The 111,684-nt window shown below is 73.3% G+C and carries 111 protein-coding genes, 1 tRNA gene, 1 pseudogene and 2 CRISPR repeat arrays (1 of these 115 only partly in view); of the genes and pseudogenes, 49 read left to right on the top strand and 64 right to left on the bottom strand.

Annotated elements, in window-relative coordinates:
- Positions 1-85: the 3' end of an ABC transporter ATP-binding protein gene (locus tag AC069X_RS25895; RefSeq protein WP_478731905.1), read on the top strand. Its footprint begins 686 nt before the window's first position; 85 of the gene's 771 nt are visible here — the last part of the coding sequence; the start codon falls outside the window, past its left edge; it ends in the stop codon at positions 83-85.
- Positions 82-2,379: an ABC transporter permease gene (locus AC069X_RS25890; protein WP_478731903.1), complete on the top strand. Its 2,298-nt coding sequence runs from the start codon at positions 82-84 to the stop codon at positions 2,377-2,379. Before AC069X_RS25895 ends, AC069X_RS25890 begins: the two co-directional genes overlap by 4 nt.
- A gap of 257 nt (positions 2,380-2,636) precedes the next feature.
- On the opposite strand, the gene AC069X_RS25885 is transcribed toward AC069X_RS25890, so the two are convergent.
- A complete protein-coding gene (locus AC069X_RS25885) occupies positions 2,637-3,338 on the bottom strand; it encodes an NADPH-dependent F420 reductase (protein ID WP_478731901.1) in 702 nt (233 codons plus the stop codon).
- Between the two features lie 65 nt (positions 3,339-3,403).
- Here AC069X_RS25885 and AC069X_RS25880 point away from each other — a divergent pair, with 65 nt between their 5' ends.
- Positions 3,404-3,820, top strand: a complete 417-nt coding sequence (locus AC069X_RS25880; protein ID WP_478731899.1) for a winged helix-turn-helix transcriptional regulator — start codon at positions 3,404-3,406, stop codon at positions 3,818-3,820.
- A 103-nt stretch (positions 3,821-3,923) separates the two neighbouring features.
- Here AC069X_RS25880 and AC069X_RS25875 read toward each other — a convergent pair whose 3' ends face one another.
- The gene (locus tag AC069X_RS25875; RefSeq protein ID WP_478731898.1) at positions 3,924-4,331 is read right to left on the bottom strand and encodes a VOC family protein; all 408 of its coding nucleotides are present in this window, start codon (positions 4,329-4,331) and stop codon (positions 3,924-3,926) included.
- 62 nt (positions 4,332-4,393) lie between these two features.
- Here AC069X_RS25875 and AC069X_RS25870 point away from each other — a divergent pair, with 62 nt between their 5' ends.
- Positions 4,394-4,738, top strand: coding sequence for a hypothetical protein (locus tag AC069X_RS25870; RefSeq protein WP_478731896.1), 345 nt, complete (start codon positions 4,394-4,396; stop codon positions 4,736-4,738).
- Here the strand turns inward: AC069X_RS25870 and AC069X_RS25865 are convergent.
- From AC069X_RS25865 to AC069X_RS25855, 3 genes are all read right to left on the bottom strand, one after another.
- Entirely contained in the window at positions 4,630-5,100 is a 471-nt protein-coding gene (locus AC069X_RS25865; protein ID WP_478731894.1) for a nuclear transport factor 2 family protein, read from the bottom strand. The two genes, AC069X_RS25870 and AC069X_RS25865, sit on opposite strands and share 109 nt — an antisense overlap.
- 98 nt (positions 5,101-5,198) lie before the next feature.
- The gene (locus tag AC069X_RS25860; protein WP_478731892.1) at positions 5,199-6,932 is read right to left on the bottom strand and encodes a serine/threonine-protein kinase; all 1,734 of its coding nucleotides are present in this window, start codon (positions 6,930-6,932) and stop codon (positions 5,199-5,201) included.
- Positions 6,933-7,196: 264 nt separating this feature from the next.
- The gene (locus AC069X_RS25855; protein WP_478731890.1) at positions 7,197-7,571 is read right to left on the bottom strand and encodes a hypothetical protein; all 375 of its coding nucleotides are present in this window, start codon (positions 7,569-7,571) and stop codon (positions 7,197-7,199) included.
- Between the two features lie 277 nt (positions 7,572-7,848).
- Here AC069X_RS25855 and AC069X_RS25850 point away from each other — a divergent pair, with 277 nt between their 5' ends.
- Both AC069X_RS25850 and AC069X_RS25845 read left to right on the top strand, forming a co-directional pair.
- Positions 7,849-8,064, top strand: a complete 216-nt coding sequence (locus tag AC069X_RS25850) for a hypothetical protein (RefSeq protein ID WP_478731888.1) — start codon at positions 7,849-7,851, stop codon at positions 8,062-8,064.
- 112 nt (positions 8,065-8,176) lie between these two features.
- Positions 8,177-10,360, top strand: a complete 2,184-nt coding sequence (locus tag AC069X_RS25845) for a substrate-binding domain-containing protein (RefSeq protein WP_478731886.1) — start codon at positions 8,177-8,179, stop codon at positions 10,358-10,360.
- A 10-nt stretch (positions 10,361-10,370) separates the two neighbouring features.
- On the opposite strand, the gene AC069X_RS25840 is transcribed toward AC069X_RS25845, so the two are convergent.
- Positions 10,371-11,588: a hypothetical protein gene (locus AC069X_RS25840; RefSeq protein WP_478731884.1), complete on the bottom strand. Its 1,218-nt coding sequence runs from the start codon at positions 11,586-11,588 to the stop codon at positions 10,371-10,373.
- Between the two features lie 115 nt (positions 11,589-11,703).
- A complete protein-coding gene (locus tag AC069X_RS25835) occupies positions 11,704-12,624 on the bottom strand; it encodes a MerR family transcriptional regulator (RefSeq protein ID WP_478731883.1) in 921 nt (306 codons plus the stop codon).
- A gap of 185 nt (positions 12,625-12,809) precedes the next feature.
- Between AC069X_RS25835 and AC069X_RS25830 the strand changes: the two genes are divergently transcribed.
- Positions 12,810-14,543 (top strand): carboxylesterase/lipase family protein, encoded by a 1,734-nt coding sequence (locus AC069X_RS25830; RefSeq protein ID WP_478731882.1) that lies wholly within the window; start codon positions 12,810-12,812, stop codon positions 14,541-14,543.
- A 95-nt stretch (positions 14,544-14,638) separates the two neighbouring features.
- On the opposite strand, the gene AC069X_RS25825 is transcribed toward AC069X_RS25830, so the two are convergent.
- The 3 genes from AC069X_RS25825 to AC069X_RS25815 form a co-directional block, all read right to left on the bottom strand.
- On the bottom strand, positions 14,639-15,640 hold the full coding sequence (locus AC069X_RS25825; protein ID WP_478731880.1) for a hypothetical protein: 1,002 nt from the start codon (positions 15,638-15,640) through the stop codon (positions 14,639-14,641).
- Between the two features lie 259 nt (positions 15,641-15,899).
- Complete coding sequence (locus tag AC069X_RS25820; RefSeq protein ID WP_478731878.1) at positions 15,900-16,301, bottom strand: hypothetical protein; 402 nt, start codon at positions 16,299-16,301, stop codon at positions 15,900-15,902.
- 326 nt (positions 16,302-16,627) lie between these two features.
- Positions 16,628-17,146, bottom strand: a complete 519-nt coding sequence (locus tag AC069X_RS25815) for a hypothetical protein (protein ID WP_478731876.1) — start codon at positions 17,144-17,146, stop codon at positions 16,628-16,630.
- A 266-nt stretch (positions 17,147-17,412) separates the two neighbouring features.
- On the opposite strand from AC069X_RS25815, the gene AC069X_RS25810 reads away from it, so the two are divergent.
- On the top strand, positions 17,413-18,150 hold the full coding sequence (locus AC069X_RS25810) for a hypothetical protein (RefSeq protein ID WP_478731875.1): 738 nt from the start codon (positions 17,413-17,415) through the stop codon (positions 18,148-18,150).
- A 127-nt stretch (positions 18,151-18,277) separates the two neighbouring features.
- The gene (locus AC069X_RS25805; protein WP_478731873.1) at positions 18,278-18,553 is read left to right on the top strand and encodes a hypothetical protein; all 276 of its coding nucleotides are present in this window, start codon (positions 18,278-18,280) and stop codon (positions 18,551-18,553) included.
- Between the two features lie 76 nt (positions 18,554-18,629).
- Here AC069X_RS25805 and AC069X_RS25800 read toward each other — a convergent pair whose 3' ends face one another.
- The 11 genes from AC069X_RS25800 to AC069X_RS25750 all read right to left on the bottom strand — a co-directional run bounded on the left by AC069X_RS25800 (position 18,630) and on the right by AC069X_RS25750 (position 29,169).
- Entirely contained in the window at positions 18,630-19,883 is a 1,254-nt protein-coding gene (locus tag AC069X_RS25800) for a hypothetical protein (RefSeq protein WP_478731871.1), read from the bottom strand.
- A 23-nt stretch (positions 19,884-19,906) separates the two neighbouring features.
- Positions 19,907-21,511 (bottom strand): hypothetical protein, encoded by a 1,605-nt coding sequence (locus AC069X_RS25795; RefSeq protein WP_478731869.1) that lies wholly within the window; start codon positions 21,509-21,511, stop codon positions 19,907-19,909.
- A 79-nt stretch (positions 21,512-21,590) separates the two neighbouring features.
- Entirely contained in the window at positions 21,591-21,983 is a 393-nt protein-coding gene (locus AC069X_RS25790) for a hypothetical protein (protein ID WP_478731867.1), read from the bottom strand.
- 90 nt (positions 21,984-22,073) lie between these two features.
- Entirely contained in the window at positions 22,074-23,462 is a 1,389-nt protein-coding gene (locus AC069X_RS25785) for a sensor histidine kinase (RefSeq protein ID WP_478731865.1), read from the bottom strand.
- Entirely contained in the window at positions 23,459-24,190 is a 732-nt protein-coding gene (locus AC069X_RS25780) for a response regulator transcription factor (protein WP_478731864.1), read from the bottom strand. Before AC069X_RS25780 ends, AC069X_RS25785 begins: the two co-directional genes overlap by 4 nt.
- A gap of 9 nt (positions 24,191-24,199) precedes the next feature.
- A complete protein-coding gene (locus AC069X_RS25775; RefSeq protein ID WP_478731862.1) occupies positions 24,200-24,802 on the bottom strand; it encodes a hypothetical protein in 603 nt (200 codons plus the stop codon).
- Positions 24,803-24,853: 51 nt separating this feature from the next.
- Positions 24,854-25,630 (bottom strand): cytochrome c biogenesis CcdA family protein, encoded by a 777-nt coding sequence (locus AC069X_RS25770; protein ID WP_478732001.1) that lies wholly within the window; start codon positions 25,628-25,630, stop codon positions 24,854-24,856.
- Positions 25,631-25,632: 2 nt separating this feature from the next.
- Positions 25,633-26,382 (bottom strand): TlpA family protein disulfide reductase, encoded by a 750-nt coding sequence (locus tag AC069X_RS25765; RefSeq protein ID WP_478731860.1) that lies wholly within the window; start codon positions 26,380-26,382, stop codon positions 25,633-25,635.
- A complete protein-coding gene (locus tag AC069X_RS25760; protein ID WP_478731858.1) occupies positions 26,379-27,131 on the bottom strand; it encodes a thioredoxin family protein in 753 nt (250 codons plus the stop codon). Before AC069X_RS25760 ends, AC069X_RS25765 begins: the two co-directional genes overlap by 4 nt.
- A 337-nt stretch (positions 27,132-27,468) precedes the next feature.
- Positions 27,469-28,023, bottom strand: a complete 555-nt coding sequence (locus AC069X_RS25755; protein WP_478731856.1) for a hypothetical protein — start codon at positions 28,021-28,023, stop codon at positions 27,469-27,471.
- Positions 28,024-28,326: 303 nt separating this feature from the next.
- Positions 28,327-29,169 carry a CAP domain-containing protein gene (locus AC069X_RS25750; protein WP_478731854.1) on the bottom strand — a complete coding sequence of 281 codons (843 nt, stop codon included), beginning with the start codon at positions 29,167-29,169 and terminating at the stop codon, positions 28,327-28,329.
- A gap of 369 nt (positions 29,170-29,538) precedes the next feature.
- Between AC069X_RS25750 and AC069X_RS25745 the strand changes: the two genes are divergently transcribed.
- The 4 genes from AC069X_RS25745 to AC069X_RS25730 all read left to right on the top strand — a co-directional run bounded on the left by AC069X_RS25745 (position 29,539) and on the right by AC069X_RS25730 (position 32,809).
- On the top strand, positions 29,539-29,841 hold the full coding sequence (locus AC069X_RS25745; RefSeq protein ID WP_478731852.1) for a hypothetical protein: 303 nt from the start codon (positions 29,539-29,541) through the stop codon (positions 29,839-29,841).
- 71 nt (positions 29,842-29,912) lie between these two features.
- Positions 29,913-30,845, top strand: a complete 933-nt coding sequence (locus AC069X_RS25740; protein WP_478731850.1) for a helix-turn-helix domain-containing protein — start codon at positions 29,913-29,915, stop codon at positions 30,843-30,845.
- A gap of 126 nt (positions 30,846-30,971) precedes the next feature.
- The gene (locus AC069X_RS25735) at positions 30,972-31,868 is read left to right on the top strand and encodes a dioxygenase family protein (protein ID WP_478731848.1); all 897 of its coding nucleotides are present in this window, start codon (positions 30,972-30,974) and stop codon (positions 31,866-31,868) included.
- A gap of 89 nt (positions 31,869-31,957) precedes the next feature.
- Complete coding sequence (locus AC069X_RS25730) at positions 31,958-32,809, top strand: hypothetical protein (RefSeq protein WP_478731846.1); 852 nt, start codon at positions 31,958-31,960, stop codon at positions 32,807-32,809.
- 13 nt (positions 32,810-32,822) lie between these two features.
- On the opposite strand, the gene AC069X_RS25725 is transcribed toward AC069X_RS25730, so the two are convergent.
- Positions 32,823-33,614 (bottom strand): SDR family oxidoreductase, encoded by a 792-nt coding sequence (locus tag AC069X_RS25725; RefSeq protein ID WP_478732000.1) that lies wholly within the window; start codon positions 33,612-33,614, stop codon positions 32,823-32,825.
- Positions 33,615-33,662: 48 nt separating this feature from the next.
- Between AC069X_RS25725 and AC069X_RS25720 the strand changes: the two genes are divergently transcribed.
- Positions 33,663-34,286: a TetR/AcrR family transcriptional regulator gene (locus AC069X_RS25720; protein ID WP_478731844.1), complete on the top strand. Its 624-nt coding sequence runs from the start codon at positions 33,663-33,665 to the stop codon at positions 34,284-34,286.
- Positions 34,287-34,343: 57 nt separating this feature from the next.
- On the opposite strand, the gene AC069X_RS25715 is transcribed toward AC069X_RS25720, so the two are convergent.
- The gene (locus AC069X_RS25715; protein ID WP_478731842.1) at positions 34,344-34,994 is read right to left on the bottom strand and encodes a glyoxalase; all 651 of its coding nucleotides are present in this window, start codon (positions 34,992-34,994) and stop codon (positions 34,344-34,346) included.
- Positions 34,995-35,116: 122 nt separating this feature from the next.
- Here AC069X_RS25715 and AC069X_RS25710 point away from each other — a divergent pair, with 122 nt between their 5' ends.
- Positions 35,117-35,707, top strand: a complete 591-nt coding sequence (locus tag AC069X_RS25710; RefSeq protein ID WP_478731840.1) for a hypothetical protein — start codon at positions 35,117-35,119, stop codon at positions 35,705-35,707.
- A 1-nt stretch (position 35,708) separates the two neighbouring features.
- Here the strand turns inward: AC069X_RS25710 and AC069X_RS25705 are convergent, their stop codons facing one another.
- The 3 genes from AC069X_RS25705 to AC069X_RS25695 form a co-directional block, all read right to left on the bottom strand.
- Positions 35,709-35,984, bottom strand: a complete 276-nt coding sequence (locus tag AC069X_RS25705; protein WP_478731838.1) for a hypothetical protein — start codon at positions 35,982-35,984, stop codon at positions 35,709-35,711.
- A 306-nt stretch (positions 35,985-36,290) separates the two neighbouring features.
- The gene (locus tag AC069X_RS25700) at positions 36,291-36,824 is read right to left on the bottom strand and encodes a DUF7822 domain-containing protein (RefSeq protein ID WP_478731836.1); all 534 of its coding nucleotides are present in this window, start codon (positions 36,822-36,824) and stop codon (positions 36,291-36,293) included.
- Positions 36,825-36,954: 130 nt separating this feature from the next.
- Positions 36,955-37,338, bottom strand: coding sequence for a VOC family protein (locus AC069X_RS25695; protein WP_478731835.1), 384 nt, complete (start codon positions 37,336-37,338; stop codon positions 36,955-36,957).
- 160 nt (positions 37,339-37,498) lie between these two features.
- Between AC069X_RS25695 and AC069X_RS25690 the strand changes: the two genes are divergently transcribed.
- Positions 37,499-38,086: an SMI1/KNR4 family protein gene (locus AC069X_RS25690; RefSeq protein ID WP_478731833.1), complete on the top strand. Its 588-nt coding sequence runs from the start codon at positions 37,499-37,501 to the stop codon at positions 38,084-38,086.
- Between the two features lie 241 nt (positions 38,087-38,327).
- Positions 38,328-38,861 (top strand): RICIN domain-containing protein, encoded by a 534-nt coding sequence (locus tag AC069X_RS25685; protein WP_478731831.1) that lies wholly within the window; start codon positions 38,328-38,330, stop codon positions 38,859-38,861.
- 53 nt (positions 38,862-38,914) lie between these two features.
- On the opposite strand, the gene AC069X_RS25680 is transcribed toward AC069X_RS25685, so the two are convergent.
- Complete coding sequence (locus AC069X_RS25680; RefSeq protein ID WP_478731829.1) at positions 38,915-39,658, bottom strand: sporulation protein; 744 nt, start codon at positions 39,656-39,658, stop codon at positions 38,915-38,917.
- 457 nt (positions 39,659-40,115) lie between these two features.
- On the opposite strand from AC069X_RS25680, the gene AC069X_RS25675 reads away from it, so the two are divergent.
- Positions 40,116-40,658: a cupin domain-containing protein gene (locus AC069X_RS25675; RefSeq protein ID WP_478731828.1), complete on the top strand. Its 543-nt coding sequence runs from the start codon at positions 40,116-40,118 to the stop codon at positions 40,656-40,658.
- 51 nt (positions 40,659-40,709) lie between these two features.
- Here the strand turns inward: AC069X_RS25675 and AC069X_RS25670 are convergent, their stop codons facing one another.
- The 3 genes from AC069X_RS25670 to AC069X_RS25660 form a co-directional block, all read right to left on the bottom strand.
- Entirely contained in the window at positions 40,710-42,017 is a 1,308-nt protein-coding gene (locus AC069X_RS25670; protein WP_478731826.1) for a heparan-alpha-glucosaminide N-acetyltransferase domain-containing protein, read from the bottom strand.
- Positions 42,018-42,166: 149 nt separating this feature from the next.
- The gene (locus AC069X_RS25665) at positions 42,167-42,595 is read right to left on the bottom strand and encodes a hydrolase (protein ID WP_478731825.1); all 429 of its coding nucleotides are present in this window, start codon (positions 42,593-42,595) and stop codon (positions 42,167-42,169) included.
- Positions 42,596-42,728: 133 nt separating this feature from the next.
- The gene (locus AC069X_RS25660; RefSeq protein ID WP_478731823.1) at positions 42,729-43,781 is read right to left on the bottom strand and encodes a hypothetical protein; all 1,053 of its coding nucleotides are present in this window, start codon (positions 43,779-43,781) and stop codon (positions 42,729-42,731) included.
- A 256-nt stretch (positions 43,782-44,037) separates the two neighbouring features.
- On the opposite strand from AC069X_RS25660, the gene AC069X_RS25655 reads away from it, so the two are divergent.
- A complete protein-coding gene (locus AC069X_RS25655) occupies positions 44,038-45,099 on the top strand; it encodes a hypothetical protein (protein WP_478731822.1) in 1,062 nt (353 codons plus the stop codon).
- Positions 45,100-45,144: 45 nt separating this feature from the next.
- Positions 45,145-45,220 (top strand) — tRNA-Ser (locus AC069X_RS25650).
- Positions 45,221-45,251: 31 nt separating this feature from the next.
- Here AC069X_RS25650 and AC069X_RS25645 read toward each other — a convergent pair.
- Positions 45,252-45,465: pseudogene (locus tag AC069X_RS25645) on the bottom strand (helix-turn-helix domain-containing protein); the annotation flags it as partial.
- Positions 45,466-45,502: 37 nt separating this feature from the next.
- Here AC069X_RS25645 and AC069X_RS25640 point away from each other — a divergent pair.
- The 4 genes from AC069X_RS25640 to AC069X_RS25625 all read left to right on the top strand — a co-directional run bounded on the left by AC069X_RS25640 (position 45,503) and on the right by AC069X_RS25625 (position 49,601).
- On the top strand, positions 45,503-45,661 hold the full coding sequence (locus AC069X_RS25640; protein WP_478731820.1) for a hypothetical protein: 159 nt from the start codon (positions 45,503-45,505) through the stop codon (positions 45,659-45,661).
- 142 nt (positions 45,662-45,803) lie between these two features.
- Positions 45,804-47,090 carry a DUF4259 domain-containing protein gene (locus tag AC069X_RS25635; RefSeq protein ID WP_478731818.1) on the top strand — a complete coding sequence of 429 codons (1,287 nt, stop codon included), beginning with the start codon at positions 45,804-45,806 and terminating at the stop codon, positions 47,088-47,090.
- A gap of 113 nt (positions 47,091-47,203) precedes the next feature.
- On the top strand, positions 47,204-47,806 hold the full coding sequence (locus tag AC069X_RS25630; protein WP_478731816.1) for a hypothetical protein: 603 nt from the start codon (positions 47,204-47,206) through the stop codon (positions 47,804-47,806).
- 358 nt (positions 47,807-48,164) lie between these two features.
- A complete protein-coding gene (locus AC069X_RS25625) occupies positions 48,165-49,601 on the top strand; it encodes an FAD-dependent oxidoreductase (RefSeq protein WP_478731814.1) in 1,437 nt (478 codons plus the stop codon).
- Here AC069X_RS25625 and AC069X_RS25620 read toward each other — a convergent pair whose 3' ends face one another.
- The 4 genes from AC069X_RS25620 to AC069X_RS25605 form a co-directional block, all read right to left on the bottom strand.
- The gene (locus tag AC069X_RS25620; protein WP_478731812.1) at positions 49,602-50,135 is read right to left on the bottom strand and encodes a hypothetical protein; all 534 of its coding nucleotides are present in this window, start codon (positions 50,133-50,135) and stop codon (positions 49,602-49,604) included.
- A complete protein-coding gene (locus AC069X_RS25615) occupies positions 50,132-50,737 on the bottom strand; it encodes a Uma2 family endonuclease (protein ID WP_478731810.1) in 606 nt (201 codons plus the stop codon). The genes AC069X_RS25620 and AC069X_RS25615 overlap by 4 nt, the downstream gene beginning before the upstream one ends.
- A gap of 179 nt (positions 50,738-50,916) precedes the next feature.
- The gene (locus AC069X_RS25610) at positions 50,917-51,381 is read right to left on the bottom strand and encodes a hypothetical protein (RefSeq protein ID WP_478731808.1); all 465 of its coding nucleotides are present in this window, start codon (positions 51,379-51,381) and stop codon (positions 50,917-50,919) included.
- Between the two features lie 337 nt (positions 51,382-51,718).
- Entirely contained in the window at positions 51,719-52,186 is a 468-nt protein-coding gene (locus tag AC069X_RS25605; protein WP_478731807.1) for a DUF6194 family protein, read from the bottom strand.
- Between the two features lie 21 nt (positions 52,187-52,207).
- Here AC069X_RS25605 and AC069X_RS25600 point away from each other — a divergent pair, with 21 nt between their 5' ends.
- A complete protein-coding gene (locus AC069X_RS25600; protein WP_478731805.1) occupies positions 52,208-52,975 on the top strand; it encodes a MerR family transcriptional regulator in 768 nt (255 codons plus the stop codon).
- Between the two features lie 234 nt (positions 52,976-53,209).
- Positions 53,210-53,906: a CRISPR direct-repeat array (repeat unit 29 nt; unit sequence GGGTTCATCCCCGCGGGTGCGGGGAGCAG).
- Between the two features lie 719 nt (positions 53,907-54,625).
- On the opposite strand, the gene AC069X_RS25595 is transcribed toward AC069X_RS25600, so the two are convergent.
- The 4 genes from AC069X_RS25595 to AC069X_RS25580 form a co-directional block, all read right to left on the bottom strand.
- Positions 54,626-55,174 (bottom strand): GNAT family N-acetyltransferase, encoded by a 549-nt coding sequence (locus AC069X_RS25595; RefSeq protein WP_478731798.1) that lies wholly within the window; start codon positions 55,172-55,174, stop codon positions 54,626-54,628.
- 123 nt (positions 55,175-55,297) lie between these two features.
- Entirely contained in the window at positions 55,298-55,585 is a 288-nt protein-coding gene (locus tag AC069X_RS25590) for a hypothetical protein (RefSeq protein ID WP_478731794.1), read from the bottom strand.
- A 266-nt stretch (positions 55,586-55,851) separates the two neighbouring features.
- Positions 55,852-56,760: a hypothetical protein gene (locus AC069X_RS25585; protein WP_478731793.1), complete on the bottom strand. Its 909-nt coding sequence runs from the start codon at positions 56,758-56,760 to the stop codon at positions 55,852-55,854.
- Positions 56,761-57,042: 282 nt separating this feature from the next.
- A complete protein-coding gene (locus AC069X_RS25580; RefSeq protein ID WP_478731791.1) occupies positions 57,043-57,579 on the bottom strand; it encodes a hypothetical protein in 537 nt (178 codons plus the stop codon).
- A gap of 773 nt (positions 57,580-58,352) precedes the next feature.
- Here AC069X_RS25580 and AC069X_RS25575 point away from each other — a divergent pair.
- Positions 58,353-60,122, top strand: coding sequence for an ATP-binding cassette domain-containing protein (locus AC069X_RS25575; protein WP_478731998.1), 1,770 nt, complete (start codon positions 58,353-58,355; stop codon positions 60,120-60,122).
- Between the two features lie 49 nt (positions 60,123-60,171).
- On the opposite strand, the gene AC069X_RS25570 is transcribed toward AC069X_RS25575, so the two are convergent.
- Both AC069X_RS25570 and AC069X_RS25565 read right to left on the bottom strand, forming a co-directional pair.
- Entirely contained in the window at positions 60,172-60,819 is a 648-nt protein-coding gene (locus AC069X_RS25570; RefSeq protein ID WP_478731789.1) for a class I SAM-dependent methyltransferase, read from the bottom strand.
- A 397-nt stretch (positions 60,820-61,216) separates the two neighbouring features.
- Positions 61,217-61,555, bottom strand: a complete 339-nt coding sequence (locus AC069X_RS25565) for a DUF6087 family protein (RefSeq protein ID WP_478731787.1) — start codon at positions 61,553-61,555, stop codon at positions 61,217-61,219.
- Positions 61,556-62,170: 615 nt separating this feature from the next.
- On the opposite strand from AC069X_RS25565, the gene AC069X_RS25560 reads away from it, so the two are divergent.
- Positions 62,171-62,623 carry a hypothetical protein gene (locus AC069X_RS25560; protein ID WP_478731785.1) on the top strand — a complete coding sequence of 151 codons (453 nt, stop codon included), beginning with the start codon at positions 62,171-62,173 and terminating at the stop codon, positions 62,621-62,623.
- A gap of 114 nt (positions 62,624-62,737) precedes the next feature.
- Here the strand turns inward: AC069X_RS25560 and AC069X_RS25555 are convergent, their stop codons facing one another.
- Complete coding sequence (locus AC069X_RS25555; RefSeq protein WP_478731783.1) at positions 62,738-63,307, bottom strand: hypothetical protein; 570 nt, start codon at positions 63,305-63,307, stop codon at positions 62,738-62,740.
- A 1,027-nt stretch (positions 63,308-64,334) separates the two neighbouring features.
- Here AC069X_RS25555 and AC069X_RS25550 point away from each other — a divergent pair.
- A complete protein-coding gene (locus tag AC069X_RS25550) occupies positions 64,335-64,760 on the top strand; it encodes a hypothetical protein (RefSeq protein ID WP_478731781.1) in 426 nt (141 codons plus the stop codon).
- Positions 64,761-64,817: 57 nt separating this feature from the next.
- On the opposite strand, the gene AC069X_RS25545 is transcribed toward AC069X_RS25550, so the two are convergent.
- Positions 64,818-65,375 (bottom strand): DUF3995 domain-containing protein, encoded by a 558-nt coding sequence (locus tag AC069X_RS25545; protein WP_478731779.1) that lies wholly within the window; start codon positions 65,373-65,375, stop codon positions 64,818-64,820.
- Between the two features lie 250 nt (positions 65,376-65,625).
- On the opposite strand from AC069X_RS25545, the gene AC069X_RS25540 reads away from it, so the two are divergent.
- Positions 65,626-65,946, top strand: coding sequence for a hypothetical protein (locus tag AC069X_RS25540; protein WP_478731777.1), 321 nt, complete (start codon positions 65,626-65,628; stop codon positions 65,944-65,946).
- A gap of 80 nt (positions 65,947-66,026) precedes the next feature.
- Positions 66,027-66,647 (top strand): restriction endonuclease, encoded by a 621-nt coding sequence (locus AC069X_RS25535; RefSeq protein ID WP_478731997.1) that lies wholly within the window; start codon positions 66,027-66,029, stop codon positions 66,645-66,647.
- Here AC069X_RS25535 and AC069X_RS25530 read toward each other — a convergent pair.
- The gene (locus AC069X_RS25530; protein WP_478731995.1) at positions 66,554-66,973 is read right to left on the bottom strand and encodes a hypothetical protein; all 420 of its coding nucleotides are present in this window, start codon (positions 66,971-66,973) and stop codon (positions 66,554-66,556) included. The two genes, AC069X_RS25535 and AC069X_RS25530, sit on opposite strands and share 94 nt — an antisense overlap.
- A 15-nt stretch (positions 66,974-66,988) precedes the next feature.
- On the opposite strand from AC069X_RS25530, the gene AC069X_RS25525 reads away from it, so the two are divergent.
- The 4 genes from AC069X_RS25525 to AC069X_RS25510 all read left to right on the top strand — a co-directional run bounded on the left by AC069X_RS25525 (position 66,989) and on the right by AC069X_RS25510 (position 69,708).
- Complete coding sequence (locus tag AC069X_RS25525; RefSeq protein ID WP_478732010.1) at positions 66,989-67,294, top strand: hypothetical protein; 306 nt, start codon at positions 66,989-66,991, stop codon at positions 67,292-67,294.
- A 167-nt stretch (positions 67,295-67,461) separates the two neighbouring features.
- Complete coding sequence (locus tag AC069X_RS25520; RefSeq protein WP_478731775.1) at positions 67,462-67,848, top strand: hypothetical protein; 387 nt, start codon at positions 67,462-67,464, stop codon at positions 67,846-67,848.
- Positions 67,845-68,504, top strand: a complete 660-nt coding sequence (locus tag AC069X_RS25515; protein ID WP_478731773.1) for a nucleotidyl transferase AbiEii/AbiGii toxin family protein — start codon at positions 67,845-67,847, stop codon at positions 68,502-68,504. The genes AC069X_RS25520 and AC069X_RS25515 overlap by 4 nt, the downstream gene beginning before the upstream one ends.
- Before the next feature lie 91 nt (positions 68,505-68,595).
- A CRISPR array of direct repeats spans positions 68,596-68,868; the repeat unit is 29 nt; unit sequence GGGTTCATCCCCGCGGGTGCGGGGAGCAG.
- Between the two features lie 267 nt (positions 68,869-69,135).
- Entirely contained in the window at positions 69,136-69,708 is a 573-nt protein-coding gene (locus AC069X_RS25510) for a class I SAM-dependent methyltransferase (protein WP_478731771.1), read from the top strand.
- Between the two features lie 122 nt (positions 69,709-69,830).
- Here AC069X_RS25510 and AC069X_RS25505 read toward each other — a convergent pair whose 3' ends face one another.
- The 7 genes from AC069X_RS25505 to AC069X_RS25475 all read right to left on the bottom strand — a co-directional run bounded on the left by AC069X_RS25505 (position 69,831) and on the right by AC069X_RS25475 (position 77,419).
- Positions 69,831-70,217, bottom strand: a complete 387-nt coding sequence (locus tag AC069X_RS25505) for a DUF6009 family protein (protein ID WP_478731769.1) — start codon at positions 70,215-70,217, stop codon at positions 69,831-69,833.
- 226 nt (positions 70,218-70,443) lie between these two features.
- A complete protein-coding gene (locus tag AC069X_RS25500) occupies positions 70,444-72,057 on the bottom strand; it encodes a DNA primase family protein (RefSeq protein WP_478731767.1) in 1,614 nt (537 codons plus the stop codon).
- Positions 72,054-73,178, bottom strand: a complete 1,125-nt coding sequence (locus AC069X_RS25495; protein WP_478731765.1) for a bifunctional DNA primase/polymerase — start codon at positions 73,176-73,178, stop codon at positions 72,054-72,056. Before AC069X_RS25495 ends, AC069X_RS25500 begins: the two co-directional genes overlap by 4 nt.
- Positions 73,179-74,071: 893 nt before the next feature.
- On the bottom strand, positions 74,072-74,518 hold the full coding sequence (locus tag AC069X_RS25490) for a hypothetical protein (protein ID WP_478731763.1): 447 nt from the start codon (positions 74,516-74,518) through the stop codon (positions 74,072-74,074).
- Positions 74,519-74,806: 288 nt separating this feature from the next.
- Entirely contained in the window at positions 74,807-75,226 is a 420-nt protein-coding gene (locus AC069X_RS25485) for a hypothetical protein (RefSeq protein WP_478731761.1), read from the bottom strand.
- 90 nt (positions 75,227-75,316) lie between these two features.
- Positions 75,317-76,027, bottom strand: a complete 711-nt coding sequence (locus AC069X_RS25480; protein ID WP_478731759.1) for a hypothetical protein — start codon at positions 76,025-76,027, stop codon at positions 75,317-75,319.
- A gap of 957 nt (positions 76,028-76,984) precedes the next feature.
- A complete protein-coding gene (locus tag AC069X_RS25475; RefSeq protein WP_478731757.1) occupies positions 76,985-77,419 on the bottom strand; it encodes a hypothetical protein in 435 nt (144 codons plus the stop codon).
- A gap of 569 nt (positions 77,420-77,988) precedes the next feature.
- On the opposite strand from AC069X_RS25475, the gene AC069X_RS25470 reads away from it, so the two are divergent.
- A complete protein-coding gene (locus AC069X_RS25470) occupies positions 77,989-79,149 on the top strand; it encodes a ParA family protein (protein WP_478731755.1) in 1,161 nt (386 codons plus the stop codon).
- Complete coding sequence (locus AC069X_RS25465; RefSeq protein ID WP_478731753.1) at positions 79,146-80,414, top strand: ParB/RepB/Spo0J family partition protein; 1,269 nt, start codon at positions 79,146-79,148, stop codon at positions 80,412-80,414. The genes AC069X_RS25470 and AC069X_RS25465 overlap by 4 nt, the downstream gene beginning before the upstream one ends.
- Before the next feature lie 60 nt (positions 80,415-80,474).
- Here the strand turns inward: AC069X_RS25465 and AC069X_RS25460 are convergent, their stop codons facing one another.
- Entirely contained in the window at positions 80,475-80,948 is a 474-nt protein-coding gene (locus tag AC069X_RS25460) for a hypothetical protein (protein ID WP_478731751.1), read from the bottom strand.
- A 450-nt stretch (positions 80,949-81,398) separates the two neighbouring features.
- Here AC069X_RS25460 and AC069X_RS25455 point away from each other — a divergent pair, with 450 nt between their 5' ends.
- On the top strand, positions 81,399-81,800 hold the full coding sequence (locus AC069X_RS25455) for an ankyrin repeat domain-containing protein (RefSeq protein ID WP_478731750.1): 402 nt from the start codon (positions 81,399-81,401) through the stop codon (positions 81,798-81,800).
- 63 nt (positions 81,801-81,863) lie between these two features.
- Positions 81,864-82,391 (top strand): hypothetical protein, encoded by a 528-nt coding sequence (locus AC069X_RS25450; protein ID WP_478731748.1) that lies wholly within the window; start codon positions 81,864-81,866, stop codon positions 82,389-82,391.
- Positions 82,392-82,548: 157 nt separating this feature from the next.
- Here AC069X_RS25450 and AC069X_RS25445 read toward each other — a convergent pair whose 3' ends face one another.
- Entirely contained in the window at positions 82,549-83,073 is a 525-nt protein-coding gene (locus AC069X_RS25445; protein ID WP_478731746.1) for an NUDIX domain-containing protein, read from the bottom strand.
- 288 nt (positions 83,074-83,361) lie between these two features.
- Between AC069X_RS25445 and AC069X_RS25440 the strand changes: the two genes are divergently transcribed.
- Positions 83,362-83,730 carry a VOC family protein gene (locus AC069X_RS25440; RefSeq protein WP_478731744.1) on the top strand — a complete coding sequence of 123 codons (369 nt, stop codon included), beginning with the start codon at positions 83,362-83,364 and terminating at the stop codon, positions 83,728-83,730.
- A 203-nt stretch (positions 83,731-83,933) separates the two neighbouring features.
- Here the strand turns inward: AC069X_RS25440 and AC069X_RS25435 are convergent, their stop codons facing one another.
- Entirely contained in the window at positions 83,934-86,876 is a 2,943-nt protein-coding gene (locus AC069X_RS25435; RefSeq protein ID WP_478731742.1) for a CRISPR-associated endonuclease Cas3'', read from the bottom strand.
- Positions 86,877-86,956: 80 nt separating this feature from the next.
- Here AC069X_RS25435 and AC069X_RS25430 point away from each other — a divergent pair, with 80 nt between their 5' ends.
- The 7 genes from AC069X_RS25430 to AC069X_RS25400 all read left to right on the top strand — a co-directional run bounded on the left by AC069X_RS25430 (position 86,957) and on the right by AC069X_RS25400 (position 93,429).
- Positions 86,957-88,534, top strand: coding sequence for a type I-E CRISPR-associated protein Cse1/CasA (locus tag AC069X_RS25430; RefSeq protein ID WP_478731740.1), 1,578 nt, complete (start codon positions 86,957-86,959; stop codon positions 88,532-88,534).
- The gene (gene casB / locus AC069X_RS25425) at positions 88,531-89,229 is read left to right on the top strand and encodes a type I-E CRISPR-associated protein Cse2/CasB (RefSeq protein ID WP_478731738.1); all 699 of its coding nucleotides are present in this window, start codon (positions 88,531-88,533) and stop codon (positions 89,227-89,229) included. Before AC069X_RS25430 ends, casB begins: the two co-directional genes overlap by 4 nt.
- A 13-nt stretch (positions 89,230-89,242) precedes the next feature.
- Positions 89,243-90,589, top strand: a complete 1,347-nt coding sequence (locus AC069X_RS25420; RefSeq protein ID WP_478731736.1) for a type I-E CRISPR-associated protein Cas7/Cse4/CasC — start codon at positions 89,243-89,245, stop codon at positions 90,587-90,589.
- Positions 90,586-91,431, top strand: coding sequence for a type I-E CRISPR-associated protein Cas5/CasD (gene cas5e / locus AC069X_RS25415; RefSeq protein WP_478731735.1), 846 nt, complete (start codon positions 90,586-90,588; stop codon positions 91,429-91,431). The genes AC069X_RS25420 and cas5e overlap by 4 nt, the downstream gene beginning before the upstream one ends.
- Entirely contained in the window at positions 91,428-92,144 is a 717-nt protein-coding gene (cas6e, locus tag AC069X_RS25410; protein ID WP_478731733.1) for a type I-E CRISPR-associated protein Cas6/Cse3/CasE, read from the top strand. Before cas5e ends, cas6e begins: the two co-directional genes overlap by 4 nt.
- Before the next feature lie 247 nt (positions 92,145-92,391).
- Positions 92,392-92,526 (top strand): hypothetical protein, encoded by a 135-nt coding sequence (locus tag AC069X_RS25405; protein WP_478731731.1) that lies wholly within the window; start codon positions 92,392-92,394, stop codon positions 92,524-92,526.
- Between the two features lie 300 nt (positions 92,527-92,826).
- Positions 92,827-93,429: a hypothetical protein gene (locus tag AC069X_RS25400; protein ID WP_478731729.1), complete on the top strand. Its 603-nt coding sequence runs from the start codon at positions 92,827-92,829 to the stop codon at positions 93,427-93,429.
- Positions 93,430-93,561: 132 nt separating this feature from the next.
- Here the strand turns inward: AC069X_RS25400 and AC069X_RS25395 are convergent, their stop codons facing one another.
- A complete protein-coding gene (locus AC069X_RS25395) occupies positions 93,562-94,341 on the bottom strand; it encodes a hypothetical protein (RefSeq protein WP_478731727.1) in 780 nt (259 codons plus the stop codon).
- A 180-nt stretch (positions 94,342-94,521) separates the two neighbouring features.
- On the opposite strand from AC069X_RS25395, the gene AC069X_RS25390 reads away from it, so the two are divergent.
- Positions 94,522-95,178 carry a hypothetical protein gene (locus AC069X_RS25390; RefSeq protein WP_478731726.1) on the top strand — a complete coding sequence of 219 codons (657 nt, stop codon included), beginning with the start codon at positions 94,522-94,524 and terminating at the stop codon, positions 95,176-95,178.
- Positions 95,179-95,467: 289 nt separating this feature from the next.
- Here the strand turns inward: AC069X_RS25390 and AC069X_RS25385 are convergent, their stop codons facing one another.
- The 8 genes from AC069X_RS25385 to AC069X_RS25350 all read right to left on the bottom strand — a co-directional run bounded on the left by AC069X_RS25385 (position 95,468) and on the right by AC069X_RS25350 (position 108,510).
- Positions 95,468-96,010 (bottom strand): DapH/DapD/GlmU-related protein, encoded by a 543-nt coding sequence (locus tag AC069X_RS25385; RefSeq protein WP_478731724.1) that lies wholly within the window; start codon positions 96,008-96,010, stop codon positions 95,468-95,470.
- A 168-nt stretch (positions 96,011-96,178) separates the two neighbouring features.
- Complete coding sequence (locus AC069X_RS25380) at positions 96,179-97,366, bottom strand: zeta toxin family protein (RefSeq protein WP_478731722.1); 1,188 nt, start codon at positions 97,364-97,366, stop codon at positions 96,179-96,181.
- A 210-nt stretch (positions 97,367-97,576) separates the two neighbouring features.
- Positions 97,577-99,607 (bottom strand): ABC transporter ATP-binding protein, encoded by a 2,031-nt coding sequence (locus tag AC069X_RS25375; protein WP_478731720.1) that lies wholly within the window; start codon positions 99,605-99,607, stop codon positions 97,577-97,579.
- Positions 99,608-99,958: 351 nt separating this feature from the next.
- Positions 99,959-100,615, bottom strand: coding sequence for a leucine efflux protein LeuE (gene leuE / locus AC069X_RS25370; RefSeq protein ID WP_478731993.1), 657 nt, complete (start codon positions 100,613-100,615; stop codon positions 99,959-99,961).
- A 151-nt stretch (positions 100,616-100,766) separates the two neighbouring features.
- Positions 100,767-101,429 carry an HAD-IA family hydrolase gene (locus AC069X_RS25365; protein ID WP_478731718.1) on the bottom strand — a complete coding sequence of 221 codons (663 nt, stop codon included), beginning with the start codon at positions 101,427-101,429 and terminating at the stop codon, positions 100,767-100,769.
- Positions 101,430-101,596: 167 nt separating this feature from the next.
- Positions 101,597-102,010: an XRE family transcriptional regulator gene (locus tag AC069X_RS25360; RefSeq protein WP_478731716.1), complete on the bottom strand. Its 414-nt coding sequence runs from the start codon at positions 102,008-102,010 to the stop codon at positions 101,597-101,599.
- 733 nt (positions 102,011-102,743) lie between these two features.
- A complete protein-coding gene (locus AC069X_RS25355; RefSeq protein ID WP_478731714.1) occupies positions 102,744-103,439 on the bottom strand; it encodes an RES domain-containing protein in 696 nt (231 codons plus the stop codon).
- A gap of 391 nt (positions 103,440-103,830) precedes the next feature.
- Entirely contained in the window at positions 103,831-108,510 is a 4,680-nt protein-coding gene (locus tag AC069X_RS25350; RefSeq protein ID WP_478731712.1) for a hypothetical protein, read from the bottom strand.
- Positions 108,511-108,530: 20 nt separating this feature from the next.
- Between AC069X_RS25350 and AC069X_RS25345 the strand changes: the two genes are divergently transcribed.
- Entirely contained in the window at positions 108,531-110,048 is a 1,518-nt protein-coding gene (locus AC069X_RS25345) for a lipase/acyltransferase domain-containing protein (protein ID WP_478731710.1), read from the top strand.
- Between the two features lie 48 nt (positions 110,049-110,096).
- Here AC069X_RS25345 and AC069X_RS25340 read toward each other — a convergent pair whose 3' ends face one another.
- Positions 110,097-110,876 (bottom strand): hypothetical protein, encoded by a 780-nt coding sequence (locus AC069X_RS25340; RefSeq protein ID WP_478731708.1) that lies wholly within the window; start codon positions 110,874-110,876, stop codon positions 110,097-110,099.
- A gap of 136 nt (positions 110,877-111,012) precedes the next feature.
- Here AC069X_RS25340 and AC069X_RS25335 point away from each other — a divergent pair, with 136 nt between their 5' ends.
- Positions 111,013-111,594: a GNAT family N-acetyltransferase gene (locus AC069X_RS25335; protein ID WP_478731706.1), complete on the top strand. Its 582-nt coding sequence runs from the start codon at positions 111,013-111,015 to the stop codon at positions 111,592-111,594.
- The last annotated feature ends 90 nt before the right edge of the window (positions 111,595-111,684 follow it).

Raw genomic sequence — 111,684 nt, 5'->3', positions numbered from 1 at the left:
GCGCGCCCTCGACGAGGCGGGCCACGAGGCCCTCCGGGCCCACCACGGCCGCGAGACCGGCGGAGACCCGGAGCGTTCCGCGTGACGGCCGTGTGGCGGGCCTCGCGCGCCGCCGTCAAGCGCCGCCGGGTGCAGACCTTCGTGATCGGCCTGGTCGTCCTGTGCTCCACCACCACCGTCCTCCTCGCCCTGGCCCTGCTCTCCGTCGCCTCCGGCCCCTTCGAGAAGGCCTTCGAGCACCAGCGCGGCGCCCACGCCGTGGCCTCCTTCGACCGCGCCGGGGTCGCGGACGCGCAGCTCGCGCGCACCGCCGGGCGGCCGGGGGTGGCGGCCGCCGCCGGCCCCTTCGGCCTGGCCGTGGTCCCCGTCCCGAAGGACTGGCTCTGGATGTCCGGCGGCACCCTCACCGTGGTGGGCCGCGCCGATCCCGGCGGGCCGGTGGACCGCATCGAGCTGCTGGAGGGCCGCTGGGCCACCGCGCCCGGCGAGATCGTCGTCAACTGGCCCGGCCGGGGCAGCCCCGCACCGGAGCTCCTGGGCAGCCGGCTCGACGTCACGGGGGCGGGCAGTCTGACGGTCGTCGGCTTCGCCAACGGCGTCAGCCGGTCGGCGAGCGCCTGGGTGACGCCCGGGCAGGTGGCGGCGCTGCACCCGTCCGCCGCCCAGATGCTGTACCGGTTCACGGACGTCTCCACCGAGGAACGGCTCGGCGAGCGGCTCGCGGCGGCCACGGCGGAGCTGCCGCAGGACGCCGTGACCGGAGTACAGACGTACTTCGCCCTGAAGCAGGCGTTCTCGGCGCTGGCCGACTCCTACCTGCCCTTCATGACCCTCTTCGGCGTCCTCGGCCTGCTCGTGTCCTCGCTGATCGTCGGCAACGTGGTCAGCGGGGCGGTGGTGTCCGGCATCCGCCACATCGGGGTCCTCAAGGCCCTGGGCTTCACCCCGAACCAGGTCGTCGCCGTGTACCTGACGATGCTCTCCGTCCCGGCCGTGGCGGGCTCCGTACTGGGCACCGTGGCGGGCAACCTGCTGTCGCGGCCCGTGCTGAGGGTGGCCTTCACCGGGATCGAGACCGGCCGGGCCATGACGGGCGAGATCGACGCGTGGGTGTCCGTGGTGTGCCTGCTGGGCGTGCCCGCCCTCGTCCTGCTGGCCGCCCTGGTCCCCGCGCTGCGGGCGCACCGGCTGCCCGCCGCCCGGGCGATCAGCGCCACCGGAGCGCCCCGCACCGGGCACGGCCGACGGGTACAGCGGCTGCTGGCCGGCTCCCGGCTGCCGCGCCCGGTCAGCATGGGCCTGGGCCAGCCCTTCGCCCGGCCCGGCCGCTCCCTGCTGACCCTGGCGTCCATCGTGCTGGGCGTCACCACCGTGACCCTCGCCACCGGGCTGACCAGCACCATGCTGGCCCTCGGCAGCGCCGGCCGGCCGGCCGCGGGCGCCACCGTTCAGGTGACGGCCGACCGCGCGGGTCCGTCCACGCTCGGCGACGGGCAGCTGGAGCAGCGGCTGCGCTCGCTGCCCGGTGCCGTCGCGGTGCGGGCCCGGGCCTTCACCCAGGCGAGCCTGGTCGGCCAGAGCCAGCCCGTGTTCGCCGACTTCTACCGGGGCGACGACTCCGCGTACGAGGACAGGATCGCCCGGGGGCACGCTCCCCGTGCGGCGGGGGAGATCGTCGCCGGACCCGCGTTCCTGCAGCAGCGCGGGCTGCGGCTCGGCTCCCGGGTCACGCTGGAGCTGAACGGCCGGCGGCTCTCCGCGACCGTCGTCGGGGTGGTCGTCGAGGGGAACGCCCGTGCCCTGGAGGCCGGCTGGCAGACCCTCGAACGGCTCGCCCCGGACCTGCGCGCCGGCGAGTTCACCGTCCGGGTCGCCGAGGGCGCCGACCCGCGCGCCTACGCCGCGGCGGTCGAGGCCCTGGAACCGGGACTCGGCGCCCGGGTCCTGGATTCCGCGAACGCCGGAACCACCACGGTCGTCGCCTTCTCCACGGTGTTCACGGTGCTGCTGACGGCCGTGGCCTCGCTGGGGGTGTTCAACACCGTGCTGCTGAACACGCGGGAGCGGCGCCGGGACCTCGGGACGATGAAGTCGATCGGCATGACCCCGCGGCAGGTGGTGGTGATGACGGTGACGTCGGTGGCGGGCCTGGGCGCGGCGGGCGGGCTGCTCGGCATCCCGCTCGGGATGGCGGCGCACCGGCTGGTCGTGGACCACGTCGGGGTGGTCGCCTTCACGGAGCGGATGAAGGACGTGTGGCACGCGCCGCAGCTGGCCGGGCTGCTGCTGGCGGGCGTGGCGATCGCCGTGCTGGGTGCGCTGCTGCCGGCCCGTGCGGCCGCCCGGACGACGATCGCGGCCGCCCTGCACACCGAGTGACCGGCGGGGTGCCGGTCCGGAGGTCCCGGGGGCCGCGGCCATGGGCCGTGTCTTTCGGATCGGGCCGGACCGGCCCGCGGGTCTCCCGGTTTCCCCGGATGCCCCTGGCTCCCCCGGCTACCACCGGCCACCGGCCACCGGCCACCGGCCACCGGCCATCCTGGCCGCTGACCGGGGCGGCAGTCATCTACAGCGCCGCCGGCCTGCACCGCGACGGGCGCGGGCAACCGTCGCACCCGCGGCCGGACAGGGCCTGGCTAATCGTCAACGGCCCCCGGGGCCAGGGCTGGGGCCGGGAACGCGAAGCGGGCCTCGGCGCCCGACCACCAGACGCCGACGGCGAAAACGGCAGTGGCCTCCAGCAGGGCAGCACGGTCGAGCCCGCCGCAGGGCAGAGGCGTGCAGTGCATGGAGGTGATGATCTCCGCCACCCGCGTGGCGGCGCCCGGCTGGTCGGTACAGAACGGGACCGCCAGAGGAGCCCCTTCGAAAGCCGGGCGGTCCAGCGTCCAGATGCTCTCGTGGCACACCCCGAACGCCTTCACCACATGGGCGCCGGGGGCGGCGTCCGCGATGAGCCGGGCGACGGAGGTGGCGCCGCCCGTGGTCAGGGCCGGGCCGTCCTCGCCGGGCGCCATGGGAACGGTGCAGTCGATCACCGTCCGCCCGGCGAGCAGCGGGGCCAGTTCCTCGGCCAACCGCGGCGCGGCGGCAGCCGGCACGGCGATGAGCACCACGTCCCCGTGGGCCGCGGCCTCGGCGAGGCCGCCGTGCTCGGAGGCCCCGGTGAGCAGGGCGGTACGGGAGGCCGCTTCGGTGTCCCGACCGCCCACCCGGACGTCATGGCCGGCGCGTACCCAGGCCGCGCCGAGGGCCGTGGCCATCGCCCCTGTACCGAGAATGCCGATACGCATGTGCTTGCTCCTGTCGTCCGTACCGTGAGTCTTGCGAGGTGTCACGGAAAGGACGCTAGGTGCCCCGATGCGCACCACATGGTGTGCATCGGGCCGGGCAGGATGGGCGCATGAGTGCAACGGGGGCGGAGGCGGACGGACAGGGCCTGGGCGGGGACCTGGGCGGCGGCGAGTACGCCGCGGACTGCCAGGCGAGGGTGGCCTTCGAAGTCCTGTCGAACCGCTGGGACAGCGTGATCGTGTACATCCTCGGCGAGGGCGGTCCCATGAGGCCGCGCGCGCTGATCACCCGCATCGGCGGGATCAGCCCCAAGGTCCTCAACGAAGCCCTGCGCCGCCTCGAGTACAACGGCCTGGTCGCACGCAAGGCATACGCCGAGGCCCCGCCTCGCGTCGACTACGCACTGACCGAGGCGGGCCTCGCGCTGCTGGGCCCGATCCGTGCGATGGGCGCGTGGGCGGGACGCTACACCGAAGCCGTCCTGGCGGCCCAGGAGCGCTTCGCATCCCGCGCACCCCGGGAATGAGCGACTTCGTCGTCCGGGCCGTCGCCGGCTGCCTGCCCTCCCATCAGCGGGCCGGCGGCCTGACCACCCGCCTCGCGAGGGCCCGGCACCCGCGTCCTGTCGGCTACGACGGCCGGTACTCGTCGTGGAACTGTTCGAGCACCACCTCGTAGCCGTCCAAGTCCCGGCCCACGAAGATCCGGGCCCAAGCCGTGTCCTCTGGTTCACTCAGCACGGGAAGCCCCTCGCGTCGCCACAGGTCGTACGCGGCGTCCAGATCCGGAGTCGGGAGGGCCAGCGCGAAACCGAGCCCGAGCGGGCCGGCCTTGACCGCTCGTTCCTCCTCCGGTCCGTTGTACTCGTGGGCGTACATGTCCGACAGGATCAGCCAGGTGTGACCGAAGGTCAGGTAGCGCAGGTTCGGCTGCTCGTCATTGGGGATCTCCCGGAATCCCAGCCGCAGGTAGAGATCACCAGAGGCTTTGAGATCCCGTACCCGTAACCCCACCTTGACCTGCTTGGCGCCCATCATCTTCCGGCTCCCCTCTCAGTGGCTCGGAACGGCGATGGTAAGCCACGTACCGGGGACGGTCGGTGGTGTCGGCGGCGGACCGAGTGGTCTCCGACCGGTCTGAACTCGCCGAGCTGTGGGCCGAAGCCGCGGACTGGTCGAAGTGGCGCCAGGACATCACCCGCCTCCGCGATGTCCTCGCCCCTCCGATCCGCCACAAGAGGAAGCCTCTTGGAGATCTGAGCGGTGACCTCCCGTGCGACCCGCGATGCACCGGGTGCCGGGTACCGGGGAATCGGAGCCGATCACCTCGGGATCATCACTGGCCAGGCCCGTCGAGGCGTTCCGTGGGGCCGGCGAAGGAGAGGAACAGGGTCCGTGTGGTGAGCAGCCAGGTGCCGTCCACCTTGCGGAACGTGTCTTCGTAGTGCCCCACCTGGACCGGGGGCCGGGGTGGCACGAGGCCTTCCGTGTAGCCGTCGACGCGGTACGTGGTGAAGTAGGTGGTGGCGGCGGCCGTGTCCGCGGAGGTGACGGTCACCAGAACGTTGGTGCAGACACGGCGTGACAGCCGGTCCGCGGGCCGGCTCCCGAAGTAGCCGCGCAGGGCCTCGTGGCCTGCGATGCGGCGATCCCCGGCGGGCCATTCCCAGATCCCGTCCCGCGTGAACAGGTCTGCCACCGAGCTCGGGTCCCCGAGGTCGAGCCGGTGGACGAACTCAATGATCAGCCGCTCGCAGGACCGCTCTGCGAGCAGGTGTTCCATCGGGTCGAGAGTGTGAGCGTTCATCACCCACTCATACCAGGGGACGCGTAGCGGAAGGCAGCCCGTTTTCGCTACGGTGGCCGGTGCCGGCGCTGCTGGGCTCCGGCCCCCGTCCGCCGGATCTATTTGGCGATCTTCCAGAGGGACAGTGTGGTGACGTAGCCGGGCATGTCCGAGGACGGTGCTCCCTTGGTGGGGGGAAGGACGTCGGTGATGCGCAGCATCGCCAGGTTGTTCTCGCTGGTGACGGTGCACAGCACGGTGCCCTTGGCCAGTGTTTTGCCCAGGTTCAGTTCCTTCTCCGGGATGGAGGACGGCAGTGTGTCGGTGTCCACTGCGGTCTTGCAGGCCGCCGCTGTGTCGGCGCTGCCCGTCCCCATGGGGGTGAGGAAGCGCAGGTCCGCGTCACCCCAGTCCTGGTAGGTCATCTCCATGCCGTCGTCCTGGCCGATCTTGCCGTCGGGGAAGAGCTTGGGTGCGTCCAGGTCGACGTGCGTGCCGGAGCCGGAGGCCGGTGCGCGCAGGGTGAAGGGCCTGTCCGCGAAGAGGGGCGTGTACGCGGTCTTCGGCGGCACGGGAGACGGCGAGACGGCGGGTGCGGAGGTGCTGGTGCCCTTGTGATCCGGCCCTGAGCTGTCAGCACTGCCCGCGCCGCCCGCGCCGCCCTCCGGGCGCGTGAGCACCCATGTCGCGACGATCGCGGCGATGGCGAAGGTCACGGCGACCGCACCGACGCCGGCGAGCATCGCCGGGCGGCCGCCCGGGGCGGGCCGGGGAGCCGGGGCCGTCGGCCACGACGTGGGGGCCGGGCCGGGGCCGGGGGGCGGGGTGCTGGGTGGCGGCGGGGCCGAGACGGTGGGCTGTTCGGACGTGTGACCTCCGGCGCCCGGTCGGGTGGGGGTGGCCGTCGGGGCCGGGTCGGGCGCGGGCTGCGGAGGGTGCCGGACGGCTTCCTCCCTGCGCTTGATGCGGTCCATGACCGGTGCGGGCAGCCAGCTCTCGAACGCGCGCAGCGGTCGTCCCGCCGCCTCCTCGCAGAGCAGGGCGAGTTCGTCCGTCGTGATGCGCTCGGACGGATGGGCGAGGAGGCAGCGTTCCAGCAGGGTCCGCAGCGGTGCCGGGTAGCCGGTCAGGTCCGGGGGCGTGCGTTCGGTGTTGGCGATCCGTACGGCGAGGGCGGTCGCGCCGCCCTCCCCGTACGGATGGTGTCCGGTCGCCGTGACCGCGGCGATCAGGCCGAGTGAGAACACGTCGGCGGCGGCGGTGACGGGCTCGCCCAGCGTCTGTTCGGGCGACATGTACTGGGGGGTGCCGATGACTCCGCCGCTGCGGGTCAGCTGGGTGGTGTCGGCCGCGCGCGCGATGCCGAAGTCGATGACGTACGGGCCGGCCGAGCCGAGCAGGATGTTGGCGGGCTTCAGGTCACGGTGGACGACCTCGGCGGCGTGAATCGAACCCAGCGCCCGCGCGGTGCAGCCGACCAGCTGGAAGACCGCGGGCAGGGGGAGGGGACCGTACGAGGTGAGTACGTCGGCGAGGGAGACGCCGGGGACGAAGGCCGAGGCGATCCACGGAAGGGTCCCGGTGGTGTCGTGGTCGACGACCGGTACCAGGTGGTAGCCCTGCACCCGGCGGGCGGCCCGCACCTCCTGCTCGAAACGGCGCCGGAACTCGGGGTCCTGGCCGTACTCGCGGCGGATCATCTTGAACGCCACGGGCTGCCCGCCTCGCGTGTGCGAGAGGTACACGGTGCCCATGCCGCCCTCACCGAGGCGAGCCAGCAGCCGGTATCCGGCCGTCTCGCGCGGGTCGAGAGGGCCGAGCGGGGTCGGTATGTCGTCGTTGCCGTTGGTCACAGCAGCCGACCCTACGCGATGTGACTGTACGTCAAAGTGACCTGGTGGGTGCCGTTGTCGAACCCGTCGACGGTTGTTGGCCGACGTATCACGGCTCCGACCCAGACCCTCTGCGGCGGCGGCGAAGCCGTCGGCAACTGGTCGAGGCCGGCGGCCGGCCCGGCCCGGCCCGACCCGACCCGGGTCAACTCCGCCGCGCGCGCCGGGTGCCGGGGTGGGGTGGCATGGCCGGCACGGCACGACCGGGGCCGGGGCCGGGACGTCCTACGTGGGCGTTCTCGGTGTCAGCACGGAGAGCCAGTCGCTGTCGTCCGGGGAAGGGCCCGCGCCGCCCGCACCGGGACCGGGGGCGGGGGCAGGGGCAGGGGCGGAACCGGGGACGGGCGAGGGCGAGGGCGCCATGGCTTTGCGGAGGTGGGCGACGGTGGCCTCGGCCGCGGCGCGCAGCTGGTCGTCTTCGGACTGGCAGGCGGTGGCGTCGAGGAGGACGACGGCCGCCTGGAGCACGCCGACCTGCACGGGCACGGTCGAGAGCGCCGCGAGGGCTGCCGCCGCCTGTTCGGCGGGCGCGGCCGGGGACTGCGGAATGAGCTGGGCAACGCCTCGGCCGAGGCCTCGGTCGCGGGAAGGTGCTGTCACGAGGGGAAGTCTGCGGCGCAGGCGGCCTCCCGCCCAAATCCCCTGGGCCAAACCTCATATGGGTTGCGGATCACGGCTCCTGAGGGACGAACGACGGGACGAGGACGACCTCGCGGCGGCGGCCCTCGTCGCAGGACTCGCTGTCCGCACCGATCCGCCGCTCTCCCCGCTTCCGTAACCGCAGGGGCTCCAGCGCGAGGAAGCGAGAGGCTCAGCGGGCTTCGCGCCCGAACTGGCCAGGTTCGCCGCCACCCACGCCGGCTGGGACGGCCCCGACGTGACGATCGAGGACCTCCTCGTCAGCACGGCCGACAAGATCTGGAAGGACAAACGCGTGCCCGGCCTGGAGGAGCGGCTCGTGCAGGCGCTGACCGTGGCAACGGGGCGCGAACCCTGGGAGGAGTACCTGGCGCTCGACGATCTCCTCGCCCGTCTCGGCGCGGACGCCGGCCGCCGGTTGGCCTATCAGGCTGCCTTCCCCGTGGGCCGGTGACGGTGTTGCCGTCTCACACGGGCCGTCCAGCCACACCGCACCCGAGGAGAGGGCCGGGGCTACGCTGATCGCGGTTCGTACGTCAGGCGGTGGGGATGGCGGGGGTTGGGACGTGACGCTGAGGGACGGTGATCCGCGCACCATCGGCGGCTACCGGCTGGAGGGCAGGCTCGGCGCGGGCGGGATGGGTGTGGTCTACGGGGCGCGGTCGCTGTCCGGGCGGCAGGTCGCCGTGAAGGTCATCCGGCCGGAGCTGGCCGGGGACCCCGCCTTCCGGCAGCGGTTCCGCCGCGAGGTCACGGCCGCCCGGCAGGTCAGCGGGGCGTTCACCGCGCCGGTGGTGGACGCGGACGCCGACGCGGAGGCGCCGTGGCTGGCCACCCTGTTCGTGACCGGGCCCTCGCTGGCCGAGCGGGTGCACGGGCAGGGACCGTTGCCGGCGGCCGAGGTGTGGCTGCTGGCGGCCGGGCTGGCGGAGGCGCTGCGGGACATCCACCGGGTGGGGCTGGTGCACCGGGACCTCAAGCCCGGCAACGTGCTGCTCGCGCAGGACGGCCCCCGGGTCATCGACTTCGGCATCGCGCGGGCCGTGGACGGGTCCGACTCGACGGCGCTGACCGGGACCGGGGTGGTGGTGGGCACGCCGCCGTTCATGGCGCCGGAGCAGTTCCGGCGCGGCGAGGTGGGCCCGGCCGCGGACGTGTTCGCCCTGGGCTCGGTCCTGGTCCACGCGGCCACCGGGCACGGCCCGTTCGACGGCGACCACTCCCATGCCGTGGGTTTCCGGGTGGTCTACGAGGACCCGGACCTGACGGGCCTGGCCCCGGAGCTGCTCCCGCTGGTCGGGGCCTGCCTCGCCAAGGACCCGGCGGACCGCCCCACCGTCCCGGGCCTCCTCGCCCTCCTGGCCGCCGGCCCGAACCCGGCGGCCCCGCCGGGCGGGGCCCCGGGGACCACGGCCGGAGCCGCGCAGGGCGCGCCGGGTCCGGGCCGGGCGCCGGACGCGCCCGTTCAGGTCGAGGGGGCCGGTGCGTCGGGGGCGCCGGGAGGGGTCTTCGGGCCCCCGCCACCCCCGCCACCCTCGTCTCCCCCGCCGTCCGTCGAGCCGGAGCCGGTGGCCGGGGACACGGCCCCTTCCCCGCGGGCCCGCGAGACGGGGCGGGAGCGGCGCAACCGGCGCCTGGGGGTCGCGGTGGCCGTGGCGGTCGTACTGGCGCTCGGGGTCGCGGCGGTCCCGTTCGTGAAGGGGCTGCTGGGTGACGGCAAGGAGGGCCGTTCCGCCGGCTCGAACGGGTCGACCCCCCGGGCGGACGCCCCGGTCTGCGGGCCCGGCGGGGCCGTCACGGCCGCCGGGGCCAGTTCCCTCAAGGTGGCCATGGACCGCTGGGTGGCCGACTACCAGGCGGCCTGCCCCGGCACCCGGGTCGACTACACGCCCAGCGGGACCGGCGCCGGGTTCCAGCAGTTCAAGGACGGCACGGCCGACTTCGCCGTGGTCGACCGGCCCCTGACGCCGGCCCAGGCCGAGTCCGCCGCCGCCCGCTGTCCCGGCGGGAAGCCGGTCCACCTGCCGCTCGGCGTGCTGCCCGTGGCCGTCGTCGTCAACCTGCCGGGCGTGGACGCGCTCACCCTGGACCCGCCCACCCTCGCCCGGGTCTTCCGGGGTCAGATCACCCGCTGGAACCACGCCGAGATCGCCGCGACCAACCCGGGCCGGCTTCTGCCCGACACGGCGATCGAGGTGGTCACCCCGACCGACGAGTCCACCACGACCCTGACCTTCACCCAGTACCTCTCGGCCGTCGTGCCCACCGGCTGGGGGAGCGCCCCCCAGTCCTCCCTGACGGCCGTCGGCAACGGACCGGGCGTGCCGGGCAACGCGGTGGCCCGTACGGTCAAGCAGACCGCCGGGGCCGTCTCGTTCACCCGTCCCGGCGGCGAGGCCACGGGCCTGACCACCGTCCGGATCGCGACCGGGGCGCCCGAAGCGGTCGCCGTCGGCGCGGACTCGGCCGCCAAGGCCGTGGAGAGCGGCCGGGTCACCGGCACCGGGGCGGACCTCACCGTGCAGCCGGACTACGCGACCAGGGCCGCGGGCGCCTATCCGGTGGTCCAGCTCGCCTACGCCGTGGTGTGCGACCGGGGCGGCAACGGCGAGGCCCTGGCCCGGTACCGCCCGTTCCTCGTCTCCGCCGTGTCCGAGCGGGAGCAGCGCGCCGCCGCCGAGAACGGCTACGGGGCGCTGCCGCCCGCGCTCGCGCAGAAGGTCCGCGGGAACCTCGCCGCCCTCGGCTGAGCCCCCTCGTTCACGCGGTGGCCGCCAGCCGGGTCCCGGCGCCTGCCCGTACCTCAGGGGTCTCCATCGGGTCGTCGCGCAGCACCGCGATCCGTTCCAGGGTTTCGGGGTGGGCCGGGGCATGGAGGACGCCCAGCAGCCGTGCCCGTTCCTCGCAGTCCCACAGCGACTCGGTGTGGGCGTGGTCCAGGCCGCCCGGGTCGATGGCGGCCAGGGCCTCCAGGTAGGCGGCCCGTTCACAGGAGTGCGGGGTGCGCAGCCAGAACCGGCGCAGGTCGGCCACCGCCCCGGCGGCGGCCGGTCCGAAGCGGGCCAGCCGCTTCGCCGTGGCGGCGGGCCCGCACCACGCCCGGGTGCGCCACTGGCCGGCGAGTTCGGCCAGGAGGACGGGGATCACCTCGGGGCCGAGGTGATCGGCGAGGACGTCCGAGCCGAGCCGGGCCAGCCACTCCCGCTCGTCACCCGCCCAGAGGCGCGCGGCCGGTACGGCCAAGGCTCCGAGGCGTTCGACGGCCCGCCTGAGCAAGGGCAGGGGACGGCGACCGTCCGGAGTGACGAGCGAGGGCACGAGCGGGATCAGCCCCTCGGCCGGATCCCGGCGCGACAGTTCGCGCAGGGCGTCAGCCTTGCCGCCGGCCCCGGACGGGGCCCCGGCCCCCGCCAGCAGGTCGAGCAGCTCGCTGTCCGCCAGACCGGCCAGATCGTGAGCGGTGGGGCCCGGGTCGGGCCGCTGGACCTCGATCCCGAACCGGGTCCACGGCTCGGTGAACCACGGCGGCTCGGGCTCCCCACCGATCCGGGCCCGCGCGACCCCACCCAGATCCTCCCACCAGTCAAGGGGCCAGCTGCCGGCGACCGACTCCAGCACCGAGACCCAGTGCGCGCCCTCCCGCACATGGGAGCGCAGGGCCTCGCGGGCCTCGTCGCAGCCGTCGAGTGCGAGCAGTTCCAGCACCTCGGTCGCCCGTCGGCACCGTCCCTCGTCCCCGGCCAGCAGTTCCACGACCGGCGCGGGCGACAGACCCAGGTCCCGGACCAGTCCGGCGAGGTAGCGGGCGCGGTCGTCGAAGCCGTCCCACCGCCAGTCCCGCCGGATGCCGTCGTACACGAACGGCGCCGCCTCCAGGGGATCCCGCAGCGCGCGTACAGCACCCAGGCCGCGCCCTCGTTGCAGCAGGCCCTCGACCGAGTCGAAGCGGGCGTAGGGCATCACGTCGTCGTCGCTCATCACCCGGCACCCTGCCCGACCGGGGACGCGGGCGCCACGCGATATACCGGCCCGGGTTCGGGAGGTCCGAGGTCACCTCGCCCGTGTCCGGCACGCCCGTGTCCGGCACGTGTCCTCACCCACGGGTGGTGCCGGTGAGCGAGAGCGACAGGCCGTCCGTCAGCCATCGGTGGGCCACCGTCATGTTCAGCACGCGGCCGTCCGTGACGGTGCCGATCAGGGACCAGTAGCGTTCCAGGCGGGGGTCGAAGCCCGACGACCGCGCCACCAGCCCGTGCAGGTGGGCCCGGAAGGCGGGGGTGTCCAATTCCCGGCGGGCTCGGGCGTGGGCCGACACGAACGCCTCCACCGCGGGCCCCGGCCCGGGCGGCAGCCCCTGGGCGAGGGCGGCGACGGTCAGTTCCGCGGCTTCGTCGATCTCCGCGTAGAAGGCCGGACCGTCCCTCATCTCCTCGTCGTGGTCCTGGGTCCAGCGGGTGAAGCCGGGCGTGGCGATGAGCAGGTGCAGCTCGGCGTAGGCCAGGGCCGTGGCGGGGACGGGGTCCGGTGGCGGGGCGGGGGCCAGCATGGCGATCATGATGTCGAGCCGGCGTGGGGGCATGGCCGCGGACAGCTCCCGGTACCAGTGGTCGGTGAGGGTGCGCCGTGCCTCCGGAAGCCGCTGGACGCGCGCGAGTATCTCCAGCCGCCGGAGCCGTTCCTCCCCCGCGCAGTCGTCCAGGGCCTTGAGCGTGGCCTCGCGCCACCGCAGTTCGGCCAGGCGTTCCTGTACCGCTCCGAGCTCGGAGGACACCAGTTCGTCGATCGTGCGCTCACCCGTGACCACGTGGGTGATGGCCGCGATCGGGGTGTCCAGCGCCCGCAGGCGTCTGATGAGTGCGATCCGCTCCCACGCCTCGGGGCCGTAGCGCCGGTGGCCACCGCTGCTGCGGGCGGCCACGGGCAGCAGGCCGCTGTCGGAGTAGTAGCGGACGGTCTTGACGGGCAGGCCGGTTCCGGCCGCGAGCTCACCGATGCTCCACGTGTCTTGCGTCACAGGTCTTGAACCTCCAGTGCGGGGGAGGTCCTAGCGTATTGATCACCGACGGCGTCGGTCCTCCGGACCGATGCCGCAGCTCAGACCATGTGCGCGGGCGGCCTGCCGGTGTGTCCGCGTACGACCGCGTACGGCCCGTACGGCCTCGTTCCGTGCCGGCCCCGACCCGAGAAGGGTTGGTGTGCATGTCCCCCACCACGACCCCGACTACGGCCACGGCCACGACCGCACCGAGTCCCGGCCGCAGGGCCGCGCTCCGCGTCGTGCTCCTCCCCTTGCTGTGCACGGCGGCACTGTTCACGGCCACGGCCACGGCCACGGCCACGGCCACGGCCGCGCCCGCCGACTCCGCGGGGCAGGGCGGTGTCGTCGTCCGAACCGAGCAGGGGCTGGTGCGCGGTGTGCAGCACGGCACGTACGCCACCTTCGGCGGCCTTCCCTACGCCGCGCCGCCGACCGGACCGCTGCGCTGGCAGGCCCCCGTGCCCGCCGCCGCATGGCAGGGCGTCCGCGACGCGACGAAGCCGGGCCAGCGCTGCGTGCAGATGCCGATGCCGGGCGCGGGCACGGGCACGGACGCGGGCGCCGTCGTCGGATCGGAGGACTGCCTCTACCTCGACGTGACGGTGCCGACGGCGAAGCGGACCGGGAAGAAGCGGCCCGTACTGGTGTGGATGCACGGCGGTGCCTTCCTGGGGGGTTCCGGCAGCGATTACGGCGCGGAACGCCTGGCGGTGCAGGGTGACGCCGTCGTCGTCACGGTCAACTACCGGCTCGGGATCTTCGGCTTCTTCGGGCACTCCGGGCTGGGCTCCGCCCCGCCGTTCGGCCTCGCCGACCAGCAGGCCGCCCTGCGCTGGGTACAGGCCAACGCCGAGGGCTTCGGCGGCGACCCGGGCAGGGTCACGCTGTTCGGGGAGTCCGCGGGCGCCCTCAGTGCCTGCGCCCACCTCACCTCACCGACGGCCGCCGGGCTCTTCCAGCGCGCCATCCTCCAGAGCGGTTCCTGCCACACGTCCTTCCCGCGCGGCACCCTCGCCCCCGGATCACCGCCGTACGAGCCGTTCGCCTCGCAGACCGACGTCCAGACGGCCGGGGCGGAAGCCGCCCGGCAACTGGGCTGCACGGCGGGTGGCGGGGACGAGGTGCTCGCGTGCCTGCGCGGGCAGAGCACCGCACGTCTCGCCACCGCTCAGCTGATGCAGTCCTTCAACCGGCCCGCCTACGGCAACGGGCTGCTGCCGGCCGCACCGGACGAGGCTCTGGCGTCGGGACGCTTCCACCGCATGCCGGTCTTGCTGGGCACCAACCGCGACGAGATGCGGATGTTCGTGGGCCTCTCGCTCGCGGCGTTCCCCATCCGTGACGAGAGCGACTACCGCGCCCGTCTGGCGGACGCCTTCGGGCCCGCCGCCGCGGCCGTCGAGGCCCGGTACCCGGCAGCGCGGCATGCCTCTCCCGCGCTGGCGTGGGCCGCGGCGCTGACCGACCGGTCCTTCACGTGCACCACGCTGGCGGCCGGCCGGACCATCGCCGCACGCGCCCCGGGCCTGCCGCTGTACGCCTACGAGTTCAGCGACCCGAACGCCCCCGTCCTCGCCGGCCTGCCCTCGAACCCGGGCTTCCCCTACGGCGCGGCGCACGGCTTCGAGATGCCGTTCCTGTTCCCCTCCTTCCCCACCGAACGGCCCCTGACCGACGACCAGTCCGCCCTGTCGGCCCGGATGGTCGGCTACTGGACGGCCTTTGCGCGCACCGGCAACCCGAACACCGCCGACGCACCGCGCTGGCCCAGGCTCCGCCCGACGTCACCTCCCGGACCGTCGGTACTGTCGCTGGCTCCGGGACGGGCCGGGATCCACCCCGTCGACGCGTACTCCGCGCACGGGTGCGATCTGTGGGACCGCCTGGCCAAGTGAGTCGTCCTGTCACGCGGTGTGCCGTCCTCCGTGCCCGGCGGGACGATCACCCGCTCGGCGCGTCCGGTCAGCGGTGGCCGTCGGGGCGGCCGGGCTCAGGCCCAGGGGTCGTCGCACCCGGTGCCGGGCGGCGCGTCGTCCAGCATCTGGCCGAGGGTGCGGGCGAGTCCGCCGTCGCCGACGTGCGCGATCCACGGGACGTCGTCGAGGACGGCCCTCAGGCCGTCCTCCGTGGCCAGGAGGTGGTCGATCGTGGTCCGCAGCGCGTCCGGGACGGGATCGTCCACGAGGCAGAGCCAGGCCAGGGCGGCGGGCACCCGGACGTCCGCGGGGTGCGCGGGATCGGTCCACAGGGTACGGGCCCAGGCGGCGGTGCCCGCGACGGCCTGCTCGCGGCCCAGCTCCGCGACGGCCAGTACGAGGCTCGCGCGTACCTGGGGAGTCCTCTCGGTGGTCAGGCGGGCGCGGAGGGCGTCCGTGATGCGGTCCGCCTCGCCCGAGGCGGTGGCCAGGGTGTGGCAGGTGGCGGTGCGCACGTCGGGGTCCGGGTCGTCGAGAAGCGGAAGGAGCAGGTCGGCGTCGGCGGTCACGGCGTCGCGTGACGCTTCGACAGACCAGTTCATGAGGTATCCGCCGCAGTCGCACCGCAGTTCCTGCCCGGCCACCCTGAGGAAGGCGCCGCGGGTGCCGTCTCCCCAGTGCTCCAGGCGCGCCGCCGCGGCGGCCACGCCGAGTACGCCTGCCCGTCCGTGTGCCGCGGGGTCGGCGGCGATCCGCAGCAGGAAGGGCACCGTCAGCGGGGCCACCGAGCCGACGGTGCCCTGGTGGACGACGCTGCCCCACAGCAGGCTCAGGGCCCGGCCGGCGGTCTCGGCGTCGCGGGAGCGCAGGCGGGTCAGCTGCTCGGGCACGTCGTGACCCGAGCCGTGGGCGTGCCCGAAGCGGCTCCAGGCCACCTCCTTGAGCAGGAAGCCGTCCTTGACCTCCTCGGGCATGCCCGAGATCACCACGCGCACGTCGAGCTGCGTTCCCTCGTACGGCTCGAACCCGTCGACCGCCGCCTTCTCGACGTCGAACACCAGATCCTCGGACGTCATGCTTCCCCCTGGTGTGTGCCGCCGCCGGTCGGATACCGCTGCTGTCGTATCACGCGGCACTGACACCGCCGGCGCCGGGCACGCCTGCCCCCACCTCCTGCTCAGGGCCCCGCTTTCGGCGGGGCCCGAGCCACCCGAGCCACCGGGTTTCCGGTTCGGGGAGATCGAAATCCCTTGTTCAGGGGCTTTCCTGCGTGATGGCGCCGGGCAAACGCCGGGGATTCGGCATCGAATTCCAGGAACGGTCGGCCGGATCACGTCACCAGTCGTTGCAGGGGGTTTTGATCGTTTCCTCGCCCGAGATGTTCCCGCCGTAGATCCAGCCGTAGGGCGCCGCGCCGCCGGTGCTGACGTAATACCACCAGTTTCCGGCCGGGTTCTGGTAGCGGCACCATCCGCCGAGCCGCTGGCCGACGTTGAGCTTGGGGAAGATGTCGCCGCAGGCACTGCTCGGGCCGGTCCTGAGGTAGATGGAGGTCGTCACGGTGGCGCCCCCCAGCCCGTTCGACGTGGGCGCGGCGCCGCAGGCCAGGGCGCCGGCGGGGGCGTTCGACGGCGTGAAGTTCGGAGCTTCGTCCGCTGCGTGGACGGGGGTGACCCAGCCGCCGAGAGCAAGCATGCTGCCCAGGGCGGCCATCACGGCGGTGTGACGTAATCGCATGGTGGACTCCTTGCCTGAATGCTCGTTTTCCGGTGCGACCCGGTACCGTGCGGTCCCGGGGCTCGTGTCAGAGGATTCCGCGATCGGGACGGCATGGGCGACCGCGAGGCGTTCTCTCGTCCCTCTGCGCGAACCGCTCCGGGATTTCCCCCGCCTTCGCGGCGGACTCCGTCGGCGGCATTCCGCCGCGCCCCGTAGCCGGATTCCCATGGGGATCGAATCTGGCACGGGAAGGCGTACGCAGTCCAGCAATTCTTCGGCCATATGAGCCGTCACGCACTCGCTGTGAACGACCGGTTCGGCGGATGGCCTACCTCACGACGGGTTCAGCCCCGGGACCGCCGAGGGCGGTGGGGGCGGCGGCGTCCCGGGGTGGGATCGGGCGCGGCCTCCGGTGAGGAGAAGCCGCCCGGCACCGCGACGCGCTGCGCCGGCTGGGCGGTGGCGGGGGCTGTGGGGGTGGGGAGGCTGGGCTTGCCCGTGGCCAGGACCGTGAGGTGCGGGATGTGGCGGGCGCAGGCCTGGCAGACCTCGGCCAGGGTCCAGACCTGGCCGACGGCCGGGTTGTGGACGAGGACCAGCAGGCCGGTGCCGCCGCACTGGACGCGCGTCTCGTGGAGGGCGCACTGCGCGCTGCCGCAGGCGCAGGCGGCGTTGGGGCGCATGCCGGCGAGGCGTCCGTGGGCTCTGGCGTGCTCCGCGGCGAAGCGGCGCATGCTCGCGGTGTCCTTCGAGCGCGGCGGCATCCGGCAGGCGGGGGTACTGCAGGTGACGGACACGGTGTGGTCGGAGTGGCCGGTGAGGCGGACCGTCCAGGTCCGTCCCGGCACACGTGCTCCGGGCATCAGGGTCAAGTGGGGTCCTGTCGTCGTGCTGGTACTCGCCGGCGCTCCTGGCCGGCCCCTGGAGGGACCGGGTGCGTACGCCTTGTCGTGAGGCGGCCGCCGGCGGCGCGGGCCGTTCCGGCCCTGAACGCGCGTGCAGGGGACAGTAACCCGCATCCCGCCCGGCGCGGAACTCCGATTCGGTAACGGGGCGCGCCGCTCGCCCCCCGGCGGCCGCCCTCTGCCGCCGTCACCGGCGCCTTGGGCAGCTCCGGGCAGGCCTGTCGGTGCAGGATGCGACGCTGTCGTGGACGGGCGGCACTGAACGCCGGCAGCCGGTGCCGGAAGTCGAGACGCTCTCGAACATCTCTGGAGGAGTGGTCATGGCGTGGGAGACCGAAGGCGATGCCGGAGTCTTCGAACGGGGCGAGTGGTCCTATGCCGCGGCCGTCGGGGTGGGACCGCTGCGGTTCGGCATGACCACCGCCGAAGTGGTCGAGGCGGCTGCGGTACTCGGCCCGGCGACGGTCGGCGACTGCCGCCGCCAGTACCCGGTCTTCTCGCCGACGTGGCGGGTCGACGTCCACCGCCGCGGGGGTGTTCCTTCCAGGCCGGCCATCACGGCCTACGTGAGCGAGGCCGCGGGTCTGTTCGGTGTCGCGTGCGACGCCGAACAGGGTCCCCAGGTCGCCTGCCACGGCCTTCCCCTGGTCGGGAGGGACATGGCGGAGCTGGAGAGCGGGATGATCGCGTACGCCGAGGCCCATGACGTGTCGTTCCGCTACACGTGCGAGGGACACGCAGGACCGGATGATCCCGGGATCGTCATGCGCGCCCAGCCGGTCGGGGAGGTTCTCCGATCGCGTCCCCTGTTCATGGTGCCGCGCGACGGGGCGTGGACGGAATGGGATTCGCTGCCCTTCGAGGAGGGCGAGGAGGGCGAGGAGGACGGAGAGGGCCACGTCAGCGGACTCCCTGCGGGAAGTGCCGCGCCACCAGACGGCCCGTGGTCCGACGCCGGGTGACGCGCCCGGAGAGGAGAGCCGCCCGCGGGCCGGCCACGGTCGCCCGGGAAAATGCCGGGCCCGTTGTCGGAGCCGGGTGGCAGGATCCCCGGTGGTCGGGAACCCGGCCACGACGAGGGGGACGGGCATGGACATCGAGAGCAGGCACGTGTGGCCGCGCGGGGCGACGCCGTCGGACATGACCGAGCTGGAGGCCTGGCTGGCCGGCCACGGCTGGGAGGTCGACCCCATGGTCTACATGGGCGGCCCCGCGGGCGCGGCCGTGCAGGTGCGGCCGGCCGGCGCGGGCCGGCCGGACGGGGAGGCGGGGCTGCTGGTCCTGCCCGGGGAGACGGTGGAGTTCACGGGAGGACGGATGCGCGCCCTGCCGCGCCCGGTCGCCGCGGCGGCCAGCACGCCGTAGGCCGACGGGGCTCTTCCGGCCCCGTCCCCGCCGTCAGCGGCTTCGCGTACGTGTGGTTTCGCGGCCGGGGAGGGAATCAGTCGCCCGGGCGCACCGCCGCCTTCGGCTCGTCCAGGCGGTCGCGGAGATGGGCGACCGCCTCGTGCGGCCTGCCGTGCCTCACCAGGTACTCGGCGCGTGCGACGGCACCGGCCAGCGTGTCGGAGTCGGCGGACGCGGGCGGCTCCGGTTCGGTCTGCGCGGTGCGGCCGCTCCGTCTCATGACCTCGCCCCGCATGAGCACCCGCTCGTGGTCGTAGCCGCCGTGGCGGGTGAACCAGTCGTCGATGTAGGCGAGGGCGTCGTCGGGCCGTCCGGCGTCGACCAGGATGCGGCAGAGCAGGTGGACGATCCAGTCGGAGTCGCCGCGCGCCGTCTCCGCGACCGTGCTCAGCACCTCGACCGCTTCGTCGTGGCGGCCGTGGCGGGCGAGGAGTTCGGCGAGGACGAAGGCCGCGTGGGGATCCCCTGCTCCGGAGGGCTGTGCGAGCAGGGCGACGGCTTCCGGGATGCGGTTCTGGTCTTCCAGCAGCCGGGCCAGGGCGGCCAGGGCGTAGTCCTCGCCGCCGTCGGCCGGGAACGCGCGCAGCTCGGCCTCGCGTCCGTGGCGGCCCAGCAGGGCGGCGAGCTGTTCGGCGTAGTGGGCGTACACGACTCCCTCGACGCAGACGTGCCGGGCCAGCAGGTGGATCGCCTCGTCGGTGCGGCCTTGGAGTTCCAGGAACCTGGCGTGCAGCGGGACGGTGTCCGCGGGCGCCGAGCCCCAGGACTCGTACGGGTCCGCCGCCACCGTTTCGAGGGCCGGGAGCAGTGCGGCGATGTCGGCGTCGCGGCCGTGGCCGGCGGCGAGTTCCACCAGTTCCCCGGCGAGCAGGAGGTCCGCGGCTCGCGGCCCGAGCAGGGCGAGGACCTGGTCGATGTGGTCCTGCCGGGCCAGCAGCCGTGCCAGGTCGCGCAGCGCGTGCCGGTGTCCCGTGCCGGCGAGCGGCCGCAGCAGCGCGACGGCCTCGTCGAGCCGGTCCCACTCGGCGAGCAGCCCGGCGGCCGTTTCGACGGCGGGCCACCAGCCGGTGGCCGCGAACGGCTCCAGCAGCGCCAGTGCCGTCGCCCGTCCGTCGGGCCCGGTCTCCGCCGCGGCCTCGGCGAGCCGGCGGGCGCAGAACCAGTCACCGCGGGCGGCCGCCCGGTGCAGCACGTCGTGGTGGCCGTAGTCGTGGAGGAGTGCGGCGACCGTGGGGGGTATCCAGCCGTCGTAGGTGCGGTGGCGGTGGTCGAGGTCGGTTCTGTCCATGGTCGCGAATCCTGGGCCCGTCGTCAGAGGAGCGTTTCTGTGCGCAGCTTCTCGAGCAGTTTCGGCAGTGTGCCCTCGAAGGTGGGGAGCTGTTCGGTGAGGGCCGTGTGCTGCTCGGGGGTGAGGTCGCCCAGCAGGGCGTCCAGCGCGGCCGCGGCGGCTTCTTCCACGTACGGGGGAAACGGCCGCATCCACGGTCTGGTGCGCCAGTCCAGCAGGGCGCGGGCGGGGCGGGCGTGGTGCAGTACGTCCGTGATCGTGATGTCCGGGAGCCAGTCCTCAGCGTCGGGTGTGGCCGCCCACATCGCGAGGGGGCCCGTCTCCGGGGTGAGGCGCAGGGAGCGGAGCGCGTCGATTCCTTCGGCCCGGCTCCGGAACAGGTGCAGGAAGGCGTACTCGTCGACGGTCTCCCCGTGTGCCACCTCGCGCACGAGGTCCGTCGGGCAGTCGGCGGACCTCGCGAACCGGCGGAGGTCGTGGTGCGGGACGCCCCGCCCGTTCCGGTTCGCCGGGTCGGCCGCCCGGCTGCGGGCGATGTCCCAGTCGAGGGGGTACCAGGGGTCTTCGGCCACGGCGCGGCTGTGGCCGAGGAGGCGGGTCGGGCGGGCGAACCGGGCCGTGTCCCCGTTGAGGTGGCGGAAGAAGAGTGCTCGGAGGGCCTCGTCGAAGAAGCCGTCCACGTGCTGGACGAGGGCGACGGCCCGGCCCAGGGTCTCCTCCGGGGTTTCGGGCCCGGCCGTGGCCAGGGTGTACCACTCCCTCTCGTTGGGCCACAGCGGTGCGGTGGCGAGGGCCTCGGTGAGCAGGTCGGTCCGGCCGGCGCGGGCCAGCAGCAGCCCTGACACGAGCTGCTGGTAGGGGTGGAGCAGTGCTGTGCCGTCGGCGGCGGTGGCGCGCAGCGCGAGCATGATGTGATCGGGCTCGGACGCGTCGAAGTGGCGTGCGAGCTCATGGGGGTCGACGAGCTCCGCGATGCGCTCGGTCAGCTCCAGCGTCTCGGGCAGGCGCGGGACCGCTTCCGTGCGGCCGGGCGCGAAGGGGCGGCCCAGGAGGACGTCGAACTTCTGGCGGGCGCCGAGCCGGTCGTCGCGCAGGAGCCACAGATTGGTTTCGGGGTCGTCCAGTTCCAGCAGCGCCGCGACGATGCCCCCGTCCGGACCGGGAGGGTAGGGGCCGCCCTGGTCCATCCGCTCACGGTCCTTCGCGAGCTCCCTGCGTATCGCCAGGTCACCGTGGCGCATCAGCGCGCGTGCCACTGCGGAGCAGTACGTGGTCCGCTCCGCGAGCAGTCGCCGGCCGTCCGGGCCCAACCAGCGGACGATCAGGTCCACGGCCGGTTCGGGGGCGAAGTAGAGCATCCGTTCCACGGCCGGGCCGATGGCCGGCCACTTCGGGGGTGCGGGGTGCTGTCCGCTGCGGGCGGTCTCCTCGGCGGTGTCCGCCAGTTCCGCCATGCTGCCGGGGAAGCCCGCGGCCATCAGGGCCACGGCGGCCAGCCACCGGTCGCCGCTCTCGCCGAGCCGCTCCCGCAGGAGGTCCCGGCAGACCACGGAGGGGTCGATGTCGAAGGCGGCGTGTGCGGGGGTGGCCTTCCACCAGCGGTCTTCGAGCTCGGGGAGCATGGGCATCCGTGGTTCTCCGTACTGCGCGGCCGGTCGTCGGCGGCCGGTCGTCGGCGGGCGATCTGGTGTCACACGATGCGGTGGGCTACGCGTGGGTGGCGATGAAGCGGCGCAGTTCCTCGCGGGGGTCGGGGCCGGGGCCGCCGCGCCGGGTCCGGTTCAGGCTCTCCCCCGCGGAGATGCCGCGGAGCAGCATGTCCCGCATGGCCGACTCGGCCGTGGCCCTGGCCCGCGCGATCCGTTCACGGCTCTCGCCGGTGCCGTCATCGCTGGCCAGGACGGTGACGAGTTCGCGCTCCCAGGCCAGGACGTCGTCCCACACCCACATCTCCACGTGCCCGGACCCGGGGTGCTGGAGGGCCACCAGCTTCCATCCCCGCGTCTCCGTGAGCGGAGCTTCCGCCGACACCCAGCCGGTCGCCAATGCGGCCGCGCGTGCGGCGAGTTCGGTGTCGGCTTGATGGCTTGAATCGCTCATGCTGTCGACCCTAACCTATTTTCGTCGTGATGACGATAACTCCGCCCGGCCCGGTGGTCGGGCCTGATCCAAAAGACACGGCCTACCGGCCTAGCGGTGGCGCGGGCGGAGCGGGCGGCGGCGTGAGATGCGCGACCGGCGGCCGGAGGAGGGCGGCGCGGCCAGCGCGAACGTCACGGTCAGGCGCGCCCCGCCCAGCGGTCCGGTGTCGATGTGCATCGCACCGCCCGTGGCGCTCGCCGCCCGCTGCGCGATGTCGAGCCCCAGCCCCGTGGAACCGGTGCTGCTGCCGCGCGACAGCGCCCGGTCCGGATCGGGAATGCCGGGTCCGCCGTCCTCCACCACCAGTTCCACGGCCTGGGCCGTGCGCACGACCTGGACGCCGAGCGGGGTCCCGGGCTCCGTGTGCCGGAAGATGTTGCCGATGAGCGCGTCCACCACGGCGGCGATGTCGTCGTCGGAGAGCGCGACACCCGTGGGTTCCTGGGTGAGGTCCAGGGCGCAGGTGCGGTCCTGCTGCTCCGCCAGCACCGACCAGAAGGCCGTACGGCGGCGCACGACCTCGGCGACCTCGCAGCGCGGGGCGGTGGCCGGGGGGCGCGGGGCGGCTTCCGTCGCCAGCATGCCCTGGCCCATCGGGCCCACGGCGAGCGGGGTGCGCGCCGCCGCGATGATGGCCCGCAGCTCCGCCTCCAGTTCGGCGACGGCCGCCTCGACCCTGGCCGACTCCGGCGTACCGGCCATGCGTTCGGAGGCCAGGTGCAGGGCGGTCAGCGGAGTGCGCAGCCGGTGGGACAGGTCCGCGACCAGTTCGCGCTCGACGGCGAGCAGCTCCGTCATCCGGTGGGCCATCGCGTTGAAGGCGACGCCCGCGTCCCGCAGTTCCCTGGGGCCCATGGGGTCGACGCGGGTCTCCAGGTCACCTTGGCCCAGGGCGTGCGACGCCTGGGCGAGCTGCCTGGAGGAGCGTACGACCTTCGCGCCGAGGCGGTCGGCCACCAGCACCGAACCGGCGATCAGTCCCACGGCGAGGAAGGCCATGACCGCCCAGGACTCCGCGACCCCGCGGCTCAGTTCCGCCTCGGGGACGAAGTTCTCGATCACCGCGACCTGGTCGTCGGCGAGCACGACCGGCTGGAGGCAGATCCAGCCGTCCGGGATCTCCTGCGAGATGGACTCCCGCCCGCGCTTGGCCCGTTCGAGCAGGGCCGCCGGCGCCCGGGACGGGCCGAGGGCCCCCTCGTCCGGGAGATGGACGACCAGGCGCTCCGCCGCGTCCAGGCCGGCCGCGGACTCCCGCAGGGCGGCCGGGTCCGTGGTGAGCGTGAGCACCGGCGCCAGGGCGGCCGCCTGCTGCTCGGCCGCGGTCACCCCCTGCTCCTTGACCAGCGACATCACCAGCGCGGCGAGGGGTATGAGGAAGGAGAGGGCGACCATGGAGGTCACGGCGAGCGCCACTCCGGCCAGCGAGCGTCTCACCGCGGGGCCACCAGCTTGATGCCGACGCCGCGCACCGTCAGCAGGTAGCGCGGCGCCGCCGCGCGCTCGCCGAGTTTGCGGCGCAGGGACGACAGGTGCACGTCGACGGTCTGGTCGTCCACGTACGGCTCCCGCCACACCTCGGTCAGCAGCCGGCGCTTGGAGACGACCTGGCCGGTGTGGTGCGCCAGGAACGCCAGCAGGTCGAACTCCCGGCGCGTCAGCCGCAGCTCCCTGCCCGCCAGGTACGCGGTGCGCGCCCCCGGGTCCACGGTCAGCTCGCCCACGGTCGTGGGACGCAGCGGATCGGAGGCGGCCGGTGCCGCCGGGGCGCCGGCCGCGGCGCCGACGGCCGGCGGCGGCACGTGGCTGGTGCGGCGCAGGACGGCGGAGAGGCGAGCGATGAGCTGTCCGCCGGAGAACGGCTTGACCAGGTAGTCGTCGGCGCCCGCGTTGAGCAGCTTGATGATCTCCGCCTCATCGTCGCGGGCGGTGGACACCAGTACGGGCACGGAGGATATGCCCCGGATCATGCGCAGGGCGTCCCCTCCGTCCAGATCGGGCAGTCCCAGGTCGAGGACGACCGCGTCGACGGGTGTCTGGGTGACTTCCCGCAGCGCGCCGAACCCGTCGCCCACGCTGCGCACGGCATACCCGTGCTCCGACAGGACCTCGATCAGGGACTGTCGGATGCTGGGGTCGTCTTCCACGACCAGGACGCTCGGCATGGGGACACTCTAGGGGGAGTCGAACACCGGTCCGTCGCCGGTGACGCGCAGGCGTACGGGACGGTCGGAGACGGGGATGGTGCAGCCCTCCCGGGTGCTGCAACTGGCGTAGCCGAGCAGGACCGTCGCCTCCCCGGTGCCCTCGGCGCGGACGGGGAGCGTGGTGGTGACCGGGCCGTCCGGGTAGACGGGGACGGGGGCGTCGACCCCGGGCAGGCTGATCGGGCGGGCCTCCGCGGCGGCGGCCAGCCTGCCCTCCGCCTTCAGGGACCCGGCCACGGCCACGGCGGTCGGCCGGCCCACGCCCTCGACGCCGGTGGCGGGCAGTTCGGCGCTGTAGAGGTGGAAGCCCGGCTTCTCGGGCGTGAAGACGGCGGTCAGGGTGCCCTTGGACGACTGCCAGTCGGACACCGAGAGGGTGACGGTGACCCCGTTCTCGGTGAACCGTGCCGTGGGGACGGCGGCGGCCTTCTGCGCGGGTTGCGGCCCGCAGGCGGTGAGTACGGCCGCGGCGGCCAGGGCGGCCGTCATGGCGGCTGCCCTCCGGAGCGTCCGGAGCGTCCGGAGCGTCCGGGGGCGCTGGATCTGGCGCGGGTACGGGGAACCGTTCATGCGTGTTTGTCTTCCTCTCGTCCGGGTGTGCGTGTCTGTTGGGTGCGGGGATCAGAGGGCCGTGGTGAAGTCGGCGCTCCACAGCTGCAGTCGGTACACCAGGTCGTTCCACAGCCCCGTCGCCAGGGCGACGCCGACGAGGACGAGCAATCCGCCACCGGCCCGCAGCACCCACGCGTAGTGCCGTTTGACCAGGCCGAACGCGCCCAGCGCCCGGCGGAAGGCGAGCGCCGCCAGGACGAACGGCAGCCCCAGACCGAGGCAGTAGGCGGCCATCAGCAGGGCTCCGCGCACCGCGCTCGCCTCGGTCCAGGCCAGCGCCTGGACGGCCGCCAGCGTCGGGCCGATGCACGGGGTCCAGCCGACGGCGAAGACCGCCCCCAGCAGCGGCGCCCCGGCGAGCCCCAGCACCGGGCGGCGGTGGCTGCGGAACTCCCGCTGGGTGAACCCCGGCAGCAGCCCCATGAACGACAGCCCCATGAGCACGGTGAACACCCCGAGCACCTGGGTGACCGCCTCCTGGTGGGCCAGGAGGGTGCGTCCGAAGTAGCCGAAGAGGGCGCCGCCGGAGACGAGGACCGCCGTGAATCCGAGGACGAACAGCAGCGCCCCGGCCGCCATCCGGCTGCGCCTCCCGCCGCGCGCCTCCGCCAGGTCGGCGACCGAGAGGCTGGTCACGTAGCTGAGGTAGCCGGGTACGAGCGGCAGCACGCACGGCGACAGGAACGAGACCAGGCCCGCGACGAAGGCCACGGGGGCCGCGATGGCGAGGGTGCCGTTCAGGAGCGACGCGGTGTCCGTGGCGGCGAGCACCCAGGGGCCTGCCACCGTCACGGCGCCGGCTCCGCCGCCGGGTCCGCTGGCGGGTCCGGCTGCCGCTGCGGCTCCGGCCCCGACTCCCCTGCCGGCCCCGGCTGCCGCTCCGGTTCCGCCACCACGCGCGCGAGCAGGGGCCGCAGTTCCTCCTCGGTGACCGCGCCCCCGATCCCGGCGGCGATGCGGCCCCTCCGGTCGATCACGAGGGTCGAGGGAATCGCCTGCGGGTTGAGCAGCGCGGGCGGGAAGCGGAGCAGCAGGTCGCCTTCCGGGTCGTGGAGGCTGGGGAAGCCGAGGCCGTGCGCGCGGACGAACGACTGCGCGGCCGCCCGGTCCCGGTCCCGGGTGTTGATCCCGAGGAACGTCACCCCCTGGCCCCTGGTCTGGCGGCTCACGCGCTCCAGGTCGTCGGCCTCCGCCCGGCAGGGCGCGCACCAGGAGCCCCAGACGTTGACCACGACGACCTGGCCCCGGAGCCCGGCGAGGCTGACCGGCTTCCCGTCGAGGTCGGCACCGGCCAGGGCCGGCGCGTCCTGTCGGGCGCCGGGGGCGACGACGCTCGCCCCGGCCGCCGTCCGCACCCCGCCGGGGGCCGCCGGGCCCGCCGTGGCGGAGGCGTCCGCGCCGCCGTTGCCGTAGCCGCCGCCGTCGCCGTCCGTGGCGAGCCCCACGAGGGCGAGCGCGGCCGCCACGGCGAGTCCGGCCCCGGCCGGTACGGCGGCCGAGCGCGGGCGGGGGCGCGGGTGCGGGCGCGGTCGTCTCATGACGCCCACTGACGGAGGAAGGAGTTGATGCCGTCCGAGGTCAGCGACGGGTTGCCGGTCACGTGCGTGTCGGTGAGCACCTTGCCGGAGGGGGACACCGCGACCAGGACGGGCATCGTGTACGTCCCGCCGGAGGGGCTGTACTTGCGCAGCAGCGCCGAGTTGGCGGAGTTGCTGCCACCGATGTCGATCTTGACGAGGCGGTAGTCGGCCCCCAGGATCGCCGCCGTGGCCGGCTGGGCGAACACCTTGTCGGCGGCCTTGCAGTTGCCGCACCAGTTGGCGCCGAAGTCCAGCAGCACGGTCCGCCCGTCGGCCTTGGCCGCGCTCAGAGCCGCCTCGATCTGCTTCTTGGCGTCGGCCGAACCGTCGTAGCCGGGCCCGGGTACGCGCGCCGGCGCGGGGGCGACGGAGGCCGCGGGCTTACCGCTCCCGGCGGAGCCGCCCGTGGCGCGCGAGGGGGCGGGCGAGGACGCCGGCCGGGTTCCGGCGCTCGCGGAGGCGGAGGCGGAGGCCGGTGTGGACGGTGAGGCCGACGCGGTCGGGGACGCCTCGGCGGAGGCGGACGCGGACGCCGTCCCCGAGGGGAGGGCCTGAGCGGTCTGTCCGGCCGACGCGGGCGCGGCGGAACCCGCGGGCTGGGACGACGGCCCGCAGGCGGTGGTCAGCCCCGCCGCGACCACGGCCGCGGCGACGAGCGGAAGGCGCGTCCGCCGGAGCGCGGCGGAGCGGCGGACGGGTCGAGGCATGCGAGAACTCATGGCGAAGACACCCCAGGGCACGGTCGGATCGCGGGAGGGACGAGCGCGCCTCCCGGCACGGTGAAACCGTCGGCCCGACGCCGCGCCGGACGCCCCGTTCGGCACGTCCCGGCGCCGAGGGCCGCTCGGCTGACGCGAGCATAGGTCCGCTCGGCGCCGCCGGAACCGTCTCGGGCCGATCTTGAGGTTGCCCTAAGGAAGGGCTCACGTTCCGCTTCGCCGGAACCCGGACGGAACGGACGTATCCGCCGGCCGTGGTGAGTGGTTGAAGGTGAGGTTGAGGGTGAGGGTGAGGGGGCGGCGGGGTGCTCCGGGGCCGCCGGTCTCAGAAGGAGGTCTCGCGGACGCTGGCCTTCGCCGACGGGGTGATCGTGGCCGTGATGACCGACTTGTGGTCCGAGCCGGCGAACGTGACGGTGAGGACGTCGTCAGCCGTCTGCGAGGTGGTGGCCTTGAAACCGCGGCCCGGGATCGCGGAGATCAGGCACACGCCCCGGCTGCCGTACCGCACGGTGACCTTGCCCCCCTGCGAGGGAATGGTGTGCAGACCCGCGCCGCCCTGCCCGCAGTCGACGGCGTTCTTCGTGGGCTCGTTCCGCGGCGCCGCCGACGTGGCCTTGACGGGGCTCGGGGCCGCTGAGGACGGCTTCGGCGAGGTGCTCGGGGAGGCTTCGGGAGACGGGCTCGGGGACGGCGTCGCCGACGGGGAGCTCGACGCCGTCCAGGCCGGCGGCGTGTCGACGACCACCGGGGCGGACCGGGCCACCGGGGGCGTGTGCCGGGTCGTGCCGACCACGAACTGGACGGTGGCGAGCACGGCCGTCACGCTGGCGGCGGTGCACGACAGCCATATGAACAGGTAACGCGGAATCCGGGGCACCGCCCCATAGTGGCCGACGCCCGCGCGGCTCCGTCACCGCCTCCCCCTGTTCGTTCCGGTCCGGTCCCGTCGGCCTCCGACGTCCCGTCCCCGTGCCCGGTTCCGCGCCTGGTTCCGGGCCTGGTTCCGGGCCCGGTTGCGGCTCCGGTCGCAACTCCGGTTCCGGGAACGCCGACGTCCTCCGTGCCCGTGAACGGGCAGGAGGACGCCGTGGCCGCCGGGCGGCCGGTGGGGGACGTGGGGATGTGGGGGCGTGGGGGGTGTGGGGGGCGTACGGGATGGGTGGGGCGGAGGAGGCCCGGCTTACCTCGGGCTGCCGAAGTTCTGCGTCCACCACGGGCCGCCGTCGCCCTTGTGGACGCCTATGCCGATCTCCTTGAAGGAGCAGTTCAGGATGTTCGCCCGGTGGCCGGAGCTGTTCATCCACGCCTTCATGACCGCGGTGGCGTCGGCCTGGCCGCGGGCGATGTTCTCGCCGAGGCCGGACCACGCGTACCCGGCCGCCTCCACGCGGCTGGTCATGGTGGAACCGTCGGGACCCGTGTGGGACATGACGCCGCTGCGGGCCATCGTGTCGCTGTACGCGCGGGCGGCGTTGCTCAGCTTGGCGTTCATGGTCAGCGGGCCGCACCCGGCGGCCGCCCGCTCCTTGTTGACGAGGGAGAGGACCGCGGACTCGGCGTCGCTGTTGACCGTCCCGCCGCCGGAGCCCGAACCGCCGCCCGAGCCGCCGGAGCCACCCGAGCCGGAGGCCGAGCCGCCGCCCGTGGCCGGGGCGGGCTTGCGCGTGGGCTTGTCGGCGGGAGCCGGCGCCGAGCCGGAGTCGCCGCTGTCGCCTCCCGCAGCGGGCTTCGGGGGCGTGGGGGATCCCGAGGTGGCGGCGTCGGGCGAGCCGGACGGGTTCGCGCTCGCCGAAGCCGAAGCCGACGCCGAGGCCGACGCGTCGGCGCTGGGCGCGGGGGCATCCGTGGTGGCGGAGGCGGTGCCGACACCGTCGGCCGCGCCCGAGGCCCCGGACCCGGCCTTCGTACCGGCCGTGTCGACCCGCCGGTCCTTGCGGGTGTCACCGCCGGAATCGGCCACCGCCACCCCGACCGCGACCGCCGCCGCCGCCGCGGTGACCCCGAGCACGATACGGGTGCGCACCGCCTTCCTCCGGCGTGCCTCGGTACGGGGCGACGTTTCGGGAGTTCGGTTGCGGCTCATGCCGGTACACCTCACAGGAGAAGGGGAAGTGGGGACTCCGCCGAGCTTAGGTCGGTGATCATCCGAAATCGCCGCCAGGAGGGCCACTTCACGTTCCCTTAAGGAAGCCCGCAGGAAGGCCACAGGGAACCCATGGGGGCGAGCCGGACAATCCCCCCAACTCGCCCGGACGCCCGGGGAGTCCGCCCGCTTCCCCCGGCCCGCCGGCCGGCCCGCCCGGGCGCGGGGCTCCGCGCCCGGGCGCCGGAGCAGGGCGGTTGGCGCCCCGCCCGCAGGGTAGGAGCGTCCACGGGAGAACGGAGCAGGGGCATGGCCGATGAAACGGAGACCGCCGTCGAGGCGGCACTCGAACCGCACGAGCCGACGGCGGGCGAGGTCCGGGCTCGCGACCGGGTGCGGACCGAGGCGAAGGGCATGACCCACCATCAGGCAGCGGACATGCTCGCGCGGCTCCAGGACAGCGCGGGCCGCGCGGCCGGCGGCGACGCGGCCACCCGGGCGGCCCTGGCGGAATGGCACCGGATCACCGAACTCCTCGCCGGCCACGGCGGGCCGTACACCCTCGAAGCCGACCCCTACGCCCAGGGCCAGCTGACCGCCCGCGAGCGCTGACCTCCGGCTCGCCCGCCGTTCGTCCGTGATTGGTCTGTACCTGTTGAAGGGGTGGGCCGGAGACTTCGGGGATGGACCGGCTCCGGAACACCCGCCTCCCCGACCTGCCCCTGCACCGCCTTGAGGTGCCCCTCCCCCACCTGCTTCCCTTCGCGATCGGGACCTTCGACACCATCGGCCCGCTCTCCCGCGCCGCCTTCCCGCACCGGCACACCTTCTACGAGATCGTCTACGTGACCGGCGGGAGCGGCGCGCACGTGCTGGACCTGGTCCGCCGGCCGGTGGAGCCCCCGCAGTTGTGCGTGATCACCCCCGGCCAGGTCCACCACTGGGCCGAGGCCGACGACCTCACCGGGCACGTGGTGCTCTTCAACGAGGACTTCCTCCTGCCCCACGCGGACGACGCCTCCGCCCTGCGGGCACTGGCCGGCCGGCCGGGCCACCCGGCCGGTGACCAGGCCGCGCCGATCGCCGCGCTCCTGGCCGAGATGGGCGGCGAGTACCGGGACCTGCGGCCCGGCTACCAGAACGTGCTGCGCGCCTGCCTGCACATCCTGATCGCCCGGGCCTCACGGACCCCCGGCGCTGCCGGCACCCCACCGGACGCGCCGCTTCCGCCGGGCGACCGGGCGGCGGAACTGGCCTCCGCCTTCGGCCGGCTGCTCTGCGAGCCCGGAGCGGCGCAGCGGCCGGTCGGCTGGTACGCCCGGGAGCTCGGCGTGTCCGCCGGGCACTTCCAGACGCTCGTACGGCGGGCCACGGGACGTTCGCCGGGCAGCCTGATCCGGCAGCAGCAGACGCTGGAGGCGAAGAGGCTGCTGTCCGGCACGGACATGACCATCCGCCGGATATCGCACCTGGCCGGCTTCTCGGATCCGGCGTACTTCTGCCGGTTCTTCAGGAGGGAGACGGGGATGTCGCCGGGCGAGTTCCGTGCCCGGGCCGGTCGAAATCACCACGATCCCCGGATCGAGTCCATCGCCGCGCATCCGGACGGCCCGTAGGTTGGCTGCTGGCCGCGATCGGACCGGCCCGCCCGGGACGGGTCCCCGCCAGGGTCCGTCCCGTCCGGCCCGGCCGTCCTCCCCCTTCGCGCGCCCACCCCCACCCGTCCATGCGAGGAGGCCTCGATGCCCGCACCCCAGGAGCCCACCGCAGCACCCGCACCAGCACCCGCACCCGAATCCGGATCCGAATCCGAATCCGAACCCACGGGGAACGAACGCGGGGTCAGCCGCAAGACCGTGCTGCGCGCCGCCGCCGCACTCGGCGCCGCCCCGCTGCTGATCGGGGCGCCGGTCGCGCTCGCCCGCGAGCATCCGGTCACGGGCGGCGCCGCCCTCGCCCCGACCCCGGACTGCCACGACGGCGACGAGCCGACGGTGGAGCAGATGGAGGGCCCGTACTTCAAGCCCAACTCCCCGCTGCGGAACTCCCTGGTCACGAGCGGTACTCCGGGCGCCCGGCTCACCGTCACCGGGTACGTCTTCGGGCGGGGCTGCCTGCCGATCCCCGGCGTACTCCTCGACTTCTGGCAGGCGGACCACAGCGGCGCGTACGACAACAGCGGCTACCGCTTCCGCGGCCACCAGTTCACCACGGCGCAGGGCTCGTTCAGCCTCACCACCGTCGTTCCGGGCCTCTACCCCGGCCGCACCCGCCACCTCCACGTCAAACTCCAGGCGCCCGGACGCCGGGTGGTGACCACGCAGCTGTACTTCCCGGACGAGCCGCGCAACAACACGGACTCCCTCTTCGACAGCCGCCTGCTGATGAACGTGCGCCAGGCCGGGCCCGGCCGGGAAGGCACCTTCGACTTCGTCCTGGACGTCCCACAGGACCCGACCACCCCGCCGACCACTCCCCCGCCGACGACCCCGCCCACCGGCACCTGGACACCGGGCCGGGCCTACCGGGCCGGCGACGGGACCACGTACGCGGGACTCGCGTACCGCTGCCTGCAGGCGCACACCGCGGTCGCCGGCTGGGAGCCGCCGAACGTCCCGGCGCTCTGGCAGCGCCTCTGAGGAGCGCCCGGGCCCCGCCCCCGCCCGGCGGTGCCGTACCGGGCGGGGGCGGGGCCCGGGCCGGATCCGGGACGGCTTAGGGTCGGCCCGTGAACACGGCAGACGACGACCGCGACGACCGCACCGCCCTCGACCTCCTCGACGCCCACCTGGAAGACCTGTGGCGGGCCGCCTGCGAGCTCCGGCGGGGGAACCGGGCCGTCGTCCCCGAGGCGCCGCGCGATCCGGCCGAGGTCGCCGCGGACGGCACGGCCACGGAGCTCCTGCGGTGGGGGTACGCGGAGCTGGCCCGCATCCCGCGCTCCCCGGCCGACGCGTTCGCCCGCGGCGCCGGCACCACGGTCACGGAGCTGCGGCGCCGCCGCAGCCCCTGGAACGCGGCGGCGCTGCGCCTGCTGACGGACTCGTACGTCTTCCTCGCCACCGGTCCGCGCCGGCACGAGGACTGGGCCGAGGACGTGCTCGCCCTGATGCACCGGGAGGTCGCGGACCCGCGCGGCTGGCTGCGGCTCGACTCCGACCACACGAACGACGCCCGCCACGCCGTGCCGGCCTACCCCTTCGCCCCGCCGCCCGCCGCCGCCTTCCGGGACCGCCTGTACGAGCTGGAGCCGGCGGGGGCCGTCACCGCGCTCGCCGTCATGGCGGAGGACTGGGGTGACGAGCGGCCCGTACGGGACCGCCCGGAGCGCGACGCGCTGCTGGCCGACGCGCGGTTCCTGCTGGACCGCTACGGCCCCGGCGCCCGGTTCTGGACGAACGCCCTCGACGCGGCGGCGGACCCCGCCCGGGACTTCGTCCGGGCCGGCCTCAAGGGCACGAGGGTCCACGAGTTCATCACCGACGCGTACATCAACGGCCTCGACCTGTTGGAGGAGCTGGGCCTCATCGCCGTGTCCGACGACGAGGTCGGGGTCTTCTGGTCCATCGGCGCCTACTGAGCCGGCCGCCCGGTCACGCCCCTCCTGGGCCGTGACCACCGACGCGCGGGCCGAGGAACAGTCCGCCACTCGCGTCGATGACCTGGCCGGTGATCCAGCGGGCGCCGTCGGAGGCGAGGAAGGCGACCACGTCGGCGACGTCGCCGGGCCCGCCGAGCCGGTCGAGCGCGGTCATGCCGGCGATCCGTCCGGCGAGGTCCGGCACGTCGTCGAAGACCGCGGAGTTGTCCGGGGTCCTGGTCGCGCCGGGGGCGACCGCGTTCACCGTGATCCCCCGGGGGCCGGTCTGGTTGGCCAGCGTCCTGCTCATCGCCTCGACCGCGGCCTTCGTCATCGCGAAGGACGTCTGGGCCGGGTTGGCCATCCGGGTCGCGACCGAGGAGATCGTGATGATCCGGCCTCCGTCACGCAGCAGCGGCAGCGCGCGCTCGATGATGAAGTACGGCGCCCGCACGTTCACCGCGAAGAGGTGGTCGAACTCCGCCCGGGTCGTCACGCCGAGCGGGCCGGCCGGCGCGGCCGCGGCGTTGTTGACGAGGACGTCGAGCGGCCGGCCGGCCAAGGCGGCCTCGACTCCGGCGAAGAGCGTCTCGACATCGCCGTCCACGCCCAGCTCGGCCCGGACGGCCATCGCGGTCCCGCCGGCGCGTTCCACCTCCTCGACCGTGGCCGCCGCCCCGCCGCCGTCCGCGCCGAAGTGCACGATGACCATGGCTCCTTCGGCCCCGAGGCGGGTCGCGATCGCCCGCCCGATGCCGCGCGACGCTCCCGTCACCAGAGCCGTCCTGTCCGCCCGGTCCGCCATGCCGCCCCCGTTGATGTGAGTGACTAACACAATGTTAGTGTCTACCATATGCGTGGAGAGCAGCCAACCCTGCGGGAACGCCGGCGGTCCGAGACCCGGCGCACGATCCAGAGGAACGCCGTGCGCCTGTTCACCCGTCACGGCTACGACACGGTGACGGTGGCCGACGTCGCCGAGGCCGCCGGCGTCTCGGCCATGACCGTGTACAGGCATTTCGCCACCAAGGAGGACCTCGTCCTCGTGGAGCAGCCGGCCCGGGTCATCGCCGAGCGCGTCGCCGCGTCCTCGGCGGCGGAGCCCCTGGTGCGCCGCGTCGGGGGTGCCCTCGTCGAGGCGGCGGCGGCACTGACCGGCGGCCGGGGGGCGGAACCGGCGGCGGACGAACGGTTCCTGCTGGACTGCCTCCGGCTCATGACCACCACTCCGGCACTGCGGGCCCGGCACCTGGACAGTCAGTACGCGCTGCAACAGGCCATCGTCGGCGCCCTCGCCGTCGACACCGCCGACCCCGACGCCCACTTCGCCGCGCAGGCCGCGACCGCCGCCTGCCTGGCGGCGATGCACACGGCCCTGACGCGCTGGGCCGAGGACGCCGGGCGGCCGGACCTCCCGGACCTCATCGCGCGAGCCCTCGCGGCCGCCTTCGGTGACGCCGCCTCCACCACCGGCTGACCCTCGGCGGCGGGGTTCCCGGAGCTCACCCGCGTGGCCGCGCGGCGTGGGGACGGGCTATGCGGCGGGTTCCGCGGCGGCCTCCCACGTGAAGCCGTCCGGGTCGGTGAAGGCTTCGGCGGCGCCGCCGAGGACGACGCGGTGCGAGCCCGTGCCCTCGACGGGGACGCCGAGGTCCTTGGCCAGGGCGCGGCGCTTGTACAGCGCCAGCTTGACGGGGCCGGCCTGGCCCGGGGCGAACTCGACGTACTTGCCGCCGAAGCTCTTGGCCACGGTCAGGCCCCGGCCGACGTAGAGCTTCTTGGTCTCCTTGACGGCTTCGACGCCGAGCAGCAGGACGAGCTCGTCGATCCGGCGCGTGTCGGGGCCGGTGTCCTTCTTCGCGGAGGTCGCGATCTTCCAGATCGTGCCGTCCGGGGCCTGGACGACGCCGCCGTAGCCCCACAGCGACTTCGCGGCGGGCTTCAGCACCGTGGCGCCGGCGTCCACGGCCGCGCCGAGGAAGCCGTCGACGGTGGCCGGACCGGACACCGTCAGCCCCAGCGTGAAGCCGCGGAAGCCGGTCGAGTGCGCCTCGGACGCCCGCAGCCGGATGTACGGGGCCACGCCGAAGGCGGTGTAGAAGCGGAGAGCGGCCTCGGGGTCGGCCACCTCAAGGGTGACGGACGCGAGGGACGTGTGGGGCGCGGTGGAAGTCGTGGTTGCCATGACCCCCACGCTAGGGGCCGTACGGCTGCCGGGGCTTCTCGAATCCTGACCACCGTAGCGGCCTCCGCCGGGGGGGGGGGGCGGGCGGTCCGGGCCGGGGGCGGGGCGGATAGCGTGCGGGCATGTCTGGGACAGGGAAGAGGCGGGTGCTGTACCGGCAGGGCAGCGGGTTCTGGCGGATGACGGCGAAGTGGGTCCTGGTCTTCGGGGCCCTGTACCTGCTGGACGGCGGACTGCTGCGGTCGTGGGGGGACGCCGTGGTCGTGCCGATGATCGGGGTCCTGCTGTGGGTGCCGTTCGGGATCGGCGTCGTCTGGTACGCGAGGAAGGACCAGTGGGTCGTGCTGACGACGCGTGAACTGCGGGTGCGGCGCAAACGGCTGCCGATGGAGGAGGTGAACCTGCTGCACGTGGCGCGGCTGTGGCTGGAGGGATGGTCGACCGCCGACGACCGGCCGGTGCGGGACTGGACACGGTCCACCCGGGTGGTGTGGGTGCCGCTGCGGGACGGCCGGGCGTTCGGCGTGGAGTTCCGCGACCCTGCCGCGTTCGCGGAGGTCTTCGGCGACTTCGCGGTCGGGGCGTGCGGGGGGCCGGACGTCGTCCGCGCGAGGGCCGCGACGGAGACCTACCCGGAGCCGCGCCCGACGTGGGCCCGCTCCGGGGCGGCTTCCGAAGGGTCCGGGCTGGACTTCCTGGACCTCTTCGGCTGAGTCACGTGTGCCGCATCACCTGGTAGATCGTCTCCGAAGCCGGCCCGGGGTGGGGGGTATTGTGCCAGCCGATCTCCTGGGCGCGCGTCGTGATGGCTTGGCGGGCGGCTTCCAGAACCGTTTCGTCCTCGTAGAACGCGATCGACAGCCCGTTGCCCGTGGCCGGGTCGACCAGATGGTAGGCCCCGTGGACGCCGGGTACCCGGGCCACCGCGTCCAGCACCCACTGCCGGTCGTCATCCGGCATCGGCTGCCATACCGCCACTCGCGCCAGCACGACGTTCCTCCGTCCTCCGTCTTCGTGGTGCCTCGCGCGCCCGTGGCCCGTAGGGCTGGATCGGATGTGGAGGCGGGAGGCGGCTGTTGAGCCCGTCAGCCATGGTGCCCCGTGCAGACGCCGCCGCCGGCCGACGCGGCGGGCCGCCGGGCCGTGCTTCACCCGCCCGGCACCGCCGCCGGGACCGCCGACCGCCGCGAGCCCGTCCGCACGCCGGGAACCCGTCCGCACGCCACGGCCTCGGGCTCCGCCCCCCCCCCCCCCCCCCCCGGGGCGGGAGGGCACGGCACCGCGCCGCGGGGACCGTCAGCCGGGGAAGGAGAAGTAGAGCGCCTCGCTGTAGAAGGACCCGAAGTGGCTCTGCCAGTCGGCTCGTACCGAGGCCAGCCAGTCGTCGTTCCGGCCCGCGATCGCCGCCTCCGCCCTGGCGACGGCGGAGGGGATGTCCTCGGACGCCAGACGCCGGACGCTCTCCGCCGGATCGTCGCTCGACATCGAGACGACCTCCCCGGTTTCGAGGATGAAGTACTTCGCCTGCTGCTTCTCCAGGTGGGCCGCGGTCCTGGCGGCGCATTCGGCGAACTCGGCGTCGTCCTCCAGGCCCTTGCCCACCTCGCGCAGGAGGTCACGGAGCAGGGCCGCCCCGCCGGCGTAGTCGGCGGCGATGCCGATCGGAGGGTTCCAGATCATGGACGGGACGACCGTCGTCCCGCGACCCACCATGAGCTGGTGCGCGAGGGGGATGTCCCAGTTGTGCTGGGATATGCACAGGACCCGCTGGGGAATCTCCGCCTCGTTCGGCATCGAGTCGGCGGAGTAGAGATAGGAACGGTTTGCCATGGCGGCGACACTAACACCGGGGACCGACAGCGCCGGGGCGGTGCGGACGCCGCCCGTCACCCGCCCGCTCCGTCCTCGGAGCGGGGGCATCAGGGGCCGGCTGTGGCCGCGTGCCGTGCGGCCCCCGGCGTCAGTCGTTCTCGGCGGCCCGGTCCGACTCGCTGCGCAGGACGCAGAATTCGTTGCCTTCGGGATCGGCGAGGACGGCCCAGCCCGACCCGTCGGGGTTGCGGTGATCGGCGACGAAGGTGGCGCCGAGGGCCAGCAGCCGGTCGACCTCCTGGTCGCGTGAGGTCTCGGGGCGCAGGCACAGATGGACGCGGTTCTTGATCGTCTTGGCCTCGGGCACCTGGTTGAAGTACAGGACCGGACCCTCCGCCAGCAGCACTTGTGTCTCCCGGTCACCCGGTCCGGCGTCCGGATCCACCGGACGGCCCGTCACACCGCTCCAGAACCGGGCCAGCCCGTAGGCATCCGCACAGTCGATCGCCACGTTCTGCACTACCGAAAACATGGCCCAAGCCTTCCCGACGTTCACGCCAGATGCCAAGTGACCTGTGACGCGGGTCTCTTCGTTTCGCAGCCTTGCTCTCTTCGCGTGATCGTTCGCCTTGCGAAGTGACCTCTCGCCGCGGGGCAACCGCGTCACCTGCCCCAAACTACAGTTCCGGATCGTGACCGATGCCACCCACCGCACTGCTGCGGACGACGACGCGCTCCTGGAGAGGCTGCATGCACTCGCATGGGGCCCGGGAGGCATGATCCCTCCTCGCGGCATGAGCCTCCCCGACAAGCCCTTCCCGCCTGTCACATTCGCCCAAGTCGAGCACGCGGAAAAGAAGCTCGGATATTCGCTGCCCGAGTTGCTTCGACGCATCTACACCGAAATCGGTGACGGAGGATTCGGGCCGGATGGCGGCCTCGCATCACTGATACCGCGCAGCGTTCCGCATTGGCACGTCCAGGACTGGCCCTGCGCAACCGCCATCCACGACCAGCGGCCAGGATGGGGGCCACCGGCGTCGTGGTTCTTCCTGACGGGTGGCGGCTGCACCATGGAGTGGTACGTCTCCCTGATGGCGATCGACAACCCGGTGCTTCTCTGGGACGCCGACGGCTGGGAGCCGGACTGGGGCCAGAACCCTCACGATGGCCTGCGCTACGCAGCACCGTCTCTGCGCCAATGGCTGTGGACCTGGGCGGATGGAGGGGACGTGTGGGACGAGGCGCTGGTGCAGATCAAGAAGGACCTCGGCAACTGAACGTGTCCCACACGGCGATCCCCATGGGCCCGGCAAACACGGAGCAAGTCTGCAGAGACACATCTCATGGGGCACCGAACGCCGGACGCAACGGAGCCCGTGTACTGGGGCGTGGCCGCGGCGTCATTCGGTCATCCCTCTCATGAACCCCACATCGGGCGGTTGCCGGACCTTACTCTTCCGCCGAGTGCTGCTTCTGCGGCTTGTGTGACGAGATGGGGAGAGCTCTGCCATGGGATCCGTGCGTTCGTCAGTCCTTCGTACCGGTGTCGCCGCCGCCGCGATGCTGTCGGTGGCCACCTTGCCGGTCGTGCCCGCCCAGGCCGACTCCGGGAACTCGGACACCGGGGCGTCGGTCGCCACGCGGAACAGGTGGGCGAACATCGGCACCGGCAAGTGTCTGGACGTACGGGCCGGATCGCTCAGCGACTCCGCGGTCATCCAGCAGTTCAGCTGCAAGGACGAGCTGCACCAGAAGTTCTGGACCGATCCCCTCCTGGGCGAGCCGTACACCTTCATCAACCCGGGTCACGCGACGTTGATGTGCGTCCAGCCGACCACCCTCGACTCGACCGGACTCATCGTCCAGCGGAGCTGCACCCACACCGACGGCCAGAAGTGGGAGTTCGTCTGGCAGAGCGGCGGAGCCATGATCAAGAGCAAGGTCAGCGGACTCTGCCTCGCGGACGCCGGCATGCCGAACGGCAGCCGGCGCGAGGTCCGGCAGCTGCCCTGCACCGGCGAGGCCGGCCAGCTCTGGCTCAACCGCGCCTAGGACCCGTAGGCCCCGCCGGTCGTGAGGGCGGCGGGGCCGGGGCGGGGGGTGGGCTACAGGGCGAAGTGCTTGGCCAGGAGCCCCTTCAGCCAGGCCGTGGTGCCGGCCTGGTCGGTCGCCTGGGCGTACGAGAACGCGTGCGGGCCCGTCGAGCCGATGACGAGGTCCAGGGAGTCCCCGCGCGCGATGAACACGGTCTCCAGCTGTTCGTCCCGGCCGGAGCCGGCCGGGTACCAGAACTCGAACTCCTGCCAGTGCTTGGCCTGCGAGTTGTGCCCGCCGTTCACCACCCCGTGCTTGACCTCCGCCTCGTCGAGCCGGAAGCCGAGGTCCAGGTAGGCCTGGAGAATCGTTTCCTGGGCCGGCAGGGCGTGGACCTCGAACTCGTCGAAGTCGCCCTTGTCCACCGCGTTGTCGACCGCGAGTTCGGTCCGCACGGCCACCCTGCCGCCCTTGACGGCGCGGCCCAGCGCGTGGGTCAGCGGCGTCTCCCAGGGCAGGTCGAAGGCCACGTCCCAGGTGAGCGTCTCACCCGCGTGCAGCGTGAACGCGCCGTCCCCCGGCTGCCAGGTGAGCAGCACGCCCGGGTTGTTCCACGCGGTCTCGGAGGTCTCGTCGTCCTCGAAGCGCGTGACGACCTCCAGCGCGAACCGGTCGATGCGGACGTCCGCACCGCCGCCCCGTACCGTCACCTTGGCCGTCAGCTGGTCGCCCGGGCGTACGGCCGTGCTGCCCAGCACGGTCTCCACACTGGGCGCGTTGATGCCGAGCGAGCTGAGGAGTTTGCGGAATGCCACGTCTGTGTCCCCTCCCTGACGTTCCGGGTCGAACGTCCTTGCGGGCACTCTAGGGGATCAGCCCGTCAGGAAGCGGCGGGAGCGTAGACGAGGACCACGACGCCGGTGTCCAGGGTCATCGGGGGCCTCCGCTCGCGGCCCCGGCGCGGACACGAGCCGGGCGAGCTCCCCCCGGCGGCCGATGCCGAGCTTGGGGTACGCCCGGTAGAGGTGGTGGCCGACCGTGCGCGGGGTCCCGGTGTGCGGCGCGGCGGCTCCGCCGACTTGGCGAGACACTTCCTCTGGCCAGGGTCGTCGTCCACCACGCCCGGAGGGGCTCCGCGCGACGTCCGGGGCGTCCGGGGCGTCCGGGGCGTCCGGGGCGTGTCCGAATCCGCCGGGAGCTCGTCATGGCGGGCCCGGCGGGCCGTGGATCACGATGAGGTCCGTACCCGAGCCGAGCTGTAAGGAGACACCCATGCGTGCCGTGGCGAGGAAGATCATCACGATCGCCGCCTCCATGACCTCGATCGCCGTCCTGGCGGCCTGTTCCTCCGGTTCCGGGGCCGGGGACGGCCCGGACGGCAAGGCCACCGCCGCCGCGTCCGCCGCTTCCCCGACGGGCCCCGCGAGCCCGGCCGCCGGGAAGGGCGGCTCCGAGTTCCTCTCCTTCCCCGCGCCCGGCCGCACATGGCGGGAACTCCCCGGAACGGGAGGGGTGAAGTACGCCAACGTGCGGGGCGACCTCGCGGGGAGCGGCGCTTACGAGGCGTTCGTCTCGTTCCCCGCCGGGAAGGACAACCCGCTGCACGTCCACAGCCAGGACCTCCCCACCGTCGTCCTGAAGGGCACCTTCTACGCGGACATCGACGGCAGGCGCGTCCAGTACCCGGCGGGCTCCTACTACCGCCTCCCCGCCGGCGAGCCGCACCTGAGCGGATGCGAGAAGGGGGAGGACTGCCTGCTCTTCCAGTACCAGGAGGACCACTTCGACCTGGTGCCGACGAAGGCCGGACAGTAGGCGGGGCAGTAGGCGGGCGTCCCGCGGGGGCGTCCCGCGGGGATGTCCCGCCTACGCCTCGCGTGCGTCCCGGGGCCGTGGGGTGGTGAGGCGGGTGAGTTCGCGCAGGGCCCATTCGACGGGCCCCCGGCGCAGCGGGCGGTCTCGCCAGTACGCCTGCCAGGCCAGGCAGCCCACCACGGCCGCGGCACTGAAGGCGGCGAGTACCAGCCACCCCGACCGTCCGTGCGCGAACCCGGCCAGGGCCAGCGCGTGGAGCACGTACACCGACAGCGCCATCGCGCCGACGGCGGCCGCCGCGCGCAGCGCGAGCCCGGCCAGGCGCCTGCCGAGGCCCTGCCCCGCACCCGTGGCCCGGGCGCACCACAGGGAGGCGGCGATCAGGAGGGCGCCGGTGCCGGCGTTGCCGATGGTCTCCAGCGGGGTCTGGCTGTAGGGACCGGCGACCAGGAGCCAGTGCCAGGACGTGGAGGGTATCGCCCCGGCCTGGCTGCCGAGCACGGCCGCGACCGGGTCCTGGGAAGCGACGGCCCAGGGGTGCCAGTGGGCGATCGCCCGCAGCAGCGCCTCGCGGCCCCCGCCGGGTCCGAGGGCCAGCCAGGACAGGCCGTACCCGAACACGGCGGCGACCGTGCCGCCGATGGCCAGTACGGCCGCCGGCCGGGCCGGGCCGCCCTGCCGGGCCGGGCCGGTGAGCCGGGCGAGGGCCAGCCCGACCAGCACGTACGGGAAGTAGGTGAGCAGCGGGTACGCGCCGGAGAGCAGCAGCTGGTCCAGGGCCTGGGCGAGGCCCGGCAGGCTGAGCAGATCGCCCGGCTCGGGCGTGCCCCCGCGCCCGCCCGCCCGGTGGCCGAAGACGGGCCCGAGGACGTACGAGAGGAGGGGACCCAGCACGACGGAGGCGGCGGCCGTCACGGCCAGCACCCCGGTACGCATTCGGACGAAGGGCTCCGCGACCAGGAAGTAGACCGCGTAGAAGGTCAGTATCACCAGGATCCCGGGGTCGAGCGCGGCCAGCACCAGCCCCAGTACGCCGAGCACCGCGCACCGGACGAACGTGGCGCGCAGCGCTCCGGGGGTGCGGGGGCGGGAGCCCCGGGCGGCGAGCGCCAGCGAGAACCCGGCGATGAGGGTGAACACGGCGGGTGCCCGGCCGTCGGCGGCGACCAGCAGCCAGCGGGCGCCGCTCGGTTCCGGCGAGGGGCCGACGTGTACGGCGAGCATGGCCAGCACGGCCACGCCGCGGGCCGCGTCGATCCCGACGAGGCGGGGTGCGGAGGGCGGGGCGCCGGCATCCGGGGGTATCTCAGGGGCGGTCGGGCGGACGGGATGGGGCCTGGGCCCCCGGTTCTGTTGCACGGCCTGCACTCCTCAGGACAGCACGGACATGGTCCCGCTCATCCTGATGCAGGATTCCGTCCGGAGGTTCCGGTCCTTGAGCGCCGGCGTCCCGCCGGCTCCCCGCCGACGCCTCCGCCGGCGCCCCCGCCGGCGCCCCCGCTCTCGGCTCAGGCGGGTCTCCGCAGGACCCTCTTGGCGCCGATCCGGACGGCGTAGCGCTCGTGGGCCGCGAAGTCCGCCTCCGACCACACCACCGGGTGCCCGACCTCCGCGCACAGGTGGAGGACGGCGTCGTCTCCGGCGTGGACGCCGACGTGGGCCCCGTACGCGTTGTCCGTGGGGCCGTACAGGACCAGGTCGAGGCGCTGGGCGACCGGGACGCGGACCGTGGCCTCGGTGTCGCTCCAGAGCTCGGAGGAGCGCAGGTCCGGGGGCGTCAGGCCGAAGTGGCGCAGCACCTCGTACGCGTACAGCTGGCAGTTGGCGCCGGCCGCGAGGCCCGGCCGGGCGGCGACGGACGCGGCGCCCGGGTAGCGCGAGCCCTCGTAGCGGACGGTCCGGAACTCTGCCGGGAGGGCGGCGATCAGCGACTCCATCCCGGCATCCTCCCAGTCGGCACGGGTCGCCGCCAGACCGGGGTCCGTCGTGCCGCTCAGCGGGCGGCCGGCCGCTCAGCGGGCGGCTGCTCGCTCAGCGGGCGGCCGGACGGTGGCTCAGCGGGCCGGTGGCTCAGCGGGCGGCCGCCTTCTTGCGCAGGACCCACACGTAGTGCCACTTGCCGTGCGCGCGCCTGGGTTTGACGTCGGCGAAGGACTGGACGGCGGGCCACAGGCCGGTGGCTCCGGCCGCGAGCGTCGCGCTGAGGGCCAGCGCGCCTTCGAGCGCCTCGGGGCGGACCGCGGCGAGGACGGCGCTCGTCGTCCCCAGTACGGCGCCGGAGCGGGTCAGGGCCCTGGTCCTGGCCGCGCTGCGCATCGTGGCGGTGGCGGCGTTCAGTTCGTCGCGTATGGAGAGCGCGACGCGTTCCAGGGCGACCTGGGAGTCGACCGCTTCGAGTGCGCCGTCGAGTTCGAGGAGCCGGGAGCGCATGAAGTCGCGGTACTGGGCGTAGGAGTCGAACTCCTCGCTGGTGACCTGCGCGAAGTCGTGGAGGCCGAGCCCGTCGATGAAGGGGAGGTCGACCTCCAGGATCGGCCGGACCACGCGGCTGGCGAGGGGCTTGGCCGTCGCCAGGTCCACGGCGCGGCCGTGCTCCACCACGAAGTCGACGGACCGGTCGCTGAACGAGGGGAGCCGGCCGGGGTCCGGGGCGCGCGGGGAGAAGTCCGTGGTGTTGTCGCTCCTGCCTTCCGCGTAGACCGGGCCGTACCAGACCAGTCCGCTGCGCAGCAGGGGCTCGGCGTCCAGGAGCCACTGGCCCAGCTCGGTGAGGTCGTTGGTCACCATCCCGTAGCGCCAGGTGCGCCTCATGAGGGACAGGTCGCTGGCCGTCGTCCCCATCGGGAACCCGTCGGACTCCGTGTACCGCCCGAGTTCGTGCACCGCCCCGACGCCGTGGTCGGACAGCAGGATCGTGTCCGCGACCAGGACCACCCGCTTGGTGACGTGCGTGAAGCTCGCCGTCTCCGAGGACAGGCCGACGTAGTACGGGGAGGTGGCGGCGCGCTTCCGGCTGAGGAGGCGCTCGTAGCCGCCGCCGTAGAGGGTGCGCCCGTAGGCGAGGGCCACGTCGCGGGCGGATGCCCGCTCCGCCGGCGGGAGCGAGTCGTAGAAGTCGTTCATGCGGACCGCAACGTCCGCGTCCTGCCGCGCTCGCCGGTCCTGCCAGGGTCGTCGTAGGCGTCCAAACATCCGTACAGCATGGGCGGAACGGAGCACACCGTCCAGCGGCCCGTCCAGCGGCCCGTCTCCCTCCGTGGCGAGCGGTGGGGGCAGTTCCGGTCGGCGCCGGCGTGTGGGGTGCCGTCGCGGCGAAACCCGTTGGCCAGCCGGCCCCGGAGCTGCGACGATGCCACCCGTTTCGTTGCGCGGAGGATGTTTGTTCGTTTTCGTGTGTGCGGGATGCGGCGCCGGGCTGACCGTCCCGCTGGCCCCGGTCGCGCTGCCGGTGCACGCCCGCCAGAAGTGGGGGAACGGGCTTCAGCTCCCGGTGCTCATGGAGCCGGGGACCTTCGCCGTGGAACGGGAGCCTCCGCTCCACGGCTCGTCCGACGGCCTGCCCGGCGCCGTCGTCATCGCCCCGGGTGACGCCCGCGGCACCGTGCTCCTCCCGGACCGGGCCGGCGGCTACTGCTGCGGCCTCGACTGGGGTGACGGCCCCAACACGGCCTGCGAGGCGTGTGGTCTGCCCGTGGCGAGCCGGATCGACGACTGCTCGCTCTGGCAGGCGGTCTGGCTCGCGCCGGACGCCGTGCGGTGCCTCCCGGCCGACGACAGCTCCGGCTCCGCGGTGCTCTCCTGGGCGGAGCTGCTGGAGGAGGGTGAGGCCACGCCGCCGGTCGCGCCGGTCACCAGATGGGGCTCGCTCTCCGGGAAGGACGACTGGTGGTCATGGAGCCCGCAGTGGGAAGCGGCGGCCGGACGGTGCCTGGCCCACCTGCTGGCGGCCTCCGGCGGCCGACCGGTGACCGTCCGCCCGCACGCCCTGATGACGGAGGTGTTCCAACGGGCCCTCGACGTGCTGCTGCCCTCGGCGGGTCCGGCCCTGCGCGCCGTCCTGGCCGGACCGGGGCTGCCCGCACCCGGCCCGGACGCCGACATCGTCGTCGTGCCGACCCACCCGCAGACGGGCGAACTCTGGAGCCCGGACCGGCCCGACGCCCCCGTACGGCCGGTGGCGACGCCGGTGCCGCTGCCGTTCGGGATCTGGCTGTGGATGGCCTTCCCCGGACCGCACCTCCGCCTCCGCCCGCCCGCCTCGGGAACCATGCCCGACGGCGTGCTCCGCGACGACCCTCCCCTGCCACGCCCCCATTACCTCTTCCGGGTCGACCCGGGGGCCTTCCGGCACGCCCTCGTCCGCTTGCCGGCCACCCGGAGCCCGTGGCTGCGCGAGATCCTGGACGACCGCACGCGGCACCTGCGCGCCCGGGTCTTCTAGCACCGCCGGACGGTGTCGGTTGCCGTAGCCTGTTCGCGCCGCGGTGGGGGCAGGTAGCGCAGAGGTCGTCGCACCCTCTTGCTCAGAGGGATGACGCCGGTTCGAATCCGGCCCACCCCCACCGCGTGCGTGGGAGACCCGTACGTTCCGGGTCAGCCGCGGGGCGGCCGGGTCAGGCCCGCCTCGTGGGCGGCCGCGGCCGCCCCGACCCGGTTGCGGGCGCCCAGCCTCGCCAGGACGGCGCTGACATGGGCCTCACCGGCCCTCCACCAGGTGCGGCCGGCTCCCGATCTCCGCGATGGACAGCCCCGCCGCGAGCCCTGCCAGTACGTCGCGCTCCCGGTCCGTGAGCCGGTCGCGTGAGCGTGGAGACGTCAGCGTCGGGGGACTCGCCGTGGGCGGCATGAGCGCGGCCGAGGGCGGTCACCTCGCCCACCACTGCGGCGTACGGCTGCATGCGCTGAGCGACGGACGGGTCTCGCGGGAGCAGGCGTACGTGGACCTGACCGCGCGGAGCGTCGAGTACGCGTCCGGCGGCACCGGGGAGAGGGGACAGCGGTGAGCACCGCGACGTCGTCGGGGAACGGGAAGCGTTCCGTCGTCCTGCCGGGGGGAAGGGCACGGTCAAGGACACGGTCGAGGACCTGCTCGGCCGGGCGGCCGCCACCCGCCCGGCCACGCCCGTTCCGCAGCCCGGCCGCCGGGTGCCGGGTGCCGACTGCGAGTTCTACCGTTCCGGCCGCGACCTGCTGGAGGAGGTCGACCTCTACCGGCTCTGCTGGTCCGACGGCGTCCTCGTGGCGAAGGACACCGTCGCGGCGAGCCGGAACCGACCGGCCCGCCCCGCCCCGCGCCGCTGTCGGTGCCGCCTGGCAGTATCCCGGGGCACCCCCACCTCGAGGAGATCCATGGGCACCTGGGACGTCGGCCCCTTCGACAACGACACCGCGGCGGACTTCTGCGGCGACCTCGACGAGGCCGCCGAGGCCGACCGCCCCGGCCTCATACGGGACGTCCTCACCCGTGTCCTCGACGCGGACGACCCCCTCGACCAGCGCCTGGCGGCCGAAGCGGTGGCGGCGGTCGCGCTCGTAGCCGCCCAGTGCCCCGGCGGCCGGCCCGTCACGAGCCCCTACGGGCCGGACCTGCCGGTCCCCGCACTCCCCGCCGACCTGCGGGAGAGCGCCGTCCGCGCCCTGGACCGCGTCGAAGCCGGGCCTTCCGAGCTGCGCGCGCTCTGGGCCGACACCGACAAGTACCTCCACTGGCGGCGCGGCCTGCACCTCCTGCGCAGGCCGCTCACCCTCCCCGCCCCGCAGCCGGTGGCCCGCTCCTGGGCCCGGATCGACAACTGGACGCGGCGCCACGCCCCCGCGTCGTACGCACAGCTCGCGCCGCCCGCGGATCCCGCCGAAGTCGAGGCCGCGCAGGCGGCGATGGGGCTCCGCTTCCCCGCGGACCTCCTGGAATCGCTGGCCTGCCACGACGGACTGACCGAGTGGGCCAACCTGGTGCCGGACCAGCCGCCCCTGTCCGTCGCGCGGATCCTCGACCACTGGCGGATGTGCGTCGAGATCGCCGGTGACGACCCCGACCTGACCGAGGCGGCCGAGGACGGCGAACCCTGGTGGCACCCGCAGTGGATCCCGTGGGCGGAGAGCGACGGCGACGCCCAGGTCATCGACATGCGCGAGGGCCCCTCACAGGGCCGCCTGGGCCACGCGTCGCATGACGACAGCGGTCACTTCGACGACGGCTGGCCCTCGCTGGCCGTGTACCTGACCGCCGTGGCCGACGCCCTCGACCACGGCGGGGACGTGGACGGCGACGTGCCCTACCTCACGGAGGACGGCGAGCTGTGGTGGGACGTGGCCGGCGAGACCGACCTGAACGGCACCCCTCTCACCCCGGCCCCGCGAACGTCACCCCAGAGCACCGGCTTCGGCGGGCCGATGGTCAACGATCGCTCTCCGTCGGCGAACGGCCGTTGAGGGTGAAAGGCCGTTAGGGTAAGGGCCGCCGTGAGCTCCCAATCGTTGGCCATGGCACGTATGGTGACTACATCTGGCTCGGCAGTCGAGCGTCCATTCCCGGGAGCACGCAGGTGGAGTTACCCCTCCCCCAGACTCTTCGGCGCCTCGACGCGCTGATCGAAGAGCGGGGCCTTTCCAGATCGGAACTGTTGGACGTGCGGGAACTGGCGCGCAGGACGGCGCTGGAGGAGCGTACGGTCCGTCAGCTCCTCGGCGGCGGTGACGCGCCCCGGGAAACCGTCGACGAGCGGGTGTGCGCCCGGCTCAAGCGGCTGGCGGACGCCCACCTGGCCCGTACGGGCCGACCCCTGTCGGAGCTGGCCGCAGCCGTGGCCGAGGCGTTGCGGATCTCCTCCGACGGGGCGCGGCGGCTCTGCGGCGGGGCCGAGGTGCCCGCCGGGGAGGTGCTGAGCGGCCTCGTGGGGTTCTTCGGGGTCGGGGGCGGTGAGGGCTTCTTCACCGCTCCGGCCGACGAGGCGCTCAACCGGGTGCTCCTGCCGGTCCTGCGCTCCCTCGAAGCCCCGGAGCAGCAGCCGGTCCGGCTGCTGCTGGAGAAGTACGGGGTGCGGGGGGTGGACCTGCGGCACGCTTCGCTGACGACGGAGCAGCTCGAGCGGCTCCTCGCCGGGGTGCTCCGGTCCGGGCTGCCGCCGGGGAGGGACGCGGCGCGGTGAGCGGGCGGTGAGCCGGCGGTGAGCCGGCGGTCAGTTCCGCGAGCGGTCCGCCGTACCGGGGGGGAGGGCATGGGGGGCGGCCGGGCGGTGACCACTGCGCAGAGCACCGGGTGTCACTCGCGGCAGCGCGGGCCGGCGCCCCACCCGCCACCGGGCTCTTCGCCGCGTCCGTCCCGTCCTCGCCCGGTTCGCCGGCGTCACGCTCCTCGAGCGCGACGCGGTCGTCCGGAGGCCGGGGCCGGGGCCGGGGGGCGTGTGATGTGCGGGCCCGGCCGGTTCCGGTTGCCGCCGCTGTGGCAGCATCGGCGGTGCATCAGCCGCCGCCCGCCTACGGCACGGCCCGTGAGAGAGCAGGCACATGACCCGCCCCAGCAGCAGCACCGCCACGGGATCCGCACGGCGCCGGGCCGTCGTGATCGGCGGCGGCCTCGCCGGAACGCTGGCCGCCGCCGCGCTGCGCGAGGCGGTGGACGAGGTGCTCATCGTCGAGGGCGACGAGCTGCCGGCCGGCCCGCAGCCCCGTAAGGGACTGCCCCAGGCGAGCCACGCGCACATGTTCTGGGGCAGCGGGGTGCGCGCCGCCGAAGCCCTCCTGCCCGGGGTCACCGCCGGGTGGACGGCCGCCGGCGCGAACCGCATCCCGATCCCCACCGGCATGGTGGGCTTCACTCCCGAGGGGTGGCTCCGCCGCTGGAGCACGGAGACCGCCTTCCTGATCGCCTGCAGCCGGGACCTGCTGGATTCCGTCGTGCGCGGGCTCCTCCTCGCCGACACCCGGGTGACCGTCCTCCACCGCACCCGCGTCGAGGGCCTCACCGGCACCGCCCGGCGCGTCACGGGCGTCCGTACGCGCGGGGCGGACGGGCGGGAGGCGGTCCTGGAGGCCGACTTCGTCGTCGACGCGAGCGGGCGGGGCTCGCGCGCCCCGCGGCACCTGGCGGCGCTGGGGGTGGGGCCCGCGCCCGAACGCTCCCTGGACCTGGGGCTCACGTACGCGAGCCGCGTCTTCCGCGCCCCCGCGGGAACCGCCGGCTTCCCCCTCGTCGTGGTGCAGTCCGACCCCCGCACGGCACGCCCGGGGCAGAGCGGCAGCATCCTCCCCATCGAGGGCGGGCGGTGGATCGTCACCACGGCCGGGACCAGAGGGGGCGAACCCACCGGCAGGAGCGAGGACTTCGAGGCGTTCGCCCGCGGACTGCGTCACCCCCTCATAGCCGAGATGATCTCCGGCCTGGAGCCGCTGACCGACGTCACGGTCAGCCGCAGCACGCGCAACTCCCGCCGCTACTTCGAGGACGTCCGGGACTGGCCGGAGCGGTTCGTCGTACTCGGCGACGCCCTCGCGGCGTTCAACCCCATCTACGGGCACGCCATGTCGGTGGCCGCCCAGGCCGCGCGCGTGCTCCGGGACCTCGTGTCGGACCGCGGAGTGGACGCACCGCGGCTGGCGCAGCGCGCCCAGAAGGCCATGGCCGGGCCGGTCACGGCCGCCTGGGACCTGGCCCTGGGGCACGACGTGTTCTACCCGGGGGTACAGGGGAGCGCGCAGGACGGCCCGTCACCCAAGGACAGGATCCTGTCCCGCTACACCTACCGCCTGCTGAACACCTGCTGCGGGAGCTTCACGATGACGAAGGACTTCTTCGACGTCACCTCCCTCCAGGCCCCGCTGACCACCCTGGTCAAGCCGCGCGTCCTGCTCGGCGCCGTACGCGGCCCCCTGCGCCCGCCCCTGACCGGACCGCCCCTGACGGCCGGGGAACTGGCCCTCGTACGGAACCGACCGCCGCGCTGATCAGATGTGGGAGGTGACTCCGGTGGTCGGGTCGTGGGAGATCAGCGTCGGCAGGCCCGGGTCGTACCGGACGACTTCGGCGGTCAGCAGGGCCCGTCGCCGGCCGGCCGTCGCGATCTCGACCAGGAACCGCAGCACGGCGGCGACCCCCGCCCCGTCGACGACGTCGTCGGGCCAGACCGAGAACTCGATCTCCTCCTCGTCGAAGGGCAGGGCGAAGAACCACACCGCGCCGAACCGAGCCCGGAAGGCGAAACTCGTGCCCTCGCCCTCCGGCTCGTCCGCCCAGACGCGGAAGAGGTCGGCGACGGCCGGACGGACGGGATCGAGTCCGGGGTAGGGGTGCTCCACCTCGGTCTCGTCGGCGACCTCACGCAGGCGGTCGAGGACCGCGATCCACTCGGCGCGCGTCACGTCGAGCATCCGGATGTCCCGCAGGCTGCCGTCGACCTCGAACACATCGCACATCCACGGCTCGGGCAGACACCGCGCGCGGGCACCGTACTCCCCGGCGTGGACGTCCTCGTGCGTCAACGCGTCCCGCCCCCTCGTGTTCGACTTCGGCGAACGTGGTTCCCGAGCATGCCAGTGTCGTCGAGGGTGATGTTCACCGGGTCGGGGATCCGTACCGTGTCGCCGAAGGAGAACGTCCGGGTGCGGTACCTGCCGTCGGCGGGGTCGGTGTGCAGGACCAGGACGCCGTCGTCCCGGTCGATGAGCAGGTAGACCGGGATGTCCCTCTCGGCGTAGGCCCGCGGCTTGTCCTGACGGTCCCGCTGGTCGGTCTCCGCGTCGTACGAGGTGACTTCGAGCACCATGAGGACGCCCTCGGTGCCGGCCCACTCCTTCCGGCCGGTGAAGTATCCCCGGGGGGCGAGCGTGCCGTCCGGGCGTGCGTTGCCGTTGCCGTGCGTTCCGACGCGCAGGCCCTGCTCGGGGTAGAGCCGCAGGTCGGGGCGTTGCCGCAGGCAGTGTTCGAGCAGCCACATGACGATCTCGCCGTGGTCGCCGTCGGGCACGGGCTTGACGGCCGGTTCTCCGTTGACGCATTCGAGCCTGACGTCGTGCTGCGCGGCGGCTTCCGCGATGGCCTCGAAGGCCTCACGGCTCATCTGCGGCCAGTCTCGTGCGGTCACGGTGTCCTCCCGGTCGGGCCGTGGCCAGGGTACCCAGCCACCGCCGACGGCGGCACGTTCCGCGGTCCTGCCGGGGGCGGGGGCGGGGAGGCGCCGGGCCGCGCCGTGAGGGGGTGCGGGGGTGAGGGGGTGAGGGGGTGAGGGGGTGAGGAGGTGAGGAGGTGAGGAGGTGAGACGGGTCAGCGGCGGGGGCGGTTCTTTTGTCCGTACTTGCGGTGGTAGCTGTCGTCGTTGTCGTAGTTGCCGTCGTAGTACTCGTCGGGGTTGCCGTACCTGCGGTGCCAGAAGTCGTCGTTGTCGTAGTTCCCGTCGTAGTAGCCGCCGTTGTCGCGGTTGCCTCGGGACGTGCCGGCGCCGCCGCCGCCCGTGGTGCCGGATCCCCGGGTGGGCTCGGGCGTGGCGCGGGCGCGGGGGCTGTAGGCCGGGGACGGGGTGGCGAGCGGGGTGAGGGTGGGGGTGGGTGTGGGGACGTTGGGGCTGGTGTAGCGGGCGAGGGGGGAGTAGGTACTGAGGGGCGCACGGGTGGCCGTGGGGCCGGGGTCGGCGCCGGCAGCAGTGCCGGGGGTGTTGGCGGCGAGGACCATGACGCCGATGACGGCGGCGAAGGCGGCGGTGCCGACGAACAGACCCGTGCGGTCGGACATGGCTCTCCTGAGGTCGGGGCGACGAACGGGACTGTTGGATACCAGCGGCGGTGAACGATCTGAAGCCCTGGACACTCCCGATCTCCCGGCGGCTCCGGGGGGAGGGCGAAGGCGAGGGCTCCGCTGTGGTCAGGGGCTTGTCGCTGTAATCGACGGGAACGCCTCTGATCCTGGTCGTCCGTCAGCCAGCCAGATAGCCAGCCGGAAGCCTAACCGGAGCGGCACACTTTGCCACGACGTGTACACATCATGAGACGGGGAACAGCACTGGGCTACGGGTGGGAAGAGAGAAGCGAGGAAGGGCCGGTCCCTCGCACGCCCCTCTCCGCCGCGTCACCTATCCGGCGCGCCGGTCGTATCGGGCGCGGGCGAGCTGGTGAGCCCTGCTCAGCAGCTCGCGCAGCGGGGTTCCGGTGCGCTCGCCCGGGTTCACCACGGCCAGCCAGCCGACGGTGCCGTACACGGGGTGCGCGATCATCGTGTCCGTGGCGCTGGGATCGGCCGCCTCGGCGGGGGCCGGTTCACGCGGCGTGTGGCCGGTCCACTGAACGAAGGCCTCCGTACCAGCGGCGACGTTCACGCGGAAGGTGTCCGGGCGGTCCAGGCGGGAGGTTTCGTCGCCGGGGTGGTTCTTCGTCACGATCGTCGCGAACGGCTGGGTCGTGGTCGGGGCGGTGCCGTCAGGGGCGTAGTAGAAGTACGTGTCACCCCAGCTGATCTCCGGCGAGCCGTCGCCGGGCGCGGGCTTGAGGGTCAGGACGCCGGTGAGGCCGTCGACGAAGCCGATGATGTCATCCATGGTCATGTGCTCTAGCGTTCCATTGAAGTGCTTGTGGAGACTTCGAGAGCGGGATGGTGGGCCAACGGGGTGGAAAGTCTCAAATCGGGCGGTTTGCGGACCGCTGATGTCGCACGGCGTTCCGGGTACTCCGTTCAGCAGATCCGCAACCTCGAACGTGACGGCGTCCTTCCGGCGGCCGCGCGGACGGCGTCGGCATACCGGGTCTACGGGGAAGTGCATCTGCAGTCCGTACTGGCCTACCGGGCCCTCGCGGCGGGGGTGGGGCCGGTGGAGGCCAAGAAGATCGTCAGGGCCTTCCACCAGTCCCCCGTCGCGCAGGCGCTCGCCCTCCTCGACGCGGCGCACGCCCGGCTCGACGCGGAACGCGCACGGCTACGGCAGGCCGAGGAGGCCGCCCGGGCGATCGCAGGCGAGCCGATCGAGGACGTGCGCGCATCGGACTCGCTGGGCGTCTCCGAACTCGCCGCCGCCCTCGGTGTACGCCCTTCGACCCTGCGGCACTGGCATGCGGAAGGCCTTGTCGTCCCGGAGCGCGACCCCGAGCGCGGCACGCGCCGCTACGCACCGGCCCAGGTCCGGGACGCGCGGATCGTCCACCAGCTACGCCAGGCCGGGTACCGCATCGCCCCCCTCCAGGCCCTCATGCCGGACCTGCGGAGCGCCCGCCGGTCGGAGGACGTCACCTCGGCACTGGCGGCCAGGAGCGCCGGCATCAGCGCCAGATCGAGGGCGCTGCTGGACGGTGCGGCAGCGCTGAGTGCCGTGCTGTCCTTCGAGGGGCGAACGTCCTGACCCCCGGCCAGTGGTGGGCACGGGGCATGCCACAGGGCGAGGTCAGGGGTCTGCACCCCGGGCGGTGGCAGCACACCCGCCGGGGGGGGGACGTGTCGGTCATCGGCAAGAGCAGTGCCGTCGCTCCTGCGCGTGCGAGAAACAGGCGGCCCGTTGACGCAGGGGCCATCCGCTGATTCATCCCCGCACCTGCGGGGAGCCGCTCTGGGGTGACCCGGACGACGCGGGAGCCGAGGGTTCATCCCCGCGGGTGCGGGGAGCAGTTCGCGGCCCAGCCGCCGCCGGTCGCGGCGGGTTCATCCCCGCGGGTGCGGGGAGCAGTCGAACTGGCGGATGAGGTTGTAGATCGCCCGGGGTTCATCCCCGCGGGTGCGGGGAGCAGGCCGTTCTCGGCGTGACGCTGGGCGGCTGCGGAGGTTCATCCCCGCGGGTGCGGGGAGCAGCCGACGAGGACCCAGCCGAGGTGGTACTCGACGGGTTCATCCCGGCGGGTGCGGGGAGCAGTCCGAGGCGGGCCTGCTGGCGGTCAAGGACGCGGGTTCATCCCCGCGGGTGCGGGGAGCAGTTCTGCTTGATGATCTCGGCGTAGTAGGCGGCGGGTTCATCCCCGCGGGTGCGGGGAGCAGACGAGCTCGTCGTCGAGGTGCCACTCGGTCTGGGGTTCATCCCCGCGGGTGCGGGGAGCAGCAAGAGCTGAACCTGCGCACCCACGTGACCACGGGTTCATCCCCGCGGGTGCGGGGAGCAGCACTCCTACGGCCTGCGCTGCTCGTTCAGGCCGGGTTCATCCCCGCGGGTGCGGGGAGCAGCCGTATGAGATCAGCAGACAGGTGATGAGACCGGGTTCATCCCCGCGGGTGCGGGGAGCAGCAGCCACTTCTTGGCACCGTCCGGCCCTTCCAGGGTTCATCCCCGCGGGTGCGGGGAGCAGGGTTCTTGACCTGGGACTCTATGCGGGCTGGCTCCTGTTTTCGAGCACTTTCAGAGAATCCGGCATTCCGGGTATAGCGGCTCCTCGGAGGGCTGCGACACTCAGCAGTTGCCCACGCACTCGGCGGAAATGCCGCCCCCAGGCCCGCCAAGTGCAGCCGTGCCCCCGCGCCCGTGAGCGCCTCACCCGGCGTCACCTGCCCCTCAAGGTGCGCAGTAGTGATCATCTACGGTGGGAGCAGGGTGTGGCAGAGGGCCGGGGCGCTCTCGGCGGGCCAGCAGGTGGCGGTGGACGCCGTGCGCTCGCTGTCAGGGGCCCGCCCCGCACCGGCAAGACCACCCTGCTGTGCGGCCGTCGTCGAGCGGCCCCCGCCCGTCTCCGCACAGGGCCGCCGCGCCGGCAGGTGTAAGGCGAAGCAGCGGCTGCGTGACGAGCGGCGGTGCATGCCTGGTCGGCCGTCGGTGCTCGGCTTCAGCGCAGGTGGAGGGAGGGAGTCCCGGACGTCGTCGTAGCCGTCGAGGCTCGACCGGCTGTCGTCCGAGGTGTCCAATGCGGCGAGCGGTACGGCCCCAGCAAGGGCTGCCTGGCCCGGCCCGGTGCTCGGCGAACTCCCCGTCTCCGTCGCCGGCGTCGGCCGCCTCACCCTCCCGCGAGCGATCGCGCGGAGCCCGCTCCCGGACCCCCGCCCCTGGTCGACGCGGCGCGGCGGGCCGCGTCCCTCACGAGGGGCGGTTCAGGCCCCACGTCTGCAGGACGAACGGCCGGCCCTTCTCCTCCCCCTTGATCAGCGGTACGTCGAGCAGGCTGAAGCCCGCCTTCCCCGCGACGGCGACGCTCGCGGCGTTCTCGGCCTCCAGCTCCAGGATGACCTGCTCCGCGTCCAGTTGCTCGAACGCGTACGCCGCCATCACCCGTACCGCCCGTGCCGCCAGCCCCCGGCCCCGGTGCGCCGGGCCGACCGCGTAGCCGATCTCCATGCCCTCCGGGGCGCGCCGCAGCATGACCTCGCCGAGCGGGGCACCGCCGTCGACGGTGATGGCGAGGAGGATGGTCGTGCCCTCCTGCCGCAGCTGCCGGTCCCGGGCCAGCCGTGTGCGCGCGGCCGCCTCGTCGAAGGGGGAGACGATCGGCGTCCAGTACGCGATGTCGGGGTGGTCGAACAGCTCCGGCATCGCGGGCAGGTCCGCCTCCGTCCAGTCGCGCAGGACGAGCCCTTCCCCCGTCAGCTCGATCCTCTCGGGCAACGACGACGACGTGGCACCGCTCATGGTGTGAGACCTCCCTGGCCTGGCCTGTTCGAGACGAGGCAAGATAACCGGGACGGGGCCGGGAGCACGCATGGTTTTCCACGGGAGGCGCAGCCGGAGCAGCCGCCTCAGCCGCAGCCGGGGTCAACAGCGGTAGCCGTGCGGGACCTGGAGCAGGGCCACGAAGGCCCAGACCATGACCGCGCTGCCGGCCGTGCCGGCGAGAAGGGCGACCGCGGGACTCCGGCGTCCCGCGTACCCGACGAGCACGCCCCACCAAGCCGCCGCCAGGAGCGTGAGCAGAACGCCGTAGAAGGTCAGCGCGGGGCTGTTGGCCGCACCGTTCACGCCGACGTCGCAGGCCCGCCAGGCTGCTGACAGGAGCTTCGTTCCGAGCACGCCCGTGGCCAGGGCTGCCAGGGGGACGGCCACGCATCCCCACCGTCCGCGCGTCACGCGCGCGGGTTCCTGCACCCGCGGAACGTCCCCGACGCCGTCGGGCCGCACTCGCTCCATCCGATCCACCCCACCCCGTCGTTGATTCCTCGCCCGGCCGACGCATCCGCAGCGGCCGTCGGGATGGATGCCGGGGACGGCCTCGCGGTTCCGCCCGGGCCGTGGACGACGGACTCGCCTGCCCCTGCCGCGAGGCGGGCCTCCGCTCGCCCACCGGCGCGGCGAGCGGCGGCCGTTCCGCCTCACTGCGTGACGGTCACCGGCGGATGCCGGGCGTCGGCGGGGCACGCGTAGAACTGGAGGGTGTAGCCGCGGCCCACGGTCACGTCCGTGGGGGGGCGCGAAACGGGACGCCAGCCGACGGTCTCGCCCTGCCACTCGGTGTGGCCGAGCGTGAGCAGCGGCTCGCCGACGGCCGCGCACTCCCGGCAGCGCAGCTCGTCCGGACCGCCCGAGTCGCCGAACGTGAACGGAGCCGCCCAGCCGCCGGCCTTCCACCCCGGCGCGACGGACAGGTCCTCCCGGTAGCCGGGCGATCCGTCCTCCGCCTCCTCCCACCGGGCGATGTCCAGGTCGTGTGCGGCCGGGTACTCGCGGACCTGTTCCGGGTGGAGCACGCACGGGACGGGCACCAGCTCGTACGTGCCCACGTACGCGGGTTCCGGCGCGACGGCCAGGGCCTCCGTCACGTCGGCGGCCCGCCGCCGGCGCAGCTGGACGGCGTCCGTGCCCGGCAGCACCTGGAGCGGGTCGGTGCCCTCGGGGAACGGCAGGTCGGGGACGTCCCGGGCGTACAGCTGCGCGACCGGCACCAGCGGGTGCGGGCCTTCGGGCAGCAGCTCCGGGTCGTGGCCGGCGTGGATCCGGGCGACCTCGGCGCGGTCCTCGTCCGTCCAGACGTCGAGGGCGCGTATCCGCCGCAGCGTGCGCACCTCGTCCGGCGTGGTGAGCTCGAAGGGGGCGTCGTGCGCGTGCGAGCACGACGCCCAGGGCTCACCGGCGGGCCACAGCAGCGGGCCGCCCACCGAACTCTCGTGCACGGTGGGCGTGCCGGGCCGGGGGTGCAGCCAGGTGGCGGTCCTGGCCGTGGCCGCGAGCTCCGGGAACACGGAGACGATGCCGAGCGGCCGGGGCGGGGTGGTACGGGGCACGCTTCCTGCTCTCTGAACGGCAACCCGTATCCAAGCAGGAGGGGTACCGGCACCCACGAGCAAGGGTCCGGGCCGTACGGGGCGGCCGGGCCGGAGCGGCCCGGCCGCCCCGTACGGATTCCGGTGGTCGGCCCGGCCGGCCGCACGCTCGGAACCGTCGAGTTGCTGCGCACACAGGAGCTCCTGCGCCGTCACCTTCCGCCCGCCCCCGCGTCCCTCCTGGACGTCGGCGGCGGGCCGGGGGTACGCGCCCGCCGGCTCACCGAGGACGGCCGTCGGCTCCTACCCGAGTCGGACCGCCCTGCGACGCCGGTGGTAGGCATAGGTGAGGGCGAGCACGATCGGGCCCCACAGCATCGTCGGGCCGATGCACACACGCGCCAGGAGCATCCACCAGCCGTTGCTGAAGGCGACCTCGTGAAAGCCCAGCAGGCCGAACCAGGCGAGGGGCATGGTGTTCCACAGCGCGACCAGGCCCAGTCCGCCCAAGGCCGCCGGGATCACCGCGGCGAGCGGCGGGACCCGTCGGCCACCGATCAGGGGCACCCGGTCCGGGACCCTCTCGCCCCATCCGCTGACCAGGCCGGTACAGAGGAGGGCCAGTGCCTCGGTCAGCACGCTCAGCCCGACCACGTAGACCGGGGCCCACCACGACGTGGGCGGTGCCGACGGTTCCACCGTCCCCATCTCGAAGTCGAAGGCGAACGGAAGCCGCCACAGGCAGTGCGGCAGGACGACGAACGGAAGGGCCTTCGCGAGCCGAAGTGCCCAACGCGGAACCGGGCGCTCGGTGTCGCCCAGAGGAAGCTTGATCGGCATGACTCCACCGTCGCCGAACCCCCGGGACGGGGCGTCGGCTTCGCGGACGATCACGGTCCCCCGCACGGGGGAGTCACCTGCCGACCGCATCGGCGAACGCGGTCGGCGGTACATGACGGCCCGACGGCCCGACGGCACGCCGGCACGACGGCACGCCGGCACAGCGGCCTGACAGCACGACGCGACGACGGCCGAACGCGACGCTCCCGGCGGCGCGCCGGCAACCGAAGCCGGTCCGCTCAGCCGTCGTGGTGCCCGTAGGCGGCGAGGATCTGCTCCGCGCTCTCGCCCCGGTGGACCACGTGCCAGTGCAGGTGCCTCGACTCCTGGTAGCGCCCCAGGTCGGTCAGCGACGGCACGTGGAGCCTGGGATCACCACGATGTGCACCGGGTACGCGGGGTCGGTGTGGTGGAAGGCAAGGCCGAGATGTCGGCGTTTCGGCCAACCCCCTTGCCCCGCACTCCCGTTGCGAGAGACGGGTCGATGCATCCTCCACCCTCCGCCACGCGCTCCGTCCCGGGGTTCCGGGACCGACCGAAACACATGCGTTCGATATCCCGGCGGTGTCGTTGACCCTCACGACCACGCCGGACCACCGTCAAGGGGGACCACGTTGACCTCGGCCGACAGCTCGGAACAGACGGAACAGCAGACCACCACCTCCACGACACCGCCGGCCCCACCGGCCCCGCCGCCCCCTCCCCCACCCGCGGAGATCACCTACGGCGGGCAGTACTCCGTCAACCCGCTCGCCGAGGTCTCCTTCCGCCGCATGTGCGCGCAGATCCCCACCGTGCTGGGCCGCATCGCCCGGCTGTCGTGGCGGACCGACCCGCGCGCCGTGCGGCTCCTCCTCGGCTGCCAGGTGGTCACGGGCGCCTCGGCCGCCGTCCTGCTGGCCGCCACCGCTCGCGCCATGGCACCCGTACTCGGGGACGGCTCCGCCGCCGACCGGCTGTACGGGGCGCTGCCGGCGCTGCTCGTGCTGGGGCTCGCGGCCGCGTCGGGCCGTGCGTCCGGCGCGGTAGCCACGTACGCCGAACGCCGGATCACCCCGCGGCTGACGACGGAGACGGACACCGCCCTGGTCGAGGCGGTGTGCCGGGTGGAGGCTTCGGCGTACGCGGAGGACGGCTTCTCGGACCGTCACGAGGCAGCCGAGATGGGGGTGATCCGCACGCACGTGATGGTCACCGACGCGCAGCGGTTCCTGTCCGCGCTGATCCGCATGGTCACGGCCGGCGGCGTGCTGTCGGTCCTGAACCCGCTGATGCTGCCGCTGCTGCTGCTCGCCGTACTGCCGGCCGGCGTCGGCGCCGTCCTGACGGCCCGGGTCGACTACGAGATCCACTACGCCAATGTCGCGGACCGCAACGTCAGGGGGATGATGCGCTGGTGGGCGACCGAGTCGAGGTACGGCGACGAGGTCCGCGCCAACTCGATGACCGACTACCTCGTCTACTGGTACCGGGCCCTGTCCGACCGGTGTGACCGGCGCACCCTGGCCGCCGCCCCGCGCACCCTGCGGATCGGCCTGCTCTCGGCGCTGGCCGGGGGCGTGTTCCTCGTCGCGACCTGGGGCGCCCTGGCGTGGCTGGCGGTGTCCGGCCGGATCGACCTCGCGGTCGCGGCGACGGCCGTCATCGCCGTCCAGACGACGCTCGCCGCACTGTCGCAGGTCGTCGTCAACGGGGCCGCGGTCTTCCACACCAGCCTGTACCTGAGCGACATGCAGTCCTTCCTCGACGAGGCCGCCGCCCGCACCCCCGACCGCGGACCGGGCAGGCACTGCACGCCGACCGAGGAGATCCGGCTGGAGGAGGTCGTCTACCAGTACCCCGGCAAGGACAAGCCCGCGGTGGACGGTGTCTCGCTGACGCTGCGGCGCGGCCAGGTCCTCGCGATCGTCGGGGCGAACGGCTCGGGGAAGTCCACGCTCACCCGCCTGCTGACCGGGATCTACCTGCCGGACAAGGGCAGGGTCACCTGGAACGGCGCCGACCTCGCCGAGGTGGACCCCGCCACGGTGTGGGCGGACACGGGCCTGGTGCCGCAGATCTTCGCCCAGTGGCCGCTGCGGGTCCGCGAGAACGTCACCCTCGGCCAGCCCCGGACGCACGACGACGCGGCGGTGTGGAAGGCCGTCGACGCGGTCGGCCTGCGCGAAGCCGTCGAGGACCTCCCCGCGGGCCTGGACACCCTCCTGTCCCGCGACATCTGGGGCGGCTCGGAACTCTCCGGCGGCCAGTGGCAGCGCATCGCGTGCTCCCGGGCCCTGTACCGGCGGCCGGGGCTGCTGATCCTGGACGAGCCGACCTCGCAGATGGACCCGCGCGGGGAGCACCAGATCTTCGAGCAGATCAAGGCGATCGCCGCCGACCGCATCACCATCGTGGTCACCCACCGTCTGGAGAACACGAGGATCGCCGACCACATCGTGGTGATGGAGCACGGCCGGATCACCGAACAGGGCCGGTACGAGGACCTCGTCCACGCGGGCGGCACCTTCGCGGAGCTCCTGCGGCTCTCCCAGGACCGCTGACCGCCCTCGTCACCACCACCCTCGTCACCACCACGCCGGACGGTCGGGCTCACGCGGCGGTGGCCTCCACGATCAGGGTTCCGATGGTCTCCCTGTCCGGCGGGCAGGGCAGGCGCTGTCCGGTCGCGGCGGTGAATCCGGCGTCCAGCAGCTTCCGCTCCCACATGTACGGCCGGTAGCACCAGCGGGTGATGGGCAGCAGTTCGCCGTCGGGTCCGTACATGTCGTACGTGTGCGGGCCGGGGCATTCGCCGGACGGCGGCAGGTGGGAGAAGACGAACCTGCCGCCCGGGCGAAGGGCCCGGCGTACGAGCGGAAGCAGCACGTCCGGGTCGGTGAACCACACCGCCCCGAAGACGGAGTACACGGAGTCGAACCGCTCCCCGTCCTGCGCCAGGTACTCCTCGGCCCGGGCGTGCCGGACCTCGATCAGATCCCCGAAGCGGGCCCGCGCCGCCTCGACCTGGGCGGCGGAGACGTCCACCCCGACGGCCCGGGCACCGGTACGGGCCACCAGCGCGAGGTTGTCACCCTTGCCCGGGCCCAGTTCCAGTACCCGGTTGCCGGGACCGGTGTGCAGGAGCTCCAGCCCCGGGCCGTGGTCGCCGTACTGGGTCCAGCAGAACCGCTCCCACGGCTCCTGCGGGGCGGCGCGCAGCCCGAACTTGTCCCAGGATCCGGAAGCCTCCGGCGTCATACGGCACCCCCACCCTCCGCCGGCCGGACGGCCAAGCGGGCCCGGCCTGATCGGCAGGCGTCCGGATGGCCGGGGCGGAGCCGATGGCTGCTCCGGTACGTGGCTGCGGTCGGCATACGCGTCTCCCGGTCGGGTGGAGGGGCTGCCCGGCCCGTGCGGGCGGCGCCACGCTACCGGGGTACCTCTGGTTCCGGGCCCGGAGGACGGATACTCATACCGATACGCCCATGGGACTTCGGGGGCCCTGCGGGGGCCATCCGGTTCAAGGCGTGGCGAAGTTCGCTGTGGCCATGCACGTAGTGGTCCTGCTCGGACTCGCCTCGCGTCCCCCGCCTCCCGCCAGGCCATCAGAAGCGTTCTTGCCCGCGCATTCCTCTGCCGGAACCCGGGCGGAGCGTCACGGCTTGCGGTGTCTTCCGGTGCCCTTCCCGAGCCTGGGCGCGTATCCGGGGATGGGCACGGCATCTGCCTGTGCCTGTGCCTGTGCCTGTGTCTGTGACTGTGCCTGAGCGGACGGATTGAGGAGGCGGCCGGCCGCTGCGTAGTCGTCGGCCACGGTGACGGTGACCCACTGGAAACCGTCCCACTCCAGGATCAGGCGCGGGGCGTCGGGGTCCAGGTGGGACCCTCGCTGGGGGCCGGGGCCGAGGGTGACGGCCTTGCGTTCGCCGGGTTTGCGCAACCGGCCCTCGCGGCGCGCTGCCCACTGGTCGAGCGGTTCGTCTTCGGGGTTCATCGTCGTACCTCCGTCGAGCAGGTGCAGTACCTTACCCGCCCCGACGGGCGGCGCGCGAAGGCCCGCGTCCTCCCCGGAGCGCGCCTGCGGGAGGTGGTGGCGAGGGGGGTGCGGCGTACGGTTCGGCGCGCGAGCCCCAGCCGTCGGCTGCCAGGCCGTGGAGGCGGCGCAGGCCGGGCGCTGGGCCGGACAGGGACCTGCGTACAGCCGGACCGGCCCGCCCCTCGCGTCCCCTTGGCCGAACCGGTGCGCGACGCCGCCCGTAGGCTCCGCCCATGAGCGCACCGGAATCCCTGCTCCGCCGCATCGAGCAGGACCCGGCCCTGGCGGCCACCCTCGCCTGGCCCGGGGACTTCGACGTCGAACGCCGCGACCCCGTCGAGGACCTCGTGCTCCCTACCGGGATACGGCGGACCGGACGGATCCCGTCGGCCGAACGGGTCACTGGACCGGAGAGCCAGGACCGGGGCGGAGGTGGAGGAGCCGGGATTCCACGCGCTGCTGACGGACATCGGGGGCGGCGGCGCGGTCGGTCGAGGTTCCGCCTGCCGTCGTGGGAGAGACGGCTGTGAAACCCGGGCGACGGACGGCCCCTCCCCCGGCCAGAATTCCGTCATGTCCACCGAGGTGAGCGGAATGATCGAGTGCAATCCGGGCGTCCGGCTCTGGGGGCCGGACGACGAGGACTCCGTCTGGCAGGCCGGCATCGACCTCTTCCTCCTCAACGACGGGAACGCCTACGACGCCCTCGCCTGCCTCTTCGGCGTACGGAACACCTTCGGGTTCCGGCCGCTGGCGGAGGCGCGCGGCATGCCGGGGGACGCGTCCGAGGGAGTCCGCGAGGAGTACGCCGCGTGCGGCGGCCCCCGCTACGTCCATGGCACCACCTGGGTGACCTGGTCCGAACTCGCCCGCGCGGACTGGGAGGAGACCGACCGTTCCGGCAGGCGCAGCCGGCGTTCTGCCGCAGGCGACGACACCGGCTGGGGTCCGGTCTGGGCGGTGATGCGTACGCTCAGCGCGCTCCACGGGGCGGAGAACGTCCGCCTCGTCGTCTGGTTCCACTGACGGCTCCCGGGTGACCGGACGGTGACGGCCGAGTTCCCGCCGGACGGACGCGGCCCTTCGGCGCTACCCGGCCGTGTGCTCTGCTCGTCCCCGAGCAGGCCTGCGCTGGACGAGCTAGAGGATCGCGAGGGGCGAGGTGAGGAGTCCGTCGGCGCCGGAGATCAGCACGAAGCAGAGGACCGCCAGCTCACCCCGTTCCAGGCGGTCCGCCTCCCAACGGGGACCGTCGGAGCGCAGGGTGAGCCGCTCTTCGCCGCCGACGGCCGTGACGCTGCGGACGAAGTGGCGGTGGCAGCGATGGGCTGCGAGGGACAGGGTCCGGCCATCGGCCGTGTCGAAGCGTATGCCTCGGCGGCTCGGTACGAGCGACCTGGCCGCGGCCCGCGCCGTGAACGGCACGCCGTCCAGGGTGCCGTGGACCCCGACGCGCATCCTGTTCCGCAGGATGTGCCAGGGTGCCGCGGCGTCGTCGACGTCCAGGACTACGTCGTCGCCGAGGATGAGCTGCCACCGCTCCCAGGCCTCGGCCTTGGCGGTCGCATTCGGCTGCTTGCCGGGGCCCCGGAAGAGGACGTACTCGCCGTACGGGGTGGGGATGACGGCGTAGGGTGCGCGTTCGCGGGCAGGCTGGATCCATTTGAGCAGCGGTGCACGCCATAACGGTTCGAGACGCCACTCGGACACAGCCCGGCCCCCTTCGACAGCATCGATCATAGGCACCGCGCCCCGTCCCGGCGACGCGGCCAATGGCCGTACCTCTGGGTATCGGCGGTGGATGCGACGGTCCCGCCGTCCGCCCGCGCAGTCCGCGCAGTCCGCGTAGTCCCGAGCACCTGGCGGCCGACGGCCGGGGGCGTGAGGGGCCGGGTGTCCGCACCGCTCGGCCGGAACGTGTCGCTCCAGGCGGACACGCAGCGACGGAGACCGCCGGGGTCCATCCCCGCAGGGCGCGGGGAGCAGTCCTTGTTGTGGTTCCACGTGGCGATCACGTCGGGGTCATCCCCGCAACGCGGGGAGCAGTACATCGTGCAGCTGCTGGTGCGCTTGGCCCGGGAGTCATCCCCGCAGGCGCGGGGAGCAGTGGCTGGTGTTGTCGGTGTAGTCGGCGCGGATGGGGTCATCCCCGCAGGCGCGGGGAGCAGCACTGGTACGGGGCGATGAACCTGTACCGGGCGGGGTCATCCCCGCAGGCGCGGGGAGCAGCTTCCCTCTCAACATACCGCGAACGGGGGCCCGGGGTCATCCCCGCAGGCGCGGGGAGCAGGCTTGCTGGCCTGCGACTCTATGCGACTGACGCGCTGTTCTCGAGTACTTCTGGCGAGTTGGACATCACGCGTGATGCGCCTTGATCGACGCCGCTGGAGCCCTGCCGCTGTCACTTGCTCTCTGCCATGCCCGCACGAGCCGGAGGCAGCCTTCGCGGCCCCTCGTCGGGAACGCGGTCCCGGTGCCTCGGACTCCTCACTGCCCGCGATGAACGCGCTGCTCCCGCAACCCGAACACTGCCGTTCCGCTTCGGACGCGTTGACCGTCAACGGCCGTCAACCACAGCCCGCACAAACTCCGCGAGCTCCGCAGGACACCCTCGGTAGGGTGATCATCAGCATGCACGGACACATCGGTCCGGACCGCCGAACCCCCACCCCCAACCCCCCATCTGGGCACGGGGTGGCATCCGGGCCCGGCGATGTGGGAATGGGCGGAGGTGGGGATGGATCCCGTGGTGTTGGAGTCCATCGGGTACTCGGTCGCGTGCCAGGACTGTGGTGCGGAAGCGGAGTGGTGGGGTGTGCAGGCACTGGCGGGCCTGGCCCTGCGCTGGGACACGGAAACCAGTTGTCCGGCCTGCGGGTTCGCGCTGGCGGTCTGTGGTGGTGAACTGCCCGCCGGGCTGCGGAACCGCATGCTCTCCGAGCACGGACCCGCCCGGCTACGGGTGGATCCGGCGGCGCGGAACGCGTCGGTGATGCGCGTGCTGCGGGCAGAGCTCGGAATGGGTCTGGCCGAGGTCAAGGCGGTCATGAGCGAGGTCGCGGCCGGGAAGCACTCGGGGACGCTGCCCGAGATGGAGCTCCTGGCCCGCAGGCTGCGGGCGTCGGGCATCGACGCCGTTGCCCACCGGCCGCAGGCGCCCTGACCCGTCGGCGGGCCGGAAAAAACGCGGCCGACTCAAGGCAGGGCCTGCCATGCGCGGTCATGCGGCGACGGCATCCCGGTCCTCGCCCCCGCGCAGTCGCTTCCAGGCGGCCAGGCCGAGCATGAGGCCCCACAGGACGAAGAGGGCGTACCAGAAGAGGCCCCATGCGGCCTGCGGGTGGGCGTCCTTGGCGGCGAAGGCGGGGGCGGAGACGACTCGGCCGGCCGCGAGCAGGTACTGCAGCGCGAAGTAGGTGAAGCCCCACAGGGTCATGCCGACCGACGCCGTGAGGGACAGGACGCAGAGCGTACGGCGCGGGAGCCGGCGGCCCCAGGGCCGAACCAGGGCGAGCGCGACGACGGCGCCGGCCACGGCCACGGCGCCCATCACCCAGTACCCGATGGCGGCCTCCCAGGTGCCGTGCGGGGCGGAGGCGAAGTCGCCGGGGAAGGTCGCGCCGATTCCGGCACCCCACCAGAAGTGCGGTGCCGCGTAGGCGATCGCCGCTCCCGCTGCCGCATAGCCCGGCCAGGCCTCCCGCCGGCCACGTCGGCCGCGCCGTACCGCCTCCCCCTCCGTGGCCGTCGTCGTGGCCGTGGTCGTCGCCTTCGTCATCTCGTCCCCCGAGTTCTGGTTGTCGTCCGGTACGCCGCACCCACCGCGGGTACCGCCCGGGAGGAACTCTGCCCGCGCCGTCCGCCGGGCGCGTCGGCCGCCGGGACCGCCCTGCCTCCCCCGCACGGGGGAGACGTATCGACGGATGACCGTGCGGGGTGACCAAAAGGTGACGTGCTGTCAGCGGCGGCTGCTTTCATGGGTCAGTCGCGCGGGGAGGCGTGACGCGACCACCGAGGGGGATGCGGCTGTGCCCTGGATCAACGCGTACGTGAGGTCGGACGGCACCAAGGTCAGCGGCCACCTCCGGCTTCCGCCGGGGGCCCGGAGGGAGACCGCCCTGCTGGGCCTGATCGTGGCCGGGGTCTTCGTGTTCGGCAACGGTCCCACGACCGCCGCGTCCCCTGCACCCCCCGCAGGGGGCGCGGAGGCGGGGCAGGGCTTACCCCGGCCGCAGTCGACGACGGTCTATCCGATCAAGTGGCCCGCGTGGGAGAACCGGCCGGCCCCCCGGCCGGAGCCGACGGTCTCCTATCCGATCGTCTTCCCCAGCCCGGCGAGCGGCCGGTGACCCGGCGCCCGCCCGCGGGGCGGCGCAGGCGCGGGAGCAGCGTACGGCGCTGCAAGGGCGCGGGCTCGGAGGTGCTGTGGATGCTCGGCCTGGCGGCCGCCGTGGCCTTCAGCCTGGTCGCGGCGCTGCTGTCGTGGCTGGCCGCCCACCCCTGGGCCCTGGCCCTGATCCTGGCGACTGCCGCGGGCGCCGGCTGGCTGTGGCTGCGGAGGCGACGGGAGGCCGCCCGATGGGACCGGGTCCGGGCCCAGGGGCTGCGTTACGCCGTCGAACAGCTCGACGGCCTCCACTACGACGCCTTCGAGTTCGCCGTACGGGACCTCATGCGCCGCGACGGCTGCTCCGACGCGGAGAAGGTCGGCGGCCGGGGCGACAACGGCGCGGACGTGAAGGCCACTGATCCGTACGGCCGCCGCTGGGTGATCCAGTGCAAGCACCGCAAGGCCGGCTGGTCCGGATCCGCGGTCGGCAGCCCCGACCTCCAGGTCCTCAACGGCACGGGCCGGCAGGTCCACGGCGGAGACGTCCTGGTCATGCTCACCAACGGCCGGTTCTCCGGCCCCGCCCGCGACTTCGCCGAGTCCCAGAAGCTCCACCTCGTCGACCGTCACCTGCTCGCGCAATGGGCCGGCGGGTCGCGCCCGCTGTGGGAACTCCTGCGTGCGGTACCACCGCCCCGGAAGCCGACGCCTCTCTCGTAGGCGGTCGGCTCGTGCCCGGCCGGCGGGCCAGGTCGGTCAGCCGCCGTACGACTGGTGCGGGGATCGCCGGGCTGACGGCCGCGGCCTCGGCGGTGTCCGCGTCGCGGAGCAGGCGGACGAGGACGATGGCTGCCCTCCGGACCGGGAGGGTGTCGTCGAGCAGGCGCGGGACCGTGGCGGGCGAGAGCCGGGGGTCGGCGGCGGCGCGTCCGGCGGTCGGGGTCGCGGGAGAGGCGTTCCAGGACGTCGGACGGCAGGTGACGGGCGCGCGCGACGGTACGCCGGACGCCGACGCTCGCGGAAGCGGCCAGAGAGGGGCGGCGCATCGCCTCGGGGGCGTCGTGGAGCTCCTCGACCCAGGCCACACGCCAGTGGGCGGCATAGCCGGGCAGTCCGGCGCTGATCTCGGCGCGCGGCTCTTCGGTGACGTCGGGCCGGACGGCCACGGCGACGCGTACCCGGGTGTCGCCGTCGTGGGCCGGCACGGTGATCAGGTCCGCGTCCAGGCGCTCGTTCCCGACGACCGTCACGCGCAGTCCGTGGTCCGGGTGGCGGACCAGGTGCTCGGCGAGGTCGCGGCCGAGCAGCTGGGAACCCGCCGTACGCCACTGGTCCGACTCGGCCAGGGCGTCGAAGTCCGTCCGTGACATCGGCTGGTCGAAGTCGGGCCGACCAGCGCGGCGCCGCCGAACGCCGCCCCCAGGAACGACACCCGGCCGCCGTCGGCCACCCCGCGGAAGGAGATGCCCGCGCCCCGGGCGGCATGACGCGTCTGCGGTACCGGGGGCGGGCGGGACGCGGGATAATCGGGGGCATGGTCACGCCGTACTCCCCCACCCCCGGCCCGTCGGCGGCCGAGGTGCTGCACGCCCGGTACGCGGGCAGGCTGCCCTCCGCCCTGGAGGAGCTCGCGGGGCCCGCGCACGGCGTGGTCGACCTGCCCCTGCACGTCGCCTGGTCCGGGCTGCGTTCCTACGACCTGGACCGGCCGCGCCTGCGGATGGGCCTGTACCGCACGGTCCTGGCCGAGGGACAGCACGAGGACCTGGTGAAGCTCCTCAACCGCGACCTGCTCGTCGCGCAGTGGCCGGTCCTGCGCACCCTGGTGAGCCGGCACGTCCGGCAGGTGTGGGAGGACGCGTTCCCCGAGCTGGCGTCCGGGTCCGCGGCCGGATCCGCGTCCGGGCTCACGGCGGCGTGAGGCTCAGCGGTCTGCACCGCCGGCTCCTGGCCGCCGTGATCGACATCGGTTCCCCGTACCCCCTCGTCCTCGCAGGCGGGTACGCCGTCCAGGCGCACGGCCTGGTCGACCGCGTCAGCCAGGACCTCGACGTCGCCACCGAGAACCCGGCACCCATGGCCGACATCGCCGCCGGTCTGGAACACGGTCTGACCGCGCGCGGCTGGCACGTGGAGGTCATCGGCGTGGACCCGCTCTCCGCCCGCCTCGTGGTCACCGACCCCGAGGGCGGCGAGCGCTGCACGGTCGACGTCCTCAAGGAGCACTTCTGGACCCCGCCGACCAGGACCGAGTACGGGCCCGTCCTGGCCCTCGACTCCGTCATCGGCACCAAGGTCCGGGCCCTGGCCGACCGGGGCACCCCGCGCGACTTCGTGGACGTCCACGCCGCCGCCCGGCACCACACCCTCAGCGAGCTCGAACGGCTCGGCGAACGCCACGGCCGCGACGAGTTCCGCCTCACCGACCTGCGCGACCGGCTCGCGGGCGCGGAGTGGACGGACGACGAGGAGTTCGCCGCCTACGGCCTCACGGCCACCGAATCGGCCGCCCTCCGCGCATGGGCCCTCAACTGGGCCACCGACCTCGACCGCCGCCTCCACACCGACGACCCCTGAGCCCCTCCCCCACCAGGGCACGGCGGCGCCTTGAACATGCCCTGCCAGCGCAGGAGCGGCACCGCCGGGTGCACGACCCCCGGACGGGTGCAGGTCCATCCCCGCGGGTGCGGGGAGCAGGCCCGTTTCGGCGGTGGAGCCGCAGCCGAGAAGGGTTCATCCCCGCGGGTGCGGGGAGCAGGTCGGTCTGGCGAGAGGCTAGACCCCCGTCCGGGGTTCATCCCCGCGGGTGCGGGGAGCAGGAAACCCGATAGGCGAGGTGGTGAGCCGTGCCGGGTTCATCCCCGCGGGTGCGGGGAGCAGATCTGTAGACGATTCGTCTGAAGTCCGGGATGGGGTTCATCCCCGCGGGTGCGGGGAGCAGGCTTTGGGGCCTGCAACGTTAGACCACCGGCGGGCTGTTCTGGAGCGCTTCTGCCGATACCGGCGTTCCCGGCAAGACACCGCCGGGGTTTCCAACAGGGCTGCTCTGGCCAGGGGCCCCTGGTCTCCCGGAGGCGGGGCGTGTTCCGCCCGGGTGGCCCTGCCCCCGGGCCCCGGGGCGGCGTTCGGGGGGCCGTCGGGCTTGCGCGTCCTGGGTGGGGGCGGAACGATCGGCGGGTACCCGTGCAGCCCCGTGCCGAGGAGTCCGGTGACCAGTACCGCATCCGCCGCCTACTGGGAGCCGTTGTGGGCCGATGGGCGGCGTTACCGGCCGGTGGGCGGGCGCGAGGCCGAGTTGCTGCGGCAGGAGCTCGGCTCCGGGCGGGGGCGGGGCGCCCTCGACGTGGGGTGCGGGGACGGTGGGCTCGCCCGGTACCTGCACCACCGGCTCGGTTACCGCGTCACCGGTGTCGACTGCGCTCCCAGCGCCCTCGCCGCCGCGCAGGGTTCGGATACGGGTCCCGGGCCGGAGTGGCGGCTGCTGGACTTCGCCGCCGGTGACCTCGGGGAGCTGCCCGAGCCCGCGTACGCGGCGGTGACCTGCCGGCTGGTCTACCGGTGGGTGGACGACAAGCGGGCCTTCCTCGACCGCGTACGACGCGTCCTCGCGCCCGGCGGTGTCTTCTGGGTGGTCGCCGAGGTCGCCGGCCGCCGTGAGGAGGGGGATCCTCTCGGCGAGCTCGCGATCAGCGCCGCCGAGGCGGAGGCGCTCACCGCGGGGTGGTCCTCCGTACGGGTCGCCGACGTCGACGTGCTCCGGTGCTACGCCTTGCGGCCCTGACGGGGTCTGTTCGGTCCCTGGGGTGGTTCTTTCGGTCCTCGCAGGTCAGAGGGGTCACAGGGGTCCTGACGGGGTTCCCGCAGGGACCGAAGGGACCGAGTTTTCGAATGGGTGCACGCGCCTCAGGCGACCGTGCGCGTGGCCGCGCCCGCGACCCCGCGCTGGGAGCGTTCCGTCTTCAGCCCGACGTGCCCCGGCTCCACCGTGCGCGGGTCCACCGCCTCGCCCGGGGCGCCGGCGCGGTACAGGCCGTCCGGTTCCGCGTCGCGGTCGTGCGGGAGGAGGTAGAACACCCGGCGCTTCTGGAGCCCGCTGTCGGGGTCGGCCTCCGCGCTGTCGCAGAGCTCCGCGAAGCCGACCATGCGGCCGTCCCGGTAGTAGCGGGGCTTGCCGCGCCGGCGCGGGGTCTTGTCGAGGGCCTGGCGTACGTAGTCGAGCTGTGCGGGGTCTTCCAGCCACACCACCTTGTCCTCGTGGGTGAGATCGCTTGCTTGAAGTAGCGAGCTCATGGCCTTGGTCCCCTCTCGGTCTGTCGTACCTGTTGCGCGGTCCGGACGGACCACGCTACCGGGCGCCGGGCACAGGCTATGGCGGTGTGCGGGGCGGCGTCCTGTGACTGGCTCATTCGTTGCGTGTCCATGGTAGGTGGCTGGGTGCGGTGGCGGACAGTAGGCCCGGGCGGTTCACCCCGGGGCTGCTCCGTTCGCCGGGCGTTCGCGTCCGCCCCGTACCGGCTCATCCGGCCTCGTCGGCGAGCAGGGCGAGGCCGGGGTAGAACTTCTGGCCGTTGGAGCGGAGCATCTCGCCGGGAGAGGAGATGCCGACCTCGGCGCGGATGCGGGTGGCGAAGGCGCGGGTGGTGGCGGGGCGCAGGCCTTCGCCTTCCTGGCACCAGGTGCTGTACGCGCGGTACAGGGCACCCTGCTCCACCTTGAAGTCGCGCGGCTCGTCGGCCCCGTCCCCGGTGGTGCAGCACTCGGCGAGGAAGCGGCCGATGTGGTCCTCGGTGGTGGCGTAGGCCTGGGTCGCGGTGCGCACGACGGTGGGCCCGGTGAGGGACGGCTTGGTCCTGAGGTAGGCCATGGCGCCCTGGATCATCCAGTGGAGGATGCCGGGGCCCTCGTGGTTGACGAGTTCCTCGGCGAGGTTGTCGATCTTGCGGTGGTCGGGGACGACCTTGTCGAACGGGATCAGGCGGATGCGCCGCCAGAACGCGTGTCCGCCGGTGCCGACTTCGGGACGGTGGTTGCCGAGCAGCCACAGCTTGTGGGTGGGTTCGAAGCTGAAGTAGTCCTGGCGCATGCGGCGGGCCTTCAGGCGGTCGCCGCCGGTGAGGAGCTTGACGCGGGCCTCGTCGAACTTGTCGTGGGGCTTGAGCTCGCTGCACACGAACAGGCGACGGCCGTGGAGTTCGGTGAGTTCGGTCGAGTGCTCGTTGAACTTGCCGCGTTCCATCAGGAAGCCGGGCGGCGCCACGTCCGCGTAGTCGCCGAGGATCTTGATGACGATGTCCATCAGCGCGGACTTGCCGTTGGCGCCGATGCCGTAGAGGAAGGGCAGGACCTGGCCTCCGACGTCGCCGGTGATGGAGTAGCCGAGCAGGAGATGGACGAAGGTGATCATCTCCCTGCCCTTGTCGTCGTCCCCGAAGGTCTCCGTCAGGAAGCGGGCGAAGCGGGGCGTGGGGCTGGCCTCGGGCGCGAGGTAGGTGGCGCGGGAGTGCAGGTCGCGCAGCGGGTCGGGCTTGCGGAGTTCGCCGGTGCGCAGGTCGACGACGCCGGCGGGGGTGCACAGGGCGTACTTGTCGCCGTCGAGGGTGTCCGGGTCCAGGGCGAGCTCCGGGGAGGCCTTGGCCTGCGACAGCATCGCCTTGACCCCGGAGGTCGACATGGCGCGCTTGCGGTGCTGGACGAGCTCGCGGTCGGTGAAGTGGCCGCGGGGGTCGTGCAGCGGCATCTCCTCGGCCATGTCGCCGGCGGCCCAGATGGCCGCCTTCTCGCCGCCGGTGCGCTTCCACCGGTACTCGTCCCACACGTACCAGCCGAGGCCCTCGACGTGGCGGAAGCGGTGGTTGTGGAGGTGTGCGAAGAGCTTGGCGTTGCCGCGGTCGGTGAGGTTGACGAGCAGCCCGGACTGTACGAAGTCATCGGCGCGGGACGGCGTGGTCGCGGGAGTGGAAACCTGCTGGGCGGGCAGCTGGGCGGCCCCGGCCTGGGTCCCCGCGGAAGTCGCCGAATGGGTCCCCGCCTTGGTCCCCGCCTGGGTCCCTGCCTCGGTCTCGGCCGCGAAGACCGCGAGCTGCTCCGCGGCGGCGTGCGCGTCGAAGCCGGTGCTTCCTGCGCTGCTCATGAACGTCCCTTGGGGTGGATGGGGCGGTGGCCGCCGGCGCGGAGCGCGGAGTCGATGACGAGCTGGTTGCGGCGCTGCCGGTCCGGGCGGGCCGCGTCGGCGGCTTCGGTGAGGAGCCGGGCGCATTCGGGCAGCGCGAGGTGGCCCGCGGCGGCGAGGCCGCCGGCGGTGAAGGCGGCCCGGTTGAGCTTCTCGCCGAACGCGGTGCCGGAGGGTGCGTGGGCGCAGTCGCGGACTTCGGCCAGGAGGGGGCCGAGGATGCGGTGGGCGTCGGTGGTGCTTGTGGTGCTTGTGGTGCTGTGCGCGCCCGTCGCCGGTGTGGTGCGCGGGGTCCGTGTGCCGTGCGGCGCGGGGGGCGCTGTCGGCTCCGGGAGGGCGGGGTGGTGGCCGGTGCGGGCGAGTTCGGCGCCCAGCCACAGCGGCAGGGGGGCGGGGGTGCGGGCGCCGGGCAGGGCTGCGTAGGTGCCGTGGGCCGTGCGCGTGCCGGGCGCGACGATGTAGCCGCCGGTGGCTCGTACGTCGACCTGCCAGGCGAGGGCCGCACGGGTGCTCGTACCGCAGGAGGAGCGGATGGCCGGGCCTCCCAGGGGGGCGCGGTACCAGATGTGCAGGCCTCCGCTGGGGGTGCGTACGCGCAGGGTGCCGCCGTCCTGGGCGGGGTCGGGGCGGCGGCGGAGCGCGGCCAGGAGGGCGAGGGTGTCGTAGCCGGAGCTGAGCCCGGTCAGGTCGACGCGGTCGTCGATGTCGATGCCGGGCAGCAGGCGGCCGCGGTGCGGCGGCTCGGCCGCGTGGGTGTCGACGTCGATGACGACGAGGCCGGCCGGGCCGCAGGAGACCCCTACGCCGAACCGCGGCTCCTGGCGCCACCAGTCCCTGATGACGGCGGTGTCGGTGGTGGCGGCGTGGAAGCCGTGGCACCACCGTCCTTGCTCCGTGCAGGGGCAGGCGGAGGGCGTGTGGTGCTGTGCGCGGCAGCGGGCGCAGTTCCCGGCGGGTGTTTTGGTCCCTGGGGCGAGGGGATGGACGGGCATGCCCCGGGAGGCCAGCCAGAGCGCTACGGGGAGGCCGTGCTCCGTGCCGACGGCTGCCGCGGGTGGCGGCGTTGCGCTGTGGGCTGGCACGTGAGTCTTCCTTGGCGGTGCGGCTGGGCTCGGTTCGACTGTGTGGGCTGGTCGGGACGTTGGCCCCGTCCCCGGCAGGGACTGAAGGGACCAAACTTTCACAATGCCGGAGCCTAGCGCAGCGACACGCCGAAGCAGTGCAGGCTGCTGCGACTGTTTTGATTCTTCAGTCCCTTGAGTCCCTGCGGGCTGGGGTGCGGGCGGGGAGACCCGCGCGGCGCGTTGGGATGGTTTGCCGGTTATAGCCGATTCTGGAGCCAGGGACTGAAGCGCCGAAGCCACCCGGAGGCCCCCTCCCCCCTCTTCCCCACTCCCCGGGAACAGGGGCGGAACGGCCGTCAGTCCCTGTTCCGTCCCTGTCGCTTCAGTCACTGACAAACCTGCAGGTCGGCGGGTTGCGGCCGGACTCACAGGGACTGAACAGGGACCAAAGGGACTCAATTTTCTAGTTATGACGAGAATATGGAACCAGTACTCCTTACGCCCGCGCATACACGCACGCACGTAAAGGCTGGAAGAGGGAATTCTCAGTCCCTTCAGTCCCTGTCCTTGTTGGCTAAACGGCTCTGACCTGCGAAAACGTCCAGGGACTGAGGGACCGAGGGACTCAGGGACTGAAAGGGGGACGGTGTGAGGGTCCCTGGACCCGGACGACGGAGGAGGGGGGAGGGCTCCTCGGATTCGGTCCCTGGGAGGTGAAGGAAGGGCTAGGGACTGAGAGGGCGAGGGACCGAAGGCTGTCGGGCAGTGGCTGGGAGGAAGGGAGGGACTGACGGGTGACGGGTGACGGGCTGAGAGAAAACCGGCGCGGGACCGTAGAGCCGGGCCTGGTCGGCCGAGCAAGGGGGAGAAGGGACCCAGCCGTCAGAACAGGGGCGCGGGGCAGCAGTCGCTCACAGGGCCCACCAGCAGTACAGCCGTCGGCCCGAAGCCCGGGCGCGCCGGGCCAGTCCGGCGAGCGCCGTCAGAACCTCGGTCGCGGCAGCGGTCCCCAGCCCGAGCTGCCGGAGTTCATCGGTCTTCGACCACGGCTCGGCGGACCGGACGAGGTCTTCTGCTGTTGCCAGGGCCAGGGCCTCGGACAGGGTGTCCGTCAAGCAGACGACGAACGGCGGACCCTCCTCAGGCTCGGACACCAACTCCCCTGACCGAGGGCGCTCGGTGGCCTCGGTGTAGCCGCAGCCGGTCATGACGGCTTCGAGCCGGGCGATCACGACGACCGGATCGATGTTCTTGAGGAAGACCACGTCGAGTCCCGCCTCGCCCGGCCCTCCAGGCGCCTCAAGGACGGCGACGGCGGCCTGGTCGTCGACGGCGGAGAAGTAGTCGCAGAGAGGCATGCGGAGGATTCTGGCACCCGGGAATCACCCGCCAGGCGGACGGCCCGGCTCTGAACAGGCCGAAGGCGGCCGACCGGCGAGCGGCTCACAGCCTGCCCGGGCGGCCGCTCCGGGGTGCGGTGGCAGGTTCGGCTGTTGTGGGCGGGGCCGATGGATATAGTGGGAGCACAAGTTACTCAGGCGCGAAGGGCCCTCCACCCTGTGGAGGGCCCTTCGTCTTGTCCCGGTCCACCGGCCCGCCTGCCCGCCTGCCCGCCTGCCTGCCCGCCTGCCGCGCCGCGTTCCCGCTCAGGCCACCTGGAGCTTCGGGCGGCCCGTCGTCGGGGTGGGCGGGGCCTGGTGGTACGTGGGCAGCTTCAGGTTGGGCAGGTCGCCCTCCTGGATGCGGACCAGGGCCGCCCGGAACGCCGCCTCCATGCTCTCCGGGGTCTCGTACTTCGCCGCCAGCGGATGCAGCCGGTACGAGTTGCCGTTGCGCTCCTCGCTGCGCGGCCTGAGCACGATGTTCAGCTCGCACAGCGGCGCCATGAGCCCGCTCACGGCCTGGGGCGTGACCCCGTACTCGGCCGCCATGTCCTTCTGCCGGACCGCCAGCGCTCCCCCGAAGTCGCTACGGGCGACCAGGTACTGGAGGAACTTGACGGCGGACCCTGACAGCGGCAGGGCCCAGATGCGCTCCGCGACGATCGGAGACATGACGTTGGCCATGGGACAGCCTTCCTCGTGAGCGGTGGCGGCATTGGCGGCAGTGGTGGTGGTCGTCCGTGGTGGAGGGCGGGCCCGGTGGCACCGGCACCGTCACCCCGTACGTTTCCTTCCGCGGTAGTCGGCCGCCGGCCCGAAGTCGAGGTCGAGTTCCTCCTGATGGGGACCTCGCGGACCCACAGCGTAGGGGAACGCCGCGACGTCGTGCTCGTGCCGGCCGGCGATCTCGGCGAGTACGTCGTGCTGCGCCGTGCTGTTGCCGTGGAACCAGAGGCGCACGTTGAGCTGGATCCGGCCCCTGCCCGCCTTCTCCACCCAGTTGTAGCCGCAGAGCGCCTGCACGGCGCGGTTGACGGTGGAACGCGTGATCATCTTGCCGCCTTTCTGAGCGGCGACCTTGTTCAGCCCGTCGGTGATCTCCTGCTGCGTGTACGGGGTGACGCCGGTGCCCGGAACCTGCCCTCCGGCGACGAAGAGGAAGACGCAGAGCTGGGACTTGGTGATGCTGTTCGCGACGGCCAGCTGGGCGAGCAGCTGCGTGAACCAGTTGCTGGCCAGGCTGTACCCGGAGCCTCCGGCCATGTCGTGGACGGCCTTGGGATCGGCCGCGTACTCGAAGTGCACGCCCTTGAGCCGGCGGCGGCCGCCGGGGTCGGCGGTCGCGGCGACTTCGGCGACCTTCTCGCCGAGCTGCTGGCCCAGGACCGCCAGGATGTCTCCGTACTCGGCCTCGTTCCCCGCGGAGGCGGGGACGGGAACTGCCCGGGGCCCGCGCCGACGACGGGCGGGCGGATCAGATGTCACAGAACCTCCTCGTTACTCAGGCGGTCCGAGCGTATCCAGAAAGTCAACGTGTGCTTGTCTTTTGACGCGGCGACGCGCCGGATGCGACCGGTGGGCCCAGCCCTGTTCGAACGCGGCGCCGAAAGTAAACGGAGGCTGAAGTTTCCGAGCCGGGGCGCGCCGGAAGTACACGCCTGCTTGATTTGGGTTGTCGAGATGGCGGCACACGCGTGCAGGTGCCACGCATGCCGTGAGGGGGTTCGGGCGGCTCGGCTCAACGCGGTGACCTGCGGTTCTGCACGGCCGATGAGCGTGCGTCAGAAATCAACCGCTGCTTGAGTTTTCCGCCGAACGTGTCCGCCAGGTACACATTCAGCAGCCCCGAATGTGCCCTGGAGGACACGTTGGCTCGGACAAAAGCCCAGGTCAGCGCCCCGTGAACGGCGCCGCTTCTTATTGAAGAGCGGCCGGTCGACCCGACCACGCGACCATGACGGCGGGTGTTACGGGCTTCCTTCTGGACCCGGGCATCGCGTATGTGCCCTGTCGTCAGCGCCCTTCGGCTGGGGCGAGTTGCCCGTTCCTCGCGTGCAACTGACCCGAACCCCTCCGAGCGCCAGCCGACGCACCCTCAGCGCCTCGTGCCCGCAGCCGCCGTACCGGGCGGGGCCGATCCCTCCCCGGCCATGGCCGGCATCGGCCCCGGTTCGTCCAGGCCCTCGTGCCCAGTGAGGGCGCCCAGCGCCCGAGGGGTGCACCGGCGACCGTCAGGGAGCCGGGGCAGGGCGCGAGGGGGAGCGGGTCCAGGGCGCCCGAGCGCCTGGCGAGGGGGTCTGGGGGGCGAGGAGCCCCCCATGCTGCGGCCGGTCCAGCGCGGCCAGGCGCTGGCGGGGTCCAGGGGCAGGCCCCTGGGATCGACGACCGGCAGCCGATGATGGACAAGAACCCGTGCCCGCCGGTGCTCGACCCCTGCCGGCGTTACGGGCCCTCGGTGCCGGCGTCCCTGGTCTCCCCCGCGTCCCTGGCTCGGACGGCGGCCGCCGCCTCCTCCAGCAGGGACCAGCCGTCGACCTCCACCGCCCGCCGCTCCCCAGGCTGCCAGCCACGGGCCAGCGCTACGTCGAGCAGCGCGCGGACGGAGCCCGGCTCGTGGAGGTTCAGGTCCGCACCCCGGGTGAAGCCCACGTCCCCGGAGCCGAAGGGGGCCCCGCCCGGGACGTACCGGCCGGGGCCGTCGGCGAAGACGATGCGCAGCGGACCGCCGGCGCCGGCCGGCTGCGGGAACAGGCTGAGGGTGTGGCGGCAGTCCACTGCCCGGCCGCTGCCGTCGCGTCGGTGGCTGTGGCGCATCGTCCACAGGTACACGTGTCCGTCGGCGACCAGTCGGCGGGGCTTCTTCGGATGGCGGGGCACGCAGCCGAGGGTACGCGGCCGGATCGGTGCGACCCCGAGTCAGGGGCCGGTGGGGGAGGCGGCCGGACACCAATGCCGCGACACGGCCCGTTTTCCGGCGCAACGGACAAAAATCGACCGACAGAACGACCCCTCTGACGGCCGATCCCCACTCCCCCGGTGTCTCGCGACCTTCCCGGCGGTGGCAGGCCGTCAGCGGGGCGTACAGGGCTTTTCGGTGGAGGTTGGCGCCCTCTCAGGGGCTTGAGCGTCACCTCGACGGAGCAGTCGAGGCCGAGCGGCGCATCTGGCGGACGAGCACGTGGCGCGGTGCCGTGCCCGTGCACGTGCCGGGTCGTGGCGCGCGGGCGCGGGCGCGGGCGGGGGCGCGGGGGGTCAGGGGCTGTCGGCAGCGGAAGCCCCTCCTCCCGGGCCTCCCCCGCCCGAGTCCTCGGCCCTCAATGGGCGCCGGGCGGCGGGCTCCGGGCCAAGGTAACCGATGATCTTTCCCAGCAATCCGCCTTATACCAGGGCAACATACTTCGGTGTGCCTCTTCGCCTTACCGCCCGAAGGTTAGTAAGGTACCCGCATGACCGCCCCATACGATCCGGAAGTCAGGGAAAAGGTAGTTGCGAAGCTGCCGGCGTCCCTGAGGCAGGAACTCAAGGTCCGCGCAGCCCAGTTGGGCGTGGACATCCAGGACGCCGTCACCGAGGGCATCCACGCCTGGCGCGCCGATGCTTCGGCCGCCACCCCCGTGGACACCTCCGGCGCCTCCTCCTTCTCCACCTACCTCCCCACCGGCCTGTACGGGGAGTTCAAGGACGACTGCCGCACGCGGGAGATCCCGTACAACCAGGGCGTCGCCCAGTCGATCCGGCTCTGGCTCGACACCCACCCCTCCCCCATGGGCCGCCGGCGTCCGGCCAACGAGGGCGCCCGCCGGATCGTCGTCTGCAACCAGAAGGGCGGAGTCGGCAAGAGCGCCATCAGCAACGGCCTCTCCCAGGCCCTCGCCGAGACCGGCGCACGCGTCTGCGTCATCGACTTCGACCCCCAGGGTCACCTGACCCGCCACCTCGGCGCCGAGATGCTCGGCATCAAGGAGCCCAGCCTCGCCAAGCACATGCTCGGCGAGATCGAGGGGCGCGTCCGCGACCTCCTCGTCCCCATCGAGCACGGCGTCTTCGCGGGCCGCCTCTTCCTCCTCCCCTCCTGCAAGGACGCCTTCCTCCTCGACGCCCGGCTGGCCACCACCCGTCACGTCCGGACGAAGGAGACCGCGCTGGAGAAGGCCCTGGAGGAGCTGGAGAAGGAGTTCGACTACATCGTCGTCGACTGCCCGCCCAGCCTCGGCTACACCATGGACACCGCGCTCTACTACGCCCGCACGCGCGAGGGCGAGGCCACGAAGACCTCCGGCATCATCGTCCCGGTCCAGGCCGAGGACACCTCCGCCGACGCGTACGACATGCTCAGCGAGCAGCTCGAAGACCTCATTGACGACCTCGACATCGACATCGCGCAGCTCGGTTTCGTCGTCAACCTCTACGACAGCCGCAAGGGCTACGTGGTCACCTCCTCCCTCAACAGCTGGAAGGAGTTCGGGGACCCGCCGGTCATCACGGTCATCTCCGACCTGAAGGAGCAGCGCGAGGCCGTACGCGTCAAGCTGCCCCTGCTGCACTACGCGCCCGAGTGCGAGCAGTCCGAGGCCATGCGCGAGATCGCCCGGAGGATCGCGGCATGAGCAAGAGCGACCTCCTCGGCACCGGAGCCGCCTTCAGCAACGCCCGCCGCACCGGCGGCCGGAGCGAGCGCGGGCGGGCCAAGGCCATCGCGCAGGGCGACGTACCGGCGTACGAACTGATCCGCGTGCCCCTCGATCAGGTCTCCCCCACCCCCCTCAACCCGCGCCGCAACTTCGGTACGGACGAGGAGATGACCCGCTTCGGCGAGGAGCTGCGGCAGGCCCAGCTCTCGGCCTGTGTCGCCGTCACGCGGGGCGCGTACCTGGCGCTGTGGCCCGACCACGAGGCCCGGATCGGTTCGGCCGCGTACATCCTCATCAACGGTGAGCGACGCTTCCGCAGTGCCGTGCACGTGGGTCTGGAGTCGCTGGACTTCGTCGTACGTGACGACCTGGCGGCCTCCCGCACCGACTTCATCGACCACCTCCTCGCGGAGAACCTCGAACGTGAGGACTTCGACGTCATCGAGCGCGCCCGAGGCGTGCAGCAGCTCGTCGACACCTGCGCGGAGCAGGGCCGGGAGCACGGGGCGAAGTCGCGGGCGGCGGAGCGGCTGGGCAAGTCGCCGTCCTGGATCACCAATCAGCTGGTGCTCCTGGAACTGCCGGACGAGATCCAGCGCATGCTGAGCTCCGGCGACATGCCCGAGCGGGACGGACGCCTCCTGGCGCGCGCGGCGAAGGACCGTCCGGGCGCGAGCGCGGCGGACCTGCTGGACCTCCTCCAGGAGAACAAGACCCAGGAGGCGCAGGCGAAGGCGGCGCAGCGGGCGATCCTGCGCGAGGCCCGGGAGGCGGCCCCGGTGCAGGCCCCACCGGCCCCGGCCCCGGTGCCGGCTCCGGCCCCGGCTCCGGCTCCGGTGTTCGCGGAGCCGAGCCCGGTGGTCGTCGCGGCCCCCTCGGAGGAGGCCGGCCCGGAGCCCCGACTTTTGTCCGCGGACAAAAGTCCGGCCCCCGAGCCCCTGCCGGCGCAGGCGGCGGAAGCCCCCGCCGCCGTTGCCGTACCCGCCGAACCGCTCACGGTGAGCGCCGCTCCCCCGACGCCCGCGCCCGCGCCCGAGCCCGAGTCCGAGTCCGAAGCAGCCCCTGCGCACGAGCCGGCGATGGCGATCCCGGTGCAGGCGCAGAGCACGGATTCGGCCCCGGTCGCATGGGGTGACCCCCAGTCGGTGTTCGAGGCGATCCGCCAGCACATGCCGCCGAAGCAGCGCGCGGAGCTGACCATGCTCCTGATCGACAGCAACGGCAGGACCGGCGGCCGCTGAGCGCCGGTTCCCTCATGACGATGGCCCGACTTTTGTCCGCGGACAAAAGTCGGGCCATCGTCATGCAGTGGCCGTGGCGAGGAGCCGGGCCGCGCCGGCTTCGAGGTCGGCACGAGGCACCTGCTCGCACTCCAGCGGAGCGCACACCTCGAAGGCCCAGCCACCGACCTCGCCGAGCAGAAGCACCATGAGGTACTCGGGCTCCCCCGCTTCGGTACGGCCCAACAGGACTTCGACGGTGAGCCGAGTGCCGTCCGCGAGCCGTGGCGATCCGCTCTGCGGCTCCCCGTCGATCAGTACGAACTCGCGCTCGTACCGGCCCTCCGGCGGGGAGGTCAGCAGCCACTGGGCGAACGCGGCGGCCTGGGGTGCGCCACCGTGCAGCGTCGTGCGTCCGAGGAAGAAGGCGTCGAGGTACCAGGCACCGTCCGGCTCCCGGCCGACCGCCCACCACAGATCCTCGACGGGCCTGCCCGCGTAGTGGCTGCCGCGCCAGCCGAACCGAAACCCCGCCTCGTCATGCTCGCCGGACACAGTCAAGTCCTCCTCCCCCTCCTCCCCTTCCTCCGGGAGTGCGGCCGGCAGTCTACGCGGGCGAGGCACGTCACCCGCAGTGCGCGGCCTTGCATCGATGGCCGCGAGCCGATGATGCTGGGGCCATGCCAGGACAGCGGAAGAGAAGAGACCGGCAGAGGCGCCAAGGGGAGCGCTCCGCGTCCCGCTTCGCACCCGAAGCGGGACGCTGGGAGGTGCTCTTCTCCACCCAGGACGACTCGGAGTTCCGGGCGTACGTTCGTCGCCTCAGAGAATCCGACCCGCAGATCGACTGGACCGCTGTCCGTGTGGACAACTTCTGCGGACGCCTGGTGTCCCCGAACACCTACCGGCTGAGCGTCTTCGTACCGCACCCCGTGCCCGCCCCCGGCTCTCGACTTTTGTCCGCGGACAAAAGTCGAGAGCCGGGCAGTGGGATTGAATGACCTCATGAAGAGTTTCTGGACCCCCGCCCACCAGGCCGTCGAGCTCGAAGACGTGGAGACGCTGGCCCGACTGCTGGACGGCGGCTCGGACCCCGACGAGTTCTTCGAGGACACCACCCTGCTCGCCCACGCCATCGACGTGGAGGGCGACGGCGCACGGCAGAGCGGACGCCCCCTGACCGTCCGGACCACCGCGGTCCTCCTGGCGTACGGAGCGGACCCGCAACTCGCCGGCTCCGACGGCCGGACCCCGATGGACATCGCCCTCGGCTATGACCACGACGTGGCCGTGCGGTTGCTGCAGAGGCACATCAACCGCGCGACCGGCCCGCGACCCACGGGGCACGAGGGCCAGGGCAGCCTGCCGCCCCGCCGCCGCTGGCCGAGCCGCCTGAAGCCGTGGTGAGCGGTTACCCGTAGGCCGGCCGGCCTTGGAGGGTCCGCTGCGTCGGGTGCGATCATGCGCAGCATGCTGACCCTGAGGATGAACGACGCCGCCGTGCGGCTGCTGGGCACGCCGGCCCCGTCGCCGGCCCTGCTTCCCGCCGGAGAGCTCGCGCCCGGCCTGCACGACCGGCTCGCATGCGGGATCGTCCGCCGGGGAGAAGTGCTCACCTGGGCGGACTCGGCGGGCGACTTCAGCGGGGCTCCCTCCCCCTTCGATGACCTCACCGCGTGGGAATGCTCGGACAGCTCCTTTCACCTGGAGGACCGAGTCCCGGTCGCCGTCGCTGTGGTCGACCACGCTCCCCAGATCGCCGAGGAAGCCCAGCGGACCCTGCTCCTCCACGGAGTCACCTTCGCCCTGGAGCTCGGCCGGCTGATCTACGCGCTGGACGAGCCGTGCCCGGTGCGCTGCATCATCGCCGCGAACGAGACCAACGCGACGTTCAGGTTCCATGAGATCCGCCCGGGGGAGTCCTGGAACCAGGCGGACCTCGACGGGTACCGGCTGGAGAAGATGGTCACCCTCGATGTCGAACCGGCGCACGGCTGAATCACCGGCGCTCCCGCCCGAGCTCGCCGCTGCCGAGGCCAGCGGCGGCGGCCCACTCCTGGACTTGGCCGTCTGCGCGTACTGCCGGCTCCCGACTTTTGTCCGCGGACAAAAGTCGGGGTTCTTCAGCCTCCACCCGCCGGGCGCCTTCCCCTGATCAGATCCATCGGTAACCGGAGTCGTCCACGGCGGGAAGCATGGCTGATCCGGAGCCAACGGAAGCGTCGGGCCCGAGATCGGCGATGGGCACGGGCGGGAAGAGGGCAAGGTTCCGCGTCTGATCGCGCGGAAGCCAGACCACCTCTCCACGGCCGACCACGTCGTCGTCCTCGAAGGCCCTCAGCTTCCGCCGGACCCCAGGACCGAGCCGGACCTGGTAGACGAGATGCAGCTTGCGAGGAGGAGGCGTGGCGCCGGGCCGGCTCACCATGGCGTCCAGCAACCACAGGAAGCGCGGCGCTTCGGCGATGTCCTCCGGCTCCAGCCCGAGCTCCTCCTGAAGCTCTCGCTGCAAAGCAGCGGGCAGCGGCTCGGCGGGTTCCACGTTGCCGCCCGGTAGTGCGTGGTGGACCACGCCCTGGCTGTTCGTCCGCCGGATCAACGCCACGTCGTGACCGTCCATGACCAGCCCCGCCACACGGATCTTGATCTGGTGCAACGCGGCTGCTTCGTCGTCTGTCATCTGCCACCCCTCGCTGTGGGCCCCGCTGGCACAGCCGGTCCCTGTTTCCCGGTACCCGATGCCCGTGCCGCGGTGGCCGACCGTGACCCGTCGGATGATCTTCGCAGCAGTCCGTCCATGGACGTGCCCCTGCGCATGCCCGGTGCCCCGACTTTTGTCCGCGGACAAAAGTCGAGCCCTGGGTTGCCCCGGTTGGCTGGAGGAGCGGGGGAGTGGGGCGCTCTCCGGGGGAGGCCCGTGGGAAATCCCCTAGGGCGGCCGAGGAGTCGCCGACTAGGCTCCCCGGCCATGCTGATGCGACTGACGGCGGTCACCCTCGACTGCGCGGACCCCATGGCCCTGGCCGCGTTCTACCAGCGGGCCACGGGACTCCCGCTCCACGACCGATCCGACGACGAGTTCGCGGGCCTCACCCGGGGCCCGGGCTCGTCCGGCCTCTTCCTCGGCTTCCAACGGGTCGACCACTACCGGCCCCCTACCTGGCCGGGCCAGGACGGCCCGCAGCAGCTTCACTGCGACTTCGACGTCGACGACCTGGAGGAGGCGACGGCCCGCCTTGTGGAGTGGGGCGCGGCCACCCCCGCGTACCAGCCGCAGCCGGACCGGTGGCGGGTCGTCCTGGACCCGGCGGGCCACCCCTTCTGCCTGACCTTGTGACGTCCGACCCTGTCCGCCGTTGACCCTTGGCTCGGCGTCGGTCAGACAGGTGCAGAAGCCACCACGACGGAGAGCGCTCGGGGGGACGGGGGCGCATCCCGCCGACTGAGCAGACCCCCTACAAGTACGACGGGCCGCGGCGCCTCCGACTTTTGTCCGCGGACAAAAGTCGGAGGCACGGCGGGGAAGGGGAGGGGCCGGGGTCACAGTCTGCGGAGGCCGGTGCTCGGGTCGTAGTGGACGTGGCCGGCCAGCCCGGAGATGCATGCTCCCGTGGCGTCGAAGAGCAGGACGTCCCAGCAGTCGAGCGGTTTGTACTTCACGGAAGGCCAGGCCCTCGGGAGGGGCAACCCGTCGTGCCCCTCGAACCAGTTCCCCGGCATGGACACCGTGTGGAGCAGGAACTTCCGCTCTACCCGCCGTTCAACGGCCGGAGGCACCCCGTCCTTGAGCTGGGCAGTACGGTACAACTCGGCCTTCTGCTCGCCCTCGGCGTCGTAGAACAGGTCTCTGCCGTGCCGGTACAGGCATACGGCGTTCACCCGTGGCGTGCTGAGCCGGGGAAGTGCGCGGAGTCCTTCCACCCCGCCCTTCTCCCCGGAGCCGTTGAGCTCGCCCGAGACGAGCCAGTCCACCGTCGCCGGGTAGCCCTCGACGTAGGGGCGTACCGCGTTGTCCTCGGCGGCGAGGCGCTCTCGGGCGAGCGCCGGCTGCCAGGCGTTCCACGTCCGGTCCAGGAGCGCGGCCCATGCGCCTTCGTCCGTCTGCCGGGTCTCGTACACGCCCGCGATGAGTCCGGCGGCGTCCCGGGGGAGACGCAGGCTGATGCGCCCCCGCTGATCGCGGCGGCGCTGGAGGCCGCGGAAGGTCGCGGCCAAGGCGTAGGGAGCGTACGGGGCGTACTGGGTGGGCGTGGGTTCGATCAGGGGGAGGCCGGGTTCCTCGGGGTCGGGGCGGAAGAGGACGTCCAGGTGGGGGTGTCGGCACCAGGCGGGGCGCTGTCCGGCGTTCTCGGCATGGCGGTGGAGGCTGCCCGTGCGCGCGATGAGGAGGTCAACCGGGGCCAGGTCGGACAGCAGGTGGTCGAAGTCCACGGACGGTGCCGCGTTCTGAGTGGTGATCACCAGCAGCCGGCCGGGTCGGCAGGCGGTGGTCTCCTCTCCGAGGAGGGATCGGATCCGGTCCTCCACGGATCTCTGCCGGTGGGTGGGGAACTGTTCGTGCAGCAGGAGGATCTCCGACGCGTCCCAGCCGTGGGCCGCCGCGCCGGCTATGGCCGCCCGGTACAGGGCCACGGCCTGGCCGACCTCGTTGCGCACCACGCCGACACAGCCGCCGCTCCGTGCCCGGCGCAGCAGTTCCGAGGCGAGGGCGTCCGGATCCTCCTCACACCGCAGGCGGACCGTCGTCACGTTCTGCGCGGCGCCGGCCCGTGGGCCGCCCCGCCGGATGTGTCCGGCTGCGTCGACGGCCGTGACCGGACCGTCCCCACCCCCGTCGGTGGCCTCGACCCGCAGGCCCGCACACCAGGACGCGGTGAGCGCCGCTCGCAGTGCCGCCGGCAGGGCGTTGGACAGGACGACGACGGACGATCCGGCATCGGCGAGCCACTGCACCGTGGTGGCCAGCAGGTCCTGCTGGTACAGCTCGTAGGCGTGTGCCTCGTCGATGATCACGGTCTTGCACGAGAGCCCGAACAGTCTCAGCATCCAGTGCTTGGACGGCTGGGCGGCCAGCATGACCTCATCGACCGTGCCCACCCCGAAGGTGGCCATGAGCCCGACGCACCGCTTCAGGTACCAGGGGTCCATGACGGCCCTGTCACGCCCGGGGCCCTCCGCCACCGCCGGACCGTTCGCGGGATCCCGTTCCTCCTCGTCGGAGTCCAGGGCGGTGCGGCCTCCCGCCGCCAGGGAGTCGAGGGGCGCGCCCTGCTCGCGGGCACTCCGTTCCGCGTCGGTGAGCTCGTGGACGACCGGCTGTTCCAGGGCGCCGGCATGGACCACGGCGAGGGTGGCGTCCCCGTCGGCCACGGCCGTCCGCATGAACCGCCTCAGCTCATCGGCGATCCGCGCCGTGTCCGCCTTCGTGGGCGTGGCGACGTACAGCCCCTGGTACCCGTTGCGGGATGCCAGATGGTGGGCGCACCACAAGGCCAGACGGGTCTTGCCCGAGGACGGCGGTGCCTCGACGACCACCAGTGCCGGCCCGGCGGCCGGCACGAGGTCCATCACCGCGGCCTGTACGGGCCGTGGCTCTGTTCCGGGCCACAGCTCCTGCCAGGTCGCCCCGGCCGGCCTCCACCTGTCGAGGTGGAGTGCGGTCACCGCCGCCCTGGCTCGGTCCTGGGACGTCTGCCACCAGACCTCGTCCGGGTCGGCGAGGTCCGCGTAGGGGTAGTTGTCGTCGTTCGAGGCGATCCAGTCGCTCAGGATGACGAGCCCGGTGAGGTGGATCAGTGCTGCCGGCCTGACCGGGGCCACCACGGCCGGGAGGCGCCGCAGGTCGACGCCCAGCAGGGCGGCCGTCACCTCGACGAGGTCCGCCCGTATGCCGTCCCAGTCCGCGCCTCCGCGGGCGATGGTGGCCGTACCGACGGTTTCCGGGCCGGGGATGTGGCCGTGGTGGCCGCCCAGCGCGTACGCGACGGCGTGCAGCCCCTGGTGCCCGGGTGCCCGGCAGCGCCCGCCGTTCGCCACATCGCAGTCGCAGCCGAGCAGGCGGGGGAGTGTGGCAGCGGTGATGTGCTGGTGGTGTGCCCAGTACAGCCCCTCCCACGCGACCGGCAAGGGCAGGCCGTGGGAGCGTGCCTCCTCCTCCCACACCGCTCGTGCCGGTCGCAGGTGGGACCGTCCCTGGTCGAACCGGTTGAGGAACGCGGGCGCCGCCTTGCCGAGGTCGTGGAGCGCAGCCAGGAACGGTACGACCGCGCGCGCCGTGGCGGCGTCACCTCCGCCGAGCGCCTCCGTCAGCACCACCCGGACGTTGTCCGGCAGATGGCGGTCCCAGAGCTCGCGCGCCGTCGCGCCCGTGTCGAGCAGGTGGGCGAGCAGCGGGTTCCAGCCCCGCTGGCCGTCGTGGTACCTGCGCCGGTCCGGCGTCTTGCCCCACACCCACCTGTACGCCCCACCGCCCGACTTCGCCATTCCGGTCCCCCTCCCTCGCCTGTGGTGTTAGCTTCGCCTCGATCACGGCAGCACGTCACGGAATCGGGGGAACGAGCACGTTGGCCGAACCATCCGCCTTACCGCCGGCCGAGGCCGCCCCCCGGTGGGATCCGCGCCACCGGCCCTGCGTACCCGTGGTGACCACCGGCGGCAGGCCGGAGTCACGGACACTGCTCCAGGTGTTCCGGACCGCCGACGAGGACATCAGGACGCTGGCCGGCAGCACCCCCGGCGAGACGGTCGCCCTCTTCGAGTTCCTGATGGCCATCTGCTACGCGTCGAAGTCGAACCCGCCGGTTCCGGAGGGCTGGCTGGACGCGGTCGAGAACCGCCGGCCCTTCGACCGGGCGGTGGCATGGCTGGAGAAGGAACCCGACGACAGGTGGGACCTCTTCCATCCCACGGAGCCACTCGGGCAGAACTCCCTCCTCGCCCCGTTCATGGCCGAGCACGGTGTCGGGCCCGCCCAGCTCGTCATCGAACACGTCGGTGACTACAACCAGTTCTTCGACCACCACCACCTCGAACACCCACAACCCCTCACGGCCGAACGCGCCTTCCGGGCCATGCTCACCCAGCACGCCTACGGCCTCAGCGGCCGCGCCCGCATCTCCGGCAAGGCCACCCTGGGCGGCACCATCACCAACCTGGCCGCGGGGCGGCTCGGGGCCCGCATCCGCGTCATCGCGCTCGGCGAGACCCTCGGAGACACCCTCCGCCTCAACCTCGCCCCCGCCGCGCGCCGGGGTACGTTCAACCACACGTGGACGGTGTCGAGCCTCCCGCGCCGGGGTTTCGCCTCCAAACCCGACGGGCGGCCCGTGGACGGACCGGCCGACCTCCACAGCGTCCTGGGCCGCTCGATCCTCCTGAAGCCGTGCACCCTCGCCGACGGGGCACCGGGCGTGGACCGTGTCCTCGTGGGAGCCGGCGAACTGCTCGCCCCGCTCCCCGACTCCCTCGTCCAGGACGTCGTCCACACCGGCAGCGGCGCCACGGCCAAGCCGCTGGCCCCCTCACCGGCCCGGGCCCTGTGGCGCGAGGCGCACGCCCTGTACGCGGCCGTCGCCGACCGCGGCAAACGCCTCGACCTCTACCACCGGCTGGCCACCCTCGCCGAGGGACGGGTCTCCCTCTGGGCGGTGGGACTGATCGCCGACAAGACGGCGCCCTTGAGCTGGCTCTCGGACACCTTTCCCTACCGGCCCGGCCGGGAGGAGGAGCTCCGGCACGCCGCGCAGACCGGCTCCCAGCTCGCGGAGTACGTGGCGGCGTCCCTGGGGAAGGCCGCCTTCGCCGCCTGGAGGATCGCCTATCCGAACCCGAAACCCGCCGACAAGAAGCCGCAGACCGCCCGTTTCGACGCCCGTCCCGAGCACTGGGCGGCGGCCGAGCAGCCCTTCCACGTCCTGCTGGAGGGCGTCGTGGCCGGCGCCTCCGTCACGGAGAGCCTCCAGTCCTACGGAGCGACCCTCGTCGACTCCGCGACCGCTTTCCTCGAACACCGCCTCGGCTCCCTGCCCGCCAACGCTCGCGGTTTCCAGGCGCGCGCGGAAGCGCTGCGCACGCTGGCGGCGGAGCTGGACAAACCCAGGGCGCCGGACCAGCTCAAGTCGAAGGAGGACAAACGGCCGTGAGCACCAGCGACACGACCGACGCCGGCACCGGCACTCGCACCGGCACCGGGAGCGGACCGGAGGCGGCGCAGGACGTTCCGCCGGAACACCAGCCGGAGGCCCCGCCGGAGCGCCCGCCGGCCGAGCAGTTGGCCCGATGGCTCGGCAGCCTCGTCCACAACAGGGACAACGGCACGCTCGCCGAACTGCGCAGGCCCCGTGCGGAGGAAGACGCGCACATCCGGGCGGGCTGGTACGCCCCACGGGAGGAACAGCGCGAGATCTACGAGCGCGTCGCCTTCCTCTTCGCCGTCTACCACCAGGGAGCGGACCGGCCGCAGCGCGGCTACGACAGCCTGGGCGGCGCGATGCGCAGGATCGGGAGCCGCGTCGGCCGCGGTCCCGAGGACGCCGGCGCCTCCCGCCTCAACGCCCGCATCGTGTCGAGCCGGAGCATCCCCTGGCGGCACCTCCGGCACGCCGTCGCCCGGCTGCGGTCGTGCGAACAGGCCCCGCCGGACTGGTCGTTGCTCGTCGAGGACCTGGTCCGCTGGACCGACCGCGAGGCAAGGACCCGCTACCGCTGGGCCGTCGACTTCCACAAGCCGTGGAAGGCCGCCCGGCTCCCCTCGCGTACGACAGCCGGGCAGAAGGCCTCTGAGCCCCACCCTTCCGCGCCCCAGCCTTCCGCGCCCACCGACCACCAGAATGCCTAGAAGGACGCGACACGTGAGCACAGAGCCCGGCGGCCCCGGCGGCCGCCTTCAGTTCCTCTCCCTCCACCTCCTGGAGACCGTCGCCGCCGTGCTGCCCGTACGCGACGAGAACGGCGCCCCCAAGACCATCGTGTACGGCGGCGTCGAACGCCACATGATCACCAGCCAGGCCCGGCGCCGCGCCGAACGCGTCCACGCCCGCAAGCGGGCGAACGAGGGGACCGGCCCGCTCAAGGGCCACACCATGGGCGTCCGCACCCGGGAATGGGCCCTGATCACCGCCCGCAGCCTGGAGGACGACCACGGATGGGAGTACGCGACGGCGCTGCGCACGGCACGCGCGGTGCTGGAGGCCCTCGGCCTGAAGTTCGGGGACCCGGCCAAGAAGACGGTCGCCAACCTCACCAAGGTGCTGGTGTTCGCCCCGGCGGACGCGGGCACCCGCATCGCCGCCCACCTCGCCGCGGAGGCACGGTCCGTCACCACCTGGACGGAGGAGTTCACCGCCGCGCAGCAGGCCGAGGCCGACGGGCGGAAGAAGAAGGGGAGGAGGAAGGCCGAGGAGGAGGAGCCTCTTGCCGACGCCGGCGAGAACGCCGCAGCCGGGAAGGCACCCCTGCCGAAGGGCATCCGCACCGCCGTGCTGACGGCCCTCGCGCCCCGGGACGCCATCGACATCGCGCTGTACGGCCGCTTCCTGGCGGGCGTCGCGGACTCCCCGGACGTCGACGGCGCCGTCCAGAGCGGCCATGCCTTCACGGTCCACGAGGCCGAACAGGTCGACGACTTCTTCGCCGCCGCCGACGACGCCAAGCTCGACCGCAAGGCGAACGCCCTCGACTTCCTCGACGCCGCCGACGACGCGGGCGCGGGCATGACCGGCTACCAGTCCCTGATCTCCGGCACGTTCTACCGTCACGCCGTGCTCGACCGCGTCAGGCTGCGGCACAACCTGCGAGCGGCGGGCATGGGGGAGAGCGAAGCCGAGGCGGCCGCCGTCGCCGCCGAGGAGGAGTTCGTGAACTCCTTCGTCGACGCCTTCCCGGAGGCCAAGCGGAACTCCACCGCCTCCACCGGAACCCTCCCCGGGCTGGTCCTGGCGTTCGACGGCGACCGTCCCTTCAACTACGCCGGCGCCTTCCAGCGGCCCGTCGACGAGCTGACCGACGGCCCGGCCGGCCCGGCCGCCGTACGCCGCCTGCTGGAGCACCACCGCTTCGTCACCCGGCGGCGCACCGACATCAGGCCCGGCAACGTCCTCACCTACGACCTCGACGCCGATGCCGTGCTCCGCGAACTCAAGGCCGAGAACAAGCTGGACGTGAAGGAAGTCGTGACCATCGAGGGGCTGACGGCGTGACGCACGTCCTGCTCGTCCGCCTGGCGGGCCCCCTCCAGTCATGGGGGCTGGTCTCCCGCTTCACCCGCCGCGACACGCACAGCCGCCCCACGAAGTCCGCGGTGACCGGCCTGTGCGCGGCCGCGCTCGGGCTGGACCGGACGGCAGACCTCGGCGCCGCGGATCTGCCGCTCACGGAGCTGCGCTTCGGGGTGCGCGCCGACCGGCCGGGGGTACCCGTACGGGACTACCACACCGTCGGCGGGGGCAGGTTCCCCGTACGGCCCCGGGACGTCATCACCGATCACCGCAGGGCGGCCGCCGTCGCCCGCTCCATGGAGGCCCAGACCGGAGCCGCGTTCGGGCACCACGACCTCGCCGACTGGTACGGCGCCCCGAAGAAGATCGCCAAGGACCCGGGTTCCGGAGCACTCGTCTCGGAGCAGCTCGCACGTGACGCCCTGATCACCGAGCGCTGGTACCTGGCCGATGCGGCGTTCCTGGCCGCCCTCGAACACGAGGACCGCACCCTGCTCGACAGGATCGCCCATGCCCTGGAACACCCGCGGCGGCTGCTGTGGCTGGGCCGCAAGTCCTGCCCGCCGTCCGGCAGCCTCTCCTGCGGGGTGCACGAGGGGACCATCGAGGAAGTCTTCGCGAGGACGCCCCTGTTGCCCGACGCAGCGGACGAACCCGCCCCCTGGGCCTGGATCCAGGCCTCCCCGGACGACGCGGAGGCGGCACCGGTCAATGATCAGCCCGTCACCTTCGAGGCGGACGAACGCGCCCACACCGTCCGCTGGGAGACCCGCACCCGCATCACCATCGCCGACACCGCCACCGGATGGGACGTCCTCCTGTGACCCGGAGCACCACCTCAGCCCGCTTCGTCGCCACCCACAGCGTGCTCACCCTCGACGCGCGCCACCCGCTCGCCGCGAAGTCCCTCGTCGACGCACAGGACATGCACCGCACCGTCATGAGCGGCTTCCGCGGCTGGGTGGCTGACGGCAACCGTGACGCACGTTCGCAGATGGGCGTCCTGTCGACCTGGTCGGTGGACCTGAAGGCCGCCGCGCTCGTCATCGTGGTGCAGTCGCGCGTCCCCGGGGACTGGTCCCGCATCCCGCCGGCCGCGATGACCGGCCGGCCGCGGATCATCACCGTCGACCGCACCTTCAGGGCCGGCGACGTGGTCGAGTTTCGCACCGTGGTCAACCCGGTCCGCAGCGTCCCCACGGGAGCCCCGGCGTCGGAGAACGTCCGGGGCCGGCGCGTCGCCCACACGCGGCCGGACCACGTCAAGGAGTGGTTCACGCGTCGGCTCCAGCCCGAAGGCGGGCCCCGCACCGGCCCGAAGGGCGGCACCCGCATCGGCGCCACCGCCGACCCGGCCGCACTCGCCGTACGCATGCTGCCCACCGTCTCCAGCGACTCCCACAAGGGCCTGCGCATCGTCCGGGCGGAACTGCGGGGGAAACTGACGGTCACGGACCCCCAGGCCCTCGCCGACGCACTGGCGGACGGAATCGGCCACGGCCGCGCCTACGGCTGCGGACTGATCCTCACACGCTGACCGGCGCGGCCGGCGCGGCGGCGCGGCGAAGCGCCGTCCGGCCCCTGGCACGCCCTGTCCTCCGCCGGGCCCACGTCACCGACCACGGCGGACCGGTTTGCCGGATTCCGGGGACACGGGCGTCCGTGCCGCCGTAGGCTCGCCCCGTCACTTCCTGAGCTGAGGGCACTTGCCCTGCGCGATGGCGACCAGAACCTCGCGACGTCAGAGGTCGGTCCGTTCGCACAGCGAAGGGGGGTGAAGGGGCGTGGAGAAGCGAGAGCAGACCACACCCGGGACGGCGTCGAAGGCAGGATCCGGACTCGGTCGTGCCGTCCTGGCCAACATCATCGGCAAGGCCATCTGGTCGCTGCTGGTGGCGATGTTCGGGGACGACGTCTAACAGACGGGGGTCCGGCAGCACGTGAGCTGCCGGACCCCTGCCATGTGCCGCTGGCGCGGCCACCGGGCGGGCCCGGCGTCAGTGGGTGGAACATCGCCGAGCGGTGCTGGAGGAGTCCGGCGGTCAGGGCTCCGGCGAGGGTACCGAGTACGGCGACGATCGAAGGCCACAGGGACGTCATGTGCGGGGTCCTCACGGGTGGTCGGGTTGGCATGTTCACCTCTGAGAAGATGATCCCTCGGAACGTTGAGGTACGGGCCGGGCGGCGGCGTACCGTGGCCCGGCCCGGAGAAGGGCGAGATGAGAATGCGTACGTGGACGCGCGCCGCGGTGGCGTCGGTGGGGGCTGTGACCGTGGCGGCCCTGCTCACCGGGTGCGAGGGCCTGCCGTCGGCGAAGGGCGGCGCCCCGGCCTCGCCCCAGGCCGGCGCGGCGGCCAGGAAGACGTTCCGCCTGGGCGAGGCGAGCCCCGTCAAGGAGAGCCAGAAGCTGGACTCGCAGGACGCCAAGTTCACGGTGACCCCGCTGGAGGCGAACACCGGCACCGAGGCGGACATGGAGAACTCCGGGCTGCGGAAGGACGAGAAGGACGGCCCGCAGATCCCCGTGTTCGTCTGGTCGACGCTCACGCACAAGAGCGGCACGCCCATGAAGCTCGGCGACATGGACGGCGACCTGATGATCCGGACGGAGTCGGGCCTGCGCACGCGCGCGCTGATCGTCATGATGGGCAGTGCGAAGTGGCCCAACTGCCCGGCGACGGACAGCGAGAAGAAGATCGGCCCGGGCCAGTCGGAGAAGATCTGCACCGCGTTCCTGATCCCGGCCGGGCAGAAGCCCGCCGCCGTCGAGGTCTTCCGGGGCTTCAACGCGGAACCGGCGCAGTGGCCGCTCGGCGCCTGAGCTGAGCGGGAGTCCGGCGCCGCCCGCGGCGCCGACGAGCAGTACGGCCCGACCCGCGTCAGGGGGCCCGTCAGGGGCAGGCGGTGAACTTCGACGGCACGCCCGCCGGCGCGCCCACACCGCCACGCGCGGTCAGAACGGCGGGTCTTCGGCGCAGCCGCCCGTTCCGTTGTGCGCCCACCAGTGGCCGGGGTCGGCCGTGCGGGCGTGCTGTTCGCGGGCCGCGAGGTCGGCCGCGTTCTCGAAGGCGCCCGTGTCATGACCCCATGCCTGGAGGGCGTCCAGGGCGCGGCTGCGGTGGTAGCCGTTGGTGCTGGTGGTCAGCAGGTGACGGGCGTGGCCGGCCAGCTCCTCCGCGTGGCCGGCGAGGGCGGGGTGTTCCGCGAGGGGGATCGCGGCGACGACGGCCGCGTGGCGTACCGTCCCGTGATCGTGGCCGAGGAACGGCCGGACACCCGTGAAGATCGCCGGGCGCAGCTCGCGGAGCGCGCGCATCGGCCGGTACCGGGTGAGGAAGTCGTTGCCGCACAGGCGTTCGTGCATGGCGACGGTGCTGTCGTCGGCGTCGTAGGCCGTGGCCCCCAGCCAGTCGAGCAGTCTCGTGCGGGTGGGGTGGTGGGGCTCCTCGCCCGCCGCCGTGGACGGATGGCCGAGGACGGCCGCGACGTACAGCGCCACCGGCACGGTGGCTTCGTAGACGGTGTTCTGGTGGGTCACCTCGTCGAGGGCGTCCTTGGCGGCAGCTGCCCTGACGGCCGGGTCGCGGTCGAGGAGGCGTGCCAGGGCCCCCGGCAGCGCGGCGGCGGTCCCGTAGGGCGCGGCGAGCGATGCCCAGTCCGTGCCGTCCAGGACGTCTTGGTGGTGGGGGAGTCCGTCGGGCCGGGGGCACGGTCCGTTGCCGGGATGGGTCACAGGCCGAGGTTAGCGCCTCGTCCTCCCGTCCGAGCCACCGGCCGGCGGCCCCGGCGCCCCCCGGAAGCCCCCGCGGCTACCGCGACTTCAAACATTGCGAAGATCCATGATCGCATCCGCCTCCCACCGGGATACCGTGCCGTCCACCACGTACCAACACCGGTCGACGAAAGGCAACTTGTGAGCACGCACGACGATGCGCGACCCGCGCCGGCCACCCCGTCCGAGGACCTTGAGCGGCTGCTGGTCGCGGCAGCGGATCTGGCCGGCGCGGGCCTCGGCGATTTCACCGAGCTGGCATCGCCCTCGTCCGACGAGGACCCGCCGCCGATGACCGCCGCGACTCCGGAGCTGACCGAGGTGCTGAACAGGGCGTTCGGCGACAAGGCCGCGCGGGAGGTCAGGACCTCGTTCATGAACGCCGACTCCTCGATCGTCGTCGACGAGGGGGTCTCGGAGCGGCCCGCCGGGGCGGCCGTGGCCTGGATGGCCGACATGCGGCAGGTCTACGCCGAGTGCGCCGCGTGGACGATGAACATCGGCGACCAGGAGATCACCGTCCAGGTGGTGGACCCGGCCGGCGATCCCAGTGAGCCCCTCAAGGTGGAGCAGAGGTTCGGCGACGAGGCCCTGATGCGCACCATGCTCGCGGGTGCGCCCGGGCAGCAGGCCCAGATCACCACCCTCCTGGTGCGCCACGGCGACCGGGCCCTGGAGCTGACCTTCCGCAGCCTGGCGGCCGAGCCCGGCGGGCCCGAGGCGACCCGCGTCGCCGCCGCGATGTCGAAGTTCCTGGAGCTGGCTCCGGCGAAGTTCCTGGGTCTGCCGCCCGCCTAGGGCCTGTCGTCGAACTGCCGTCGTCGCCCGGAGGGCGGCCCCGCGGCGTCTGGTGCGTGCTCTCGGCGTGCCGGGCGGCAGCCCTCGTACTGGACGTACTCGGGCTTCCGCCCGGTGCGGCGAGAGCGCGTGCAAGGCGTCGCGGGGCAGACGGAAGTTTGACGACAGGCCCTAGAGCCCCACGGCCGCACCACGCGGTACGACGCGATGACCTCCCGGTGTGGCGTGGAGCCCGGCCACCCCGCCACACCGGGAGGCCGAGGCCGGCTCCGTCCAGGGGAGGGGCGCGTCACCACGTACGGCTGACGGTCGCCTTGCCGCCGGTCACCAGGCTCGCCGGCGGAACGTCATCGGCCACGACCGCCCCGGCGGCGACCACGGCGTCACGGCCGATGCTGACGCCGGGCAGGATCGTGGCACCGGCACCGATCCACACGTTCTCCGCCACGTCGATGGGCGCGCCCGTGAGGTACAGCCGCCGCTCCTCGGGGTCGACCGGGTGGCCGCTGGTGATGAACGTGACCTTCGGGCCGATCATCACGCGCTCGCCGAGCCGGATGCCCGCGTAGTCCAGGAACGTGCAGTTCTGGTTGATGAAGACGCGCTCGGCGAGGTCGAGGTTCAGGCCGTGGTCCGTGTAGAAGGGCGGATGGATCGTGACTTTCGGCGGCAGAGGTTTGCCGAGGATCTGCTCGAACAGCGCCGCCTTGCCCGCTTCGTCCTCGAAGGGCAGGACGTTCAGGCGGGAGGTCAGCTCGGTGACCCGCAGGACCCTTTCGGCCATGGCCCGGAACTCGGGGCCGTGGATGCGCATGAGACGGCCGCTCGGCATGCCGTGATCCCTTCTGCTGCCGGTGACGGGGGGAACACCCCGCATTCCCTCGCCACGGCACCCTATGTGCAGCCACCCCCAGTCCGGAGCGGCCATCTCCCCGATCCGCGCGCGGATGGCGTACCCGTCCCGGTCGCCCATCCGGTGACGGCAACAGCGCCGTCACCGTCACGGGGCGGGCGGTGGCAGTGGAGGGGAGGCCTGACGTGCGATGCCGTTGAGGCGCTCGGGCCATTCGGGTCCCAGGCCGCCGGTCGCCCGGCGGAGCCGCCGTTGCGCGGCCGTGAAGGCCTCGTGCTCCGCGTGCGTCCACGGACGGTCGCGTTCCGCTTCGAGGGCCTGCCGGAGGGACGGAGGGCCGGCGCCGTCGGCTCCGGCCCGGGTGTACCGCGGCCGGCTCTCCCCGCGCCGGTAGATGCCGGCCAGGTCGACCGGTACGGAGCCCCCGTCGATGCCGTCCGCCAGGTCGAGGACGCCGCGGTAGGACTCGTCGGCGTTGGCCTGCACGGTGAGCCGCCCCTCGCCCCGGTCGGCCAGCTGCTCGACGTACCGGTCGAGGATGCTCTGGTTGCTCATGGCCCCCGGGACACCCAGGAAGAGGGCTTCGACGCGGGCGCCCGCCGTGCGGCAGGCGAGGATCTTGGCCGCCACGGCCGCCGCGTCCTGGGAGGTCTCCTGGATGACCGCGTGGAGGCTGCGGGCGCGTACGTACTCCTCGGCCCGCGCCATCCACGCGCGGCCGTCGGCCCGGGTGTGGGTTGCCATGAGGGTGTCGCCCTGGGCCATCAGGGCGTCGTAGGCGGGGTGGTAGGGCTTGTAGAGGTCGCTGTCGACGTCGACGAATCCGCCGTGGGCGTTCAGCGCGGCCGCGAGCAGCTCGGTGAGGCGGCTCTTGCCGGCGCCGGGCTGGCCGATGAGGAAGACCACCGTCGGCGTCGTCCGGGCCGCACGGCCCTCCAGCAGCTCGGGGACGATCTCCTCCTCGAAGATCCGCCGGTTCTCCGTCCCGGACAAGCGGTACCGCTCCACCGCGTTCGGATCGATCACGTGATGCCTCGCGCGGACCTCACGCGCGAGCCGGGAGTACCGCCGCCGGGCAGCGGCGATCCGCTCACGGTCGGTGGAGCGCAGGCCCTGCCGCTCCTGCGCCAGTCGAGCCCGTGCGGCGCGGGACTGCAGGATGACCCGCTCGTCGGGCTCCGGTTTGCTCCGCTCCGCTGTGATGAGGGCGCTGTAGGCGCCGACGGCCCCGTTGACCGCCTCGACGGCAGCCTCGTACGCGGCCGTTCCTTCGTTCGACCAGGTGTACGGCTCCAGCTGGTGGGTGATGGAGATGCCCTTCTCGGGGCCGGTCATCGGTTCTCCTTTTCAACGGTTCCGGGCGCGGGTGAGGGTGGGGCAGCCGGTCACCCGGGCTCGGTTCGCGGTCGTCGTCAGGTGTCCGCGTCCTTCCCGCACGGATCGGCGGGCGGAGCCCCGGGCATGCGCCGCAGGGCGCGTAACGGGGATTCCGCGCTCATCGCGATGCCCCGGCGGCGAGTCGGCGGCCGGGCGGCGGGGCCGTGCTCACGGCGTGTTCCGTGCGGGCAGTGCGTCGTGGTCGCCGGCGGGCTGGGGCGGGAGGGGCGGGGCGTCGAAGGCGGCGGCCTGGACCCGGTAGGCGTCGCGGAAGTCCCCGGTGCCGGTCTTCTCGTCCATCAGCTCGGCGAAGGTGCCCGACTCGGCGACCCGGCCGTCCTTGAGGACGTGGATCAGGTCGGCGTGGCGTACGGAGTGCAGGCGGTGCGTGATGAGCACGATCGTCTGCCCGCTGGTCGCGGCCAGGTCCCTGATCTGGTCGAAGACCCGCTGTTCCGCGACCGCGTCGAGGGCGCTCGTCGGCTCGTCCACGATCAGGATCTCGGCCCCGCGGTACTTGGCCCGGGCGATGCCGACGCGCTGCCACTGGCCCCCCGAGATCTGGTGACCGCCGCGGTAGCCGCGGGCGAGGAGCGTGCCCAGACCGCGCGGCAGGTCGCCCAGGACCTGGTCGGCGCCGGAGAATCCGGCGGCCTCCTCGACCGCTCGGTCGTCGATGGCCTCGCCGGGCCGGCCGATGCCGACATTCACCCGGAACGTGAAGGGCCACTGGTAGAAGTCCTGGGACATCAGCGCGACACGGCCGAAGACCTGGGCGCGGTCGGCGGTGCGGGCGTCGACGTCGTCCCACCAGATCGTGCCCCCGCCCTCGTCCGGCAGGTACAGCCCGGCCAGCAGCCTGACCAGGGTGGACTTGCCGGAGCCGTTCTCGCCCACCAGCGCGATGACCTTCCCGACGGGGAACGCCAGGCTCACCTCGCGCAGCGTGGGCTCGGGCAGGGCACCGCCGCTGCCGGGGTACGTGAAGGTGACCTTCTCGAACCGGACCTCCCGCAGCCGCTCGGGCAGCGCCCGCCCGCCGGCGGGGATCGCCCGGGCCTCCGCCTCCCGGCACAGCCGCTCGAAGTCGGCCACGAACAGGGACTCCTGGTGCAGCTCGGTGATCTGCAGCACCAGCGTGTCCAGACTCGCGGCGCCGGTACGGATGGCCAGGACGGCCGTACCCGCGACCGCGAGGTCCATGAGCCCGCCCCACAGCAGCGCCCCCAGGGCGCCGTAGGTGAGGAGGGTGGCGATGCCGCCGGCGCCGTCGGCGACGAGCCCGATCCGTGCCGCCCGGCGGGCCAGGCGGGTCTGTTCGCGTTCGCTGGTCTCGGCCATCGTCCGGAAGTGGCCCAGCAGGAACGGCCCGACCCCGTGGACGCGGACCTCCGCCGCCGCCTCCTTCTGGGTCAGCAGCTGGCCGAGCAGGTGCCCGGCCCGGGCGTGCTGCACGAAGGCGTGGAAGGAGACGTACCGCTGGCGGGAGATCATCAGCGAACTCCACGCGCTCGGCAGGGTCATCAGGACCAGCATCGGCAGCAGTACCGGGTGCAGAACGGTCAGCACGCCCGCCGCCGCGGTCAACGACACTGCCGCGTTCAGGGTGTTGGTGCAGTAACGGATCATGAGCCGGGCGGAGTCGGCTCCGTACCGGGCCGCGTCCAGGAGCCGGTGGAACTCGTCGTCCTCGATCGCCGCGAGCTCCGTACGGTGCACCAGCCCCAGGTACTGCTCGGTGGCCACCCGCTGCACCTTGGGCTCCAGCGCGCCGGTGGCCGCCGTCGACGCCGACCGCAGCAGGGAACCGAGCAACGCCGTGACGGCCACCACCGTGAGGGCGGGGACCGCCCGGGCGAGGCGTTCGTTCGTGCTGCCGCCCGCGAGGACGTGGCCGAGCACGTTGTTGACCGCGACCAGGGCGACCGCCTGGGCGACGCCCCGGCCGGCCTCGGCGGCCAGGACCACGCGCAGGGCGCGCGCATCGGCCAGGCGGGCGAGCCGCAGTCCGGTGCCCACCAGCCGCGGCAGCTCCCGCGCCATGGTCCAGAGGCCGAGCCTCAGCCAGGCTCCCTCGTGACGCTCCCAGCCGATGTCGTAGGCGAGTTCACCGCCGAAGAGGAGCCGCTCGGACTCCGACACTCCCGCGGAGCCGGAGCCGGAGCCGGAGCCTGCCGGGGTCGCCGGTTCCTTGCTCATGCGGCCCTCCCGGCACCCGTTCGTGAGGCACGCCCGTGGAAGGGCGGGGCGTCAACGTGGTGCGCGCGGGCCGGGCGCGGGCGCGGGGCGGGCTCGGGATGTTCGAATAAGGCGAGGGCTTCGAGGTGGTTCGGCTGTGGACTCACGGGGTCCTCCGGATGGGCGTACGACTGGTACTGGTGCTCCGAGAACGGCCACCGATCGAGTGCGTCACGGCCGGATCCCGGGCGAACGGTGAACGCGTGTTCCGGTCCGGTCCGGTGGGCTTGGCGTGCCTGACGCGGTGGGGTTGAAACTCGCTCGAACAGGTCCCTGTCACCCCACCGGGGGATTGCGGGGGCCGGCGGGGGCTCAGTTGCCCGTCGTGGCCAGCTTCGCCGCGAAGCCGAGGAACACCGCTCCCGCCCCGGTCGTGAGGCCCGCCGAGAGCTTCCTGCGGCGGCGGAACCGCGCGGCGAGGTACGTACCGCCGAAGACCAGCACGGTGGCGTACGCGATGCTGATGAGCTGGTAGACGGCCGCCAGCAGGGCGAAGGACAGCCCCGGGTAGGCGTATGCGGGATCGACGAACTGGACGAAGAACGACAGGAAGAACAGGATCGCCTTCGGGTTCAGCACGGTGATCACCAGCGACCGCCGGAAAAGCCTTCCGCCGGCCGACGGGTCAGGGGCGGACGCGGCATCCTCCCCGGCCCCCTCGTCACGACCTCGCCACATGGCCAGGGCCGCCCGGATCATGCCCACCGCGATCCAGGTCAGGTACCCGGCACCCGCGTACTTCACCACGGCGAACACCAGCGCGTCGGCCTCCAGCAGCGAGGCCAGCCCGGCGGCCGTCGCGGCCATCAGCAGGGTCTCGCCCAGGAACATCCCGGCCGCGGCACGACAGCCGGACCTGATCCCCAGCCGCGCGGCGGTCGACAGGGTGAACAGGGAACTCGGTCCCGGCAGCAGAATGATCAGCAGCGCCCCCACGGCGTAGGTCGGCAGGCTCTGCACTCCCAGCATCCCGGCACCCTTCTCCCCGCCCGCCGACTCGTGCACCTCGCTGATGAGGGCGAGCCGGCCGCCGCTTCGTGGTCGACCAGCAGATCCCATGCGGAGCTGTCCGGCAACGGATTAAAGCGGCGGGACTCCACCGATCGCCTCTCCCGGCAGGTCAGGCGGGCGGCGACTGGACGGGCAGCCCGAGCAGCGCACCGAGTTCGGTCACCGCCCGGTCCTCGTCGGAGACGAGGACCGTGGTGATACCGAGGGCTGCGGCCGGGGGCAGGTTGCCCGGATGGTCGTCGGCGAACACGCACTCCTCACCGGGCAGGCCGATCCGGTCGAGGGCGAGACGGTAGATCTCCGGGTCCGGCTTGGCCAAGCCGACCTGTTCGGAGACGACGTGGGCGTCGAACAGGTCCCAGATCCCGGCGTGCCGGTACGGGTCGTGCGGATCCATGCCGAAGGAGTTCGACAGCAGCGCGAGGCGCAGCCCGGCCGCGCGCGCGGCCCGCGCGAGCGCGACCATGCGGACTGCCGTCGGTACCGCCGACCAGGCCCGGCCCATCAGGTTCACGGGGTCGACGTCCGGGCCCAGGAGCGCGGCCGTACGGGTGTTCCACTCGGCCTGGCCGATCTCGCCGATCTCCAGGGCGGCGTACAGGCGGCGTCCCTCCGGGTGCTCGTTCAGCGCCTCGCGCCATGCGGTCGGGGAGAGGCCCTGAGCCGTGCACCAGCCCCGGAGCGTCGGCCCCGGGGGAGCGGTGAGGACGCCGGCGAAGTCGAGGATCAGACCGCGCGGAGCGCGGCGGTTGATGCTGTCGGCGTACGCCATGCGGTGGGTGCTCCTCCCCGTACCTCGCCCCGTCCTCACGTCGGCCGGGGGTCTTGCCTTCCGGCCACAGCACTGGGCGGCCATCGCAGCCGCTGAAGCTCGCTTTCCGGCGGGACGCCGGGCTCGTGTGGGAGCACGCCGGTGTACCGCCGGACGTCGACGCCTGGTCAGCCGCCGTCGACGTACGCACGGGCCGCCACCATGACGTCGCGCCGCCGGCCGTCGGCGATGCACTGGGCCGGTGCCTCGTCCTCCAGCTGCGGGTTCATCCCGATCATCCAGGCGCGGGCCGTGTGGAGGCTCTCGGCGTCCTGGATGAGCTGGAAGACCTGCAGCGCGGCGCGCAGGCGCTCCTCGGCCTCGTGTCGTGGTTCGGTGGTGCCCGAAGCCCACTTGCCGACCTGCTTGGGGTCGCTGATGTTGGCGATCCGCGCGGTCAGCCGCTGCCCGAGGTTGTCCTGCAGGAAGCGGGCGATCTCGCTGATGGGCATGCGGACGGAGGCCGCGTGGGCCCGCTCGGCGCTGGCGACGCTCTTCGCGACGGCGACGGCGACAGGGGACGTGGTGGTGTCAGAAGGCATGATCAGGTCTCCCTCGTTGCCCTGACTGCGCGCCCGTTCGGCGGCGGGTCGCGTGCTCAGGCGACGGGTGTAGGTGTGTGCGCCCACTGGACCTGGCTGTCGCGTGCTGCCCCGGGGGCAGACGGAGGGGACGCTCGGGTCTCGGCGAGCTGCGAACGCTTCTTGCTGTGTTCCCGGCCCGCCGGGAAGCGTCTACCAGGGCGGGCGGATGGGGCCGGCCGACCAACGGTCGGCATTCACCATCGATGTATTCCGGTCCAGGAGGATCCGGCACATGGGTGAGGGGGGAGGAGGCTCGGAAGCGCTGCGCCCGCCGCGGGAGGTGGTGCCGCGAGGCACGGCGCGAGCCTGATACGTAAGAGCGCCGCGGCGCTGACGCTGTCACTCATGAGATCCCCCACATCCAAGTCGGTCGATGTACTGGTTAGGTTACCCATTATCACCTTCCAACTCCACCTCTTAGGCAGGATTCGTCGCGTTGTCGACGGACGGTCAACTTGGTTGTTTCAACGTCCACTTCGCTCCTGAGCAGCGGTGATGCCACCGGACCGGGGAGGTCCGGTGGCATGGGGGAGGAGAGAACGCGGGTTGATTTCGTCCTTTTGGACGATGCGGGTGTGGTTGTTTTCAGGTTGGTTTCAAGGTTGGTTTTCCGGTGGGGTTTGAGGTGTGCTTCCGGTGGGGGCCGTGGCGGGGCTGCCGGCCTTCGGGCTCCCGCTTCGGGCTCCCGGGCTCACAGCATCGTCAGCCCGTACTCCTCCGCCACCCGCAGCAGGGCTTCCGACTGGGGGAAGATGAACGTGGACTCCTCCTGCTTCAGCTCCACGTCGTTGAACACGGCCCAGCACTGGCGCATCCCGAAGCGGGAGCGGTAGGCGATGCCGTGGATCAGGCGTTCCTGCTCCGTGGGGCCGGTGCGCTGGGTGATGGCCCAGGCCGAGATCTGCCGGGTGATCCGGCGGTTGAAGCCCTGGACGTGCTCCGTGGTGAGCCGGTCCACACCCTGTTCCGCGAGCTTGTCCTTCAGTTCGTGGGAGAGGGTCTCAAGGGTCCGTTCGTCGTCCACGTCGAGGAAACGGGCCCCGCTCGGCGGCCGCAGGCGGACCAGGATGTGGCGCGTGGTCCAGTCCCGGGGGATCTTCCCGGGGGTCATGAAGGCCGGCTCCTGCCAGTCGTCCGCGATGACCTCCCGCATGGCGGGGTGCACGCGGAAGGGGGCTAATGCCTCGGCGAAGCAGCCGTCGTGCTCGGAGGCGCAGTAGAGGGTGCCGTAACTGACCAGGCTCCAGCGGTTTCCGCCCGTCCGCGCGTGGTCCTCCTGGCTGATCGTTTCGTACTTGACCGGCTCCTTGTGCTTGCCCAGGCGCCAGATGCCGTGCGCCGGCGCGGGGACGAGGGCGACGTCCAGGTGTGCGGTGTCCGGGCTCATACGGCCGCTCTCCTTGCTCCGGCCGCCCTCCATGGGTCGCGGGCCGGTGATGCTCATGGTTCTCCCGGCGGCCGGGGCCCGCGGTGCGCGGGGCCTCCGGTCGCCGGGAGAACCGGCTTCCTGATGTACGGGTGTGCTGCTGTACGGGCTGTACGGGCTGTACGGGCTGTGCGGGTGTGCGGGCTTGTACGCGCGTACCGGTGTACGCGTGTGATGTACGGGTGTGCTCATCCGACGGTCCGGTCATGTGCGGATCGCGGCCGCCGTGCGGCGCACTGATCCGTGACACATGCCGAACGATCATTTTCATGCTCGGGTACGACCGAAGCGACCGGGTTGCGGTGGCCGATGGGGGCGCACGAAGGAACACGGGGGGCGCATGCCGGGATGATCAGGCGCCACCCGCCCGGCACCGGTCGAGATCCACCTCCACCGCGACGGCTCCGGCGTCCCCCGTGAAGGAGAGGACGACACGTCCGCCGCCACCCGCCGCCGGCCGCGCGGAGACACCGCGTACGGGACTCCCCACGGCCAGCAGCAGCCGGCACCGCCCCGTGGCGGCGTCCCAGACGCGGACGGTCCCGTCGGCCGCGCCCGAGGCGACGAAGCTGCCGTGGCCGCCGCCCGCGTCCCACACGGCCAGGGCGAGGACCGCCGCCGTGTGCCCGGTCAGCGGCGGACCCAGCGGGCGGCGCTCGCGCAGGTCCCACAGCCGCACCGTGCCCGTGTCGCCGCCGCTGGCCAGGAACGGCGGAAGCCCGCCCTCCGGGCCGGGGTTGACGGCGACCGCGTGCAGCAGGCCCTGGTCGCAGCGCAGGGGCGCGCCCGCGGGGCCGCCCTCCGCGTCCCACAGCCGTACGGTGCCGTCGGAGCCGGCCGAGGCGAACCAGTCGCCGCTCTCCTCGCTCGAAGCGGCCGCCACCGCCAGGACGCGCAGGCCGTGCCCGGTCCATTCCGCGAGCGGGCCCGGCACGTCCAGGTCCCAGAGCCGGACCGTCTCGTCGTCCCCGCCGCTCAGCAGCAGGTGCCGGCCGCCCGTGGTGGTGCAGGCGGCGAGGGCCCGTACGGGGAGGAAGTGCCCTTCCAGGACGTCCGGCAGGGCCTGCCGGCTGCCCGCGTCCCAGAGCCGGATGCCGTGGTCGTCGTACCCGGCCGACGCCAGGACGGGCCCCTCCCGCCGCCGCGCCCACGCCAGCGCGGACGGCGCCCGGCCGGTGTCGATCCGGGCGACGGCCTCCCCCGTGCCGATGTCCCGCACGTCGACGTACGGGTGGCCGCCGCTCAGCGCGAACCAGGACGGGCCGCCCGGCTCCCCGGGCTCCGGCAGGAGCAGCGCCCCGCCCGTCGGTGCCGGCCCGGCGGGCGTACGGGTGCTGCGCAGCGCCCGCTCCAGGACCTCACGGTTCCACAGGCGCAGCGTGCCGTCCGTGGAGGCCGACGCCAGCAGCCCCTCGTCCGCGGCGGTCACCGGGGCGAGCGCCGTCACGGCCGAGGTGTGCCCGCTCAGCAGGGCGGGCGGCTCCTTGGCGGCGGTGTCCCAGCGTGAAACGTCCCAGACGGCTATGGAGTTCCCGGCCGAGGCCGCGAGGAGGTGGCGTTCCGCCTGTCGCTCCCGGGCGTCCCCCTCGCCGCCCAGGGTGAGCGCGGCCAGGCCGGTCACCGGCCCGCCGGCACCGGTGAGCGTGGCCAGCGGACCCTCCGTACCCCAGACGGTGACGCTCCCGTCCGCGTGGCCGGCCGCGACCGTCCCGGGCCGCGTGGTCGCCGCGAGGACCCGTACGTCGGCCGGCAGTTCGAACCGCGCCGCCTCCGCCCCGGTCCCGTTGTCCCGGAACGCCAGGTGCGCGTCGTCCGCGATCGCCAGCAGCGGCCGTCCGGGCGGGTCCTCCACCGCCGCCAGCGCGGTGGTCGTCGTACGCGGTGTGTCCCCCGGGAGGGTGAGCAGGTCCAGCTCGCCCATCCGCTCGTTCCACCACACCACCACCCCGTTCCCGTCGACGCAGAACACCGCGAGCTCGTGCCCGGCGTCGCGGTACGCGCACACGTCGGCGATCCAGATCCCGCCGGGCTCGTGCACCTGGTCGACGCGGCGGCCCGTCACGGGGTCCCAGAGGCGCAGGGTGCCGTCCGTACTGCCGGACACCAGCAGCGGCGACTGCGCGGGGCGCGGCGCGAGCAGCAGGTGGTGCACGGCACCCTCGTGCGCACCGATCCGTTCGCGGACGGCCGTCCCCTCGACCGCGTCGATCAGCTCGATGCCGCCGTCCTCGTCGCCGGCCGCCAGGGCGGGACGCCCGTCGGGTGCCGGTACCGCCGCCAGGGAGCGCACGGTGGCGCCGCCGAGGGTGGCCAGGACGTTCACGGGCGGTGCCCACCGGGACCACAGCACCGCCAGCGGTGCCGCGTCCCCCGGCGTACGCGGGCGCGCGAGCCCGGGGTGGCGCAGCGCCGCGTACGCCAGGTGCAGGCTGGCGACGCGCGAGGGGTGGTCCGCACGGTGCAGGTACGGCTCCACCGCGGCCCACGCCTCCAGCCACAGCCGGCCCTCCCGCCCCCGGCCCGGGCCCAGCAGCCCGCGGACCGGGCTGCCGGTCAGCCACGGCAGCACCTCGGCCGGCACGTGCGCGTCGTCCAGGACCCCGCCGAGGCGGGCGTGGCGCGCGAGGTACCGCCGTACGTACGGGTGCGGGGCGGTGCCGGCACCGGCGGCGGCGGTGTGCGGGGCGGCCAGATCGGCGAGCGCCCGCGCGATGCGGGCGTGCACGGCGGCATCGGCCTGGTCCACCGCATCGGCCTGACCGGTCCGATCCAGCGCATCGGCCTGACCGGCCCCGTCAGCCTGCCCGGGTTGCCGATCGGCCTGAGCGGTCCGACCGGCCTGACCAGCCCGATCGGCCCCATCGGCCTGATCGGCAGGTTCATCCTGAGCGTCCGTCATTCCCATCCCCCCAACAGGCGCCCGGCCTCCCACCGGCCAGGCGCGCAGGACCGCGGCCAGCCGGTCGTGCGCCGGCCGGTACACCCGCTGGTCCTCTTCGACGTCACGGGTGAGATACCCAGCCAGACGCCCTTCCAGCAGCACCCGGATCTTGGCATCGGCGTCCTCCACGGCGCGGCCGCCGCCCGCGACGGCCGCCGCCACGGCCGGCCACACCTCGCCCCAGGCCAGGCCCCGCCCCTGCGCGAACGCCGTCGCGCGCAGCAGTGCCAGCGCCTCGTCCGCCCCCAGGCCGTCCTCCGCCGCCCGCAGCAGATCGTCCTCCAGCAGCCCCGCCGTGCCCTCGCCCAGCCGTTCGAGCCAGTCGGGGTCCGTCAGCAGCCGCGGCCCCTCGGCGCGCAGTTGCCGCGCCGCCGCGCGGGCGTCGAGGAAGGACCGCCCGACCGCCCCGGCCACCGTCCGCGCCACGTCGGCCAGGTCGTGCCCCGCCCAGCCGTCCTCCCCGTCCAGGAGGGCCCGTACGTATCCCGCGACGTCCGTGCTCATGTCCGCGCCGTCCGTACGCAGGACGCCCGCCTCGGGGAACGCCTCCCGCAGCCGCCCCAGGAGGTCCTCCCCGCCCCCGGTGTCCCCGTCGCGCTCGCCCTGCTCCTCCCCGCCGTCGCTGCTGCGCACGGCGACGACCAGCCGCACCCCGCGCCGTACCGGCAGCGCCGGTCCGGCGGCGGCGGGGTGCGCGAGGTGCCCGGCCAGCGGCACCAGTACCTGGTGGATCAGCGCCGCCGGGTCGGTCGCCTCGTCCAGGGCGTCGACGACGACGGTCACCATCGGGCCCGGCGAGCCGAGGAACCTCCGCAGCCCCAGCTGCCACCGGCTCAGCGGATCCCGGCCCGAGGGGTCCGGGGCGGCGCCCAGCCGCCCCGCGATGACCTGCAACAGGCCCAGCGGCTCCCGGTTGTGCGCGGTGACCGCGATCGTCACCGCGCCCTCGTCCGGGACGGTGTACGGCGGGCAGTGGCCGACGGCGGCCGCGAACAGGCCCGATGTCCTGAACGTCGGGTCGCTCAGGGTCACCGCACGGCCCAGGATGGCCGACTTCCCGCTCGCGGTGATCCCGGTGACGACCAGGACCCCGGCCGTGCCCGTCAGGAACGACACCACCGCCGTGTTCAGCTCCCGGCGGCCCGAGAAGTACCAGCCGCGGTCGTCGGTGCCCGTGCGGCCGCTGGCCTTCTCCAGCCAGTACCCCAGGTCCTCCAGGGTCGCCGCCACCTCCCGCCGGCTCTCCTCGACGGCGGCCTTCTCCGGCCGGTAGCCCGGGTTCGGCAGGGCCGCGGTCGGGACGTGCAGCTTGCCGCCCTCGAACACGCGGCAGTCGAGGGACAGCCGGCGGCCCTGTTCCCTGCCGATCGCACGCGCCGCCTGGTACAGGGCCCGGCTGAATTCGTCCATCGTCAGGTGGGCGCGGGTGATCTCGCAGGCCGTGCGCAGCCACTCGTGGGCCCGCCGCAGGACGAGCGCGAACTCCCCGCCCTTCACCTGCGCCTTGGGGGCCGCCGTGGTGAGGACGTTCAGCGTGGCGTCGTCCGCCCGCCTGCCGTCCAGGCTCTGTACGAGGTCCAGCAGCTCCCCGCCCACGGCGCCGGACTCGCACATGTTGACGATGACCAGGACGTCCCGGGCGTGCGAGTCGAGGGCGGCGATCACGATCTCCGTCGTACGCAGCCCCGTGCCCAGGAGCCGGCCGGTATCGGTGTTCCGCAGGACCGCGAAGTGCCGGCCCGCGCCCCCGGTCAGGCCGTGACCCGTCACGTACAGCACCACCGGAAGGCCGGGCTCCGCCTCCCGGATCCCCGACGCGTCGAGGAAGCGTTCCACGTCGTGACGGCTGGTCACGGGCCCGCCGGGGGCCACCCTCACGAATCCGGGCCCGTCCGGCGGCGGCCGTTCCCACCACAGCGACACCGCCTCCAGCTGCGCGCCGAAGGCCTGGCGCAGCGCCTCGGTCCCGTCCTCCATCGGCAGGACGTACAGGGTGCCGGCGGCGGGCGCGGCCACGGCGTCCGGCGGCGCGGCGGCCTCCGGCCCCTCCACGGCAACGGCCAAGCCGATCTCGCCCCGCACCCCGTCCACGGTCCCTATTCTTCACTGCCATGAACGAGCGCGAGCACGAGCACCGGCACGAGCACGAGCACAGCCACGAGCAGCGGCACCGGCACGGCGGCCCGGACGGCTTACCCGACCACGTCACCCAGGACGCGGTGGTCGTCGTACCCGGCATCATGGGCAGCACCCTGCACGACACGACCACCGGGAAGGACGTCTGGGGCATCGGCGGCATCTCCTGGCTGCTGAAGGCCTGGACGCTGCCCTCCGGCCTGAAGTCCCTGACCATGACCGAGGACGAACTGGCGGGCAAGACCGGCCGGATCAAGGCGACCGGCCTCCTCCGGCACTCCGCCTGGACCCCGTACCTCGCCGGCAGCGAGCCGTACACCGACCTGGTCGACACGATCCGCACCAGCGTCGCCGACGACGCCGCGATCCTGGAGTTCGCGTACGACTGGCGGCTGCCCGTCGCCGCCAACGGCCGCCTCCTCGCCGACGCCGCCCGCATCCACCTGACCGCATGGCGCCGCCACCCCGCCCACACCGAGGCCCGCCGGCACCGTACCGACCAGCGGGAGGGGCGGCTCGTCTTCGTGGCCCACTCGATGGGCGGGCTCGTCACCCGCGCGGCCCTCGACCCCGGCCACGACGCCGACCTCCAGGCCGACACCCGGGGCGTCATCACCCTCGGCACGCCCTTCCAGGGCTCCGTCAAGGCCGCCGTCATCCTCGCGACCGGCCGCGGCACCCCGGTACGGCTGCCGCACCGCAAGCTCCGCGCCATGTGCGCCACCATGCCGGGCCTGCACGACCTGCTGCCGCAGTACCGCGGCGTGCGTGCGGGGGACGACGTACGCCACCTCACGCCGAGCGACGTCGCCGGGCTCGGCGGGAGCGCGGAACTGGCCCGCGCGGCGGCCCGTTTCCACCACGGGCAGAAGGCCATCGCCCTGCCCGGCCACCGCTCGGTCGTCGGCGTGAACCAGCCCACCTGGCAGAACCTGACGATCAGCGGCGGTACGGCCGAGCCGCACCTCGACGGCGCCCGCCAGAACTCCGACGGCACCCTCATCCGCGACCGGCACGACCGCGTCCGGTACTTCGAGGTCCACGGCGACGGCACCGTCTACAAGGAGTCGGCCGTCCTCACCGACGTCGTCACCCACCTGCCCCTGCAACACGGGGACGTGGCCCGGGCGCGGACCGCCCTGGACGCCGTCACCGAGATCGTCCGCGACGACGTCAACCCGGGCCCGCCCCAGGGCGAAGCCGGCTGCGGCCTGACCGCCCCGGACCTGGTGGAGGCGGGCCGCCCCTGGAAGCTCCGGCTCACGGACGTCGGCACCCTCGCGGGCCTGACCTGCCACCTCACGGACCTGGACCACCCCACCCGCCCCGCCCGCCTCACCCCGGCCTGGGAGGACGGCGTGGCCACGGCCGGGGCGACCGCCCCGTCCCCGGGCCTGTACCGCATCGACGTCCGCACCCCGGACGGCTCCGCGATCACCCAGCTCCTCATGGCCGTGGACCCGGCCGACTCCCCGGCGGAGGCGGAGGACTGACGCCCCGTCCGGCGGACCCTGGCGGGAGCCGGCCGCCGCGCATGCGGATCAGGGGACGTCGAAGGCGGGGGAGGCCCCGTACGAGGTGCTCTCCGTGCCCTCGTGGACCAGGAACCACTCGCCGGGCTTGCGGGGCGGGGTGGAGGTCATGACCACGCCGCCGCGGCCGGTCGTCAGCTCGGCGACGTCCTGCCAGTTCCGCGTTCCGTACTGGACGTGGTCCAGCCCGACCGCCAGACCGGCGGGAGCACCGACGTAGCCGCCGTTGTCCCAGTCGGCGAGGGTCAGCCGGCCGACCACGCCGTGCGGGTATCCGGGGCGCGGCCGCTTGGGGAAGACGTCGACGGTGAGCTGCGACTGCCGCTGGACGCGTACGGAGTCCAGTCCGTCGGCGGTGACGAGGCCCCCGCTGCCGGTGTACGGGTCGAAGTCGTTGGAGGTGACAAGCGCCCACAGGCTGTAGGTGCCGGCCTGGGCGTTGGCGAGGTTGTCGCGGCTGACGGTGAAGGTGAACCGGCAGATCGCGCGGGTCGCGGAGGCCGACGTACAGATGTCGGTGCCGGCCGGGCGGCTGTCGGGGACGAGGTGGTGCGAGGCGGGGCCGAACAGCGCCGCGTCCGCGCCGTTGCGGCGGATGCCGGAATCGTCCTCGGCGATGACGATGACGGTGAAGGTCCGCGACCCGTCGGGACCGACGGCCACGGCCGAGGAGAGGATGTTGCCGCTCAGGATGCGCGGCGGGATGGCGCGGTCGGCCCGCGCGGTGGCGGGGAGGGCGAGCAGGGCGAGGGCGGCGAGTACGACGGCGAGGACGAACGGTCTGCGCACGGTGGCCTCCTGGTGTCTGGCCGCACCGTAGGACCGGTGCCGGGGCCCGTGAAGACGGCCGGCCCGGATCGGTACGCGCCCATGACAGTCAGGACGGACCTGTGAAGCTCCCGGGTAAAAGGGGTTGGTGGCGGGGGTGGAGGTGTGTGAGGGTGGCCGCCGACAGGCAGTGATCTTGAGGGACGGGGGCGGAGCGGTGCTCGGCGAGAAGGTGCGACTGCGGGCCATGCGGGTTGAGGACGCCGAGGCGCTGTGGCGCTGGAACCACGACCCCGAGGTCATGCGCTGGATGAGCGACGGCTACGCCCAGCCCCTGCACCGCACGGAGAAGTGGCTCGCCGAGCGCGAGCGCAACGGGTACGCGGACGTCGTGTACGGCGCCGAGTGCCTGGAGGACGGCAAGCTCATCGGGCTCGTCTGCCTGCGGGGCGCCGAGCCCGAGACCGGTATCGCCGAGCTGGACATCTACCTCGGCGAGAAGGAGTACTGGGGGAAGGGCTACGCCACCGACACGCTGCGCACCATGTGCCGGTACGGCTTCGAGAAGATGCGCCTCCACAAGATCACCCTGACCGTGGTCACCGAGAACGAGGCCGCGCACCACATCTACCGCAAGGCCGGGTTCGTGGAGGAGGGCCGGCTGCGCCAGGTCTTCCGCCGGGACGGCCGCTGGTACGACATGTACACGATGGGCCTGCTGGAGGGCGAGCTCCGCTAGGGCCTGTCGTCAAACTGCCGTCGTCGCCCGGAGGGCGGCCCCGCGGCGTCTGGTGCGTGCTCTCGGCGTGCCGGGCGGCAGCCCTCGTAC

The sequence above is a fragment of the Streptomyces sp. NPDC043896 genome (assembly GCF_056435605.1).
The sequence above is the reverse complement of the archived record's forward strand: the minus strand, read 5'-3'. Positions and strand labels throughout refer to the sequence as shown.

What these genes read in the sequence shown, in the direction of transcription:
- AC069X_RS25760 (WP_478731858.1), bottom strand. Translation starts at nt 27,131, where the DNA reads ATGCCTCGACCCGTCCGCCGCTCCGCCGCGCTCCGGCGGACGCGCCTT.
- AC069X_RS25780 (WP_478731864.1), bottom strand. Translation starts at nt 24,190, where the DNA reads ATGCCGAGCGTCCTGGTCGTGGAAGACGACCCCAGCATCCGACAGTCC.
- AC069X_RS25380 (WP_478731722.1), bottom strand. Translation starts at nt 97,366, where the DNA reads ATGACCGGCCCCGAGAAGGGCATCTCCATCACCCACCAGCTGGAGCCG.
- AC069X_RS25490 (WP_478731763.1), bottom strand. Translation starts at nt 74,518, where the DNA reads ATGCCTCTCTGCGACTACTTCTCCGCCGTCGACGACCAGGCCGCCGTC.
- AC069X_RS25485 (WP_478731761.1), bottom strand. Translation starts at nt 75,226, where the DNA reads ATGGCCAACGTCATGTCTCCGATCGTCGCGGAGCGCATCTGGGCCCTG.
- AC069X_RS25710 (WP_478731840.1), top strand. Translation starts at nt 35,117, where the DNA reads ATGTCTGGGACAGGGAAGAGGCGGGTGCTGTACCGGCAGGGCAGCGGG.
- leuE (WP_478731993.1), bottom strand. Translation starts at nt 100,615, where the DNA reads ATGCTGGGAGTGCAGAGCCTGCCGACCTACGCCGTGGGGGCGCTGCTG.
- AC069X_RS25790 (WP_478731867.1), bottom strand. Translation starts at nt 21,983, where the DNA reads ATGAGCGATTCAAGCCATCAAGCCGACACCGAACTCGCCGCACGCGCG.
- AC069X_RS25375 (WP_478731720.1), bottom strand. Translation starts at nt 99,607, where the DNA reads ATGAGCAAGGAACCGGCGACCCCGGCAGGCTCCGGCTCCGGCTCCGGC.
- AC069X_RS25700 (WP_478731836.1), bottom strand. Translation starts at nt 36,824, where the DNA reads ATGGCAAACCGTTCCTATCTCTACTCCGCCGACTCGATGCCGAACGAG.
- AC069X_RS25545 (WP_478731779.1), bottom strand. Translation starts at nt 65,375, where the DNA reads ATGACGAAGGCGACGACCACGGCCACGACGACGGCCACGGAGGGGGAG.
- AC069X_RS25665 (WP_478731825.1), bottom strand. Translation starts at nt 42,595, where the DNA reads ATGGAGTCGCTGATCGCCGCCCTCCCGGCAGAGTTCCGGACCGTCCGC.
- AC069X_RS25595 (WP_478731798.1), bottom strand. Translation starts at nt 55,174, where the DNA reads ATGAGCGGTGCCACGTCGTCGTCGTTGCCCGAGAGGATCGAGCTGACG.
- AC069X_RS25805 (WP_478731873.1), top strand. Translation starts at nt 18,278, where the DNA reads ATGGACATCGAGAGCAGGCACGTGTGGCCGCGCGGGGCGACGCCGTCG.
- AC069X_RS25560 (WP_478731785.1), top strand. Translation starts at nt 62,171, where the DNA reads ATGTCCACCGAGGTGAGCGGAATGATCGAGTGCAATCCGGGCGTCCGG.
- AC069X_RS25465 (WP_478731753.1), top strand. Translation starts at nt 79,146, where the DNA reads ATGAGCAAGAGCGACCTCCTCGGCACCGGAGCCGCCTTCAGCAACGCC.
- AC069X_RS25365 (WP_478731718.1), bottom strand. Translation starts at nt 101,429, where the DNA reads ATGGCGTACGCCGACAGCATCAACCGCCGCGCTCCGCGCGGTCTGATC.
- AC069X_RS25530 (WP_478731995.1), bottom strand. Translation starts at nt 66,973, where the DNA reads ATGCGCCGCCCCTCTCTGGCCGCTTCCGCGAGCGTCGGCGTCCGGCGT.
- AC069X_RS25450 (WP_478731748.1), top strand. Translation starts at nt 81,864, where the DNA reads ATGCTGACCCTGAGGATGAACGACGCCGCCGTGCGGCTGCTGGGCACG.
- AC069X_RS25500 (WP_478731767.1), bottom strand. Translation starts at nt 72,057, where the DNA reads ATGAGCAGCGCAGGAAGCACCGGCTTCGACGCGCACGCCGCCGCGGAG.
- AC069X_RS25520 (WP_478731775.1), top strand. Translation starts at nt 67,462, where the DNA reads ATGGTCACGCCGTACTCCCCCACCCCCGGCCCGTCGGCGGCCGAGGTG.
- AC069X_RS25575 (WP_478731998.1), top strand. Translation starts at nt 58,353, where the DNA reads ATGTGCGCGCAGATCCCCACCGTGCTGGGCCGCATCGCCCGGCTGTCG.
- AC069X_RS25360 (WP_478731716.1), bottom strand. Translation starts at nt 102,010, where the DNA reads ATGCCTTCTGACACCACCACGTCCCCTGTCGCCGTCGCCGTCGCGAAG.
- AC069X_RS25355 (WP_478731714.1), bottom strand. Translation starts at nt 103,439, where the DNA reads ATGAGCCCGGACACCGCACACCTGGACGTCGCCCTCGTCCCCGCGCCG.
- AC069X_RS25565 (WP_478731787.1), bottom strand. Translation starts at nt 61,555, where the DNA reads ATGAACCCCGAAGACGAACCGCTCGACCAGTGGGCAGCGCGCCGCGAG.
- AC069X_RS25795 (WP_478731869.1), bottom strand. Translation starts at nt 21,511, where the DNA reads ATGCCCATGCTCCCCGAGCTCGAAGACCGCTGGTGGAAGGCCACCCCC.
- AC069X_RS25875 (WP_478731898.1), bottom strand. Translation starts at nt 4,331, where the DNA reads ATGATGGGCGCCAAGCAGGTCAAGGTGGGGTTACGGGTACGGGATCTC.
- AC069X_RS25815 (WP_478731876.1), bottom strand. Translation starts at nt 17,146, where the DNA reads ATGCCCGGAGCACGTGTGCCGGGACGGACCTGGACGGTCCGCCTCACC.
- AC069X_RS25455 (WP_478731750.1), top strand. Translation starts at nt 81,399, where the DNA reads ATGAAGAGTTTCTGGACCCCCGCCCACCAGGCCGTCGAGCTCGAAGAC.
- AC069X_RS25345 (WP_478731710.1), top strand. Translation starts at nt 108,531, where the DNA reads ATGAACGAGCGCGAGCACGAGCACCGGCACGAGCACGAGCACAGCCAC.
- AC069X_RS25830 (WP_478731882.1), top strand. Translation starts at nt 12,810, where the DNA reads ATGTCCCCCACCACGACCCCGACTACGGCCACGGCCACGACCGCACCG.
- AC069X_RS25765 (WP_478731860.1), bottom strand. Translation starts at nt 26,382, where the DNA reads ATGAGACGACCGCGCCCGCACCCGCGCCCCCGCCCGCGCTCGGCCGCC.
- AC069X_RS25675 (WP_478731828.1), top strand. Translation starts at nt 40,116, where the DNA reads ATGCGTGCCGTGGCGAGGAAGATCATCACGATCGCCGCCTCCATGACC.
- AC069X_RS25660 (WP_478731823.1), bottom strand. Translation starts at nt 43,781, where the DNA reads ATGAACGACTTCTACGACTCGCTCCCGCCGGCGGAGCGGGCATCCGCC.
- AC069X_RS25735 (WP_478731848.1), top strand. Translation starts at nt 30,972, where the DNA reads ATGCCCGCACCCCAGGAGCCCACCGCAGCACCCGCACCAGCACCCGCA.
- AC069X_RS25580 (WP_478731791.1), bottom strand. Translation starts at nt 57,579, where the DNA reads ATGCCGATCAAGCTTCCTCTGGGCGACACCGAGCGCCCGGTTCCGCGT.
- AC069X_RS25725 (WP_478732000.1), bottom strand. Translation starts at nt 33,614, where the DNA reads ATGGCGGACCGGGCGGACAGGACGGCTCTGGTGACGGGAGCGTCGCGC.
- AC069X_RS25740 (WP_478731850.1), top strand. Translation starts at nt 29,913, where the DNA reads ATGGACCGGCTCCGGAACACCCGCCTCCCCGACCTGCCCCTGCACCGC.
- AC069X_RS25535 (WP_478731997.1), top strand. Translation starts at nt 66,027, where the DNA reads ATGCTCGGCCTGGCGGCCGCCGTGGCCTTCAGCCTGGTCGCGGCGCTG.
- AC069X_RS25550 (WP_478731781.1), top strand. Translation starts at nt 64,335, where the DNA reads ATGGATCCCGTGGTGTTGGAGTCCATCGGGTACTCGGTCGCGTGCCAG.
- AC069X_RS25820 (WP_478731878.1), bottom strand. Translation starts at nt 16,301, where the DNA reads ATGCGATTACGTCACACCGCCGTGATGGCCGCCCTGGGCAGCATGCTT.
- AC069X_RS25840 (WP_478731884.1), bottom strand. Translation starts at nt 11,588, where the DNA reads ATGAGCGACGACGACGTGATGCCCTACGCCCGCTTCGACTCGGTCGAG.
- AC069X_RS25625 (WP_478731814.1), top strand. Translation starts at nt 48,165, where the DNA reads ATGACCCGCCCCAGCAGCAGCACCGCCACGGGATCCGCACGGCGCCGG.
- AC069X_RS25440 (WP_478731744.1), top strand. Translation starts at nt 83,362, where the DNA reads ATGCTGATGCGACTGACGGCGGTCACCCTCGACTGCGCGGACCCCATG.
- AC069X_RS25435 (WP_478731742.1), bottom strand. Translation starts at nt 86,876, where the DNA reads ATGGCGAAGTCGGGCGGTGGGGCGTACAGGTGGGTGTGGGGCAAGACG.
- AC069X_RS25745 (WP_478731852.1), top strand. Translation starts at nt 29,539, where the DNA reads ATGGCCGATGAAACGGAGACCGCCGTCGAGGCGGCACTCGAACCGCAC.
- AC069X_RS25570 (WP_478731789.1), bottom strand. Translation starts at nt 60,819, where the DNA reads ATGACGCCGGAGGCTTCCGGATCCTGGGACAAGTTCGGGCTGCGCGCC.
- AC069X_RS25470 (WP_478731755.1), top strand. Translation starts at nt 77,989, where the DNA reads ATGACCGCCCCATACGATCCGGAAGTCAGGGAAAAGGTAGTTGCGAAG.
- AC069X_RS25610 (WP_478731808.1), bottom strand. Translation starts at nt 51,381, where the DNA reads ATGTCCGACCGCACGGGTCTGTTCGTCGGCACCGCCGCCTTCGCCGCC.
- AC069X_RS25695 (WP_478731835.1), bottom strand. Translation starts at nt 37,338, where the DNA reads ATGTTTTCGGTAGTGCAGAACGTGGCGATCGACTGTGCGGATGCCTAC.
- AC069X_RS25505 (WP_478731769.1), bottom strand. Translation starts at nt 70,217, where the DNA reads ATGAGCTCGCTACTTCAAGCAAGCGATCTCACCCACGAGGACAAGGTG.
- AC069X_RS25605 (WP_478731807.1), bottom strand. Translation starts at nt 52,186, where the DNA reads ATGACCATGGATGACATCATCGGCTTCGTCGACGGCCTCACCGGCGTC.
- AC069X_RS25640 (WP_478731820.1), top strand. Translation starts at nt 45,503, where the DNA reads ATGAGCGCGGCCGAGGGCGGTCACCTCGCCCACCACTGCGGCGTACGG.
- AC069X_RS25715 (WP_478731842.1), bottom strand. Translation starts at nt 34,994, where the DNA reads ATGGCAACCACGACTTCCACCGCGCCCCACACGTCCCTCGCGTCCGTC.
- AC069X_RS25800 (WP_478731871.1), bottom strand. Translation starts at nt 19,883, where the DNA reads ATGGACAGAACCGACCTCGACCACCGCCACCGCACCTACGACGGCTGG.
- AC069X_RS25825 (WP_478731880.1), bottom strand. Translation starts at nt 15,640, where the DNA reads ATGACGTCCGAGGATCTGGTGTTCGACGTCGAGAAGGCGGCGGTCGAC.
- AC069X_RS25445 (WP_478731746.1), bottom strand. Translation starts at nt 83,073, where the DNA reads ATGACAGACGACGAAGCAGCCGCGTTGCACCAGATCAAGATCCGTGTG.
- AC069X_RS25865 (WP_478731894.1), bottom strand. Translation starts at nt 5,100, where the DNA reads ATGAACGCTCACACTCTCGACCCGATGGAACACCTGCTCGCAGAGCGG.
- AC069X_RS25720 (WP_478731844.1), top strand. Translation starts at nt 33,663, where the DNA reads ATGCGTGGAGAGCAGCCAACCCTGCGGGAACGCCGGCGGTCCGAGACC.
- AC069X_RS25880 (WP_478731899.1), top strand. Translation starts at nt 3,404, where the DNA reads ATGAGTGCAACGGGGGCGGAGGCGGACGGACAGGGCCTGGGCGGGGAC.
- AC069X_RS25775 (WP_478731862.1), bottom strand. Translation starts at nt 24,802, where the DNA reads ATGAACGGTTCCCCGTACCCGCGCCAGATCCAGCGCCCCCGGACGCTC.
- AC069X_RS25385 (WP_478731724.1), bottom strand. Translation starts at nt 96,010, where the DNA reads ATGCCGAGCGGCCGTCTCATGCGCATCCACGGCCCCGAGTTCCGGGCC.
- AC069X_RS25400 (WP_478731729.1), top strand. Translation starts at nt 92,827, where the DNA reads ATGAGAATGCGTACGTGGACGCGCGCCGCGGTGGCGTCGGTGGGGGCT.